The sequence below is a fragment of the Curtobacterium sp. JUb34 genome (assembly GCF_003755065.1).
Taxonomy (GTDB): domain Bacteria; phylum Actinomycetota; class Actinomycetes; order Actinomycetales; family Microbacteriaceae; genus Curtobacterium.
Window position 1 is genome coordinate 115,343 of record NZ_RJVH01000004.1, and the last position, 115,343, is coordinate 230,685.

The 115,343-nt window shown below is 71.1% G+C and carries 103 protein-coding genes, 3 tRNA genes, 1 other RNA gene and 1 pseudogene (2 of these 108 running past the window's edge); 38 read left to right on the forward strand and 70 right to left on the reverse strand.

Annotation, left to right across the window (positions count from 1 at the left end):
- Positions 1 to 56, forward strand: the 3' end of a protein-coding gene (locus EDF63_RS14510) for an acyl-CoA carboxylase subunit beta (RefSeq protein WP_123313744.1). It extends 1,540 nt beyond the left edge of the window; the window shows 56 of its 1,596 coding nt (coding positions 1,541-1,596); the start codon falls outside the window, past its left edge; its stop codon occupies positions 54 to 56.
- On the forward strand, positions 56 to 310 hold the full coding sequence (locus EDF63_RS14515; RefSeq protein WP_123313745.1) for an acyl-CoA carboxylase subunit epsilon: 255 nt from the start codon (positions 56 to 58) through the stop codon (positions 308 to 310). Before EDF63_RS14510 ends, EDF63_RS14515 begins: the two co-directional genes overlap by 1 nt.
- Before the next feature lie 797 nt (positions 311 to 1,107).
- Here the strand turns inward: EDF63_RS14515 and EDF63_RS14520 are convergent.
- The 4 genes from EDF63_RS14520 to EDF63_RS14535 form a co-directional block, all read right to left on the reverse strand.
- A complete protein-coding gene (locus EDF63_RS14520) occupies positions 1,108 to 2,157 on the reverse strand; it encodes a hypothetical protein (RefSeq protein ID WP_123313746.1) in 1,050 nt (349 codons plus the stop codon).
- Positions 2,154 to 3,509 (reverse strand): sensor histidine kinase, encoded by a 1,356-nt coding sequence (locus EDF63_RS14525; protein WP_123313747.1) that lies wholly within the window; start codon positions 3,507 to 3,509, stop codon positions 2,154 to 2,156. Before EDF63_RS14525 ends, EDF63_RS14520 begins: the two co-directional genes overlap by 4 nt.
- Positions 3,510 to 3,514: 5 nt before the next feature.
- Positions 3,515 to 4,231, reverse strand: a complete 717-nt coding sequence (locus tag EDF63_RS14530; RefSeq protein WP_123313748.1) for a response regulator transcription factor — start codon at positions 4,229 to 4,231, stop codon at positions 3,515 to 3,517.
- Positions 4,232 to 4,362: 131 nt separating this feature from the next.
- On the reverse strand, positions 4,363 to 5,622 hold the full coding sequence (locus EDF63_RS14535) for a class I SAM-dependent RNA methyltransferase (protein WP_123313749.1): 1,260 nt from the start codon (positions 5,620 to 5,622) through the stop codon (positions 4,363 to 4,365).
- A 14-nt stretch (positions 5,623 to 5,636) separates the two neighbouring features.
- Here EDF63_RS14535 and EDF63_RS14540 point away from each other — a divergent pair, with 14 nt between their 5' ends.
- Both EDF63_RS14540 and EDF63_RS14545 read left to right on the forward strand, forming a co-directional pair.
- Positions 5,637 to 6,416, forward strand: coding sequence for a nucleoside triphosphate pyrophosphatase (locus EDF63_RS14540; RefSeq protein WP_123313750.1), 780 nt, complete (start codon positions 5,637 to 5,639; stop codon positions 6,414 to 6,416).
- 79 nt (positions 6,417 to 6,495) lie between these two features.
- Positions 6,496 to 8,277: a biotin carboxylase N-terminal domain-containing protein gene (locus tag EDF63_RS14545; RefSeq protein ID WP_123313751.1), complete on the forward strand. Its 1,782-nt coding sequence runs from the start codon at positions 6,496 to 6,498 to the stop codon at positions 8,275 to 8,277.
- 97 nt (positions 8,278 to 8,374) lie between these two features.
- Here the strand turns inward: EDF63_RS14545 and EDF63_RS14550 are convergent, their stop codons facing one another.
- The 13 genes from EDF63_RS14550 to EDF63_RS14610 form a co-directional block, all read right to left on the reverse strand.
- The gene (locus EDF63_RS14550; protein WP_123313752.1) at positions 8,375 to 9,328 is read right to left on the reverse strand and encodes a hypothetical protein; all 954 of its coding nucleotides are present in this window, start codon (positions 9,326 to 9,328) and stop codon (positions 8,375 to 8,377) included.
- Positions 9,329 to 9,500: 172 nt separating this feature from the next.
- Complete coding sequence (locus EDF63_RS14555; RefSeq protein ID WP_123313753.1) at positions 9,501 to 11,165, reverse strand: phospho-sugar mutase; 1,665 nt, start codon at positions 11,163 to 11,165, stop codon at positions 9,501 to 9,503.
- On the reverse strand, positions 11,162 to 12,004 hold the full coding sequence (locus EDF63_RS14560; protein WP_123313754.1) for a purine-nucleoside phosphorylase: 843 nt from the start codon (positions 12,002 to 12,004) through the stop codon (positions 11,162 to 11,164). The genes EDF63_RS14555 and EDF63_RS14560 overlap by 4 nt, the downstream gene beginning before the upstream one ends.
- A 99-nt stretch (positions 12,005 to 12,103) precedes the next feature.
- Positions 12,104 to 12,382 (reverse strand): PTS sugar transporter subunit IIB, encoded by a 279-nt coding sequence (locus EDF63_RS14565; RefSeq protein WP_123292189.1) that lies wholly within the window; start codon positions 12,380 to 12,382, stop codon positions 12,104 to 12,106.
- Positions 12,379 to 12,825: a PTS sugar transporter subunit IIA gene (locus EDF63_RS14570; protein ID WP_123313755.1), complete on the reverse strand. Its 447-nt coding sequence runs from the start codon at positions 12,823 to 12,825 to the stop codon at positions 12,379 to 12,381. Before EDF63_RS14570 ends, EDF63_RS14565 begins: the two co-directional genes overlap by 4 nt.
- Before the next feature lie 3 nt (positions 12,826 to 12,828).
- Positions 12,829 to 13,941, reverse strand: coding sequence for an adenosine deaminase (locus EDF63_RS14575; protein ID WP_123313756.1), 1,113 nt, complete (start codon positions 13,939 to 13,941; stop codon positions 12,829 to 12,831).
- Positions 13,942 to 14,062: 121 nt separating this feature from the next.
- Positions 14,063 to 15,361 (reverse strand): thymidine phosphorylase, encoded by a 1,299-nt coding sequence (locus EDF63_RS14580; protein WP_123313757.1) that lies wholly within the window; start codon positions 15,359 to 15,361, stop codon positions 14,063 to 14,065.
- Positions 15,362 to 15,366: 5 nt separating this feature from the next.
- Positions 15,367 to 15,849 carry a cytidine deaminase gene (locus EDF63_RS14585; RefSeq protein ID WP_123313758.1) on the reverse strand — a complete coding sequence of 161 codons (483 nt, stop codon included), beginning with the start codon at positions 15,847 to 15,849 and terminating at the stop codon, positions 15,367 to 15,369.
- A 19-nt stretch (positions 15,850 to 15,868) separates the two neighbouring features.
- The gene (locus EDF63_RS14590) at positions 15,869 to 17,158 is read right to left on the reverse strand and encodes an ABC transporter permease (protein ID WP_185021444.1); all 1,290 of its coding nucleotides are present in this window, start codon (positions 17,156 to 17,158) and stop codon (positions 15,869 to 15,871) included.
- Positions 17,155 to 18,516 (reverse strand): ABC transporter permease, encoded by a 1,362-nt coding sequence (locus EDF63_RS14595; RefSeq protein ID WP_185021445.1) that lies wholly within the window; start codon positions 18,514 to 18,516, stop codon positions 17,155 to 17,157. Before EDF63_RS14595 ends, EDF63_RS14590 begins: the two co-directional genes overlap by 4 nt.
- Positions 18,517 to 18,571: 55 nt before the next feature.
- Complete coding sequence (locus tag EDF63_RS14600) at positions 18,572 to 20,092, reverse strand: ABC transporter ATP-binding protein (protein ID WP_123313759.1); 1,521 nt, start codon at positions 20,090 to 20,092, stop codon at positions 18,572 to 18,574.
- A 113-nt stretch (positions 20,093 to 20,205) separates the two neighbouring features.
- On the reverse strand, positions 20,206 to 21,270 hold the full coding sequence (locus EDF63_RS14605; RefSeq protein WP_123313760.1) for a BMP family protein: 1,065 nt from the start codon (positions 21,268 to 21,270) through the stop codon (positions 20,206 to 20,208).
- Positions 21,271 to 21,468: 198 nt separating this feature from the next.
- Entirely contained in the window at positions 21,469 to 22,584 is a 1,116-nt protein-coding gene (locus EDF63_RS14610) for a mannose-1-phosphate guanylyltransferase (protein ID WP_123313761.1), read from the reverse strand.
- Between the two features lie 188 nt (positions 22,585 to 22,772).
- On the opposite strand from EDF63_RS14610, the gene EDF63_RS14615 reads away from it, so the two are divergent.
- From EDF63_RS14615 to EDF63_RS14640, 6 genes are all read left to right on the forward strand, one after another.
- Positions 22,773 to 24,008 (forward strand): glycosyltransferase family 1 protein, encoded by a 1,236-nt coding sequence (locus EDF63_RS14615; RefSeq protein WP_260233126.1) that lies wholly within the window; start codon positions 22,773 to 22,775, stop codon positions 24,006 to 24,008.
- A 78-nt stretch (positions 24,009 to 24,086) separates the two neighbouring features.
- Positions 24,087 to 24,536, forward strand: a complete 450-nt coding sequence (gene sdhC / locus EDF63_RS14620; RefSeq protein ID WP_123313763.1) for a succinate dehydrogenase, cytochrome b556 subunit — start codon at positions 24,087 to 24,089, stop codon at positions 24,534 to 24,536.
- Positions 24,537 to 24,547: 11 nt separating this feature from the next.
- Positions 24,548 to 24,994 carry a succinate dehydrogenase, hydrophobic membrane anchor protein gene (sdhD, locus tag EDF63_RS14625; RefSeq protein WP_111086628.1) on the forward strand — a complete coding sequence of 149 codons (447 nt, stop codon included), beginning with the start codon at positions 24,548 to 24,550 and terminating at the stop codon, positions 24,992 to 24,994.
- Positions 24,995 to 25,043: 49 nt separating this feature from the next.
- Positions 25,044 to 26,837 (forward strand): succinate dehydrogenase flavoprotein subunit, encoded by a 1,794-nt coding sequence (gene sdhA / locus EDF63_RS14630; protein WP_111086629.1) that lies wholly within the window; start codon positions 25,044 to 25,046, stop codon positions 26,835 to 26,837.
- Position 26,838: 1 nt separating this feature from the next.
- The gene (locus tag EDF63_RS14635) at positions 26,839 to 27,609 is read left to right on the forward strand and encodes a succinate dehydrogenase iron-sulfur subunit (protein WP_123313764.1); all 771 of its coding nucleotides are present in this window, start codon (positions 26,839 to 26,841) and stop codon (positions 27,607 to 27,609) included.
- 52 nt (positions 27,610 to 27,661) lie between these two features.
- The gene (locus EDF63_RS14640; protein ID WP_111086631.1) at positions 27,662 to 28,306 is read left to right on the forward strand and encodes a TNT domain-containing protein; all 645 of its coding nucleotides are present in this window, start codon (positions 27,662 to 27,664) and stop codon (positions 28,304 to 28,306) included.
- Between the two features lie 70 nt (positions 28,307 to 28,376).
- Here the strand turns inward: EDF63_RS14640 and EDF63_RS14645 are convergent, their stop codons facing one another.
- The 5 genes from EDF63_RS14645 to EDF63_RS14665 form a co-directional block, all read right to left on the reverse strand.
- The gene (locus EDF63_RS14645; protein ID WP_123313765.1) at positions 28,377 to 29,060 is read right to left on the reverse strand and encodes a DUF805 domain-containing protein; all 684 of its coding nucleotides are present in this window, start codon (positions 29,058 to 29,060) and stop codon (positions 28,377 to 28,379) included.
- Positions 29,057 to 29,635, reverse strand: a complete 579-nt coding sequence (locus EDF63_RS14650; RefSeq protein ID WP_123313766.1) for a DUF805 domain-containing protein — start codon at positions 29,633 to 29,635, stop codon at positions 29,057 to 29,059. Before EDF63_RS14650 ends, EDF63_RS14645 begins: the two co-directional genes overlap by 4 nt.
- A 70-nt stretch (positions 29,636 to 29,705) precedes the next feature.
- Entirely contained in the window at positions 29,706 to 30,251 is a 546-nt protein-coding gene (locus EDF63_RS14655; RefSeq protein WP_123313767.1) for a DUF805 domain-containing protein, read from the reverse strand.
- 144 nt (positions 30,252 to 30,395) lie between these two features.
- Positions 30,396 to 31,328 (reverse strand): NADP-dependent oxidoreductase, encoded by a 933-nt coding sequence (locus EDF63_RS14660; protein ID WP_123313768.1) that lies wholly within the window; start codon positions 31,326 to 31,328, stop codon positions 30,396 to 30,398.
- Between the two features lie 73 nt (positions 31,329 to 31,401).
- Positions 31,402 to 32,682: an ice-binding family protein gene (locus tag EDF63_RS14665; RefSeq protein WP_185021446.1), complete on the reverse strand. Its 1,281-nt coding sequence runs from the start codon at positions 32,680 to 32,682 to the stop codon at positions 31,402 to 31,404.
- 232 nt (positions 32,683 to 32,914) lie between these two features.
- Here EDF63_RS14665 and EDF63_RS14670 point away from each other — a divergent pair, with 232 nt between their 5' ends.
- Complete coding sequence (locus tag EDF63_RS14670) at positions 32,915 to 33,826, forward strand: diacylglycerol kinase family protein (RefSeq protein WP_260233127.1); 912 nt, start codon at positions 32,915 to 32,917, stop codon at positions 33,824 to 33,826.
- A gap of 72 nt (positions 33,827 to 33,898) precedes the next feature.
- On the opposite strand, the gene EDF63_RS14675 is transcribed toward EDF63_RS14670, so the two are convergent.
- From EDF63_RS14675 to ptsP, 4 genes are all read right to left on the reverse strand, one after another.
- Positions 33,899 to 35,065: a mannitol-1-phosphate 5-dehydrogenase gene (locus EDF63_RS14675; RefSeq protein ID WP_123313771.1), complete on the reverse strand. Its 1,167-nt coding sequence runs from the start codon at positions 35,063 to 35,065 to the stop codon at positions 33,899 to 33,901.
- Positions 35,062 to 35,499 carry a PTS sugar transporter subunit IIA gene (locus EDF63_RS14680; RefSeq protein WP_123313772.1) on the reverse strand — a complete coding sequence of 146 codons (438 nt, stop codon included), beginning with the start codon at positions 35,497 to 35,499 and terminating at the stop codon, positions 35,062 to 35,064. Before EDF63_RS14680 ends, EDF63_RS14675 begins: the two co-directional genes overlap by 4 nt.
- A gap of 89 nt (positions 35,500 to 35,588) precedes the next feature.
- The gene (locus tag EDF63_RS14685) at positions 35,589 to 37,127 is read right to left on the reverse strand and encodes a PTS mannitol transporter subunit IICB (protein ID WP_123313773.1); all 1,539 of its coding nucleotides are present in this window, start codon (positions 37,125 to 37,127) and stop codon (positions 35,589 to 35,591) included.
- Between the two features lie 68 nt (positions 37,128 to 37,195).
- Complete coding sequence (ptsP, locus tag EDF63_RS14690) at positions 37,196 to 38,851, reverse strand: phosphoenolpyruvate--protein phosphotransferase (RefSeq protein WP_123313774.1); 1,656 nt, start codon at positions 38,849 to 38,851, stop codon at positions 37,196 to 37,198.
- Between the two features lie 252 nt (positions 38,852 to 39,103).
- On the opposite strand from ptsP, the gene EDF63_RS14695 reads away from it, so the two are divergent.
- The 10 genes and pseudogenes from EDF63_RS14695 (at position 39,104) to EDF63_RS14740 (ending at position 48,632) form a co-directional block, all read left to right on the forward strand.
- Positions 39,104 to 39,874, forward strand: coding sequence for a DeoR/GlpR family DNA-binding transcription regulator (locus EDF63_RS14695; protein ID WP_123313775.1), 771 nt, complete (start codon positions 39,104 to 39,106; stop codon positions 39,872 to 39,874).
- Positions 39,875 to 39,943: 69 nt separating this feature from the next.
- A complete protein-coding gene (locus EDF63_RS14700; protein WP_123313776.1) occupies positions 39,944 to 40,216 on the forward strand; it encodes an HPr family phosphocarrier protein in 273 nt (90 codons plus the stop codon).
- A 294-nt stretch (positions 40,217 to 40,510) separates the two neighbouring features.
- Positions 40,511 to 41,353 (forward strand): exodeoxyribonuclease III, encoded by an 843-nt coding sequence (locus tag EDF63_RS14705; protein WP_123313777.1) that lies wholly within the window; start codon positions 40,511 to 40,513, stop codon positions 41,351 to 41,353.
- Between the two features lie 41 nt (positions 41,354 to 41,394).
- The gene (trpS, locus tag EDF63_RS14710) at positions 41,395 to 42,405 is read left to right on the forward strand and encodes a tryptophan--tRNA ligase (RefSeq protein WP_123313778.1); all 1,011 of its coding nucleotides are present in this window, start codon (positions 41,395 to 41,397) and stop codon (positions 42,403 to 42,405) included.
- A 2-nt stretch (positions 42,406 to 42,407) separates the two neighbouring features.
- Positions 42,408 to 42,965, forward strand: coding sequence for a GNAT family N-acetyltransferase (locus tag EDF63_RS14715; protein WP_185021447.1), 558 nt, complete (start codon positions 42,408 to 42,410; stop codon positions 42,963 to 42,965).
- Positions 42,966 to 43,056: 91 nt separating this feature from the next.
- Positions 43,057 to 44,136 (forward strand): bifunctional diaminohydroxyphosphoribosylaminopyrimidine deaminase/5-amino-6-(5-phosphoribosylamino)uracil reductase RibD, encoded by a 1,080-nt coding sequence (ribD, locus tag EDF63_RS14720; protein ID WP_123314072.1) that lies wholly within the window; start codon positions 43,057 to 43,059, stop codon positions 44,134 to 44,136.
- Between the two features lie 29 nt (positions 44,137 to 44,165).
- Positions 44,166 to 44,795: pseudogene (gene ribA, locus EDF63_RS14725) on the forward strand (GTP cyclohydrolase II); the annotation flags it as partial.
- A 221-nt stretch (positions 44,796 to 45,016) separates the two neighbouring features.
- Positions 45,017 to 46,396 (forward strand): MFS transporter, encoded by a 1,380-nt coding sequence (locus EDF63_RS14730; RefSeq protein ID WP_123313781.1) that lies wholly within the window; start codon positions 45,017 to 45,019, stop codon positions 46,394 to 46,396.
- Between the two features lie 159 nt (positions 46,397 to 46,555).
- Complete coding sequence (locus tag EDF63_RS14735) at positions 46,556 to 46,771, forward strand: hypothetical protein (protein ID WP_111084200.1); 216 nt, start codon at positions 46,556 to 46,558, stop codon at positions 46,769 to 46,771.
- Between the two features lie 7 nt (positions 46,772 to 46,778).
- On the forward strand, positions 46,779 to 48,632 hold the full coding sequence (locus EDF63_RS14740) for an ABC transporter ATP-binding protein (protein ID WP_123313782.1): 1,854 nt from the start codon (positions 46,779 to 46,781) through the stop codon (positions 48,630 to 48,632).
- A 19-nt stretch (positions 48,633 to 48,651) separates the two neighbouring features.
- Here the strand turns inward: EDF63_RS14740 and EDF63_RS14745 are convergent, their stop codons facing one another.
- The 4 genes from EDF63_RS14745 to EDF63_RS14760 all read right to left on the reverse strand — a co-directional run bounded on the left by EDF63_RS14745 (position 48,652) and on the right by EDF63_RS14760 (position 53,396).
- Entirely contained in the window at positions 48,652 to 50,121 is a 1,470-nt protein-coding gene (locus tag EDF63_RS14745) for an NAD-dependent succinate-semialdehyde dehydrogenase (RefSeq protein WP_123314073.1), read from the reverse strand.
- 53 nt (positions 50,122 to 50,174) lie between these two features.
- Positions 50,175 to 50,795: an isochorismatase family protein gene (locus EDF63_RS14750; protein ID WP_123313783.1), complete on the reverse strand. Its 621-nt coding sequence runs from the start codon at positions 50,793 to 50,795 to the stop codon at positions 50,175 to 50,177.
- Positions 50,796 to 50,818: 23 nt separating this feature from the next.
- Entirely contained in the window at positions 50,819 to 52,327 is a 1,509-nt protein-coding gene (gene dacB / locus EDF63_RS14755; RefSeq protein ID WP_123313784.1) for a D-alanyl-D-alanine carboxypeptidase/D-alanyl-D-alanine-endopeptidase, read from the reverse strand.
- Between the two features lie 73 nt (positions 52,328 to 52,400).
- Positions 52,401 to 53,396 (reverse strand): Gfo/Idh/MocA family protein, encoded by a 996-nt coding sequence (locus EDF63_RS14760; protein WP_123313785.1) that lies wholly within the window; start codon positions 53,394 to 53,396, stop codon positions 52,401 to 52,403.
- A gap of 129 nt (positions 53,397 to 53,525) precedes the next feature.
- Here EDF63_RS14760 and EDF63_RS14765 point away from each other — a divergent pair, with 129 nt between their 5' ends.
- Positions 53,526 to 55,205, forward strand: a complete 1,680-nt coding sequence (locus EDF63_RS14765; protein WP_123313786.1) for an HAD family acid phosphatase — start codon at positions 53,526 to 53,528, stop codon at positions 55,203 to 55,205.
- A 51-nt stretch (positions 55,206 to 55,256) separates the two neighbouring features.
- On the opposite strand, the gene EDF63_RS14770 is transcribed toward EDF63_RS14765, so the two are convergent.
- From EDF63_RS14770 to EDF63_RS14825, 12 genes are all read right to left on the reverse strand, one after another.
- On the reverse strand, positions 55,257 to 55,697 hold the full coding sequence (locus EDF63_RS14770) for a BLUF domain-containing protein (RefSeq protein WP_123313787.1): 441 nt from the start codon (positions 55,695 to 55,697) through the stop codon (positions 55,257 to 55,259).
- Between the two features lie 91 nt (positions 55,698 to 55,788).
- Entirely contained in the window at positions 55,789 to 56,592 is an 804-nt protein-coding gene (locus EDF63_RS14775) for a glycoside hydrolase family 16 protein (protein WP_123313788.1), read from the reverse strand.
- A 193-nt stretch (positions 56,593 to 56,785) separates the two neighbouring features.
- Positions 56,786 to 56,858: transfer RNA gene (locus tag EDF63_RS14780), tRNA-Thr, on the reverse strand.
- A 46-nt stretch (positions 56,859 to 56,904) separates the two neighbouring features.
- A complete protein-coding gene (locus tag EDF63_RS14785) occupies positions 56,905 to 57,540 on the reverse strand; it encodes a TetR/AcrR family transcriptional regulator (protein WP_123313789.1) in 636 nt (211 codons plus the stop codon).
- 48 nt (positions 57,541 to 57,588) lie between these two features.
- Entirely contained in the window at positions 57,589 to 58,731 is a 1,143-nt protein-coding gene (locus EDF63_RS14790; RefSeq protein WP_123313790.1) for a DNA polymerase III subunit delta', read from the reverse strand.
- 61 nt (positions 58,732 to 58,792) lie between these two features.
- Positions 58,793 to 59,428 (reverse strand): dTMP kinase, encoded by a 636-nt coding sequence (gene tmk / locus EDF63_RS14795; RefSeq protein WP_123313791.1) that lies wholly within the window; start codon positions 59,426 to 59,428, stop codon positions 58,793 to 58,795.
- Complete coding sequence (gene topA, locus EDF63_RS14800) at positions 59,425 to 62,229, reverse strand: type I DNA topoisomerase (protein ID WP_123313792.1); 2,805 nt, start codon at positions 62,227 to 62,229, stop codon at positions 59,425 to 59,427. The genes tmk and topA overlap by 4 nt, the downstream gene beginning before the upstream one ends.
- Positions 62,205 to 62,654, reverse strand: coding sequence for a hypothetical protein (locus EDF63_RS18735; RefSeq protein WP_185021450.1), 450 nt, complete (start codon positions 62,652 to 62,654; stop codon positions 62,205 to 62,207). Before EDF63_RS18735 ends, topA begins: the two co-directional genes overlap by 25 nt.
- A gap of 16 nt (positions 62,655 to 62,670) precedes the next feature.
- Positions 62,671 to 63,021 carry a TadE family type IV pilus minor pilin gene (locus EDF63_RS14810; RefSeq protein ID WP_123313793.1) on the reverse strand — a complete coding sequence of 117 codons (351 nt, stop codon included), beginning with the start codon at positions 63,019 to 63,021 and terminating at the stop codon, positions 62,671 to 62,673.
- Positions 63,005 to 63,217 carry a DUF4244 domain-containing protein gene (locus tag EDF63_RS14815; RefSeq protein WP_123313794.1) on the reverse strand — a complete coding sequence of 71 codons (213 nt, stop codon included), beginning with the start codon at positions 63,215 to 63,217 and terminating at the stop codon, positions 63,005 to 63,007. The genes EDF63_RS14810 and EDF63_RS14815 overlap by 17 nt, the downstream gene beginning before the upstream one ends.
- An 85-nt stretch (positions 63,218 to 63,302) precedes the next feature.
- Positions 63,303 to 64,169, reverse strand: coding sequence for a type II secretion system F family protein (locus EDF63_RS14820; RefSeq protein ID WP_123313795.1), 867 nt, complete (start codon positions 64,167 to 64,169; stop codon positions 63,303 to 63,305).
- Positions 64,166 to 65,182, reverse strand: a complete 1,017-nt coding sequence (locus tag EDF63_RS14825; RefSeq protein ID WP_123313796.1) for a TadA family conjugal transfer-associated ATPase — start codon at positions 65,180 to 65,182, stop codon at positions 64,166 to 64,168. Before EDF63_RS14825 ends, EDF63_RS14820 begins: the two co-directional genes overlap by 4 nt.
- Positions 65,183 to 65,895: 713 nt before the next feature.
- Between EDF63_RS14825 and acs the strand changes: the two genes are divergently transcribed.
- Positions 65,896 to 67,848 carry an acetate--CoA ligase gene (gene acs / locus EDF63_RS14830; RefSeq protein ID WP_123313797.1) on the forward strand — a complete coding sequence of 651 codons (1,953 nt, stop codon included), beginning with the start codon at positions 65,896 to 65,898 and terminating at the stop codon, positions 67,846 to 67,848.
- A 79-nt stretch (positions 67,849 to 67,927) separates the two neighbouring features.
- Here the strand turns inward: acs and EDF63_RS14835 are convergent, their stop codons facing one another.
- Both EDF63_RS14835 and EDF63_RS14840 read right to left on the reverse strand, forming a co-directional pair.
- A complete protein-coding gene (locus EDF63_RS14835) occupies positions 67,928 to 68,389 on the reverse strand; it encodes a RidA family protein (RefSeq protein WP_123313798.1) in 462 nt (153 codons plus the stop codon).
- Positions 68,386 to 68,544: a DUF4177 domain-containing protein gene (locus tag EDF63_RS14840; RefSeq protein WP_017888699.1), complete on the reverse strand. Its 159-nt coding sequence runs from the start codon at positions 68,542 to 68,544 to the stop codon at positions 68,386 to 68,388. Before EDF63_RS14840 ends, EDF63_RS14835 begins: the two co-directional genes overlap by 4 nt.
- A gap of 50 nt (positions 68,545 to 68,594) precedes the next feature.
- Here EDF63_RS14840 and EDF63_RS14845 point away from each other — a divergent pair, with 50 nt between their 5' ends.
- The 6 genes from EDF63_RS14845 to EDF63_RS14870 all read left to right on the forward strand — a co-directional run bounded on the left by EDF63_RS14845 (position 68,595) and on the right by EDF63_RS14870 (position 74,601).
- On the forward strand, positions 68,595 to 71,156 hold the full coding sequence (locus EDF63_RS14845) for a transglycosylase domain-containing protein (protein ID WP_123313799.1): 2,562 nt from the start codon (positions 68,595 to 68,597) through the stop codon (positions 71,154 to 71,156).
- Positions 71,153 to 72,109: a metallophosphoesterase gene (locus EDF63_RS14850; RefSeq protein WP_123313800.1), complete on the forward strand. Its 957-nt coding sequence runs from the start codon at positions 71,153 to 71,155 to the stop codon at positions 72,107 to 72,109. Before EDF63_RS14845 ends, EDF63_RS14850 begins: the two co-directional genes overlap by 4 nt.
- Positions 72,110 to 72,200: 91 nt before the next feature.
- Positions 72,201 to 72,274: transfer RNA gene (locus tag EDF63_RS14855), tRNA-Pro, on the forward strand.
- Between the two features lie 187 nt (positions 72,275 to 72,461).
- Positions 72,462 to 72,860 carry a hypothetical protein gene (locus EDF63_RS14860; RefSeq protein WP_148061795.1) on the forward strand — a complete coding sequence of 133 codons (399 nt, stop codon included), beginning with the start codon at positions 72,462 to 72,464 and terminating at the stop codon, positions 72,858 to 72,860.
- 95 nt (positions 72,861 to 72,955) lie between these two features.
- Entirely contained in the window at positions 72,956 to 73,987 is a 1,032-nt protein-coding gene (locus EDF63_RS14865) for a sensor histidine kinase (RefSeq protein ID WP_123313802.1), read from the forward strand.
- Positions 73,984 to 74,601: a response regulator gene (locus tag EDF63_RS14870; RefSeq protein WP_148061796.1), complete on the forward strand. Its 618-nt coding sequence runs from the start codon at positions 73,984 to 73,986 to the stop codon at positions 74,599 to 74,601. Before EDF63_RS14865 ends, EDF63_RS14870 begins: the two co-directional genes overlap by 4 nt.
- 106 nt (positions 74,602 to 74,707) lie before the next feature.
- On the opposite strand, the gene EDF63_RS14875 is transcribed toward EDF63_RS14870, so the two are convergent.
- The 12 genes from EDF63_RS14875 to ffs all read right to left on the reverse strand — a co-directional run bounded on the left by EDF63_RS14875 (position 74,708) and on the right by ffs (position 88,632).
- The gene (locus tag EDF63_RS14875) at positions 74,708 to 75,757 is read right to left on the reverse strand and encodes an LLM class flavin-dependent oxidoreductase (protein WP_123313804.1); all 1,050 of its coding nucleotides are present in this window, start codon (positions 75,755 to 75,757) and stop codon (positions 74,708 to 74,710) included.
- A 143-nt stretch (positions 75,758 to 75,900) separates the two neighbouring features.
- A complete protein-coding gene (locus EDF63_RS14880; protein ID WP_123313805.1) occupies positions 75,901 to 76,527 on the reverse strand; it encodes a thymidine kinase in 627 nt (208 codons plus the stop codon).
- On the reverse strand, positions 76,527 to 77,228 hold the full coding sequence (locus EDF63_RS14885) for a response regulator transcription factor (protein ID WP_035808846.1): 702 nt from the start codon (positions 77,226 to 77,228) through the stop codon (positions 76,527 to 76,529). Before EDF63_RS14885 ends, EDF63_RS14880 begins: the two co-directional genes overlap by 1 nt.
- Positions 77,215 to 78,405: a hypothetical protein gene (locus EDF63_RS14890; protein ID WP_123313806.1), complete on the reverse strand. Its 1,191-nt coding sequence runs from the start codon at positions 78,403 to 78,405 to the stop codon at positions 77,215 to 77,217. Before EDF63_RS14890 ends, EDF63_RS14885 begins: the two co-directional genes overlap by 14 nt.
- Entirely contained in the window at positions 78,402 to 79,652 is a 1,251-nt protein-coding gene (locus EDF63_RS14895) for a sensor histidine kinase (protein ID WP_123313807.1), read from the reverse strand. The genes EDF63_RS14890 and EDF63_RS14895 overlap by 4 nt, the downstream gene beginning before the upstream one ends.
- Positions 79,653 to 79,805: 153 nt before the next feature.
- Complete coding sequence (locus EDF63_RS14900) at positions 79,806 to 80,912, reverse strand: Rv2578c family radical SAM protein (RefSeq protein ID WP_123313808.1); 1,107 nt, start codon at positions 80,910 to 80,912, stop codon at positions 79,806 to 79,808.
- A 47-nt stretch (positions 80,913 to 80,959) separates the two neighbouring features.
- Positions 80,960 to 82,447, reverse strand: coding sequence for a malate:quinone oxidoreductase (locus EDF63_RS14905; protein WP_123313809.1), 1,488 nt, complete (start codon positions 82,445 to 82,447; stop codon positions 80,960 to 80,962).
- A gap of 59 nt (positions 82,448 to 82,506) precedes the next feature.
- A complete protein-coding gene (locus tag EDF63_RS14910; RefSeq protein WP_123292140.1) occupies positions 82,507 to 83,559 on the reverse strand; it encodes an aspartate-semialdehyde dehydrogenase in 1,053 nt (350 codons plus the stop codon).
- A gap of 34 nt (positions 83,560 to 83,593) precedes the next feature.
- Positions 83,594 to 84,859 carry an aspartate kinase gene (locus EDF63_RS14915; protein ID WP_123313810.1) on the reverse strand — a complete coding sequence of 422 codons (1,266 nt, stop codon included), beginning with the start codon at positions 84,857 to 84,859 and terminating at the stop codon, positions 83,594 to 83,596.
- 116 nt (positions 84,860 to 84,975) lie between these two features.
- Complete coding sequence (recR, locus tag EDF63_RS14920) at positions 84,976 to 85,575, reverse strand: recombination mediator RecR (protein ID WP_111084231.1); 600 nt, start codon at positions 85,573 to 85,575, stop codon at positions 84,976 to 84,978.
- Positions 85,575 to 88,367: a DNA polymerase III subunit gamma and tau gene (locus tag EDF63_RS14925; protein ID WP_123314074.1), complete on the reverse strand. Its 2,793-nt coding sequence runs from the start codon at positions 88,365 to 88,367 to the stop codon at positions 85,575 to 85,577. Before EDF63_RS14925 ends, recR begins: the two co-directional genes overlap by 1 nt.
- 168 nt (positions 88,368 to 88,535) lie before the next feature.
- An RNA gene (gene ffs, locus EDF63_RS14930) (signal recognition particle sRNA small type) lies at positions 88,536 to 88,632 on the reverse strand.
- Positions 88,633 to 88,669: 37 nt separating this feature from the next.
- On the opposite strand from ffs, the gene EDF63_RS14935 reads away from it, so the two are divergent.
- Positions 88,670 to 89,344, forward strand: a complete 675-nt coding sequence (locus tag EDF63_RS14935) for an SDR family oxidoreductase (protein ID WP_123313811.1) — start codon at positions 88,670 to 88,672, stop codon at positions 89,342 to 89,344.
- Between the two features lie 328 nt (positions 89,345 to 89,672).
- On the opposite strand, the gene EDF63_RS14940 is transcribed toward EDF63_RS14935, so the two are convergent.
- Positions 89,673 to 90,869, reverse strand: a complete 1,197-nt coding sequence (locus EDF63_RS14940; RefSeq protein WP_123313812.1) for an acetate/propionate family kinase — start codon at positions 90,867 to 90,869, stop codon at positions 89,673 to 89,675.
- Between the two features lie 52 nt (positions 90,870 to 90,921).
- Positions 90,922 to 93,030, reverse strand: coding sequence for a phosphate acetyltransferase (gene pta / locus EDF63_RS14945; RefSeq protein WP_123313813.1), 2,109 nt, complete (start codon positions 93,028 to 93,030; stop codon positions 90,922 to 90,924).
- Between the two features lie 122 nt (positions 93,031 to 93,152).
- On the opposite strand from pta, the gene EDF63_RS14950 reads away from it, so the two are divergent.
- Both EDF63_RS14950 and EDF63_RS14955 read left to right on the forward strand, forming a co-directional pair.
- A tRNA-Ser gene (locus EDF63_RS14950) sits at positions 93,153 to 93,240 on the forward strand.
- Positions 93,241 to 93,582: 342 nt separating this feature from the next.
- Positions 93,583 to 94,227, forward strand: coding sequence for a hypothetical protein (locus tag EDF63_RS14955; RefSeq protein ID WP_123313814.1), 645 nt, complete (start codon positions 93,583 to 93,585; stop codon positions 94,225 to 94,227).
- 19 nt (positions 94,228 to 94,246) lie between these two features.
- On the opposite strand, the gene EDF63_RS14960 is transcribed toward EDF63_RS14955, so the two are convergent.
- Together EDF63_RS14960 and EDF63_RS14965 are read right to left on the reverse strand one after the other, a co-directional pair.
- A complete protein-coding gene (locus tag EDF63_RS14960; protein ID WP_123313815.1) occupies positions 94,247 to 96,253 on the reverse strand; it encodes a helicase HerA-like domain-containing protein in 2,007 nt (668 codons plus the stop codon).
- Positions 96,254 to 96,372: 119 nt separating this feature from the next.
- Positions 96,373 to 97,629 (reverse strand): multidrug effflux MFS transporter, encoded by a 1,257-nt coding sequence (locus EDF63_RS14965; RefSeq protein WP_123313816.1) that lies wholly within the window; start codon positions 97,627 to 97,629, stop codon positions 96,373 to 96,375.
- A gap of 226 nt (positions 97,630 to 97,855) precedes the next feature.
- Between EDF63_RS14965 and EDF63_RS14970 the strand changes: the two genes are divergently transcribed.
- Positions 97,856 to 98,437, forward strand: a complete 582-nt coding sequence (locus tag EDF63_RS14970) for a TetR/AcrR family transcriptional regulator (RefSeq protein ID WP_185021452.1) — start codon at positions 97,856 to 97,858, stop codon at positions 98,435 to 98,437.
- 61 nt (positions 98,438 to 98,498) lie between these two features.
- Here the strand turns inward: EDF63_RS14970 and EDF63_RS14975 are convergent, their stop codons facing one another.
- From EDF63_RS14975 to EDF63_RS14995, 5 genes are all read right to left on the reverse strand, one after another.
- Entirely contained in the window at positions 98,499 to 99,101 is a 603-nt protein-coding gene (locus tag EDF63_RS14975) for a substrate-binding domain-containing protein (RefSeq protein WP_123313818.1), read from the reverse strand.
- Position 99,102: 1 nt separating this feature from the next.
- Positions 99,103 to 100,503 (reverse strand): MFS transporter, encoded by a 1,401-nt coding sequence (locus EDF63_RS14980; protein ID WP_123313819.1) that lies wholly within the window; start codon positions 100,501 to 100,503, stop codon positions 99,103 to 99,105.
- 72 nt (positions 100,504 to 100,575) lie between these two features.
- A complete protein-coding gene (locus EDF63_RS14985; protein ID WP_123313820.1) occupies positions 100,576 to 101,721 on the reverse strand; it encodes a cystathionine gamma-synthase in 1,146 nt (381 codons plus the stop codon).
- 14 nt (positions 101,722 to 101,735) lie between these two features.
- Positions 101,736 to 103,100, reverse strand: coding sequence for a cystathionine beta-synthase (locus EDF63_RS14990; RefSeq protein WP_123313821.1), 1,365 nt, complete (start codon positions 103,098 to 103,100; stop codon positions 101,736 to 101,738).
- Positions 103,101 to 103,281: 181 nt separating this feature from the next.
- Positions 103,282 to 105,162, reverse strand: a complete 1,881-nt coding sequence (locus tag EDF63_RS14995) for an ABC transporter ATP-binding protein (protein WP_395872260.1) — start codon at positions 105,160 to 105,162, stop codon at positions 103,282 to 103,284.
- Positions 105,163 to 105,309: 147 nt separating this feature from the next.
- On the opposite strand from EDF63_RS14995, the gene EDF63_RS15000 reads away from it, so the two are divergent.
- Positions 105,310 to 106,734, forward strand: coding sequence for an amino acid permease (locus EDF63_RS15000; RefSeq protein WP_123313822.1), 1,425 nt, complete (start codon positions 105,310 to 105,312; stop codon positions 106,732 to 106,734).
- Positions 106,735 to 106,909: 175 nt separating this feature from the next.
- Here EDF63_RS15000 and EDF63_RS15005 read toward each other — a convergent pair whose 3' ends face one another.
- The 5 genes from EDF63_RS15005 to EDF63_RS15025 all read right to left on the reverse strand — a co-directional run bounded on the left by EDF63_RS15005 (position 106,910) and on the right by EDF63_RS15025 (position 111,566).
- Complete coding sequence (locus EDF63_RS15005) at positions 106,910 to 107,827, reverse strand: type IV toxin-antitoxin system AbiEi family antitoxin domain-containing protein (RefSeq protein WP_123313823.1); 918 nt, start codon at positions 107,825 to 107,827, stop codon at positions 106,910 to 106,912.
- A 277-nt stretch (positions 107,828 to 108,104) separates the two neighbouring features.
- Positions 108,105 to 108,485 carry a 50S ribosomal protein L7/L12 gene (gene rplL / locus EDF63_RS15010; RefSeq protein ID WP_017888664.1) on the reverse strand — a complete coding sequence of 127 codons (381 nt, stop codon included), beginning with the start codon at positions 108,483 to 108,485 and terminating at the stop codon, positions 108,105 to 108,107.
- Positions 108,486 to 108,536: 51 nt separating this feature from the next.
- Positions 108,537 to 109,052, reverse strand: coding sequence for a 50S ribosomal protein L10 (gene rplJ, locus EDF63_RS15015; RefSeq protein ID WP_111084245.1), 516 nt, complete (start codon positions 109,050 to 109,052; stop codon positions 108,537 to 108,539).
- Positions 109,053 to 109,335: 283 nt separating this feature from the next.
- Positions 109,336 to 110,829, reverse strand: coding sequence for a cell wall metabolism sensor histidine kinase WalK (locus EDF63_RS15020; protein ID WP_123313824.1), 1,494 nt, complete (start codon positions 110,827 to 110,829; stop codon positions 109,336 to 109,338).
- Positions 110,826 to 111,566, reverse strand: a complete 741-nt coding sequence (locus tag EDF63_RS15025; RefSeq protein ID WP_017888661.1) for a response regulator transcription factor — start codon at positions 111,564 to 111,566, stop codon at positions 110,826 to 110,828. The genes EDF63_RS15020 and EDF63_RS15025 overlap by 4 nt, the downstream gene beginning before the upstream one ends.
- A gap of 104 nt (positions 111,567 to 111,670) precedes the next feature.
- Between EDF63_RS15025 and EDF63_RS15030 the strand changes: the two genes are divergently transcribed.
- The 4 genes from EDF63_RS15030 to EDF63_RS15045 form a co-directional block, all read left to right on the forward strand.
- Positions 111,671 to 112,708 (forward strand): acyl-CoA/acyl-ACP dehydrogenase, encoded by a 1,038-nt coding sequence (locus EDF63_RS15030; RefSeq protein ID WP_123313825.1) that lies wholly within the window; start codon positions 111,671 to 111,673, stop codon positions 112,706 to 112,708.
- Positions 112,702 to 114,060: a bifunctional PIG-L family deacetylase/class I SAM-dependent methyltransferase gene (locus tag EDF63_RS15035; protein WP_123313826.1), complete on the forward strand. Its 1,359-nt coding sequence runs from the start codon at positions 112,702 to 112,704 to the stop codon at positions 114,058 to 114,060. Before EDF63_RS15030 ends, EDF63_RS15035 begins: the two co-directional genes overlap by 7 nt.
- Positions 114,057 to 114,767 carry a glycosyltransferase family 2 protein gene (locus EDF63_RS15040; RefSeq protein WP_185021453.1) on the forward strand — a complete coding sequence of 237 codons (711 nt, stop codon included), beginning with the start codon at positions 114,057 to 114,059 and terminating at the stop codon, positions 114,765 to 114,767. The genes EDF63_RS15035 and EDF63_RS15040 overlap by 4 nt, the downstream gene beginning before the upstream one ends.
- Positions 114,768 to 114,895: 128 nt before the next feature.
- On the forward strand, positions 114,896 to 115,343 hold the beginning of the coding sequence (locus EDF63_RS15045) for an ABC transporter permease (RefSeq protein WP_123313827.1). 1,097 nt of this gene lie beyond the right edge of the window; the window shows 448 of its 1,545 coding nt (coding positions 1-448); the start codon lies at positions 114,896 to 114,898; its stop codon lies off the right edge, out of view.

Here is a 115,343-nt window from a genome sequence, read left to right on the forward strand (position 1 = left end):
TGCGCGGCAAGCGCGCCACGCTGCCGCCCAAGAAGCACGGGAACATCCCCCTCTGATGGGCCGTCACGCAGCTCCGGTCCCCACGGACGAGCCGGCATCGGTGGCCGACGTCCGGGTGGTCTCCGGCGAGCCCACCCCCGAGGAGCTCGCAGCGGTCGTCGCCGTGCTGCAGCGCCAGGCCGACGAGGCCGCAGCGGCCGGCCGGGCCGAGGTCGTCGACGAGCCGCGGACTGGGTGGCAGGCGTCGGCCCACGGTCTGCGTCGTCCGCTCGACCACGGCCCCGGTGCCTGGGGCCGATCGCTCCGCTGACCTTCGCTGACCTCGCTCACCTCGCTGTACCCCTGGTGTCCCCGTGTCGGTTGCCGTTGCAGGCTGCACTTCCCGGTCGGTATCCCCTCGCACGGGGGACACGAATCGCTCAAGTGGACCGGAAATGCCGATTTTGTCCCCCATAATGACGACTGACACGAGGGTTGCGGGTTGGCATAGTTACTGGTGTTCGGTGTCCTTCAACGAAGAACATCGCAGGTCGGTGGCCGACTAGGGTACGACGCCACCGCCCGCTGCGAGGCAGGGCGACATTCGGGTTGTCGCTCAGCCTCGGGTCGTGAACGGGCCGGTCGGATACGACCGGCCCGTTCCCCGTTTCCGGGGGCGTTCGCGTCGGTCTGGTCGTCGGTCGTCGATGCGGAACGACATCCTCGACGTCGTACGACGTCCACAGTGTCGTCCCCCGGCGCCTGCACCAGTTGCACGCGCGCACGAGCGACACCCCCGACGTCGTACGACGTCCGCGTTGTCGCGTCACCCGTCGGCGCCAGCCCGGCGTGCGACGGTGCGGCCGGGAGGCCCGTGACGGCGCCGCCACGGGCCTCCCGGCCGGCACGTGGCCCGTCCACCGCCGCGCGCGTCCCACGGACCCGGAACGACGTCCTCGACGTCGTACGACGTCGAGGACGTCGTTCGCACGCGGACACAACAGTTGCGCGCGCGCACGAGCGACACCCTCGATGTCGTACGACATCGACCTTGTCGCTTCCGTCCCGCCGCGCACGACGCCGCACACGACGCCGCGCACGACGCCGCGTGGGTCGGCGCAACGCGCCTCAGGCGGGCTCGTGCCGCGGGATCTCGAGCCAGAGGGCCACCGAGTCGTCCTCGTCGCCGTCGTCGTCCTCCATGCCGGCTCCGAGGGCGGCGGACTCGCTCGCCGCCGTGTCGAGCTTGAGCCCGACGACGGTCACCGCGGAGTCGGACCCCTCGCTGACGGTCCGGACGATGACGTTGTCGGCCTCGCGGGCCTGCCGGAGCGCCTCGGCGATGCGGGCGTGGATGCGGCGCACATCGTCGACCTCGAGCTCGTCGAGGCCGCCGTCGTCGTGCAGCTGCACCGTCGCACCCCGACGACGCAGGCGCATGACCTCGTCGCGGACGTCCTCGGACAGCAGGGAACGGCCGCGGATCTCGTCACGGATGGCCTGTTCGAGGTGCAGGCACTCGGCCCGGTCGGCGTCGTCCAGGTCGCCGCACGAGTCGATGATCCGCTGCAGCATCGGCAGGGCCATCCGTGTGGTCTGGCTCAGGCGGAACTGCCGCTCGAAGACGTGGGCGTCCTGCGCCGCCTGCCAATCGGCGGTCTCCTGCTCCGCACGGACGAGTTCGCGGGTGTTCCGGATCGCCCGGTTCATCGCCACGGCGAACACCGTGGCGATCGCGACCCAGGCCACGCTGCCGAGCACACCGAGCGCTCCGAGCGCGTCGAGACCGGCCCACGCCACGGTGTACACCGCCAGGAAGAGCACCCCGGCCCACGCGAACGGGCCACGGCCGCGGACGACCAGGACGACCATCAGCGTGCCGACGGCGGCGATCCACCACGTGGCGGTCCCCGGACCATTCGCCAGGTCGACGACCGGGGCCGCGACGAGCGGCGTCACGACCGCGGTGGCGAGCGAGAAGCACGCCGTCCAGACCGGCAGGACCTTGCCGGGCACGAAGAGCGCGGCGCCGGTGGCCGCCGCGTAGAGGACCATGCAGGCGATGACGGGTCCGACGTCGTGCACGCGCTGCAGTGACGCGACGGCGAGGACCAGGTGGTACACGGAGAACAGCGACGCCAGGCCGATTGCGATGCTCGCGGGGAGGGAGACCTTCATGCGGCGGCTCCGGTCGTCGAGGGCGCGGACGGCGTGGGAGGCGACCAGGTCAGCTCGATGCGCGTGCCCTCGCCCGGGGCGGTGTGCACCTCGGCCCGGCCGTCGACGGCCGCGACCCGCTCGATGATCGAACGCCGCACCCCGAGTCGTTCGGACGGGATCGTCGCGACGTCGAACCCGCGGCCGTCGTCACCGACCTCGACGTGCACGCCGTCGTCGTGCTGCTCGACGCGCACCCACCGGGTGACCTCGGGCCCACCGGCGTGCTGGACGCTGTTCACGGCGGCCTGCAGCGCAGCCGAGGCCAGTGCGTCGGCGACCGAGGCCGGCAGCCGGACCGCGCCGGACGGGGCGGGGACGAGCCGGACGGGCGCCGCGAGGGCACCGATCGCCTCGCCGATGCGGTCGCGGAGGTCGGCGAGCGAGACCGGGGTGTCGTCGTCCGGGCCGTCGGCCGCCGCGGCCTCGAGGTGGTCGATGGCGTTCCGCGCCATGCGCGCGGCGAGGGTCTTCGCCTCGAGCGTGTCGGCCCGGGCAGCGGAGAGCAGCGTCGTCAGCACGCTGTCGTGCACGATCGCGTCGACCTGCACGCGCTCGACCTCGACCGCGTGCTCACGGATCGCGAGCGAGTAGCGGCGGACCGCGGTGGACTGCGCCGTGTCGACGGACGAGGCGGCCCGGCGCAGGACCACCGCGATGACGAGCACCGCGCCGCTGAGCAGCGCCGTGTACACGCCGTCGAGCAGTGCGCGGACGAGCCCGGCGTCACCGCCGACCGGGGTGAGCCGGAGGACCACGTAGACCGCCGGCACGAGTGCGGTGTAGATCGTGGCCCGCCACGTGGCGAAGCCCATCGCCGCAGCGGTCGAGCCGACGGTGCAGAACCACCACGGCCACGGCTGCTGCGTGGACGGGATCGACTCCTGCACCGTGAGCGGCCACGTCGTCAGCGCGACCAGGAAGAGGAGCGCGCACAGGATCTGCGCGAGCTGGGCGATCCGCGGCACGAACGCCGACACCCCGACCAGGACGAACGACGCCCCGAGTGCGATCGCGACGAGCGGACCCCAGAACGGGTCGAGGTACGGCAACTGGGCGAGGACCGCCGGGGTGTCGACGACGCCGAGGCCGACCGCGGTCATCGCCAGCAGGATCGCGAAGGCACGCTCCACCGATGCCTGCGTGATCGACGCGCGGACGCTGCGCGACGGGTCGGCGCCGAAGGGCGCTCCGTCACCGAAGCCGACCGGGTCGCCACCGGCCCGGCTCGACGCCGCACCAGCGCCGCCCGACCCGCGGCCGGAGCGCCTGCCGGTCCCCCGGCGCGACGCCGGCTCAGCCGCGCTCACCATCGGGTTCAGCGACCGTCGCCGTCGGGGTCGATGCCCGAGTCGAGCCCGGGGAGGATGCCGTCCTCGACCGCCCGTCGCAGCAGGTCGACCTTCGTCGGGGCCGGGCGACCGACCTCGACGTACTTCACGCGGATGCGGTCGAGGTACTCGCGCGCCGTGGAGTACCCGATGCCGAGCTGCTGCGCCGCCAGCTTGAGCGGCAGGCCCGAGGCGTACAGGTGCAGGATCTCGCGCTCGCGCCGGCCGAGCTGGGCCTTCGCGAAGTCCCGGTCGGCGTCGATCGCGCTCGCCCACTCGAGGTTGTTCAGCACGTCCCCGCGGGCGACGGTGGCGACCGCAGCCATCACCGTCTTCGTGGCGGACGACTTCGGGATGACACCGGCAGCCCCTGCTGCGAGTGCTTCGCGGACGTTGGCGACGCGGTCTGCGATGGAGTGCACGAGCACGGCGGAGCCGGTCCCCTGCACACCCTTGACGTTCTCGGTCACGGTCGAACCGTCACCGAGGGACAGGTCGAGGACGACGACGTCGACCTCACGCCCGTCGAGGTTCTGGACGTACTCGGGCACGCTCGCGGCGGTGAGCACCACCTCGAAGCCCTCGTTCTGGCACGCCGCCTGGATCCCGAGTCGCACGGACTCGTGGTCGTCCACGATCGCGACCCGGACCGGCCTGGTGGCCGCGCCCGTCGTCTCGGCTGCGGTTGTCGTTCCTGCTCCCACTGTGGCCTCTCGTTCCGATGCGCGTCCCCGGCCCCTGAAACCGGTTCGCCATCAGCGCCCAGGATACCCAGGCTGGACTCAGGTCCGGGGAAACGAGGCGCGCCACGCGGACGAAACCGCGTGGATCCCCGTCAGCGCGCGGGCGTCAGGCGCGCCACGGCCTCCAGGTGGTGGGTGTGGGGGAACAGGTCGAACGCCCGCAGCGCCTCGAGCTTGTACCCCAGCTCGGCGAACGTGGCGACGTCGCGGGCGAGCGCGACGGGGTCGCAGGCGACGTACACGACCTGCGACGGCTGCAGGGCCGCGATCTGCTCGACGACCTGCCGACCGGCTCCGGCGCGCGGCGGGTCGAGGACGATCGTGCCGGCGCCGAACCGGTCCTTCTCGGCGCGCGAGGCGTTCGCCACCGTGTTCGCGAGCCAGCGGTCGACCCGCCCGGTCTCGGCACGGGCGCCGAGCCACTCGGCGAGGTTCTCCTGCGCGTGCTCGGTCGCGCGCGCGGCGCTCTCGACGCTCGTGATGCGCGCCTTCGGTCCGACGAGGTCGCCGAGTGCGGCGGCCAGCAGGCCGACACCGCCGTACAGGTCCAGGTGGGTGCCCTCGGGGTCGAGCCGGTCGCGGTCGACCAGGTCCTGCACGGCCTCGGTGAGCACCGACGCCGCGGCACGGTGCACCTGCCAGAAGCCGTTGTCGTCCACCTCGAAGGTGCGCTCCCCCACGACCTCGGTCACCACGGTGGGCTTCTGCTCGTCGATGACGAGCCGGGCGCCCTCGGAGCCGCTCGGCGCGAGCACGTCGATGACCGACGAACCGGGCATCACCCCACGACCGAGCGGTGCGCTCTGCTGCACGGCGTCGTTCGCGAGCGGCAGGCTGGTGACGGGGATGACGGAGTGCGAACGGGCCGCGAACGGACCGGCGGTGCCGTGCTCGTCGACGTGCAGCCGGACCCGGGTGCGCCAACCGAGACCGTTCGCCGCGTCGTCCCCGGGCGCGGCCTCGACGACGACGTCCGAGCCGAGCACCGACGCCAGGTCCGTGTGCGCGAACCGCGAGAACGAGTCGACGAGCACGTCGTGCTTCAGCGTGCGCTGGTGGGCGAGGGCGATGTGGCCGAACTCGGCACCGCCCGGGCGCGTCTCGGGGTCGCGGTCGAGTGCGGCTTCGGCCCAGACGTGGTCGACGCGGTGCTCGCTCGGCGTGACGACGCTGACCGTGTCGGCGCGCCAGAACGACTTCTTCCGGTCCTCGGTCACCCGGGCGACGACGCGCTCCCCGGGGATCGCGTCCGAGACGAAGACCACCCGGCCTTCGTGCCGTGCCACCGAGATGCCGCCGTGGGCGATCCCGGTGACGTCGAGTTCGAGCAGCGTTCCGACGGATTCACCCATGGTGAGATGGTCCCATGCGTCTGTACCTCGCGAGTACATCCCCCGCCCGCCGAGCGCTCCTCGCCCAGTCCGGGATCGAGCCCGTGCTCGTGTCCCCCGGGGTCGACGAGGACGCCGCAGCAGCGGCAGCGGCCGCCGCGCTCGGCCGCGACCTGACCGGTCCGGAACTCGTGTCGCTGCTCGCCGTCGCCAAGGCGTCGGCCGTCGCGGACGCCGACGTCGCCGGCTCGCCGGTCGACGGCTTCGTGTTCGGCGGCGACTCCGCCTTCGAGGTCGACGGGCGCCTGTACGGCAAGCCGCACGACCCGGCCGTGGCCCGGGAGCGCTGGCGGCAGATGCTCGCCGCCGGCGGCGGGACGTTGTGGAGTGGGCACTGCGTCGTCGACCGGCGCCGCGACCTGGACCCGGCAACGGGGCGGACGGGAGGCCCGGATGCGGCCCGCCCCGTGCCTCCCGTCCGCAGCCTGGTGACGTCTCCTGCCGGCGTGCCGGAGCTGGGGGACGTCGCGCCCGGTGGATCGGCCCTGGCCGCCGGCGGGGACCGCGTGGTCGCCGTGGACAGCGCGGTGCTGACGTTCGCCGACGACGTGTCCGCCGACGAGATCGACGCGTACGTGGCGACGGGCGAGCCGCTCGAGGTCGCGGGGGCGTTCACCATCGACGGGCGGGCGGCGGCGTACATCACGCGGATCGACGGGGCGCCGTCCGCGGTGATCGGGATGTCCCTGCCGGTGCTGCGCTCGATGCTGCTCCGGGGCTTCGGGATCGCCTGGCACGACTTCTGGTCACTGTAGACATCCGCACCTCTTCGGGGTGGTTCTTTGTGGGTGCCAGTCAATTCGTCCCCCCGTCGCACGAATACGCTGATGTCTCATGCCCCGTATCAGCAAGGTCCTCATCGCGAACCGCGGCGAGATCGCCGTCCGCATCATCCGCGCGGCCCGCGACGCAGGCAAGGCATCGGTCGCGGTCTACGCCGACCAGGACCGTGACGCCCTCCACGCTCGCCTCGCCGACGAGGCCTACGCGCTGAACGGCACCACGAGCGCCGACACCTACCTCGTCATCGACAAGATCATCTCGGTCGCCCGACGGTCCGGCGCAGACGCCGTGCACCCGGGCTACGGGTTCCTGGCCGAGAACGCCGACTTCGCCCGTGCCGTCATCGACGCCGGACTGACCTGGATCGGCCCGTCGCCCGATTCGATCGAGCGCCTCGGCGACAAGGTCTCCGCGCGCCACGTCGCCGAGAAGGTCGGAGCGCCGCTCGCCCCCGGCACCATCGAGCCCGTCAAGGACGCCTCCGAGGTCATCGCGTTCGCGGACGAGGTCGGCCTGCCGGTCGCCATCAAGGCGGCCTTCGGTGGCGGTGGCCGCGGCCTGAAGGTCGCACGGACGCGCGAGGAGGTCGCCTCGCAGTTCGAGTCGGCGACGCGCGAAGCCATCGCGGCGTTCGGTCGGGGCGAGTGCTTCGTCGAGAAGTACCTCGACAAGCCGCGCCACGTCGAGACCCAGTGCCTCGCCGACGAGCACGGCAACGTCGTCGTCGTCTCCACCCGCGACTGCTCGCTGCAGCGTCGCCACCAGAAGCTCGTCGAGGAAGCACCCGCGCCGTACCTGACCCCCTCGCAGGAAGAACGGCTGTACGAATCGTCGAAGGCGATCCTGCGCGAGGTCGGCTACGTCGGCGCCGGCACCTGCGAGTTCCTCATCGGGGCCGACGGCACCGTGTCGTTCCTCGAGGTCAACACCCGTCTGCAGGTCGAGCACTGCGTCTCCGAAGAGGTCACCGGCATCGACCTCGTGCGTGAGCAGTTCCGCATCGCCGAGGGCGGCGTGCTCGACTACTCCGACCCCGTCGCGCGCGGCCACTCGTTCGAGTTCCGCATCAACGGCGAGGACCCGGGCCGCAACTTCTTCCCCGCGCCCGGCCCCGTGCACGCGTTCAACGCGCCGTCCGGCCCCGGTGTCCGTGTCGATTCCGGCGTCGTGTCCGGCGACGTCGTCTCCGGCTCGTTCGACTCGATGCTCGCGAAGCTCATCGTCACCGGTGCCACCCGTGCCGAGGCGCTCGAGCGTTCCCGGCGAGCACTCGCCGAGTTCGAGGTGACCGGCCTGCCGACCGTGCTCCCCTTCCACCGCGCGGTCGTGTCGGACCCGGCGTTCGCGACCGCCGACGACGAGCCGTTCTCCGTGTACACGCAGTGGATCGAGACCGACTTCGTGAACGAGATCCCGGCGTGGAGCGGCTCTCCCGAAGAGCTCCCGGCACCGGCGTCGCGCGACTCCGTCGTGGTCGAGGTGCAGGGCAAGCGCATCGAGGTCACCATGCCGTCGATCGTCGGCGGTGGCGCCGTCGGTGCTGCCGGTCGTCGTCCCGCCGGTCCCTCCGCTCCCCCGAAGCGCCGCTCGTCGGCGGTCAAGGGCGGCATCGCGAAGTCCGGCGGCTCCGTTGCGTCGCCGATGCAGGCGACCGTCGTGAAGCTCGCGGTCGCCGAGGGTGACACCGTGGTGAAGGGCGACCTGCTCGTCGTGCTCGAGGCCATGAAGATGGAACAGCCCGTGCAGGCCCACAAGGACGGCGTCGTCACGAGCCTGAACGCCCCGGTCGGCCAGACGGTCTCGTCCGGCCACGTGCTGCTCGAGCTGGCGTAGCCCGCGGGCGGTCGGCCAAGTCGGTTGGCGCCCCGCTGTGGCCGGGTTGCGCCCCGCTGTGGTCATCGCGCCCCGACTCTTCGGGGCGCGATGACCGTCAGAGGGCGCGGATCGCAGCATGACGCCAAGCCGTACCCCAGTTCGGACCAAGCGGCACCCCGGCATCGTGCAGGATCCGCGGGAGCTGCCCCGCGGGCATCGCGTCCGACCACATCACCCGTGCGAAGCCGTTGACCTCACGACGGCGGCGCAGACGGTCCTCCCGGCGCTTCTCGTCGACCAGGGCGTCCGCCGCTGTCCGCCCTCGCCGCGGGTCGTCGTACTTCACCCGGCCGTCGAACTCGACGATCACCCCGGCTTCCGCGAACCACAGGTCCACCCGGTCGCGGAGCAGGCCGTCGTGCCGGAACTCCTGCTGCAGGACCGGGTCCGGTGCGCCGAGCACGTGCGCACCCCACCGTGTGATGCTCTCCCCCGGTGACTCGGCGAGGGGATCCGCGTACTCGACCAGTTCCCGCGCGCGTCGATGCCCGCGAGCACGGCGACTCCCGAGCGCTTCGAGGAGCGTCGCCCGCTCGACGCCGCGTCGCAGGACTGCGTCGAGCACGACGATGGCACGCCACGGGTGTTCGCGAAGGGCGACGTCGACCGCGGTCTCGGTCAACGTCGTGACGGGCACGCCGTCGACCTCGACGGAGGACGGTAGCCGGCCGGCGCTGCCGATGCGCTGGATGCTCTGTTTGACCTGGCCCCGATCGCGGGACGGGTCGGTCACCGTGACACGTTCGCCGAACGCTCCGATCCACGGAAGTCCGAGCATGGCGACCGCGGACCGGTGTGACACCACGACGGAGCCCCTCCCGCCGGCGACCACACTCCGCACGAGCGTGCGATGTCGTTCGCGTCCCGTCATGGACGCCCACTCGCCCGACCCGACGTACGTGCCACGGTGCACCCGGACGAGGGTGCCGGCATCCGCCGCGCGACGGATCGCCGACGCACGACCGGGGTCCTGCGCGAGGCCGACGGTCGAGATGAGTTCGTGTTCCACGCTTCGATGATCGCGACGCACGGCCCATCAGGAGCGGGGTCTGCGCGATCTGTGGACAGGCCATGGAGCAGCGCGCCCCGTTGCGGGCATCGCGCCCCGAAGAGTCGGGGCGCGATGCCCGCAACGGGGCGCAGCTCGAACGAGCGGAACCTGGTTCGGGCGGAGCGGGGCCCTACGACACCAGGGGGCGGACCGAGCTCGCCAGGGCGTCGACGAGCCGCTGCGCCTCGGCGGGGGTCTCCGCGACCGTGTCGATGTAGACCTTGACCTTGGGTTCGGTCCCGCTCGGCCGGACGATCACCCGTGCGTCGCCGGTCAGGTCGTAACGCAGGATGTCCGACGGCGGGAAGCCCTCGACCCCGTCGACGTAGTCCGTCACGGTGAGGACCTCCAGCCCGCCGAGCGACGTCGGCGGCGTGGATCGGAGCGACGCCATGATCTCCCCGATGCGCGACAGGTCGTCCACACGGGTCGCGACCTGCCCCGACGCGAACGCCCCGAACTCGGCGGCGAAGGCGTCGAGCTGCCCGGAGATCGACGACCCGGCAGCGGCGAGGTCCGACGCCAACGACAGCAGCGACAGCGCCGCGGAGATGCCGTCCTTGTCGCGCACGACCTCGGGGTCCACCAGGTAACCGAGCGCTTCCTCGTACCCGAAGAGCAGCCCGGGGACCCGCGAGACCCACTTGAAGCCGGTCAGGGTGTCCCGGTACTCCAGGCCGTGGCGGGCGGCGACACGGGCCAGCGCCGGCGACGAGACGATCGACGCAGCGAGTGTGCCGGTCGTCCCCGCCTCGGACGCCCGAGCGGCAGCCCGCCACCCGAGCAACCAGCCGACCTCGTTGCCCGAGAGCCTCCGGAAGGAACCGGACCCGTCCGGGATCGCGAGCGCGAGCCGGTCGGCGTCGGGATCGTTCGCGATGACGAGGTCGGCGCCGACGGCGACACCGCGCGCTGTCGCCAGGTCCATCGCCCCGGGTTCCTCGGGGTTCGGGAACGACACGGTCGGGAACGCCCCGTCCGGCTCGATCTGCTCCGGCACGACGGCCGGCTCCGCGAACCCGGCGGCGGCGAACACCGCACGCGCGGTCTCCCACCCGACACCGTGCATCGCCGTGTAGACGACCTTCGGCTGCGCTTCGGGTCCGAGTGCCGGCGGGGCGACGGTCGCGGCCGTGGCGGCCACGTAGGCGTCGAGCAGCTCGGACGAGGCGACGGTGTAGTCGGTGCCCCGGGGCAGGTCGGTGATCGACCCTGCGGCGACGGCATCGATGGCGTCCGCGATCTCGCCGTCGACGGGCGGCACGATCTGCGACCCGTCGTCGTCCTGCCCGAGGTACACCTTGTAGCCGTTGTCGCGGGGCGGGTTGTGGCTCGCGGTGACCATCACCCCGGCGCCGACGTCGAGGTGCCGGACGGCGAACGCGAGCACCGGTGTGGGGAGGGCACCCGGCAGCAGCGTGACCTCGAGCCCGAGACCGCGCATCACCTTGGCCGAGTCGCGCGCGAAGACGTCGGAGTTCACGCGGCCGTCGTAGCCGATGACGACACTGCGCGACCGGCCGGTGTCGATCAGGAAGCGTGCGAGCCCTGCGGCCGCCTGGGCCACGACGACCCGGTTCATGCGGAGGGGACCGTAGCCGAGCTCGGCGCGGAGTCCGGCGGTGCCGAACTGCAGCCGTCCCCCGAACCGTGCGGCGAGGGCCTGCACGGCCGGACCGGAACCGTCGGCGGCGGCGTCGATCGCGACCGCGAGCTCGTCGCGGGTATCCGGATCGGGGTCCTGCGCGAGCCAGGACCGCGCGGTCCCGAGCACGTGGTCGAGGTCGATCTTCACGAGGCCGGCTGCCCGAGTGCGGTCACCACACGGGCGAGGAGGTCCGCGATCACCGGTTCGGCCTGCTTGCCCGCCTCGAGCACCTCGGTGTGCGACAGCGGCGTCTTCTGGATGCCCGCCGCCAGGTTCGTGATGAGCGAGAACCCGAGGACCTCCATGCCCGCCTGACGGGCGGCGATGGCCTCGAGTGCGGTGGACATCCCGACGATGTGCCCTCCGATGGTCTTCGCCATCTGCACCTCGGCCGGGGTCTCGTAGTGCGGGCCGCGGAACTGCGTGTAGACGCCCTCGTCCAGGGACGGGTCGACCGACCGCGCCACGTCACGCAGACGGGCCGAGTACAGGTCGGTCAGGTCGATGAACGTCGCACCCTCGAGCGGGCTGTCGGCGGTCAGGTTGATGTGGTCGCTGATGAGCACGGGGGTGCCGGGCGTCCAGTGCTCCTTGATGCCACCGGCACCGTTCGTCAGCACCATGATCGAAGCACCCGTCGCCGCAGCGGTGCGGACGCTGTGCACGACCCGACGGACCCCGTGGCCCTCGTAGTAGTGCGTGCGGGCCCCGATGACCAGCGCGTGGCGGCCGTCCGCGAGGCGGATCGACCGGATCGTGCCGGAGTGTCCGGGCACGGCCGAGGCGCTGAAGCCGGGGACCTGGTCCGCCGGGATCTCGGACACGGTCTCACCGATGATGTCGGCGGCCTTGCCCCAGCCCGAGCCGAGGGTCAGGGCGATGTCGTGCCGCTCGATGCCGGACTTCGCGGCGATGACGGCAGCGGCGTCGCGCGCGACCTCGAACGGGTCGGCAGCGGGGTCGTTCAGCGGGTTCTCGGTGCTCATGCCCCAACTCTAAAGGGCCGACGCCCGCCGCAGCGCCCGCCGCCGCGCCGCCGCAGCGGCCGCCGCCGCACCGCCGCAGCGGCCGCCGCCGCACCCGCCTCAGTGCTCGCCGAGCGCCCGGTCCACCGCCGCCGTGATCTCGCCCTGGTCGAAGTGGTTCCGGATGACGATGACCTCGGCGTAGGTGTCACCGATCGCCTCGACGAACTCCTGACTGGTGAGGATCACGTTGGCGTCGTCGGACACGTCCCGCACCGAGGCCACGTCGGCCGCGACGACCGATGCCTGCAGGCCGAGTGCGGACAGCGCCTTCTCGGCGTTCACCTTGAGGATGCCGCTCGACCCGATGCCGGCACCGCAGATGGTCACGATCTTCACGCGTACACCCCCATGATCGTGCGGACCTCGTCCGCCGTCGTCGCGTCGGCGATCCGCCCCGTGACGGTCTCGTCGTTGAACAGGTTCGCGATCTCGCCGATGGACTCGAGGTGCGTCCCCACCCCGGCGACCGCGAGCCCCAGGACCACGCGGACGGGGTCGTTGTGCGGGTGGCCGAACGCCACCGGCCACGCCAGGGTCACGACGGCGAGCCCGTCGCGCAGGACCGCGCCACCCGGCCGGGCGTGGGCGAACGCCAGTCCCGGGGAGATCACGATGTACGGCCCGTGTTCCTCGACCATGCCGACCATGGCGTCGGTGTACTCGTCGGTCGCGGCTCCGGACGCGACGAGCGCGCCACCGGCCAGGCGCATCGCGTCACGCCAGGTGGGCGCGGTGGCCCCGAGGAGCACGGCGGCGTCCGGCAGCGGCGGCAGTCCCATGCGTCAGGCCTCCGAGTACCCGGAGGTGATGGTGGCGATGATCTCCTCGCGGTCCTCGAGCGGCAGGAACGAGCCCAGTGCGGCGTTGATCTGGAACGCTGCCAGGTCGTCGAGGTCGTAGCCGAACGTGCCGGCGAGCAGTGCGAGCTCCTTCGACAGCGACGTCCCGCTCATCAGGCGGTTGTCGGTGTTCACCGTGACCCGGAAGCCGAGCTGGTAGAGCACGTCGAAGGGGTGGTCGGCGAGGTCGTCGCCCCAGGCGGCGATCGCACCGGTCTGCAGGTTGGAGGACGGCGAGACCTCGAGCGGGATCTCGCGGTCGCGGACCCACGAGGCGACCTCGCCGAGGGAGGCCAGCGTCGAGCCGTCACCGGCGTCGGAGAGGGTGACGTCCTCGAAGATCCGGACGCCGTGCCCGAGGCGCAGCGCGCGACCGTCGACGAGCGCGGACCGGATCGAGGCGAGTCCGTCGGCTTCGCCCGCGTGCACGGTGACGGGGAAGAGCTCGGACGCGAGGTGGTCGAACGCGGCGCGGTGGTTCGAGGCGGGGAACCCGGCTTCGGCACCGGCGATGTCGAAGCCGACGACACCGGCGTCGCGGTGCCGCACGGCGAGCTCGGCGATCTCGAGCGAGCGGTCGGCGTGCCGCATCGCGGTGACGAGCTGGCCGACACGGATGCGGCCGCCGGCGGCGTCGACCGCTTCCTCGATGCCGGCCTGCACGGCCTCGACCGTCTCGTCGAGCGTCAGCCCGCCCTGCAGGTGCTGTTCCGGGGCCCACCGGACCTCGCCGTAGACGACGCCGTCGGCGACCAGGTCCTCGACGAACTCACGGGCGATGCGCGTCAGCTGCGGAGCCGTCTGCATGACCGAGGTGGTGACGTCGAACGTCTTCAGGTACTCGACGAGCGAACCCGAGTTCGACTGGTCGGCGAACCACTGCCCGAGCTCGGACGGGTCGGTGGTCGGCAGCGCCACACCCGAAGCACCAGCCAGCTCGACGATCGTCGCGGGGCGCAGACCGCCGTCGAGGTGGTCGTGCAGCGAGACCTTCGGCAGGTCGTTGATGACCGCTCCGGCGTCGGGCAGGCGGTAGGTCGGGGCATCGGCGCTCATGCGACCAGGCTATCGGTGGTCACCGACCGCGCGCAGGCACCTGTGCACAACACACACCGGAACGGACTGGAGGCTCCCCACAGCAGTGCCGGGAGCCTGACGGTTCGTCAGGTGGCCGGGTTCAGGACCCGATGCGCTCCCGCACGATCGGCCCGCGGGCAGCGACGGCAGCGTCGGACGAGCCGATCGACCACGCACCCTCGAGCGACTCGAGCGCCCGCGGGATCCGTGACGCGTCGTCGGTGTGGAGCGTCCAGAGCGGCTGCCCCTCGGTCACCGTGTCACCGGGCTTGACGTGCAGCTCGATGCCCGCACCCGCCTGCACCGGGTCCTGTGCTCGGGCGCGGCCGGCACCGAGGCGCCAGGCCGAGACACCGAACGGCAGGGCGTCCTGCTGCGCGAGCACACCGGACGACGGCGCGGTCACGACGTGCTGCTCCCGGGCGACCGGCAACGCGGCGGAGGGGTCCCCGCCCTGCGCCTGGATCATCCGGCGCCAGGTGTCCATCGCGCGGCCGTCGGCCAGCGCTGCGGCCGGGTCGGCGTCCGGCAGTCCGGCGAGCGTGAGCATCTCGGTCGCGAGCGCGACCGTCAGTTCCACGACGTCGGCCGGACCGCCGCCCGCCAGGACCTCGACCGACTCCCGCACCTCGAGCGCGTTGCCGATGGTCAGTCCGAGTGGGACCTCCATGTCGGTCAGCAGCGCCGAGGTCTTCACCCCGGCGTCGTTGCCGAGGTCCACCATCGTCTGCGCGAGCTCGCGGGATGCCTCGTACGTGGGCATGAACGCCCCGGACCCGAACTTCACGTCGAGCACGAGCGCACCGGTGCCCTCGGCGATCTTCTTCGACATGATGCTCGACGCGATGAGCGGGATGCACTCGACGGTGCCGGTGGTGTCGCGGAGCGCGTAGAGCTTCTTGTCGGCGGGTGCCAGGCCCGAGCCAGCGGCGCAGATGACCGCACCGACGTCGGACAGGATCTCCATCATCCGGTCGTTCGACAGCGCGGCCTGCCACCCGGGGATCGACTCGAGCTTGTCGAGCGTCCCGCCGGTGTGCCCGAGGCCACGACCGGAAAGCTGCGGCACCGCGACGCCGAACGACGCCACCAGCGGCGCGAGCGGCAGCGTGATCTTGTCGCCGACGCCGCCGGTGGAGTGCTTGTCGACGGTCGTCTTGCCGAGCGAGCCGAACGACATCCGCTCCCCCGACGCGATCATCGCGAGCGTGAGGTCCTTGATCTCGCGCCGCTCCATCCCGTTCAGGAAGATGGCCATCGCCATCGCGGCCATCTGCGGGTCCTCGACGTAGCCGCGCGTGTAGGCGTCCACGAGCCAGTCCACCTCGGCGGTGCTCAGGGCGCCACCGGATCGCTTCGTGCGGATGAGGTCGACGGTGTCGAACGGCTCGACGGCCATGTGGATCAGTGCTCCTGCTGGTAGGTGGCGAGGGTGCGCGGCCCGAACGCGTCGGGCAGGACCTCGTCGATGGTGCGGATGCCCGAGACCGTCTCGAGGAGCATGCCCTCGGTCGAGTGCTCGAACAGCAGCTGGCGGCAGCGGCCGCACGGCATCAGGGTGGCGCCGTCGCCGTCGACGCACGTGAAGGCGACGAGCTTGCCGCCGCCGGTCATGTGCAGCTGCGACACGAGCGAGCACTCGGCGCAGAGCGTCACCCCGTACGACGCGTTCTCGATGTTGCAGCCGGAGACGATCCGTCCGTCGTCGGTGAGCGCCGCGGCGCCCACTGGGAACGACGAGTACGGCGCGTAGGCGCGCCGCATCGCGGCGGTCGCTGCCGTCCGCAGGGCGGTCCAGTCCACGTCGTCGACCGGGAGGCCCGTGGCTGCGTCCGCAGGGGCGGTGGCGGTGACCGCCTGGTCACCTGGTTCGTGCGTGTCGGTCATGTGCCGTGCCTCCAGGCCGTCAGCTCTTGATGTAGGGCTTGCCGGACGCGGCGGGGCCGCGTGACTGGCCGACCAGGCCGGCCACGGCGAAGATTGTCACCACGTACGGCAGCATGAGCAGGAACTCGCTCGGCACGGGCGAGTCGATCGCCCCGAGCGTGTTCTGCAGGTTCGACGCGAAGCCGAACAGCAGGGCGGCGAGCGTGGCCTTGATCGGGTCCCAGCGGCCGAAGATGACGGCGGCCAGGGCGATGTAGCCGGCGCCCGCGGTCATGTCCTTCGTGAACGGTCCGACCGCGTCGAGCGTGAAGTACGCGCCACCGAGGCCGGCGATCGCGCCGGCGAGCGACACGTTCCAGAACCGGGTGCTCGTGACGTTGATGCCCACCGTGTCGGCCGCCTGCGGGTGCTCGCCGACCGCGCGGAGGCGCAGGCCCCAGCGGGTCTTGAACAGGCCGAAGGTGACGACCGCGACGGCGACGTAGGCCAGGTAGACGATGACGCTCTGCTCGAAGAACACCGGGCCGATGACCGGGATCTGGTGGAGCAGCGGGATCTCGAACTTCGGGAACCGGATGCCGATGTTCAGCGTGGTCTCGTTCGGCGACAGCACCTGCGAGTACAGGAACCCGGTCAGCCCGGAGATGAGGGCGTTGATGACGACACCGACGATCACCTGGTCGACGAGGTACTTGATGCTGAACGCGGCCAGGATGAACGACACGAGCACACCGGCGACGAGCGCACCGACGAGTCCGACCCACGCGGAGCCGGTGATCGACGCGATGAGCGCCGAGGTGAACGCACCGGCGAGGAACTGGCCCTCGATGGCGATGTTGACCACGCCGACCCGCTCGGAGATGACGCCGCCGAGGGCACCGAACACGAGCGGGACGCTCAGGCCGAGCGCACCGACCAGCAGGCCGGGCAGCGGGATCGTGGCGCCGGCAGCTGCCCACGTCAGGAACCCGATGACGAAGACGATCGCGAAGACCGACGTGACCCAGAGCGGGACCTGCCGGTACGCGCGGACCTCGACCACGGCGTAGACCGTGGCGATCGCCAGGAGCACGACGACCACGTAGCCGGTCGGTGCCGCGGACAGCGGCACGTTCGGCAGGGCGATGAAGTCGCCGGCGTTCGCGAGCCGGAAGGTCGTCGTGCCGGCGCGGCTGAGCAGGACGAAGAACACGACCGCGAGCAGCGTGAACACGCCGTAGCCGATCGGGAGCTTCCAGCTGCGGGTCGTCTCGACCGGACGGTCGGACAGGGGCGACGCGGGCGCCGCGGTGGGGCTGAGGGTGCTCACGCGGCGACCGCCTTCTTGCTGTTCTTGCTCGTCTTCGTGCGCTGGCGGGCTCCCGGCTGCGGGATCCGGAAGATCGCGCGGACGAGCGGCGGCGCCGCGATGAACAGGACGATGAGGGCCTGGATGACGCCGACGATGTCGATCGGGATGCCGTTGGCGGCCTGCATCGCGTAGCCACCGTTCTTCAGCACACCGAACAGGATCGCGGCCCAGAACACGCCCCACGGCTTCGAGCGACCGAGCAGCGCGACGGTGATCGCGTCGAAGCCGATGCCGGCGTCGATGCCCGAGGTGAAGCCCGTCGTGACGGCGCCCTGCACCTGGTAGGCGCCGGCGATGCCGACGAGGGCACCGGAGATGACCATGACCCAGATCGTCAGCGCCGGCACGCTCATGCCGGCGACGCGGGCGGCCCGGGGGTTCTCACCGATGGTGCGGAACCGGAAACCGAGCGAGGACTTGTTGACGAGCCACCAGACCACGACGACCGCGAGGATCGCGACGATGAACCCGGCGTCCACCCCGTACCGCACACCGAAGAGCTGCGGCAGCAGGGCGCTGTCCTTCGTGGCGGGCGAGATCGGGTTGCTGCTGCCCGGGGCCTGCAGCAGGCCCGGAGTGCGGAGCAGGTAGCTGACCAGGTAGAGCGCGACGTAGTTGAGCATGATCGTGACGACCACCTCGTTCGCGCCCGTGCGGGCCTTGAGGACACCGACGATCCCGCCCCAGACCGCACCGCCGACGATGCCGGCGACGATGGTGAGGGGGATGTGGATCGCGGCGGGCATGTCGAACGAGAAGCCGACCCACCCGGCCGCCGCGGCCCCCATCAGGATCTGACCCTGGCCGCCGATGTTGAACAGCCCGGCGCGGAACGACAGCGCGATCCCGAGCCCGGCGACGACGAGCGGCACCGCGTAGTCGATCGAGCGGGTGAGCGGCCCGATCGCCTGCTGGAAGCTGTCGGCGCCGAAGTTGAACACCGACCCCTGGAACAGCGAGGCGTAGGCGCCGCCGACAGCGGTGCCGATGGCCTGGAGCATGTCGGCCGGGCGGGCGAAGAAGTAGCCCGCGGTGGCGCGGACGTTCTCGTCCGTCAGCGCGATGAGGATGCCGCAGGCCACCAGCGCGAGCACGACGGCGAGGACCGTGACGAGCACGGACCCGTTCAGGATGCTCTGCAGGGCGGCGTGCCAGCGGTCGGTGCCGGGGGCGCCGTTGCGGCGTTCGGTGTCGTCGGCCGAGTCCGTCATCAGGTGCGGGGTCTCCGGCGCCTCCTGCAGGCGGTCGTCGGTGAGCGGGGCATCGGCCTCGGTGCCGGGGGTGGGCTGCGTGTTGTCTGGGTACTGCGCGGTCACGCTGCCAGCTCCGTTCCGGTCGTGGATGTGGCTTGGATCTCGCCGGCCGAACCGGTCATGCGGCCAGCTCCGTTCCTTCTGGGATCTCGCCGGCCATCATGAGGCCGAGGACGTCTCGCGGGGTGGTCGCCGGCACGATCCCGACGATGCCGCCGCGGTACATGACGGCGATGCGGTCGGCCAGTGCCACGACCTCGTCGAGCTCGGTGGAGACGACGATGACGGGCACACCGGTGTCGCGGGTGGCGACGATGCGCTTGTGCACGAACTCGATCGACCCGACGTCGATGCCGCGCGTGGGCTGCGCGGCGACGAAGAGCCGGAGCTCGCGGCTGAGCTCGCGGGCGAGGACGATCTTCTGCTGGTTGCCACCGGACAGCCGGCCGGCAGCGGTCGCGCGGCCCGGCGTGCGGATGTCGAACTCGGCGATCTTCTCGTCGGCGAAGGCGTCGCGCTCGGCGGCGCGGATGGTGCCGGCACGGACGAACGCGTCGTGGTCGGACCGGTCGAGCATGAGGTTCTCCGCGATGGTGAACTCGCCGACCAGGCCGTCCTCCTTGCGGTCCTCGGGGACGAAGCCGACGCCGGCGTCGAGCACCTGCTTGACGCTGCGGCCGGTCAGCTCCTTGCCGTCCAGCGTGATGCGGCCGGCGTGGACGGGCTCGAGGCCGAGGATCGCCTCGGTGAGCTCGGTCTGGCCGTTGCCCTGCACCCCGGCGATCGCCAGGACCTCGCCGCGACGGACCGAGAACGACACGTCGTCGACGAGCACGATGCCCGACGGGTCGGTGACGGTGAGGCCCTCGACGACGAGGGCGTCCTCGCCACCGGTCGACGGCGTCTTGTCGACGACGAGCGAGACGGCGCGGCCGACCATCAGGGCGGCGAGCTCGTTGTTCGTCGCGGTGGGCGATGCCTCACCGACGACCTTGCCGAGCCGGATCACCGTGATGCGGTCGGCGACCTCGCGGACCTCGCGGAGCTTGTGGGTGATGAAGACGATCGCGGTGCCGGCCTCGCGGAGCTGGCGCATGATGCCCATCAGCTCGTCGGTCTCCTGCGGGGTGAGCACGGCCGTCGGCTCGTCGAACACCAGCACGGAGGCGTCGCGGGACAGTGCCTTGATGATCTCGACGCGCTGCTGCACGCCGACGGGCAGGTCCTCGATCTTGGCGTCGGGGTCGACGTCGAACCCGAACCGGTCCGAGATCTCCTTGACCCGCTTGCGGGCACCGGCCAGGTCGAGCCGGCCGCCGAAGGTGGTCTGCTCCTGCCCGAGCATGACGTTCTCGGCGACGGTGAACACGGGCACGAGCATGAAGTGCTGGTGCACCATGCCGATGCCGGCGCGCATGGCGTCGCCCGGGCCGTCGAAGTCCTGGACCACGTCGTCGAGCAGGATCTCGCCCTCGTCGGCGTCGTACAGGCCGTAGAGCACGTTCATCAGGGTGGACTTGCCGGCGCCGTTCTCACCCAGGAGGCAGTGGACCTCACCCGGCTCGACGGTGAGCGAGATGTGGTCGTTGGCGACCAGGGCGCCGAACCGCTTGGTGATGCCGCGGAGTTCGAGCTTCATGTTCGGGAGTCTATTTCTGTCTCGAGTGCGCCACGCGGGCGCACGGTCTCGCGTGCACCACTCGGGCGCACGAGAACGCGGGCGAGGGAAGCCCCTCGCCCGCGTCCGTCGGGTCAGGACTGGGTCTTGACCTTGATCGAGCCGTCGATGATGCCGGCCTTCACGTCGTCGAGTTCGCCCTGCAGGCTCTTGTCGACCTTCGACTCGAAGTCGTGGAACGGCGCGATGCCGACGCCCTCGTTCTTCAGCGTCCCCACGTACGGGGTCTTCGAGAACTTGTCGTCCGCCGCCTGCTCGACGACGTCCTTCACGGCCGGGCGCATGCCCTTCTCGACCGAGGTGAAGGCGATGTCCTTGTAGCGCGGGTCGGCCTCGTAGAGGTCGCTGTCCGCACCGATCAGGACGGAGCCGTTGTCGGCGTCCTTGATGGCCTCGGCAGCCGACTGGTAGATCGGGCCACCGACGGGCAGGATCACGTCGGCGTCCTGGTCGAGGAGCGTCTGCGCGACCGACTTGGCCTGCGTGCCGGCCTCGAAGCCACCGGTGAAGGAGCCCTTGCCGGAGTCGACGTTCCAGCCGACGACCTTGACGTCCTTGTCCTTCTGCTCGTTGTAGTACTTCACGCCGTCCGCGAAGCCGTCCATGAAGATGGTGACGGTCGGGATCTGCATGCCACCGAAGGTGCCGACGACGCCGGTCTTCGAGTACGACGCCGCTGCGTAGCCGGCGAGGAACGCGGCCTGCGAGGTGTCGAACGTGATCGGCTTGACGTTCTCCGCGTCGATCGAGCTGTCGTCGATGATGGCGAAGTCGGTGTCGGGGTTCGCGGCGGCCTGCTTCTTCGTGGCGTCGGCGAGGTTGAAGCCGACGGTCACGACGAGGTTGCAGTTCTGGCCGATGAGCTGCTCGATGTTCGAGTCGTAGACGGTGGCGTCCTTCGACTCGGCCTCCTTGTAGGTGGCACCGAGTTCCTTGGCGGCGTCCTTCATGCCCTCGTAGCCGAGCTGGTTGAACGACTTGTCGTCGAAGCCACCGGCGTCGGAGACCATGCAGGGGCGGAAGTCGGTCTTCTTGGCGGTCGTCGTGTCGGACGGCGCCGAGGCACAACCGGCGAGGACGGCGGCGGTGCCGAGGAGCGCGAAGCCGCTGAGGACGACGCGTCGGGTACGAGATGTCACGGGTGGGTTCCTCCGGGGAGCGTGCCCGGACCACGTGCGTTCCGGGCGATCGTGGCGACAGTACACGACCGCCCGGCCGGTACAGGACCCGTTGCCCCGGTCCGGTGGATCGGTTACGGGATCGCGACCGCGCCGAAACGCGCCCGTAACGCGGGGTCACCCGCAGACCCCCATTTCGAGGGGTTTGTCGGTGGAGCGCTACAGGACGTCGCCTCGGCCGCTGATCTTCAGAGCATCCACGACACCCTTGACCCGCTGCGCGTTCGCGCTGGTGGTCACGAGGAGCGCGTCGGGGGTGTCCACGACGACGATGTCCTCGACCCCGATGAGCGAGATGAGCCGCTGGCTGTGCGAGATCACGATGCCGCTCGACGAGTCGGCCAGGATGCGCGCACCGTCGCCGAGGACGGCGAGGTTGTTCGGTCGACCACCGGACTGCAGCTTGGCGAGCGAGGCGAAGTCGCCGACGTCGTCCCAGTCGAAGTCGCCGGGGACGACGGCCATGCGTCCGGCAGCGGCAGCGGGCTCGGCGACGGTGTAGTCGATCGCGATCTTCTCGAGCGTGGGCCACACCGCGTCGACGACCGCGCCGCGGGCCGAGGTGTCCCAGGCGTCCGCGAGTTCGTTGATGCCGGCGAGCAGCGTCGGGTTGTTCCGGCCGATCTCCTCGAGCAGCACGTCGGCGCGGGCGATGAACATGCCCGCGTTCCACAGGTACGTGCCCTGTTCGACGTAGGAGCGTGCGGTGTCCAGGTCGGGCTTCTCGACGAACGACCGGACGGCGTGCGCGGTCGGTGCGCCGTCGATGTCCAGGGTGTCGCCGTGCGCGTGGATGTAGCCGAAGCCGATGGCGGGCTCGGTCGGCGTGATGCCGATGGTCGTGATGTAGCCGGCGCGGGCGACGGCGACGGCCTCGCGCACGGAACGGCGGAAGCCGCGGGCGTCACCGATCACGTGGTCGGCGGCGAAGGACCCGATGACGACGTCGGGTTCGCGGCGGACGAGGATCGCCGCGGCGAGGCCGATGGCCGCCGTGGAGTCCTTCGGCTCGCTCTCGAGTACCACGTTGTGGTCCTCGACCCCCGGCAGTTGCGACTCGACGGCGACGCGGTGCGCCCGTCCGGTCACGACCATGATCCGCTGCTCGCCCGCCAGCGGGGCGAGCCGGTCCCAGGTCTGCCGGAGCAGCGAGGCACCGGAGCCCGTCAGGTCGTGCAGGAACTTGGGTGCGTCCGCGCGCGACAGCGGCCACAGGCGCGATCCGATGCCCCCTGCGGGGATGATCGCGTAGAAGTCTTCGAGAGCGTCAGCCACGCGCTCACCGTACCGGTCCCACGGTGCGGATCCTGGGTGGTCTCCGCACGATTCCCGCATGCGGGCTCCCGCAGGGCAGCGTCGAGCGTGCGCGCGGCGACGGCGTCGCGTTGTTCACCCGTCGCCTCCGCCCCGTTCACGTCGTCGGCCCCGCGGGGTCACGTGGCGCCCGGAGCATGGGCAGCACCATGAGCGCACGCAGCGTGGAGCGCGGCACGTCCCCCCGGACCGTCGCCGTCGTGACCGAGAGCTTCCTGCCCACCCTCAACGGCGTGACCACCAGCGTCCTCGCGGTCCTCGACCACCTGGAGCGCCGTGGCCACCGCGCGGTCGTGATCGCACCGGACACCCCGGGACTCGCACAGTTCCGTTCGCGCACCAGCGTCGAGCGCTACCGCTCCTTCGACGTCCACCGGGTCCCCGCCGTCGCGTACCGGCAGTTCCCGGTCGCACTCCCCCACCCGGTGCTCGACACGATCCTCGCCGCCTCCGGCGCCGACGTGCTCCACGCCGCCAGTCCGTTCCTGCTGGGCGGGCGCGCGATCACGGCGGCCGGGAGGCTCGGCATCCCCTCCGTCGCCGTCTTCCAGACCGACGTGGCCGGGTTCGCCCGCCGCAACGGCTTGACCGCGACCGTCCCGTTGGTGCGGAGGATCCTCGGACGCATCCACGCCGGTGCCTCGCTGACGCTCGCGCCGTCGAGCGCGACCGCCGCGATGCTCGCCGAGGACGGCGTGCCCCGCGTCGCCCGCTGGGGTCGCGGCGTCGACACCGAGCTCTTCCACCCGGCCCGGCGGGAGTCCGCCCACGTGCGAGCGCTCCGACGCCGGATCGCGCCGGACGGCGAGACGATCGTCGGCTACGTCGGGCGGCTGGCCCCGGAGAAGGAGGTCGAACGGCTCGCGGAGCTCGGCGGGATCCCCGGCATCCGCGTCGTCGTGGCCGGCGGTGGGCCGTCCCGGGCGCTGCTCGAGCGACGACTGCGGCACCTCGACGTCACCTTCACCGGACCGTTGCGCGGCGACGCCCTCGCCGACGCGTACGCCTCGCTCGACCTCTTCGTGCACACGGGTCCGGCCGAGACCTTCGGGCAGACCCTCCAGGAAGCGCACGCCTCAGGGCTGCCCGTGATCGCGCCGGCGTCGGGTGGTCCGCTCGACCTCGTCGCCCCCGGACTCGACGGCGAGCTCTACGATCCCGACGCACCGCAGGCCCTGCGGCAGGCGGTCCTGCGGCTGCACCACGACCGCGCACTCGCGGATCGGATGGGTTCCGCGGGCCGTCTCCGGGTCGAGGGCACCACGTGGGAGGCCGTCGGCGACCAGCTCCTCGGGCACCACGACACGGCTCGCACCATCGGCGCGCCGCCCGTCGGTCGGGGCCTGCGGGCCGGTCGGGACGAGAAGGTCAGCGCCCGAGCATAGGATGGGTCGTGTTCCACACGAACGCGAACGGCAAGGGCTCGCCGATCGGGCGAGCCCGTCCTACGGAAGGACGAGCTCATGGCTGAGCCCACCGGCGGCGGTACGGCGACCGCCGTCCCCGACGTCACGATCGAGGCGCCTCGCGCCTCTCGGAAGCTCGAGGGCACGCTGTACCGCGGATCGACCGGCATGTGGTCGTGGGTCCTGCACCGGATCACCGGTGTCGCGATCTACTTCTTCCTGCTCGTGCACATCCTCGACACGGCGCTGGTGCGGCTCTCCCCCGAGGCGTACAACGCGGTCATCGGCACGTACAAGACGCCGATCATGAACCTCGGCGAGATCGCCCTGGTGATGGCCATCGTGTTCCACGCGTTCAACGGGCTCCGGATCATCCTCGTCGACTTCTGGTCCAAGGGGCCGAAGTACCAGCGGGCCATGTTCTGGGTCGTCATCGTCCTGTGGGCGATCGCGATCGCGGGCTTCCTGCCCCGCCAGCTCATGAACCTCTTCGCGGACTTCAACTAGAGGGGCACCTGATGACCACGCAGATCGTCGAACCTCCCCGTTCCGCCTCGGCCGCCCGCCGCTCCACCAACTGGGAGAAGTGGGGCTGGATCTACATGCGCGGCTCGGGCGTCCTGCTCGTCGTGCTGATCTTCGGCCACCTCTTCGTCAACATGGTGGCGGGCGAGGGCGTCAAGCAGATCGACTTCGCCTTCGTCGCCGGCAAGTGGGCCAACCCGTTCTGGCAGGTGTGGGACTCCCTCATGCTCGTCCTGGCGCTCATCCACGGCTCGAACGGCATGCGCACGATCGTCAACGACTACGTGTCGAAGCCGGGCATCCGCAAGACGCTCCTCGCCGCGATCCTCATCGCGTGCGTGGTGCTGATCGTCCTCGGCCTGCTCGTCTGCTGGACGTTCGACCCGTGCCCCGCCGGCGCCGCCGCCGCGGACCTGCCCTCCTTCTGCCCGGCGCAGTAGCACCATCCCCGCTGCCGACCGCCTTCCCACCGTCTACGGAAAGACCCCTGTGACCGAGACCACCGTGCACCACCACCAGTTCGACATCGTCATCATCGGCGCAGGAGGCGCGGGCATGCGTGCCGCGATCGAGGCCGGCCCGAAGGCGAAGACGGCCGTCATCTCGAAGCTCTACCCGACCCGCTCGCACACCGGTGCGGCGCAGGGCGGGATGGCCGCGGCCCTCGCGAACGTCGAAGAGGACTCGTGGGAGTGGCACACCTTCGACACGATCAAGGGCGGTGACTACCTGGTCGACCAGGACGCCGCCGAGATCCTCGCGAAGGAGGCGATCGACGCAGTCATCGACCTCGAGAACATGGGCCTGCCCTTCAACCGCACACCCGAGGGCAAGATCGACCAGCGTCGCTTCGGCGGTCACACCCGCGACCACGGCAAGTCGCCCGTCCGCCGGGCCTGCTACGCGGCCGACCGCACGGGCCACATGATCCTGCAGACGCTGTTCCAGAACTGCGTCAAGCTCGGCGTCGAGTTCTACAACGAGTTCTACGCGCTCGACCTCATCATGGTCGACGTCGTGGGCGAGGACGGCGTCACGCGCAAGCAGCCGGCCGGCGTCGTCGCGTTCGAACTCGCCACGGGTGAGCTGCACGTCTTCCACGCCAAGGCGATGATCTTCGCCACCGGCGGCTTCGGCAAGATGTACAAGACGACCTCGAACGCACACACCCTGACCGGCGACGGCGTCGGCATCGTGTGGCGCACGGGTCTGCCGCTCGAGGACATGGAGTTCTTCCAGTTCCACCCGACCGGGCTCGCGGGCCTCGGCATCCTGTTGACCGAGGGCGCTCGTGGTGAGGGCGCGATCCTCCGCAACGCCTCGGGTGAACGCTTCATGGAGCGCTACGCCCCCACCATCAAGGACCTCGCGCCCCGCGACATCGTCGCCCGGTGCATGGTGCAGGAGGTCGCCGAGGGCCGGGGTGCCGGTCCGAACAAGGACTACGTCCTGCTCGACTGCACGCACCTCGGTGCCGAGGTGCTCGAGACCAAGCTCCCGGACATCACGGAGTTCGCCCGCACCTACCTCGGCGTCGACCCCGTCGTCGAGCCGGTGCCGGTGATGCCGACCGCGCACTACGCGATGGGCGGCATCCCGACGAACACCGACGCGCAGGTGCTCTACGACAACACCACCGTCGTCCCCGGGCTCTACGCCGCCGGCGAGTGCGCCTGCGTGTCCGTGCACGGCTCGAACCGCCTCGGCACGAACTCGCTCCTCGACATCAACGTCTTCGGCAAGCGCTCGGGCAACAACGCCGCCGAGTGGGTCAAGACCGCCGAGTTCCTCCCGCTCCCGGAGGACCCCGCCGCCGGCGTCCGCGCCATGCTCGACCAGCTGCGCGCGTCGACCGGCACCGAGCGCATCGCCGTCCTGCGCAAGGAACTGCAGGACGAGATGGACAAGAACGCCCAGGTGTTCCGGACCGACGAGTCCCTCGCCCGGGTCACCGAGACGATCCACACGCTCCGGAACCGCTTCATGCAGGTCTCCGTGCAGGACAAGGGCAAGCGGTTCAACACCGACCTGCTCGAAGCCGTCGAACTCGGCTTCCTGCTGGACCTCGCCGAGGTGGTCGTCTACTCCGCCCGCAACCGCAAGGAGAGCCGCGGCGGCCACATGCGCGACGACTACCCGAAGCGCGACGACGAGAACTACATGCAGCACACGATGGCGTACCTGACGGGCGACCCGCACTCGTCACTCGCCGACGACCACATCACGCTGGACTGGAAGCCGGTCGTCGTGACGCGGTACCAGCCGATGGAGAGGAAGTACTGAGATGACCGACACCCTGGTCTCCGACGCACCCCGGACCGACACCACCGAGGCGCCTCCCGGGTCCTTCTCCGTCACGCTCATCATCCGGCGCTTCGACCCGGACGTCGACGACGAGCCGCGTTGGCAGGACTTCGACGTCATGATGCTGCCGACCGACCGCATCCTCGACGCCCTGCACAAGATCAAGTGGGACCAGGACGGCTCCCTGACGTTCCGTCGGTCCTGCGCACACGGCGTCTGCGGCTCGGACGCGATGCGCATCAACGGCCGGAACCGTCTGGCGTGCAAGACCCTGATCAAGGACCTCGACGTCTCGAAGCCGATCTACGTCGAGGCGATCAAGGGCCTGCCGCTCGAGAAGGACCTCGTCGTCGACATGGAGCCCTTCTTCAAGTCCTTCCGCGAGGTCCAGCCGTTCCTGCAGCCCGCGACCGCCCCCACCCCGGGCAAGGAGCGCATCCAGTCGGTGGCCGACCGTGCCCGGTTCGACGACACCACGAAGTGCATCCTGTGCGCCGCGTGCACCTCGTCCTGCCCGGTGTTCTGGACCGACGGGCAGTACTTCGGGCCGGCCGCGATCGTGAACGCGCACCGGTTCATCTTCGACTCCCGTGACGACGCCGCGAACGTCCGCCTCGACATCCTCAACGACAAGGAAGGCGTCTGGCGCTGCCGCACGACCTTCAACTGCACCGACGCGTGCCCCCGTGGCATCCAGGTGACGAAGGCGATCTCCGAGGTCAAGCAGGCCGTCATGCGGGGCCGCGCCTGACACTCGGGGTCGTCCAAGACTCGACATCGACTCCACCGATAGGCTCCGCTCCATGACGTTCGCGGCCACCCGCCCCATCCTCGACCAGCTCGGCTACACGATCCGGTACGTGCAGCTCCCCGGAGAGACCCTGCACGAGCCGCCGGTCGAGGGTGCGCTCCGCGTGGTCCCGGCCGAGGCGTCCGACGAGTTCGCGCTCGAGGTCGTCGACTACGGCACGGCCCGTCGCCTCGCCACCGCGCGCGGTGAGGAGGACGCGGTCGAGATGCTCCGTCGGTTCCTGAACCGACCGTTCCCGGCGCCGCGCGACATCGCCCGGCACGAGCTCGACGGACTCCGCGACCGTGCGGCGTCGACGTACCCGCAGCTCGCGCAGCAGGTATCGCAGGCCGGCGAGCAGGGTCTGACCATCCAGATCCCCGCGGGCGTCCCCGTCGACCGCATCGGTGGTCCGGACGGCTACCTGCTGCACCCCCTCGACACCCCGCTGCCGAGCCGGTCGCTCCCGCCGCACGTGGCCGGGGTGCCGGAGACTCACCGCTACCTCGTCGAGCGCCCATTCATGGTGAACGTCCGCTTCGTGCAGCCGTGGTTCGAGCAGCCGGGTGGCGCACTCCGCTTCCAGATCGCCGACCCCACGGTCACCGTGCGCGACCTCGTCGTCGACGGTGCACTGGCCCGACTCCGCGTCGTCTGACACCTCGCACGACACAATTCGGCCCGCACCGCGCATTCGCGCAGTGCGGGCCGATTGCCGTTGAGCGGCGTTACGCCTGGTCGGGACGGTCGTACTGCGCGCCGGCCGGGCTCGGCGGCAGGCAGCCGAAGACGATCCCGGCGACGCCGACGAACATCGCGATGAGCCAGAACGGCCCCGCGAGGTTCGCGTCGTGCACGCGGCGCCATCCCAGTGCGATGTTCGGGACGAGGGTCGCCAGGGTCCAGAGGCCGAACAGCACGAGCAGGATGAAGATCCACGCCGGGGGTGCGCCCTCGGTCTGGGTGTAGCCGTACTCGTCGGTGGTCGAGGCCGAGACGCTCCAGGCGATCAGACCGGCGATGAAACCGCCGTAGAGGACGATCGTGACGATCGCGTTCGCCAGGATCCAGTACCAGAACTCGCTGCGGCTGGCACGGCCGTCGAACCGGGCGTACTTCTTGAAGAACCGGGTGAAGGCGTCGAGGAACCCGGCCCCGTAGAAGGGCGCCCACAGCGGCGGAGCGCCGTCCGGTCCAACCGGGATCGGCGGTCCGTACTGCGGGTACGGGTCGGCGTACTGCTGGCCGTACCCGGGCTGCTGGCCGTACGGACCGGGCTGCTGGCCGTAGCCGGGCTGCTGACCGTACGGCCCAGGCTGCTGCCCGTACCCTGGCTGCTGCTGTCCGTGGTCAGGCTGCCCCGACGGCTGGTCGCCGCCGGGCTGGCCCCACTGCGGTGTGTCGTTGCTCATCGAGCGCCAGTGGGTCGGTCGTAGCGCTCGCCCTGCGGGTTCGAGGGCAGCAGGCCGAAGACGATGCCGACGATGCCGACGAAGATCGCGATGATCCACAGGGCACCGGGCAGGTTCGCGTCGTGCAGGCGGCGCCAACCGAGGGCGAGCGTCGGGATGATGATCGCGAGACCCCAGAGCAGCGCGAGGATCCCAGCGATCACGAAGAGCGCCGACGGGCTGGTGATGGTCGACTGCACGCTCGCCGAGGTCGCCGTCGAGGTGGAAACCGTCGAACGCTCGGACGTGGCGAAACCGATGCCGTACAGGATGCTGAGGACGATCCCGACGATCACGTTCGCCAGGTACCACCACCAGAACTCACTGCGGCTCGCGCGGCCGCTGAACGTCGCGTACTTCTTGAAGAACCGTCCGACGGCCTTGCCGAAGGAGATCCCGTACCAGGGGGCCCAGATCGGCGGTTCGCCGTTCGGGCCGGTCGCCGGCTGCTGGCCGTACTGCGGCGTTCCGTTGTACGGGTTCGGCTGACCGCCCGGCTGTTGGCCGGACGGGTTCTGCGGGTACTGGTCACTCACGGTGTCCCCCTCGATCGTTGGCTGATACTCGGGTCCGAGTCAACCAGAAGCGTCGCGGGGCCGTCGCTCGCTACCCGCGGTGGGGCTCGTCGTACCGCTGGCCTTGCGGGTTCGACCCCATCAGGCCGACGATCAGCGAGAACAGGACGCCGAGCGGCGGGATGAGGAAGAAGAAGGCGAAGTACCCGCTCAGGTTCACGTCGTGCAGTCGGCGCACCGTCAGGGCGATGAAGCCGAGCGCGCAGGCGAGGGCCCACAGGCCGCTCAGCCCGTTCGACGCGTCGTCGACGAACGGCAGCACGTTGAAGAACCCCCCGACGAGGCCGGTGGCCGCCGAGCCGATGACGTACCAGAGGGCCCAGAACCAGAACTCCGACTGGCTGGCACGGCCGTCGAACCGGACGTACTTCTTCCAGAACCGCGGGAAGGCCTGCACGAACGGGATCCCGTACCAGGGAGCCCACAGCGGCGGTTGGCGCGGACCGGTCGGCTGCTGGCCGTACGGTCCGGGCTGCTGGCCGTACGGTCCGGGCTGCTGCCCGTACGGTCCGGGCTGCTGGCCGTACGGTCCGGGCTGCTGGCCGTACGGGTTCTGCGGCGGGTACGGGTCACTCACTGGTTAGTTCCTTCCGGTGGCCGGACATCGACCACGACCGAGTCTGGCAGCGGCGGCGACCCGACACGTCCCCCCAGCGGAGGACAGCGAAGCGACAGCGAAGCGACAGCGCACCGAGAGCGCACCGACAGCGCACCGAGCGGCTCAGGGCAGCAGGGCCAGCTTGCCCCCGGGGTGGCCGGACTCCAGCAGCTCCGCGGCCGCCTTCGCATCGGCGAGCGGGAACGTGCGCGCCACCGGGACCTCGAGCTCGCCGGCCGCAGCCAGGTCGATCAGCCGCTGGCGCACCGAGTCACGGAACGCCTTGCTCTCGGGCTGGGCTCCGCCGACCGCCGCGAACCCCGCCTCGGCGGCGCGCGCCGGCGCGGCGATCGTGACGATGCGGTCGCGGTCGGCGACCACCGAGAGCGAGACGTCGACGGCCTCGTCGGTCCCGACGCAGTCCAGTGCCACGTCGATGCCGGAGGGCGCGATCGACCGGACCCGCGCCTCCAGGCCGTCACCGTACGCGACCCACTCGCCGCCGAAGCGTCCGACGACGTCCGCACCACGCTCGGAGGTCGTGCCGATCACCCGCGCGCCGAGCAGGCGGAGCTGCTGCAGCAGGCTCACGCCCACCGCCCCCGACGCGCCGTGCACGAGCACGGTGTCGCGCCCGGCGGCGCGGGTGACGCGCAGCATGTCGGCGGCGGTCGTGCCCGCGAGGAGCAGGTTCGCCGCCTCGGGGAACCCGAGCGCTGCAGGCTTGGCGAACACGTCGGCCGCTGGGACGGTCAGCTCCGACGCCCACCCACCGGCGACCCGGAACGCCAGGACCTCGTCGCCGACCGCTCCCCCACCCGACGCGATGGTCGTGTCGGGTCCGACAGCGGTGAGCACCCCGGCGACCTCGTAGCCGACGGGGATCGGCAGGTCGGCCGGGTCGCCCTGCCGCGTGTGCTTCGTGTCGGCGGGGTTCATGCCGGCGGCTCGGACCGCGATGGTGACCTCGCCGGGCCCGGGTGCGGCGACCTCGGTGTCCACGAACTCGAGGACCTCGCTGCCGCCGAACCGCGGTGCCACCCAGTGCTTCGTCATGCGGCCGACGCTACGCCGGGGCCGCCGGCACCGTCAGTGCCGGGACGGCCGACGGCGCCGGCTCGGTCACCCGTCAGTGGTCCTCGGACAGGATCCGGCGTCGTGCACGGAGCGTCCGTCCACGGAGCACCGTCACGGCGATGCCGGCGAGCAGCATCGCGCCCGCCGCGGTGAGCGGGATCGTCGGGTCGCTCCCCGTGAAGGCGAGCTCGGTGGTGCCGCCACCACCACTGCCGTTCCCACCCACGACCGGCACGGCGGGAGCCGTCGAGGCGGGTGCGGTGGGCACGGGGGCCGAGGCGGTCGGCGTCGGTGTGGGTGTCGCGGTGGGCGCGGGCCCGCGGACGGTCACGACGTAGGTCTCGGTGTCCGGCGGTGCGGTTCCGTTGTCGACCGTGATCGTCACCGTGGTGGTGCCGGGCGTGGTCGGCGTGCCGGAGATGACGCCCGTGTCCGGGTTGATCGTGAGGCCCGGGGGCAGGGTCCCGCCGTCGGAGTAGGTGGGCGCCGGGTTGCCCGTCGCGGTGACGGGGAAGGAGTACGGCGTGCCAGCGGTGGCGTCGGTCGGCGTGCCCGAGGTGATCGTCGGAGCAACGCTCTCGGACGGTGTGCCGGCAGCCGGGCAGTTCGTCGGCCGGGTGATGGTGTTGTTGTCGAGCGTCACCGATGCGTTCCGGGCGAGCAGTCGGCCCACGACGGTCGCACCCGTCGTGGCGGTCACGGACTGGTCGGCGAGGACCGTGCCCTGGAACTGGGCGGCGGTGCCGATGGTCGCGGAACTGCCGACCTGCCAGAACACGTTGCACGAGCTCGCGCCGCCGGTGATGACGATCCTCGTGCCGGACCCGATGGTCAGGGTCGATGCGGCCTGGAACACCCAGACGGAGTCCGCGCTGCCGGCGAGCGTCAGTTGGCCGTTGTTCGCCAGCTGCAACGTGCTGCCGTTGTAGACGCCCGGGGTCAGGCTCAGCCCGTTGAGTTCCTCGAGTCCGCCGCGCGTGGGGGTCAACGACGCCGCGACGCCGTACGCGGTCGTGGTGTCGGCCTGCGCCTGGGCCGCGGCGGCGTCGGTCTGGTGGACGGTGCCGTTCACGATCCCGTTGCCAGGACCGCCGAAGCCGGTGATCGACGTGCCCGGCGAGACGCCGAGGTCGCCGTTGACCACGCTCGGCCCGGTGTTGGTGACGCTCTGGGCGCCGAGGACGCCGTAGCTCGCCGCTGTCCCGAGGCCCACGGGGCCGTCGATGATGGTGGCGGCGGACGCGGCTGAGGAGGCGCCGAGGGCGAGCGCTGCGGCCAACCCGATCCCGGTGCTGACGACGATGAGCGGACGGAGGATGGGCGTTCTGGCCACGGAGGCCCCTGCCTGAGATGGCGAAGAGCCGATCGGGCATCGGAGACACCCGGCGTTCACCGTGTCCCGAGTGTGTCCGGATCGCATGTGTTCCGAGGTCCTGACTCCCAGGTTCGCCCGGATCAGCCGATACCGGACAGGACCCGTCCGTTCCGGCCGACGACGGCTGTTCGGTATCGTCCTCACATGCCGCGCCGCGATCGTCGTCAACCCGTCCAAGGTCGACCTGCGGGTGCTCCGCAACACCGTCGCGGCTGAGGAGGACCGGAGCGGCTGGGCTCCCACGACCTGGTTCGAGACCGCGGCGTCCGACGACGGCCGCGCCGCCGCGACCGACGCACTCGCCAGCGCGCCGGACGTCGTCCTGGTCGTCGGCGGCGACGGCACGCTGCGCGTCGCAGCCGAGGTGCTGCAGGGTTCCGGCGTGCCCCTTGCTGTGCTCCCCGTCGGCACCGGGAACCTGTACGCCCGGAACCTGCGCATCCCGCTGAACGACGTCGCCGGGTCGGTCCGAGCCGCCTTCAGTGGGACCGATCGGCCGGTCGACCTCGCGTTCGCCGAGCTCACCGACCCGCAGGGCACGACGACACGCCACGCGTTCCTGGTGATGGCCGGCATCGGACTCGACGCGAACATGGCGGCCAACACCAACGCACGCCTGAAGAAACGGTTCGGGTGGCTCGCCTACTCCGACCCGATCATGCGGTCCGTCATCGGCAACCGGCAGATCGACCTGCGGTACGCACTCGACGACGGCGACACCCGGACGATGCGGGCACACACGGTCATCGTCGGCAACTGCGGCACGCTGACCGCCGGCGTGCTCCTCCTGCCCGAGGCGGAACCGGACGACGGGGTCCTCGACGCGGTCGCGTTCCGACCGGGTCGGACGGTCGGGTGGGCCGGGGTCGGCTACGGGCTGTCCCTGAACCGGTTCTTCCACCGGACCGGGTTCGGACGCTTCCTGTCGTGGCTCATCCCGGCCACCCGGACGCTGCGGTACACGAGCGCGCGGGTCCTCGACCTCGCGCTCGACCACCCCGAGCAGATCCAGCTCGACGGTGACCCGTTCGGCACCGTGGTCGCGGTGCGGCTCACGATGGACCACGGCGGGCTCACGATCCGGGTGGGGCCGACGCGGTGACCACGTGAAGACGGGAGGCCCGGTGCCAGCTGGCACCGGGCCTCCCGTCGTCATCGGGCCACGTCGAGAGCGTCAGCCGCGCGCGACACGCACCCGGTCCGCGAACGCCGCGTGCAGCGGGTGCTCCGCGGCCAGGCCGGTGATCTGCGTCACCACGTCGGCATCGGACGCGTCCGATGCCAGGAGCGCCTGCAGCTCGACGCTCTGCTCGTCGTCCGCGACGTCGAAGCGGAGCGCCGCGCCCATCGCGTCGAGCAGCGCCGTCGGCTCGGTGCCGTCCTCGGCCAGCGACGCGGCCGGCGAGACGAACCGCTCGTCGCGTGACAGCTTGCGGAGCGGCTGACGGCCGACGCGCGTCACCGTGTCGGGCAGGTGCGGGTTCTCGAACCGCGCGATGATCGCCTGGACGTAGGCGCGGTGCACCTCGGGGTCGAGTTCGTGACGACGCACGAGCAGGTCGCTCGTCTCGGCGAGCACGGACTCGAGCTCGGCACGCACGGCCGGGATCGCGACGGCGTCGGAGATCTTGTCCGCACCGGCGACGAAGCCGTGGTACGCAACGGTGGCGTGCCCGGTGTTGACCGTGAAGAGCTTGCGCTCGATCGAGGCGGCGAGGCCGTCGACGTAGTGCGCACCGGGGATCTCCGGCTCGTTCCCGCCGAACGGCGTGCGGTCGATGGCCCACTCGAAGTAGGTCTCGACGGTGACGTCCAGGCCGGCGCCCTCGGGCTGGGCCGGCACGATGCGGTCGACGGCGGTGTTCGCGAAGACGGCCTTCGCCAGCGCCGCGTCGCGGCCCTCGGCCGGGAGCGCGTCGACGATGAACTCGCGCAGGCGGTCCGTGGCGTTCAGCGCGTTCTCGCACGCCATCACGGCGATCGGAGCGGCCGAGGCGTCGCGGGCGACGAGCGCACGCGCGATGACCGGCGCGATGAACTTCAGGACGTTCGGGCCCACGGCGCAGGTGACGACGGCGGCGGCGGCGATCTCGGCGACGACACCGTCCTCGTCCTGCGCGCTGTTCAGCGCACGGAAGTTCGTGACCTCGTGATCCTGCGCGCCGGCGCCGACCTCGTGGACGGTGTACGAGTCGGCGGCGGCCAGCGCGTCGATCAGCGGCGCGGCGACGTCGGCGAAGACGACCTCGTAGCCCGCTTCGTGCAGGAGCAGCCCGACGAAGCCACGGCCGATGTTGCCGGCACCGAAGTGGACGGCGGTGCCCCGGTCGGTGGTGCTCACTCGTTGACCTCGCCGAGGATCGACAGGATCGCGCTGGTGTCGGCCGCGTCGGTGAGCTTCTGGACCTCGTCCTCGTCGGAGAACACGATCGCGATCTTGGACAGGATGTCGAGGTGCTCGTTGTTCACGCCGGCGATGCCGACGACGAAGCGCACCGGGTTGCCGTCCCAGTCGATCGGGCTGGCGTAGCGGATGAACGACAGGGCGGACGACTTGATGGCGTCCTTCGCGTCGTTGGTGCCGTGCGGGATCGCGAGGAAGTTGCCCATGTAGGTGGACACGCTCTTCTCGCGCTCGAGCATCGCCGGGTAGTAGTCCGAGGTGACCGCGCCCGCAGCCTCGAGGATCTCGGCCGCCTCCTTCATCGCCTCCGACTTGGTCGGCGCGGTGTCCTCGGTGTGGATCCGGATCTGGCTCTCCTGCAGGACGGGCATCGTGGTTCTCCTTGGTGATCGAGGGCGTGTCGGAGGGGACGGGTCATCCCCGTCCCCTCCGATACTGCACTTCGTTACTGGTTGTGGCGTTACTGGTTCTTGAGCTGCTCGACGACCTGGTCGTACTGCGGCGCGTTCATGAAGTTGCCGACCGACACGTGCTGCGCGTTCGGGTTCTTCTGCTTGGCGCGGTCCGTCAGTTCTTCCTGCGTGATGATCAGGTCCTCGTCACCGGACAGGTTCGCGATCGCCTTGTTGGAGACCGTGACCCCTTCGATGCCCGCCTTCTTGATCTTGTTGCGCAGGACGCTGGCGCCCATCGCACTCGAGCCCATGCCCGCGTCGCAGGCGAAGACCAGGTTCTGGACCTTCGTCGCGGTGGCGGTGGTGCCCGACGCGGCGGCCTCTTCGGTGTTCGCCGGGGCGTTGTTGCCGAGCAGACCCGCCGTCGCCGAGTTGACGTCGCGGCCCTTGTTCGCCTGGAGCTTCGCCATCGCGGCACTCATGTCGCCGCCGCCGTTGGCCAGGTCGCGCTTGCGGCTGGCGAGCAGGAAGAACGACGAGACCGCGAAGGACACCGCGGCGGACAGGACGACCGACAGGATGACGCCGAGGAAGCTGTTGCGCTCCGTGGCACCGAGCACGGCGAAGATCGACCCGGGCGACGCCGGAGCGACGAGGCCGGACTGGAACGCGACGTTCGTCGCGACGCCCGTGGCACCACCGAGGATGACGGCGATGAACAGGACCGGCTTCTGCAGCACGTACGGGAAGTAGATCTCGTGGATGCCACCGAAGAACTGGATGATGATCGCGCCGGGAGCGGTCGAGCGGGCGATGCCGACACCGAAGAAGGTGAAGGCGAGGAGCAGACCGAGGCCGGGGCCGGGGTTCGCCTCGAGCAGGAACAGGATCGACTTGCCCGACTCCTGGACCTGCTGCGCGCCGAGCTGGTCGAGCACACCGTGGTTGATCGCGTTGTTGAGGAAGAACACCTTGGCCGGCTCGATGATGACGCTGGCGAGCGGCAGCAGCGAGTGCTGGACGAGGAAGTTCACCGCGTCGCCGAGGCCCTCGGCGATGAGCTTGAACAGCGGGGCGAGCCAGAAGAACCCGGCCATCGCCAGACCGAAGCCGAGGATGCCGGCCGCGTAGTTGTTGACGAGCATCTCGAAGCCCGGCTTGATCTTGCCGTCCCAGATCTTGTCGATCTGCTTGATGAGGTACGCACCGAGCGGTCCGCAGATCATCGCGCCGAGGATCATCGTCGTGCCGTTCGCACCGATGATGACGCCCATGGTCATGATCGAACCGACGACCGCGCCGCGGGTCTCGTAGACCATCCGGCCGCCCTGGATCGCGATCGCGAGCGGGATGAGGTAGGTCAGGATCGGCCCGACCAGGCCGACGTTGGCGACGCCGCCCGTCTCACCGAAGCCACCGAGGATGCCCACGGGCGTCCAGCCGGTCTCGATGAAGAAGGCGGTGATGATGCCCCACGCGATGAAGATCGCGATGTTGGGCATGACCATGCCGGAGAGGAACGTGCCGAACTTCTGAACGGCGACGCGTGCGCCGCCCCGCGACTTCGCGGGTGCGTCGGGCGCTGCAACGGACGACGTTGTCATGTGCGGTGACTTTCTGTGTGGTGGAGCTGCTGCGTGGTGCGGGGAGGGGTGGTGCCGGTGGTGCGTGCTCAGGCGGCGTGCGCTGCGGCCGCGGCGGACTTCGCGGCCGCCGCCGTGCTCGCGGCGAGTGCCGCCTGGGCCATCTCACGGGCCTGCTCGAGCGTGTGCTGACCGAGTTCGGCGCGCACGTCGGCCAGGGCCGCGGGAGTCATGGAGAGGGTGGTGGCGCCGAGTCCGACGAGCACCACGGCGAGCAGCGGGTCGGCCGCGGCCTCACCGCAGATGCCGACGGCCTTGCCCGCGTCGGCACCGGCCGCACCGAGCTGCGCGACGAGGCGCAGGACGGCGGGGTGCCACGGGTCCTGGTACGACGCGACGGTGCCGAGCATGCGGTCGGCGGCCATCGTGTACTGGGTCAGGTCGTTCGTGCCGATCGACACGAAGTCCGCGTTCTGGAAGACCTGTTCGGCCATGAGCGCGAGCGACGGCACCTCGGCCATCACGCCGGCGGTGCGGATGCCGAGCTCGCGGGCCAGGGTGACGAAGTACTCGGTCTCCTCGGCGTCGGCGACCATCGGAGCCATCACCCAGAGGTCGGCCTCGGTCGCGGCGTCCGCCTGGGCCAGCGCGACGAGCTGGTCGCGCAGGACCTCGGGGTGGTTCCGCAGCGCACGGAGACCACGGCGACCGAGCGCGGGGTTCTCCTCGTCCTTGTCGGTGAGGAACGGCAGCGGCTTGTCGGCGCCGGCGTCGAGCGCACGGACGACGACCTTCTTGCCCGGGAACGCGGCGAGGAGCTGGCGGTACGACTCGGTCTGCTCGTCGACGGTCGGCGCCTTCGGCGAGTCGAGGAAGAGGAACTCGGTGCGGAAGAGCCCCACGCCCTCCGCACCGAGAGCAACGGCACCCGCGGCGTCGGCGGGGCTGCCGAGGTTCGCGAGCAGGGGCACGACGTGACCGTCGGCGAGGGCACCGGCGGTGAGCGGTGCGGCGGCTGCGGCGAGCCGGTCGGCGATGCGCTGCTCGACCTCGGACACGAGGGACTCGGACGGCTCGGTGACGACCGTGCCGGCGACGGCGTCGACCACGATCGCCTGACCGTCGACCAGGTCGTCGGCGCCGGTGACGCCGACGATCGCGGTGATGCCCTTGGCGCGGGCGAGGATCGCGGTGTGCGAGGTCGGGCCGCCGTCTCGGGTGACCAGCGCGAGGACCTTGTCGAGGTCCAGCAGCGCGGTGTCGGCCGGGGCGAGGTCACGGGCGACGAGGACGAAGGGGGTGTCCGATTCGGGGACACCGGGGGCGTGCACGCCGCGGAGCTTCGCGATGATGCGCTGGGCGACGTCGTCGAGGTCGGCTGCGCGCTCCCCCATGTAGCCGCCCATGCCGACGAGCAGGTCGCGGAACTGGGCAAACGCCTCGTACACGGCGCGCTCGGCGTTGGTGCCGCCGTCGATGCGCGTGTGCACGTCGTCGAGGAGCGTCGGGTCCTGCGCCATGAGCGCCTGCGCCTCGAGCACGGCCTGGGCGTCGCCGCCGGCGAGCTGTCCGCGCTTGTTGAGGTCCTCGGCCACGGCGGCCAGTGCGTCGTGCACGGCCTGCTTCGCGTCGTCCGCCGAACCGGTCAGGGCGTCCTTCGACGGTTCGCCGAGCGGGTCCGCCATGCGGAGCACGGGGCCGTGGGCGACGCCACGGCCGACGCCGGTGCCGAGCAGTTCGGACATTCGAGACTCCTTCATCTCACACGCGCTTGCGGTGGGGTGTTCGTTCGGTGCGCGCACGGCTGAGACGGGACCTCGCCGGTGCGGCTGAGCAGCACACTACCCCGATCCGCGTTGACAAACAAACACATCCGGGGATAAAAATGCAGAAACAGATGCCCGTTTGCGTCTGGCGGCCAGCCACTCCGGTTCGGTTCCGTCAGGTTCGTGCCCGGACATGTCCGTTCCGTTCCGACCAGGAGACGACGAGGTCCGATGTACGCACCAGAACGCCACCAGCGCATCGTCGAGCAGGCGCGCACGCAGGGGCGGGTCGACGTCAAGGACCTCGCCGAACTGCTCGAGGTCACGCCGGAGACCATCCGTCGCGACCTGACGAGCCTCGAACGCCGCGGGCTGGTCCGACGTGCCCACGGCGGCGCGATCCCCGTCGAGCGCATCACGATCCACCCCGGCGTCGGCGACCGCGGCGGCATCAACCAGGCCGAGAAGATGGTCATCGCCGAGGCCGCGCTCGAGGAGCTGCCGGAGAACGGCTCGGTCATGATCGACGCCGGCACGTCCACCATCTGCCTCGCCGAGATGCTGCCGACCGACCGCGGACTCACCGTCGTCACGCACTCGCTCCCCGTGGCGATGGCCGTCGCGAACCGTCCTGGCATCGACCTCCACCTGCTCGGCGGCAACATCCGCAGCGACTCCCTGGCCGGCGTCGGCACGTGGACGCACCAGCTCATCGGCATGGTCAGCGTCGACGTCGCCTTCGTGAGCATCAACGGCATCACCCCGGAGCGCGGCCTGACGACCCACAACATGGCCGAGGCGGCGGTGAAGTCGGCGATGATCAAGTCCGCCCGACGGAGCATCCTGCTCGCCGACCACACCAAGTTCGGTCGCGAGGAGTTCGGCCGCGTCGCACCCCTCGCCGCCATCGACACGATCATCACCGACCCCGCCGTCAACCTCGACCTGGTCCGCGAGGTCGAGGCCGCCGGCACCGAGGTGTTCTGGCCCGGTCGACCCTGACCGCTCGCCCGACCCGCCCATCCGGCGCTCGCTAGCATGAGCGCACCACCCATCGACAGGAGTACATCGATGTCCGAAGCCACCCGCACCGTGACCGTCGCCAGCGCGTCCGGACTGCACGCGCGCCCCGCGTCCCTCTTCGTCCAGACCGTGACGGCCTCCGGCCACCAGGTCACGATCGCCAAGGGCGACAAGTCCGGCAACGCCGGCAGCATCCTCGCCCTGCTCGGCCTGGGCATCGAGAACGGCGACGAGGTCGCCCTCACCGTGACCGGCGACGACGCCGAGACGACCGCCGACAACCTGGTCGAGTTCCTGCAGACGGACCACGACGCGGCCTGATCGCGCGGTTCGACGGACGGGAGGCACGGTGCCGGCTGGCACCGTGCCTCCCGTCCGTCGTCCGGCCGCCCCGCCGTCCGCAGCCCGCCCGCCCGCCGCCCCGCTCCCGGCTCGCAGCCCCGCTCCCGGGGTTCCGAAATCTCGGAACCTCGGTGCCCCTCCTGGCGATCTGTGGAACCTCGGCGACGCGCACGCGGCGAGTCGTGGAACCTCGGCGACGCGCATACGGCGAGTCGCGGGACCTCGAACCGGTGCGGCCCAGGGCTGTCGGCACCCGCCGATAAGGTGGTCTGCATGACACGCCTGCGCCTCGCATCCGTCAACGTGAACGGCGTCCGCGCCGCCTTCCGCAAGGGCATGGGCGACTGGCTCGCCACCCGCGACGTCGACGTGCTGGCCCTGCAAGAGGTCCGTGCCTCGAGCGAGGACCTCGAAGGTCTGCTCGGCGACGGGTGGGACATCGTGCACGACCCGGCCACCGCGAAGGGCCGGGCGGGGGTCGCGATCGCCTCGCGGCACTCCGCGCACATCCACCGCGTCGCGCTCGGACCCGACGAGTTCGACTCCGCCGGCCGGTGGCTCGAGGCCGACTACGAGATCGGCGGCACCACGGTCACGGTCGTGTCCACCTACGTCCACTCGGGCGAGGTCGACACCCCCAAGCAGGACGAGAAGTGGAAGTTCCTCGACGCCATGACCGAGCGGCTGCCCGCACTCCGCGCGCACAACCCGCTCGCCGTCGTCGTCGGTGACCTGAACGTCGGGCACGACCAGCGCGACATCAAGAACTGGAAGGGCAACGTCAAGCGTGCGGGCTTCCTGCCGCGCGAGCGTGCCTACTTCTCGCGCTTCTTCGGCGCCGACGGCGAACCGGTCGAGGGCGCGGACGGCTCGACGGGGCCCGGCCTCGGTTGGGTGGACGTCGGGCGCGCGCAGGCCGGCGACGTCGAGGGGCCCTACACGTGGTGGTCCTGGCGCGGACAGGCGTTCGACAACGACACCGGCTGGCGCATCGACTACCAGATGGCCACGCCCGACCTCGCGGCGAAGGTGACGGGGTACACGGTCGACCGGGCTGCGGCGTACGACCAGCGATGGTCCGACCACGCCCCCGTCGTCGTCGACTACGAACTCTGACCCCTCTGCTTGCGCTCCACCTGACCCACAGGAACACCACCATGACCAAGACCCGCATCTTCTCGGGCATCCAGCCGTCCGCCGGCTCGCTGCACCTCGGCAACTACGTCGGGGCGCTCATGCAGTGGCGCGACCTGCAGGACGACTTCGACGCCATCTACTGCGTCGTCGACATGCACGCGATCACCTCGCCGCAGGACCCGGCAGAGCTCCGCGCGAGCACCCGGGCGACGGCAGCGCAGTACATCGCGTCGGGCATCGACCCGACGAAGTCGACGCTGTTCGTGCAGTCCCACGTGCCCGCCCACGCCGAGCTCGCCTGGGTGCTCAACACCCTCACCGGGTTCGGTGAGGCGAGCCGCATGACCCAGTTCAAGGACAAGTCCGCGCGGCAGGGTTCCGAGGCGGCCTCGGTCGGGCTCTTCACGTACCCGGTCCTGATGGCGGCCGACATCCTGCTGTACGACACCAAGGTCGTGCCGGTCGGCGACGACCAGCGCCAGCACGTCGAGTTGACCCGCGACCTGGCCGGGCGCTTCAACTCGCGGTTCGGCGACACGTTCGTCGTGCCCGAGGCCCGGATCGGCACCGAGACGGCGCGCATCTACGACCTGCAGGACCCGACGAGCAAGATGAGCAAGTCGGCGGCGTCCGACAGCGGCCTGATCCGTCTGCTCGACGACCCGAAGCGCACCGCGAAGAAGATCAAGTCGGCCGTCACCGACGACGAGCGCGAGATCCGCTCCGACCGCCAGGCAAAGCCGGGCGTGACGAACCTGCTCGCGATCCTGTCGGCGTTCAGCCGGACCCCCGTCGCCGAGCTCGAGGCCTCGTTCGCGGGCAAGGGCTACGGGGACCTCAAGGGTGCGGTGGCCGAGGCCGTCGTCGCCGAGCTCGAACCGGTGCGCGCCCGCACGCTCGAGCTGCTCGACGACCCGGCCGAGCTCGACCGTCTGCTGGCCGTCGGCGCGGACCGTGCCGAGTCCATCGCGCAGGAGACCCTGGCGCGCGTGTACGACCGGATCGGGTTCGTCCCGCGCTCGCGCGGCTGACCGTGCTGCCGGTCACGCTGGAATCCGCCCGGGTCCGACTCGACGTCCCGACCCGGGCGGACACCGCGGCCATCACCGATGCCTGCCAGGACCCGGACATCGTCCGCTGGACGACGATCCCGACGCCGTACCGCGAGCAGGACGCACGGACGTTCGTCGACGCCCTCGTCGGTCCGGGGTGGGCATCGGACCGTGAGTACACCTGGGCGATCCGTCGCCGCGGATCGACCTGGCTCGAGGGGATCATCGGCTACCGCACGGCGGGCCGTGACCTCGGCTTCTGGCTGGCGCCCTCGGCCCGCGGTGCCGGCTTGATGCACGACGCGGTCGAGCTCGTCGTGGAGTGGGCGTTCGCCGACGGGGCCCCGGACGTCTACTGGGAGTGCTACGAGGGCAACACGGCGTCGGCCGCGGTCGCCCGGAGCGCCGGGTTCTCGTTCACCGGAACCGGGCCCGCACGGATCCCCGGACGCGACGGTGGACCGACGACCGCCTGGACCGCGGTGCGTCGTGCCGACGGTGCGCCCGCGTCCGAACTCGCGTGGCCCGACGCTCCGTGACGCTCCGTTCCTCGTGGTGACGCGTCACCGACCCTCCCGCCGGTAGGCTCGATCCGTGAGCGACACGGCACGACCCACCGAGGTCCGGGCGATGCGCCGCGGACTCGAGCTCGCGGCCCTGGGCCCCGTCGTGGGCGACCACGCACGGGTCGGCGCGGTGATCCTCTCCCCCGACGGCGACGTCCTCGCCGAGGGATGGCACAAGGGTGCCGGCACCCCGCACGCCGAGGTCGACGCGATGGCGAAGGTCGACCCGGCACAGCTGCGCGGCGCCACGGCCGTCGTCACCCTCGAACCCTGCAACCACACCGGACGGACCGGCCCCTGCGCGGTCGCCCTGATCGAGGCCGGGGTCGCCCGCGTCGTGTACGCGATCGACGACCCGGGCGCGGACGTGCACGGTGGCGCCGACCGGCTCCGGGCCGCCGGGGTCGACGTCGTGTCCGGCGTGCTCGCGGACGAGGCCGAGGCGTTCCTCGAACGGTGGCTCCTGTCGGTCCGCCTCGGACGTCCCTGGGTCACCGTGAAGTGGGCGTCGAGCCTGGACGGCCGCGCCGCCGCTGCCGACGGCACGAGCAAGTGGATCACCGGCGCCGCCGCCCGGCAGCACGTCCACGAGCAGCGTGCCGCGCACGACGCGATCCTCGTCGGCACCGGCACCGTGCTGGCGGACGACCCGAGCCTCACCGCTCGGGGCGACGCCGGCGAACTGCTCGCCGACCAGCCGCTCGCGGTCGTGCTCGGCGACCGCGCCGTGCCCGACGACGCCGCGGTCCGACGACACCCGCGCGGGCTCGTGACCCTGCCGGGGCACGACCTCGCGGCCTCGCTCGCCGCCCTGCGCGGGCACGGCGTGCACTCGGTGTTCGTCGAGGGCGGCCCCACCGTCGCGTCCGCACTCATCGCCGCCGGACTCGTCGACGAGTACCTCGTGTACGTCGCCCCCGTCCTGCTCGGCGGACCCCGGGTCGCCCTCGACGACCTCGGAGTGGGAAGCATGTCCGAGCGTCGGCGGTTGGACGTACTATCGACCACCAGCCTCGGCCCCGATCTGCTCGTCCGAGCCCGACCGCAGCGCACCGACACGACGCAGCCGCAGACACAGCAGCAGCACGACGCAGCACCCGGGTTCGGAGACGACGGGCCCACGAACGACCGGAGTACCCCATGACCGACGCGCTGACCTCCTCCACCCCGGGCAGCCCCGTCCAGTTCGAGGTGTCGACGAACGTCCCGACAACCCACGGCACGTTCCAGATGCGCGCCTACCGCGACCTCGTCACCGGTGCGGAGCACGTCGCGATCATCGGTGCGCTGCCCGACGGGTCCGCACCGTCGGACGGCGCCCTGGTCCGTGTGCACTCCGAGTGCCTGACCGGCGAAGCGTTCGGGTCGTTGAAGTGCGAGTGCGGACCCCAGCTCGACGCCGCGCTCGACACCATCGCCGCCGAGGGCGGGGTGGTGGTCTACCTGCGCGGGCAGGAAGGGCGCGGCATCGGGCTCATCAACAAGCTCAAGGCCTACCGCCTGCAAGAAGACGGCCTCGACACACTCGACGCCAACCTGGCACTCGGGCTGCCGGCCGACTCACGCGCGTACGGCGGGGCCGCGGGCATCCTCGCCGACCTCGGCATCACCCGGGTGCGGCTGCTGTCGAACAACCCGGAGAAGCGCCGCCAGCTCGAGGAGCACGGCATCACCGTCGACTCCCTGGTGCCGCTCGTCGTCGGCGTCTCGGTTCAGAACGCCGGGTACCTCGACACCAAGCGCGACCGGATGGGCCACCAGCTGCCCGAGCACCTCGAAGCGGGGGCCGGCGCGGGCGCCTGAGCGCGCGCAGGCGGCGGACGCTGCGGCCAGCTGACTCTGGGCTGATTCGCAGGCAGACGACATCTGTCGTATGATCGGGCTTCCGTCACAAGCGGTCCCCCACCAACCGAACGCACCCGATCGGTGCCCGCGCCACCCCGCGCGAACCGATCGGTGTCCGCCGCTTCGGGTATCCGTGCTCCCTGCCAGGAGCGCGCACCACGGAAGACCACACGACACCCATGACCGCCGCACCGGCACCAGCAACCCCGACCTCAGCTCCGGCACCAGCAGGCAACCCGCGCTCGCGCGTCGTCATCGCCAGCCTCGTCGGCACCTCGATCGAGTTCTACGACTTCTACGTCTACGCGACGGCGGCGGTCCTCGTCTTCCCGACGCTGTTCTTCCCGAACGAGGACCCCACGGCATCGCAGCTGTCGTCGTTCGTGACGTTCGCCCTCGCCTTCTTCGCGCGGCCGATCGGGTCGATCATCTTCGGGCACTTCGGTGACCGGGTCGGCCGCAAGACCACCCTCGTGGCCTCGCTCCTCGTCATGGGCACCGCGACGTTCCTGATCGGGTGCCTGCCGACGTTCAGCAGCATCGGCGTCTGGGCTCCGGTCCTGCTCGCCGTGATGCGCTTCGCCCAGGGTGTCGGCCTGGGTGGGGAGTGGTCCGGCGCGGCCCTGCTCGCGACCGAGAACGCCCCGAAGGGCAAGCGCGGCGTCTTCGGTTCGATGCCGCAGCTCGGCGCGCCGATCGGCTTCCTGCTCGCGAACGGCCTGTTCATCGCGATCAACGCCGCGATGCCCGCCGGTGCCGACGGCACGCCGAACGCCGACTTCCAGGCGTGGGGCTGGCGCATCCCGTTCCTGCTCTCGGCGGTGCTCGTCATCGTCGGGCTCTACGTGCGCTTCAAGCTCGTCGAGTCGCCGGTGTTCCGCGGCGTCCAGGAGTCCGGCACGGTCGCGAAGATCCCGCTGGGCCGGGTGTTCCGCACCTCGTGGAAGGCGCTCATCGTCGGCACGCTCGGCATGGTCGCGACCTACGTCCTCTTCTACTTCATGACGACGTTCACGCTGTCCTACGGCACCACCGGTGCCGAGGCCGGCCCGCTCGTGCCGAAGGTCGGCCTCGGCTACAGCCGTGGCGAGTTCCTGACGCTGCTCATGATCGGCGTCGTCTTCTTCGGCATCTTCACCCCGATCGCCGGCATGCTGGCCGACCGGTTCGGTCGCCGGAAGACCCTCATCCCGACCACGATCGGCATCGCGCTGTTCGGTCTGACGTTCCAGTTCTGGTTCGCGGCGTCGCAGGGTCCGATCACGGTCGTGACGTTCCTGATCGTCGGGCTGTCCCTGATGGGCCTGACCTTCGGGCCGATGGGCGCGCTCCTGCCGGAGCTGTTCCCGACGAACGTCCGGTACACCGGCTCGGCGATCGCGTACAACGTCGCGTCGATCCTCGGCGCCTCGCTCGCCCCGACCATCGCCCTGGCGCTCTGGCGGCCCGACGGCAACATCTTCCTGGTCGGGCTGTACCTGACGATCGCCGCCGTCGTGACGCTCGTCGCGCTGCTCTTCGTCCGTGAGACGAAGAGCAAGGAGTTCGCCGACGCCTGAGACGTCACCACTGACCAACGGGAGGCCCGGTGCCAGCTGGCACCGGGCCTCCCGTCCGTCGTGTGCGCGCCCCGACTGCCCGGCGCACGATGCCGACGCACCAGCCTGTCCGTCAACTCAGGTTGACAGATGTCGGTGCGTCAATGTAGGTTGACGCCCATGGACCGACCGACCATCACGAGCCTCGCGGCCGGCGCCTCCGGGGACGACCCGTTCTCCGCCCTCGCCAGCGTGCGCGAGCTCCGCCGTGAACTCGACCGGACCGAGGAACTCGCTGCCCGTGCTGCCCGCAACGCCGGGGCGTCGTGGCAGGAGATCGCGACCCTGCTCGGTGTCAGCCGACAGGCAGTGCACAAGAAGTACGGCAGAAACTAGGAACACGATGAGCCTCCCCTTCGCGCGCCCCAAGAAGACCGACGGCCCCCGCGCCACCTTCGGCCGCCTGTTGTCCTACCTGTTCGAGAACAAGCCGGCGATGGTCGTCATCATCGTCCTCAGCATCCTCGGCGCCGGGGCGTCCCTCGCGCAGCCGTTGCTCGTCAACCAGGTCGTCACGGCGGTGCAGCAGGGCAACACGCTCAGCACGCTCGTGTGGCTGCTCGTCGGCCTCGTCCTGGTCGCCGGCATCCTGAACGGTGTGCAGCACTTCCTGCTCCAGCGTGCGGGTGAGGGCGTCGTGCTCTCCACGCGCCGCAAGCTCATCGCGCGCATCCTCAACCTGCCGATCTCGGAGTTCGACACCCGTCGCACCGGCGACCTGGTGTCCCGCGTCGGCAGCGACACCACGCTCCTGCGCGCCGTCCTGACCCAGGGCCTGATCGAGTCGATCGGCGGCGCCCTCACCTTCATCGGCGCGATCATCGCGATGGCGATCATCGACCCGCTGCTCCTCGTGATCGTGGTCGTCATCGTCCTGGTCGCGATCGTCGTCGTCGGCGGGCTGAGCCGTCGCATCCGGGTCGCGTCGAAGCGGGCGCAGGAGAAGGTCGGTGACCTGACCGCGGCCGTCGAGCGCGGCATCGGCGCCGTCCGCACCATCCGCGCCGCGGGCGCGACCGAGCGCGAGGTGCACGAGGTCGACGGACACGCGACCGAGGCCTACCAGCGCGGCCTCGACATCGCGAAGATGTCCGCGTTCGTCGTGCCGGTCGCGAGCATCGTCATGCAGGTGGCGTTCATCGCCGTGCTCGGCGTCGGCGGCGCGCAGGTCGCTGCGGGCACCATCACCATCGCCACGCTCATCACGTTCATCCTGCTGCTCTTCATGATGATCATGCCGCTCGGTCAGGCGATGGGCGCCGCGGTCGCCGTCGCCCAGGCGCTCGGCGCGCTCGGCCGCATCGAGGAGATCCTGCACCTGCCGACCGAGGCGCAGGACGACGCGGCCGCGCGCCCCGCCGCCGCGGTCGCGTCCGACGACGCCATCACGTTCGAGCACGTCACCTTCCGCTACGCCGCCGCGGCAGATGCGTCCGGAGCAGACGGCGCGGTCGCGTCCGACCCCGCGGACCGTCCAGGAGGCCCGGATCGCCTCGCCGACGAACGTCCGGCCGACGACGTGGTGCTCCACGACGTGTCGTTCCGCGTTCCCCGCGGCTCGCGTGTGGCACTCGTGGGTCCGTCGGGTGCCGGCAAGTCGACGACCCTGGCCCTGATCGAGCGGTTCTACGACCCCACCGAGGGCGTCATCCGGCTCGGTGGCATCGACGTCCGGGGCATGGACCGCCAGGAGCTCCGTGCCCAGATCGGCTACGTCGAGCAGGACGCTCCGGTGCTCGCCGGCACCATCCGCGCCAACCTGCTGCTCGGGTCGCCCGGCGCCACCGAGGACGACTGCGTCCGGGTGCTCGAGGCGGTCAACCTCGGCGAGGTGCTGCACCGCGATCCGCGCGGGCTGGACGCGCAGGTCGGCGAGGACGGGGTGATGCTCTCCGGCGGAGAACGGCAGCGCCTCGCGATCGCCCGCGCGCTGCTCGCCGCTCCCCCGATCCTGCTGCTCGACGAGTCGACGTCGTCGCTCGACGGCGTGAACGAGCAGAAGATGCGTCTGGCGATCGACGCCGTCGCCGAGGACCGCACCCTGCTCGTCATCGCGCACCGGCTGTCCACCGTCGTGGACTCCGACGTCATCGTCGTGCTCGAGCACGGCCGGGTCGTCGGTGCCGGCACGCACTCCGAGCTCGTCGAGTCGACGCCGCTCTACCGCGACCTGGCGAAGCACCAGCTGCTGGTCTGAGACCCGCCGCCGGGCTCGTTCAGGCGGCGAACGGGTCCGGGGTGAGCACGTACACGGTCTCGAGGTACTCCTCGATGCCCTCGTGCGAGCCCTCTCGGCCGAGGCCGGACGACTTCACCCCGCCGAAGGGGAACGCCGCGTTCGACACCACGCCCGTGTTCAGCCCGAGCATCCCGGTCTCCAGGCGCTCGGCGAGCCGCTGCCCACGGGGGAAGTCCGTCGTGAAGGCGTAGGCGATGAGCCCGAACTCGGTGTCGTTGGCGAGCCGGATGCCCTCGTCCTCGGTCGCGAAGCGGGTGATCGACACGACCGGTCCGAAGATCTCGGTCGTCAGGATCTCCGACCCCGGCTGCACCTCGTCGAGCACGGTCGGCGCGAAGTAGGTGCCGGGCCGCTCGACGCGGTGTCCACCGGTGACGAGCCGGGCGCCGCGGGCGACGGCGTCGTCGACGAGTCCGGCGGCCTTGTCGACCGCGCGGTCGTCGATGAGCGGACCCATCGTCGTACCGTCCTCGGTGCCACGGCCGATGCGGAGCGCGTCGACCTTCGCGGTGAGTGCGGCGACGAACGCGTCGGCGATGCCCTCCTGCACGAAGAACCGGTTCGCGGCGGTGCAGGCTTCGCCGACGTTCCGGAACTTCGCGAGCATCGCGGCGTCCACCGCGGCGTCGAGGTCGGCGTCGTCGAAGACCAACAGGGGCGCGTTGCCGCCGAGCTCCATGCTCGTCTTCAGCACGTTGTCCGCCGCCTGCTTGAGGAGCGCGGACCCCACCGGCGTCGACCCGGTGAACGTGAGCTTGCGGAGTCGGCGGTCCGCGATGATCGGCTCGGACAGCCCCTTGGCGTCGAGGGACGGCACCACGTTGAGGACGCCGTCCGGCAGCCCGGCACGGCGGAACAGCTCGACCAGGAACAGCGTGGTCAGGGGTGTGAGCTCGGCGGGCTTCACGACGACCGTGCAGCCGGCCGCCAGCGCGGGACCGATCTTCCGGGTGGCCATCGCGAGCGGGAAGTTCCACGGGGTGATCGCGTACACCGGGCCGACCGGACGCTTCAGCACGATGGCACGTCCGGTGCCCTCGGGGTTCGTGCGGTAGTCGCCGCCGATGCGGACGGCCTCTTCCGAGAACCAGCGGAGGAACTCGCCGCCGTAGACGACCTCGCCGCGGGCTTCGGCCAGGGGCTTGCCCATCTCGAGCGTCATCAGGGCGGCCAGGTCGTCCTCGTGCGCGCGGACCAGGTCGAACGCGCGGCGCAGCAGGTCGGAGCGCTGCCTCGGTGCGGTGGCGGCCCACTCTTGCTGCGCGGCGACCGCGGCGTCGAGTGCGGCGATGCCGTCCTCGGGGGTGGCGTCGGCGACCTCGGCCAGGACGTCGCCGGTCGAGGGGTCGCGGACGGCGAACGTGGCGCCGCTCGTCGACGACCGCCACACCCCGCCGATGAACAGGCCGGTCGGGACGCCCCGCACGGTGACGTGGTCGTCGCCCACGGTCGTGACGAGGTCGCCGGTCGTGGTGTCGGTGTCGGTGCTCGTGGTGTCGGTCACAGCTGTGCTCCTCCGGGGTTCGCGAGCCCCTCGTCCATGTCGCTGCGGTCGACGTGTCCGCCGGCCGCTCGGATCTCGTCGAGCGCGCGGTCGCTGCGCTCGGGGTCGACGCCGGCCACCAGGTCCTCGTAGACGGCGACGTCGATGCCGGCGGCACGCGCGTCGAGGGCCGAGGCCCGGACGCAGTGGTCGGTGGCGATGCCGACGATGTCGACGGAGTGCACCCGGTGGTCCGTCAGGATCTCCGGCAACGGCACGCCGTCTTCGGTCCTCGCCTGGAACGCCGAGTAGTCCGGCGTGCCCTGGCCCTTGAAGACGTCGAGGTCGATCGGATCGGTGTCGAGCTCCGGGTGGTACTCGGCGCCCGGCGTGCCGGCGACGCAGTGCACGGGCCACGTGTCGACGAAGTCGGGGCCCTCCGGTCCGGCGAAGTGTCCGCCGTTGTCGTCGTCGCCGTGGTGCCAGTCGCGGGAGCCCACGATCAGGTCGTACTCCTCGGCGTGCCGGCCGAGGAACGCGCTGATCCGTTCGGCGAGGGCCGCACCGCCGGCCACCCCGAGCGCACCGCCCTCGGTGAAGTCGTTCTGGACGTCGACGATGAGGAGTGCCCGTGCCATGGGCCCATCCAACACCCGGTGACTCAGGAGTCGGTGAGCTTGCTCCCGCAGGAGTACGTCGCCGCGGTCACCGCGTCGAGCGCCGGCAGCGCGGCCGCTCGCGACGACCCGATGGCGTAGAACGCGAAGGTCAGGCGGGATCCGTCCGCGGCGTCGATGTACCCGCCGAGTGTGTTCGCGCTGTCGATCCACCCGGTCTTCGCGTGCACCTTGCCGCGCGCGACGGCGTTCGCGCCGGTGAAGCGGCTGGCGAGGGTGCCGGACTGGCCCGACACGGGCAGGGCGTTCGCCAGGGTCCCGAGCCCCTTCGCACCCGCGGCGACCTGCACCATGAGGTGGGCGACGAAGTTCGGCGACACCGCGTTCGCAGCGCTCTCGCCCGACCCGTCCTTGATGACGATCCCGGCCGGGTCGACGCCGTAGGAGCCGAGCGCCGACTGGTACACCGAGGTGAGCGACGCCGCCGAGCCGTTCGAGCCGGACTCCTTCGACGACACCCGGGCGAGCATCTCGGCGAGGGTGTTGTCCGAGTTCGGGATCATCTGCCCGACGAGCGTCGACACCGGCTGCGACGACACCGTCGCGATGGTGTCCGTGCTGGTCGTGGCACGCTTGACGATCTGTGCGTTCGCGGCGCCCGCCACCCCGGCGTTCGCCAGTGCCGTCCGGAACGCCGCGCCGGCCCGACCGACCGGGTCCTCGGACCGGGGCGAGGTCGCCGCGGCCGGGTTCGCCCGGTCACCGTCGACCATCAACGCGGTGACCTTCGGCTGGTACCCGATGGTGCGCTCGGACACCGGCCACGTGGGGTCCCACGCGTCGGCGTCGCTCCAGTACGTGTCGTCGGTCACGATCGTGCTGACGGCGGCGTCGCCGACCTTCGCCTTCACCTGCTGGGCGAGCTGCGCGAGCGTCGGGGCGCCCGGGTAGACCGTGCCGTTGCCCGCCGACAGGGTCGCGTCGCCGTGTCCGACCAGTGCGATGGTCCCGCCGGACTCCTGCGTGACCGTGGTCGGGATGCGGTGGTCGCCCCCGAGCACCGCGAGTGCCGTCGCCGTCGTCAGGGTCTTCATGACGCTGCCGGTCTGGGCTGCCGTGTCCCCGTTCTTCGAGAACAGGACCTCGCCCGTCTTCGCGTCCATGACGTAGCCCTCGAACGCGCCGAGACCGCTCGCCGACGCCGCGCCCGCGATCGAGCAGGTGCGCAGCGCGGACGGGCCGGCCGGGTCCTTCGGCACCGCGCGGGCGTCCGGGGTCGGTGTCGGCGTGCTCGTCGGTCGCTTCGTCGCGGCGGTCGAGCGACTCGGCGTCGACGTCGCGCTCGAGGTCGTCGGCGGTGCGGCGGACGTGCGGGTGTCCGGTGTCATCGCCGCGGCGACCGCGACGGCCCCGCCCGAACCGACCACGAGCAGGGCGGCGAGCCCACCGGCGATCCAGGGCACCGGACGTCGCACGGCGGAGGCGCGCGCTGCTGCGACGGCGGCGCGGAGACGCTCCGGTACGGAAGGCGGGGTGGGCTGCTGCTCGGACATCGCGACCGATCCTACGGAACTGCGGCAGGAGCCTCCAGGCCGGATCGTCGCCGTGTGGACGACGCGACCCGGATCAGGGTGCTGTGGGGTCGTCGTCCGCGGAGTAGCGCACGCCGACCTGTCGGCGGGCCTCGTCCATGACGGCCATGATCGCGACCGACTGCTCGGCGTCCATCGGACCGCCTTCGTGCACACCCGACCTGATCATCGCCTCGAACGCACGGGCCTCGTGCCCGTAGCCGGCGAGTTCCTCGCGTGCGTCGAACTCCTCGACCACGACACCGTCGCGGTCCCGGATCCGCCACGTCGTCGGGGTGTACCAGGTCGAGTCGAGGTCGATGCGCCCCGATTCGCCGATGACCGACGCGGTGTTCGGACTGCGCAGGTCCATCCCGAAGTGGATCATCGACTGCGCCCCGCCGTCGTGCGTGAGGACGACGCCCATCTGCGTGTCGACGCCCTGCTCGCTCAGTGTGCCGGCCGCGACGAGCGAGGTGGGCACCCCCAGCACGTCGACGGCGAAGGACACCGGGTACACGCCCAGGTCCAGCAGGGCCCCACCCCCGAGGGCGGGGTCGCGCAGCCGGTGCGACGGATCGGTGGGCAGGGCCTGGTGGTGCGTCGCCTCGACGAGCACCGGCCGTCCGATGCGCCCCTCGGCCAGGACCTCGCGGATCATCGCCATCTGCGGCAGGAAGCGGGTCCACATCGCCTCGGTCACCGCGACGCCGGCTCGACGGGCAGCGTCGACCACCGTGCGTGCCTCGGCCGCGGTCATCGTGAAGGCCTTCTCGACGAGGACGTGCTTGCCGGCGCGGATCGCGAGCAGGGCGTCCTCGGCGTGCCGGACGTGCGGGGTCGCGACGTACACGGCGTCGACTGCGTCGTCGGCGACGAGGTCGTCGTAGGAGCCGTGCGCCCGTGGGATGCCGAACTCCGCCGCGAACGACTCCGCGCCCTCGCGGGTGCGGCTGCCGACCGCCGTGAACTCGATGCCCGCGGCGACGCAGTCACCCACGAAGGACCGGGCGATGCCGCCCGTGCCGATGACTCCCCAGCGAACCGTCATGCGGCCATGTCTACCAGGACTGGCCGCAGCACTTTGGTATGGACTCCACGGGTGATTGCCAGCTAACGTGCTGCGAGATCCCCCATCCGGGGGTCACTCCTCCCCGAGTCGAAGGTGTGCAGGTCCTCCATGCGCCGTTCCGTCCTCACCGTCGTCGCCACCAGCGCGGCGATCGTCCTCACGTCCACCCTGGTCGGCGGCCCGGCCAGCGCACACGGGTGGGGAGGACCAGGACACGGACCGGGGCACTCGCCAGGGCACTCCGCCGACGCCGGCCTGACGCCGCGGACACACTTCACGATGGCCGCCGACGGCACGTCCGGTGCGACGCAGGGCGGCGAGGGCATCCCGAACATCGACTCCGTCAAGAAGACCATCGCCACGTACTACGGCGACCCCGGCACGGGCCTGGCGAACCGGACCGACTCCCCCTACATCCGCGAGATGCGGTCCATCGTCGCCCGCCAGGGAGCGTCGCTGCAGCGCATCCACGACCGGGCCGTCCGGCACGGCGAGAAGCCCGCGATCGTCCTCGACGCCGACGACACCACCCTGTGGACGTACGACATGGAGGTCGCGGACATGCACTTCGTCTTCGACCCCGCACTGCAGGACGAATGGGTGCAGGACGAACGCTTCGCCGCCACCCCGTCCATGGTCGGTTTCGTCAACCGCGCCGCCGCGATGGGCTTCACCGTGTTCGGGCTGACCGGCCGGAACGACGACCAGAAGACCGCGACCGTGCAGAACCTGTCGAAGGTCGGGTACACGGCCTTCGCCGAGGACCGCTTCTTCACGAAGTGGACCGGCACGGGTGCCTCGCAGCAGCCGTCGTACATCACCTGCGCCACGGCGAAGTGCACCACCGTCGAGTACAAGGCCCTCACCCGCAAGCACATCGAGCAGGACCTCGGCTACGACATCACGCTGAACATCGGCGACCAGTGGAGCGACCTGCAGGGCGGGTACGCCGACCGGTCCCTCAAGCTGCCGAACCCCACCTACTTCCTGCCCTCGGCCGACCTGCCCGGCGTCTCCGAACCCCGGCTTTCCCCACGGACGCAGTTCACGATGGCGGCCGACGGCTCCTCCGGCGCGACGCAGTCCGGCGAGGGCATCCCGAACATCGACTCCGTCAAGAAGACCATCGCCACGTACTACGGCGACCCCGGCACCGGACTCGCGAACCGCACCGACTCCCCGTACATCCGCGAGATGCGGTCCATCGTGCAGCGACAGGCCCCCGTCGTCGCCGCCCAGTGCGCCGTCGGTCGGAAGCTGCACCGCAACCCCGCGATCGTGCTCGACGCCGACGACACCACCCTGTGGACCTACGACATGGAGGTCGCGGACATGCACTTCGTCTTCGACCCCGCGCTGCAGGACGAATGGGTGCAGGACGAACGGTTCCCGGCGACCCCGTCGATGACCTCGCTCGTGTCGATCGCCCAGCGTTCCGGCTGCACGATCATCGGGCTGACCGGCCGGAACGCCGATCAGGAGACCGCCACCATCGACAACCTGCAGCGGGTCGGGTACCCGCAGTTCTCGGCCACGAAGCGCGGGACCGAGACCTACTACACGAAGTGGACCGGGGTCGGGGCGTCGCAGCAGCCGTCGTACATCACCTGCGCCACGGCGAAGTGCACCACCGTCGAGTACAAGTCGCAGACCCGGGCGCACATCGAGTCACGAGCGGGTGGCCGGTACGACGTGGTCGCGAACTTCGGTGACCAGTACAGCGACCTGCTCGGGGGCTCGGCGGACCGCAGCGTCAAGCTGCCGAACCCGACGTACTACCTGCCCTGAGCCGGCCGCGTCGGCGCGGTCGCGTCGGCGCGGTCGCGTCGGCGCGTGCGCTCAGCGTCGGTGCTTGCCGAGTGCAGCGTCGGGGGTGGCCATCGGGTGCGTGCGGAACCAGCGCAGCAGCGCTCGCGCCTTGCTGGTGTCCGCGCTCCGGTCACCGTCGGTCAGGAACGTGTCGAAGCCGTCGGGGAGCGCGGCCTCGTGCCCGCGGTCGAACGCCATCGTCCACTCCCCGAACCGCGGGGTGTGGATCCGCTCCTCGACGAGCAGCCCGACGTCGGTGTGCCGGGGGTCCTCGATGATGCGCTGGTACGTCTCGAGGACGGCGGCCTCCGGGCCCTCGAGCAGCTGCATGAACCGACCGTCCTTGTACACGAGGAGGCCGGACAGGCCGGATGCGGCGTTCCGTGCTCTGGCGTGTTCGAGCAGCGCATCGAGGCGATCCTGGTCGAACGGTTCGTCGGCGGCGCTCATGTAGACGAGTGACAGGAGCATGACGACCTTTCGAACGGAGAACGCGGCTTCGGTTCGATCGTCGCGCACGGCGGCGCTTCCGCGCAGCCCCAGAACGGGGAGCGCGTCGGCGTCACTGCGCGTCGTACGTGCGGACCCAGTCGATCTGCAGGTGGCCGGCCTTGCCCCAGTTGCCGACCTGCACCATGTAGCGGTGCGGGGTCGTCGGGACGTTCCGCGCGACCGTGAAGACGAGCTTGCCGTCGAGGTAGTAGTGGATCGCCCGCCCGGGGATCCACTCCGTCGTGTAGGTGTGCCAGTCGCGCCAGGACACCCGGGTGTTGTAGTTGTCCGAGGCCTTCTCGAGCCCGGGCAGCATCGAGTGGTGGAACACCCGCGGCGAACCGTCGAAGTTCCCCTCTGGGTAGTTCAGTTCCCCGTCCGCCCAGTCGTTCGACGTCGGCCAGAGCATGATCGCGGCACCGTTCTTGTCGCCGCCCGTCGCCCGGGCACGGATGCTGAACGACCCGCCGACGTGGGACCAGGCGTCCTCCGGGGTGCCGAAGGTGCCGGCTGAGCCGTGCTCGCCGTCGAGGGCGATGTCCATGTACCCGTCGTGCGCGCTGACCATCTTGCTCGAGTAGTACTTGCCGCCGGTGCCGTCCGGGTAGGGCTGCCACGACTGCGCGTACGTCGCCGCGAAGGGACCGTCCGCCGCTGCCGGGGTGTCGAAGTCCACCGAGAAGGTCGGTGTGCGCCCGATGGTCGGGTCGGTCGCGGCGGTGGTCGGTTGCGGGGTCGCGCTCGCGCTGCTGGTCGATCCCCCGGCCGCGGTCGCCGAGGACGTCGCCCGCGACTCCGGCACGGCGGCGGCGGTGATGGCCAACGCGGCAGCCGCAGCAGCCACCAGGACGACGGTCGTCGCGCGCTTGAACACGGTGCCTCCGTCGGTCGGCCGCCGAGGGGTGCGGGGCGGTGCGGGTGGTGGTCGCGGGGATCCCTGCAACGCCGAAAGGCTATCCCGCGCCGTACCCCGCTGTCTGGTCCGGAGCCAAGGGGTGCGGTTTCCCGCAGACGCAGAAATCCCCGGTCAGGACCTGATGCAGATCCGTGACCGGGGACGTGTTCCGAGCCGCCTGTCGGAATCGAACCGACGACCTATTCATTACGAGTGAATCGCTCTACCGACTGAGCTAAGGCGGCGCGCTCGCTCCGATTCCGGAGCGGCACGAGCAATGACTATACAGGTTCAGACGAGTGAACGCGAAACGAGCACGCCGAGCTCGGCGAAGGACCGGCGGAGCTCGTCGACCAGGTGCGAACCGCCCTCGGACCCGGACCACTCCCACCACGCGTGCCGCAGTGCACCGAGGGCGACGATCGACGCCAGGCGCGCCCGCCGACGGAGCGCATCGGAGTCTGCGGCGAGCTCGGGGTCATCGCGTTCGAGCCGCCGGGTGACCGCGGCCTGGATCTCGGCCTGGAACTCCTTCATCGACTCCATGCGACGACTGAAGAGCTCGGGGTTCGCTCGGAGCACCTGCTGTCGCTCCTCGATCAGTCCACGCTCCTCGATGAGCTCCTGCGTCGAGTGGACGAGCAGCGCGCCGAGGTCCGACAGCAGGTCGCCCCCGGGCCCGCCGTCGACGAACTCCTGCAGCGCGGCGTCGTCGGGCAGTTCCGGGTCGTCCCCGAGGATCGCCTGTTCCTTGCTCGGGAAGTAGTTGAAGAACGTGCGGGGTGAGACGTCGGCCCGACGCGAGATCTCGTCCACGGTGACCGCGCCGAGGCCGTCCTCGATCGCGATGCGGAGCGCGGCGGCCTGGATGGCGCGGCGGGTGGCGCGGCGTTTCCGTTCGCGCAGGCCGGGTTCAGCGTCGGGCATGCCGTGATTGTCCCACGCCCCGATCGGCGCGGGGAGCGTCGGCGGCGGTCAGTGCCGGACGCGGGCGATCGTGACGAGCAGCGCCTCGAGCGCGAGCAACGCCGCCACGTTCGCGGCGATCCGCTGCCGGGCGAGGGCGATCGCGTCGAGCACCTCGAGCGCCGCGGCCGGCGTGACCGACTGCAGGGCGTGGTCGAGGTGGTCGCGCATCGCCAGGTTGACCGGCTCGGCCGGCGCACCGAGACCGAGCAGGAGCAGGTCGCGGTAGAGCGAGGACACGTCGACCAGGATGCGGTCGAGGCCGTCGCGCAGGCTACGGGTCGCGCGGCGCTTCTGGTCCTCTTCCAGCAGGCGGAGCTGCGAGCGGAGGGCTGGCGGGATCGTGCCGCCGGGCTCGATGCCGAGCGACCGCAGCGCCGCGTCGCGTTCCTCGGAGTCGCGCTGCTGCGTGATGGCCTTGGCGTCCTCGTCCGCGACGGCGAGCAGGTCGGCGGCGGCCATCACCGCGTCGCCGACGCTCCGGACGCCGAGCACGGTCGTCAGGGTGCGGCGACGGCGGTCGCGGGCGTCCTCGCTCGTCGCCAGACGCTGCGCCATCCCGATGTGGCTCTGCGCCTGCCGTGCAGCGTCCATCGCGAGGTCGCGGTCGATGCCGGTGCGCGCGACGAGCAGGTCGGCGACGGACTCGATGCCGGGGACCCGGAGTCGCACGGAGCGTACGCGCGACCGGATCGTGGGCAGCAGGTCCGCTTCACTCGGGGCGCAGAGGATCCACACCGTGCGCTCCGGTGGTTCCTCGAGCGCCTTGAGCAGCAGGTTCGAGGTGCGTTCCGTCATGCGGTCGGCGTCCTCGATGATCACGATGCGGTACCGCCCGACCGACGGCGAGTAGTACGACGACGTGACGAGCTGCCGGATCTCGTCGATGGTGATGATCACGCGTTGCGTCGTGAGCACCGACACGTCTGGGTGCGTCTTGGCGGTGATCTGCTGCAGGGTGTGGTCGTCGTCGGGACCGTTGCCCACGAGGGCCGCCGCGAACGCCGTCGCCACGTTCGACCGGCCGGATCCGGGAGGGCCCGTGATCAGCCACGAGTGCGTCATGCCGCCGGTGCCGTCGGTCGACTCCGCGGCGTTCCGGAGGGAGGCGACTGCCTCTTCCTGCCCGGTCAGGCCGTCCCACACGCTCACGGGACCATCCTGTCAGCGACCACCGTCAGGCGGCCGACCATCGTCGTCCGGGTGGCCACGGTCATGCCGGGTCGATCGCGACGAGCGGGGCGACCGCGGCGCGGATGGCGCGCTGGACGTCCTCGGTGGAGCCGCCGGCGTCGACCACCAGGAACCGGTCGGGCTCGGCCGCCGCCATGTCGAGGAACGCCTGCCGTACCGACTCGTGGAACGCCTCGGCCTCGGACTCCAGGCGGTCGAACGTGTCCCCGCGGGCCGCGGTGACCCGCGCGCGGCCGACCGTCACGTCGAGGTCGAGCAGGATCGTCAGGTCCGGCACCAGGCCGTCCGCCGCCCACGCCGACACCGAGCGGATGTGCTCGGCGCCCAGACCGCGCGCGACCCCCTGGTAGGCGACCGACGAGTCGATGTACCGGTCCTGCAGAACGACCTCGTCGCGGGCGATCGCCGGACGGACGACCGTCTCGACGTGGTGGGCGCGGTCCGCCGCGTACAACAGCGCCTCGGCTCGGGGCGACACGTGCCCGCGCTCGTGCAGGACGATCTCGCGGATCCGCAGGCCCAGCTCGGTGCCACCGGGCTCGCGGGTCCGCAGGACGGTGCGGCCGTGCTCGACGAGCCACGCCGAGAGCAGCTCGGCCTGGGTCGTCTTGCCCGCGCCGTCGCCGCCCTCGAGCGTGATGAACCGTCCGGTCACTTCTTCTTGGCCGGCGCCCGTCGGGCCGGCGTCTTCTTCTTGACCGGGCCCTTCGCGCGCTTGTCCGCGATGAGCTGGACGGCACGGGCGTGATCGACGGCCTCGACGTCCTCGCCCTTCGGGATCGTCGCGTTCGTCTCACCGTCGGTGACGTAGGGGCCGAAGCGGCCGTCCTTCATCTTGATCGGCTTGCCGGACACGGGGTCTGCCTCGAACTCCTTCAGCGCGGAGCTCGCGGCACGGTTGCCGCCGTACTTCGGCTGCGAGAAGATCTCGAGCGCACCGGCCAGGTCGATGTCGAAGATCGCGTCCTCGCCGGGCAGGGTCCGGGTGTCCGTCCCCTTCTTCAGGTACGGGCCGTAGCGACCGTTCTGCGCGGTGATGTCGTTGCCGGTCTCCGGGTCCTGGCCGACGACGCGGGGCAGGTCGAGGAGCTTCAGCGCGGTCTCGAGGTCGACGGTCGCCGGGTCCATCGACTTGAACAGCGAGGCCGTCCGTTCCTTGGGCGCCGCGGCCTTCTTCGTCGTCTTCTTCGCCGGGGCCTTCTTCGCCGGTGCCTTCTTGCCGGTCGTGGTCTCGGCGGGGGCCTCGGCCGCTGCGGGCTCGGGCACAGCCGCGGCCTCGACGACCTCACCGGTCTTCGGGTCGACGGTGGGCTCGGGCTCCGGGGTGCGCTCCGTGACGTAGGGACCGAAGCGGCCGTCCTTCGCCAGGACCTCCTTGCCCGTGTCCGGGTTGATGCCCACGACGCGGTCGCCGATGACGGGGGCGTCGACGAGTTCCTTCGCCTTCTCGACGGTCAGCTCGTCGGGGGCCAGGTCCTCGGGGACGTTGACGCGACGCGGCTTCTCCGGGTCGTCGCTCGGCACCTCGATGTAGGGGCCGTACCGACCGATCCGCAGGGTGAGGCCCGGTGCGAGCTCGACCGAGTTGATCTCACGCGCGTCGATCTCACCGAGGTTGTCGATGACGGTCCGCAGGCCGCGCTGGTCGTCGTCGCCCCCACCGAAGTAGAAGCCCTTGAGCCAGTCGACCCGGTCGGCGTCGCCGCGGGCGATCCGGTCGAGGTCCTCTTCCATCTCGGCGGTGAAGTCGTACTCGACCAGTTCGCCGAAGTACTCCTCCAGCAGCCGGACCACGCTGAACGCGATCCAGTTCGGCACGAGCTGGGTGCCGCGCAGCGACACGTAGCCGCGGTCGATGATCGTCGGGCTGATCGTCGGGTACGTCGACGGACGCCCGATCCCCAGCTCTTCCAGCGTCTTGATGAGGCTGGCCTCGGTGAAGCGCGGCGGCGGCGTGGTGTCGTGGCCCTTCGCCAGCACGTCGTGCACCTCGAGGTGCTCGCCCTGCTTGACGTCGGGCAGGGCGACGTCCTGCCCGGCACGCTCGCTCGACTCGTGACGGTCCTCGTCGCGGCCCTCTTCGTAGGCGCTGAGGAAGCCGCGGAACGTGATGACGGTGCCGGACGCGGTGAACTCGGCGTCGGTGCCGTTCGCGGTCGACGTGATGCCCTCGACGGACTCGGTCGACGCGATGCCGAGCACGATCGACGCGGTCGAACCCTTGGCGTCCGCCATCTGGGACGCGATGGTGCGCTTCCAGATGAGGTCGTAGAGCCGCCACTCGACGCCGGTCAGCGTGCCCTGGAGCTCCTGCGGGGTGCGGAAGGAGTCACCCGACGGACGGATCGCCTCGTGCGCCTCCTGCGCGTTCTTGCTCTTGCTCGCGTACAGCCGGGGCTTGTCCGGCACGGTCGCGGCGCCGTAGAGGTCGGCCGCCTGCTTGCGTGCGGCGTCGATCGCCTGCTTCGAGAGCGAGACGGAGTCGGTACGGATGTAGGTGATGTAGCCGTTCTCGTACAGGGTCTGGGCTGCACGCGCCGTCTGCCGCGGCGACAGCCGCAGCTTGCGCGCTGCCTCCTGCTGCAGGGTCGACGTGGTGAACGGTGCCGCCGGACGGCGGGTGTACGGCTTCGAGTCGACGCTGCGGACGGTGGCGTCCCCGGCGCGCTCGAGCACGGTGGTCAGCGAGGCGGCTGCGGCCTCGTCGAGGCGCACGACGTCGCCGCTGAGCGCACCGCGGTCGTCGAAGTCGCGGCCCGAGGCGACGCGGGTGCCCTGGATCCGGGCGAGTCGCGCGGAGAAGGAGGACTCCCCCGTCTTCTCGAAGCGCGCGGAGAGGTCCCAGTAGTTCGCGGAGACGAAGGCGAGGCGCTCGCGCTCACGGTCGACCACGAGCCGGGTCGCGGCGGACTGCACACGACCGGCGGAGAGGCCGGGAGCGACCTTGCGCCACAGGACCGGCGAGACCTCGTACCCGTAGAGACGGTCGAGGATGCGGCGGGTCTCCTGCGCGTCGACGAGAGCGGTGTCGAGCTCACGGGTGGCCTCCTGCGCCCGCTGGATCGCCTCCTTCGTGATCTCGTGGAAGACCATCCGCTTGACGGGGACCTTCGGCTTGAGGACCTGGAGCAGGTGCCAGGCGATCGCTTCACCTTCGCGGTCTTCATCTGTTGCGAGGTAGAGCTCGTCGGCGTCCTTGAGCGCACGCTTGAGCTCGGCGACCGTCTTCTTCTTGGCGTCGGACACGACGTAGTACGGCTCGAAGCCGTTGTCGACGTCCACCGAGAACTTGCCGAGGGAGCCCTTCTTGAGCTCGGCCGGCAGGTTCTTCGGCTCGACGAGGTCGCGGATGTGTCCGACCGAGGCCTGGACTTCGTATCCGTCACCGAGGTATTGCGCGATCGTCTTCGCCTTCGCAGGGCTCTCGACGATCACGAGCTTCTTCGTGCCTGGCACGTGTCTCCTTGATCCGTGGTGCTGGTCGGCCCTGGACACGAACGTGTCCGGGTCGCCCGGGACATCGGTGACCGGTGGCCGACAGGCACACCATACACACAGTGCTCGGGCTGGCAGTCCGCCGGACCGGCGACCGCGGATGCGCCGACGGCGAACGGTCCGGAGCCGACGACCACGCGCACCCGGGCCGTCGTGGCGGCGAGGTCGCAGCTCGCGAGCGCCGAGCCGTTCGCCCGCGCGACCCGCTCGGCGACGTCGCACGGCTGTCCGGTGAGGAGCCCGATCGACGTCGCGGCGGCCGAGGTCGCGGCGGCGTCGGCGGCGTCCCCGGCCCGGACCGCCTGCGTGCGGTGTCCGGCCGCGGCGAGCGCCGCCGACCCGACGAGCACCCCGATGCCCAGGACCGCGGCGACGAGCACGGTCACCGATCCGCGCTCGGGGTCAGCGTCCTCGTGCCGCAGCACAGGCCGTCGCCCGGAGCGGCAGCACTGCGAACGGACCGGTGCCGCCGCGCGTGGCGTCGACGCACACCAGGTCGGCCGTGCGCCGGACGGTGACGGAGGATCCCGGCGCGATCCGCTCGGCGGCGGCGAGTCCGACGGCGTCGTCCCCGCGTCCGACACCCCGCGCAGCCACCGCCGCGGCCGACTGCAGGCGTCCCTGTCCGTCGACGACGAGGACGGCCGCGACGAGCAGCGTGAGGACGAGTGCGACGACGGGCAGCACGACCGCGAACTCGACCGTGACGGAGCCCCGGTCACCGGATCCAGCGTGGTCACAGCGCGAGGGCACCGCGGACGAGCTCGGTGAGGATGGTCTGGACCTCGCCCGAGCGCATGACGGCGACGAGCACGCCGGCGAACGCCACGGCGGCGAGGATGACGACCGCGTACTCGGCGGTCGCGGACCCCTGGTCGTCCTGGACGGCGGCGTGGAGCCGGTCGACGACGCGGTGGGTGCGACGGATGCGGTTCGGTGTGGTGCTCATGGGTTTCGTCCCTTCTGTTGCGTGGTTCCCAGCGTGGCGCGCGGTCACCGCCCGGTCGGGACCGCGATCGGCATCTGTGGAGAGGTCACCGCGCACCGACGACGGTGGAGGAGAGGACGCCGACCACGACGGGCATCACCCCGACGAGCACGAACGCGGGCAGGACGCAGGTGCCGAGCGGCAGCACCAGTCGGACCGCCAGGCGCTCGGCCGCTGCGAGTCCGGCGGCAGCGGCGTCGTCACGGACGTCCTCCGCGGCACGACGCAGCAGTCCCGCGGCGGGGACGCCCGCGCGCTGGGCCAGGTCGAGCACCTCGCGCAGGCGGACCGCGTCTGCGGCCGGAGGGACGTTCCCGCCGGTGGCACGACGGACCGCTTCTCCGGCCACGATCCACGAACCGCCACCGGACACGGCGACCGCCCAGGCGTCGAGGACGACCCCGGGGACGCGCCCGTCCGGCGTCGCCGACCGGACGAGCCGCGCGGTCCACGCCCGCCCGAGCAGCACGAGCAGCGCCGCGACCGCCGAGCACCCCCAGCCGAGCGGCGATCCGGTGAGGACCTGCACGGCTCCGGATCCCCACGAAGCTCCGAGCCCGAGCCCGAAGAGCGGCAGTGCCAGGACCACGCGGGCGCTGGTGCGCGGGCCGGCGAGGGCGACCCGGATCGCCCGGTCCGATGCCGCCGATCGACGGAGCGCGCCGGCGAGGGCGCCGAGCGTCTCCGCGACGGGGGCGCCGGTCCGTTCCGCGACCCGGAGGACGACGGCGATGTCCGCGCAGGCCGGGGCGTTCCCGGCCGGGAGCCTGCCGACGAGCTCCCAGGCCCGTGCCGGAGGGACCCCGGCCGCGATGAGTGTCGCCACCCGGTCCAGGGTGCCGGCCACGCGCGCCGGGTCAAACGGCGCCGGACGCCGATCGCGGCGCCCCCGGCGGAGCGGCCACCTGCTCACGGTGCGCCGTCCACCGGGCGGACCCCGAGCCTCCCGTCCGACCCGACGTGGAACGCGCCGACCGCGGCGAGCCGTCGTCCGCCTGCCCGGCGCTCGACGTGGAGCACCAGGTCGAACGCACTGACCGCCTGTCGGGCCAGCGCCTCGACCCCGAGCCCGGCGAGGGCACCGAGCGCCTCGAGCCGAGCGGCGACGTCCGCGACACCGTTCGCGTGCACGGTGCCGGCACCGCCGTCGTGGCCGGTGTTCAGCGCGGACATGAGCTCGCGGACCTCGGCGCCCCGGCACTCCCCCACGACGATCCGGTCGGGTCGCATCCGCAGCGCCTCGCGCACGAGGCGGTCCAGGCCGAGCGCTCCGACGCCCTCGGCGTTCGCCTGTCGCGCCTCGAGCGCGACCACGTGCGGGTGGGCGATGCGCAGCTCGGCGACGTCCTCGACCGTGACGATCCGCTCGTCGGCCGGGACGGCGCCGAGCAGCGCGGCGAGCAGGGTGGTCTTGCCGCTGCCGGTCGCACCGGTGACCAGGACGTTGCGGCGCGCGGCGACGGCATCCTCGACGATGGACCGTGGCACTTGCTCGAAGGTGCCGGCGCGTTCGAGCGCGGCGAGGGTCGGGCGCTCGGGGTGCGGGAGTCGGATCGAGACCGCGGTGCCGCCGACCGAGACCGGGGCGAGTACGACGTGCACACGAATGCCGTCGCCGTGCCGGACGTCAGCGCACGGCGTGGTCTCGTCGACGTGGCGTCCGCCGAGCGCCACCAGGCGCGTGGCGAGTTCGCGGGTGCGCGACTCGGTCAGGCGCGGCGCGGCGGCTTCGAGTCCGCCGCCACGGTCGGTCCAGGTGCCGACACCGCCGACGACCAGGACGTCGGTGACCCCGGCATCGGAGACGAGTCCGGCGAGTTCCTCGAACTCGACGACACCGTGCGTTCGGCGTCGAAGGACGGTGGCGGTCCCGGGAAGCAGAGGCCCGGCCCCGGGCAGGAAGGGCGCGGCGCGGTGACGGTGCATGACGCCAGAGCGTACGAGGCGAGCCGCTTTCGGCATCCGGTGCCACAAGCAGCCTGTGGAGCGGTAGGGACGCGAGCGAGCAACGGACCGGTTTGTCCCCCGAAACAGAAAGTCGTACCCCACTCCACGGTGCGGCGGTCGGCGTGCCTCACCACGGCTGATCGCGACAGGACCCCGGACGCAGGGCTGCCGAACGGGAGTAGCAATTGCTACGACGGAGCTGCGCGCTCCATGCGTGAGCATGTACCGGTCTGTCCACTCGACCGGCATGCCTGCGCGGATCGCCGCCGATCGCCGGCGGCCGACGAGCGTCGATCGCTCGAGTCGGACTCCGGGCAAAAGAAGAGGCGGCACCGGTTGGGGGGAACTGGTGCCGCCTGGACATCGAAGGATTGGGGGGAATCCGATTCGATGCCGCCGGAAACGAGTCCAGCAGGAACTACTGTACCCCACGATCCGCCCCTCGGGGCAACCCCCGACACGACCGCCGGGCGTGCCGCCGCGACCAGGACACACCCGGACCCGCCGTCGCCGCCCCACGCCCCCGCACCCGGACCCGCCGTCGCCGCCCCACACCCCCACACCCGGACCCGCCGTCGCCGCCCCGCGCCCCCGCACCCGAGCCGCCGCTCGTCACGGAACCGCGCAGCGCACGGGCCGAGGGGTAGTCTCCGTGGCGCACCCTGAGGACGCAACGACGCGAAAGGACATCGATGTCCACTCCGACCCAGACCGACCACCGCGAGGACGACGGCGCCACCTTCCCGCCGACACCCGAGTTCGTCGCTGACGCCGTCGCGCACGAGGACCTGCACGAGTCCGCCGCCGCCGACCGCGAGGCCTTCTGGGCCGAGCAGTCCCGCAGCCTGCTCGACTGGCGCACCCCGTTCACGCAGACCCTCGACTGGTCCGGCGCCCCGTTCGCGAAGTGGTTCGCCGACGGCACGCTCAACGTGGCCGAGAACTGCCTCGACCGGCACGTCCGCGCGGGCAACGGGGACCGGGTGGCGATCCACTTCGAGGGCGCACCCGGCGACACCCGCCGGATCACCTACGCCGAACTGACCGCCGACGTGCAGCGCGCCGCGAACATGCTCACCGACCTCGGCGTCGGGCAGGGCGACCGCGTCGTCGTCTACCTGCCGCTCATCCCCGAGGCCGTCGTGACGATGCTCGCCGTCGCCCGCATCGGCGCCGTGCACTCGGTCGTCTTCGGCGGGTTCAGCGCGGAGAGCCTCCGCGCCCGCATCGAGGACGCCGGCGCGAAGCTCGTCGTCACGGCGGACGGCGGCTGGCGCCGTGGCGCGGTGTCAGCCCTCAAGCCCGCGGTCGACGAGGCGCTCGAGGGCGAGGGCACCGACAGCGTCGAGCACGTCCTGGTCGTCAAGCGCGGCGGCAACGAGATCGCCTGGAACGACCGCGACCTGTGGTGGCACGACGAGGTCGCGAAGGCCGCCCCGGAGCACACGCCCGAGGCCTTCCCCGCCGAGACCCCGCTCTTCATCCTGTACACCTCGGGCACGACCGGGAAGCCGAAGGGCATCGTGCACACCTCCGGCGGGTACCTGACCCAGGCCGCGTACACGCACAAGAACGTGTTCGACATGCACCCCGACAGGGACGTCTACTGGTGCACCGCCGACATCGGCTGGATCACCGGGCACTCGTACGTCGTCTACGGCCCCCTGGCGAACGGTGTGACACAGGTGCTCTACGAGGGGACGCCCGACGAGCCGAAGCCCGGCCGCTGGTGGGACCTCGTCGACTCCTACGGCGTCACCGTCCTGTACACCGCGCCGACCGCCGTGCGTGCGGCGATGAAGGCCGGCCGCGAGATCCCCGAGGCGCGCAGCCTCGAGACCCTCCGTCTGCTCGGCAGCGTCGGCGAACCCATCAACCCCGAGGCGTGGAACTGGTACCGCCAGGTCATCGGCCACGACCGAACGCCGATCGTCGACACGTGGTGGCAGACCGAGACCGGCGCGATCATGATCTCCGCCCTGCCCGGCGTCACGAAGCTCAAGCCCGGCGCAGCGCAGACGCCGCTGCCCGGCATCGTCGCGGAGATCGTCGACGACGACGGCAACCGTGCCGACCCCGGCGAGAGCGGCTACCTCACCATCACCGAGCCGTGGCCGTCGATGGCGCGCGGCATCTGGGGCGACCCGGACCGCTTCGTCGAGACGTACTGGTCGCGGTTCCCCGGGCGGTACTTCGCCGGCGACGGCGCACGGCTCGACGGTCAGGGCGACATCTGGATCCAGGGCCGCGTCGACGACGTCATGAACGTCTCCGGGCACCGCCTGTCGACGGCCGAGATCGAGTCCGCCCTGGTCGGGCACGAGGGCGTCGCCGAGGCGGCCGTCGTCGGAGCCGCCGACGAGACCACCGGACAGGCAGTCGTCGCGTACGTCATCCTGACGGCGGAGGCAGCGGCGGACGTCGACCGCGAATCCGCATCGACCGAACTCCGCAACTGGGTGGGCAAGCGCATCGGTGCGATCGCGAAGCCCCGCCAGGTGGTCATCGTCCCCGAACTGCCCAAGACGCGCTCCGGCAAGATCATGCGGCGCCTGCTGCGCGACGCGGCCGAGGGCCGCCGCATCGGCGATACGACGACGCTGGCCGACCCGACGATCATGGCGACCATCGCGGAACTCATGTAGTCCCGGAAACGAAAGGCAGGGCCTCCAGTCAGATCCGGACTGGAGGCCCTGCTCACGTTCGTTCCGTCGGTCGCCGCCGTCAGGCGGACAGTTCCACCACCAGCTCGACCTCGACAGGAGCGTCCAGCGGGAGGACCGCGACGCCCACCGCGCTGCGCGCGTGGACGCCTGCGTCACCGAAGACCTCGCCGACCAGGGTGGAGGCGCCGTTCGCGACCCCGGGCTGACCCGTGAAGGACGGCTCCGACGCGACGAACACGGTGACCTTGACGACCCGGGCGACGCGGTCGAGCGAGCCGGCGACCGACTCGACGGCGGCCAGGGCGTTGAGCGCGGCCACGCGTGCCTGCGCGGTGGCGGTCTCGGCGTCGACGGACGCCCCGACCTTGCCGGTGACGGGGAGTGCGCCGTCGACGAACGGCAGCTGGCCGGCCGTGTAGACGTACTGGCCGGTGACGACCGCGGGGACGTAGGCGGCGACGGGTGCGGCGACCGGCGGGAGCGTCAGCCCCAGCTCGGCGAGGCGGTCCGCGACGCTCATGCGTCGGCCTTCGGGCGCTTGAGGTACGCGACGAGCCCACCCTCGGGGCCGGTGACGATCTGGACCAGCTCCCAGCCCTCGTCCCCGTAGTTGTTGAGGATGGCGGTGGTGTTGTGGATCATCAGGGGCGTGGTGAAGTACTCCCAGCGAGTCATGCGGTTCCTTGCCAGCCTTTCAGTCGTGGGTGTCGTTTAGGCTGCATCCTATGTCTGCCCAGAAGACGTCTGCCTCGCGGACCAAGCCCGTCTCAGCAGTCGGCGCCTTCATCGGATTCGTCGGGTTCAGTGCCCTCGCCGGCCTGCTCGTCACGATCGGGGTCACCCCGGCCATCGCGGTCGCCGGTGTCACGACGACGTCGACGATCGGTGTGTTTGAGTCGCTGCCGGAGTACATCGAGATCGGTGACCTGCCGCAGCGCAACGAGCTGTACGCGTACTCGGGTGGCAAGTCGGTGCACTTCGCGACGCTGTACGACCAGAACCGGCAGGAACTGAAGTACGACCAGATCAGCGACCAGCTGAAGAACGCCGCCATCGACGGCGAGGACAAGCGCTTCTACAGTCACGGCGGCGTCGACATGACCTCGCTCATCCGTGCCGGCGTGGGCAGCATCGCTGGCGGGCTCGGCGACTCGGGCGGTGGGTCGACGTTGACCATGCAGCTCGTCCGCAACATCAAGATGAACGAGGCCCTGAACCTGCCGACCAAGAAGGAGCAGGAGAAGGCCTACAACGAGGCCGTCGAGCAGACCATCCCCCGCAAGCTCGAGGAGATGAAGCTCGCGATCGGGCTGGCGAAGAAGTACTCCAAGAAGGAGATCCTCACCGCCTACCTGAACATCGCCTACTTCGGCGACCAGACCTACGGCGTGCAGGCCGCGGCGCAGCACTACTACAACAAGAGCGCGACGAAGCTGACGCCAGCCGAGGCCGCGTCGCTGATGGCCATCGTGCAGTACCCCGAGGCACGCAACCTGTCGACCCCGAAGAAGTACGACGCCAACGTCGCCCGGCGCAACGTCATCCTGCGCTCGATGTACGACCAGAAGAACCTGACCGAAGCCGAGTACCGCACCGCTCGCCTGTCGAAGCCGGCGGACTACGTGCACCTGACGCAGCCCTCGCAGGGCTGCCGGGCATCGGTCGGCGACGGCTCGCAGTTCTTCTGCGACTACGCCAAGAAGGTCGTGCTCGAGATGTCGCAGCTCGGCTCGTCGCAGAAGGCGCGCGACACCGCGTGGCGGAACGGCGGCTACAAGATCCAGACGACGCTGAACATCGACCTCAACGCCGAGCAGAAGCAGCTCCTCAACACGTACGACAACAAGGCCGAGACGAGCCTGGCCCTGGGTGCGACGCTCAACTCGATCGAGGCCGGTTCCGGCCGCATCATCACCATGGCGCAGAACAAGGACTTCGACGAGTCCCTGAAGTCGGCACCGACCTCGACCTCGTTGAACTACAGCGTCGACTACAAGTACGGCAACTCCGGCGGGTTCCAGACCGGCTCGACGTACAAGCTCTTCACGCTGCTCGACTGGATCAAGACCGGCCACGGGCTCAACGAGACCGTCAGTGGTGCTGAACGTGTGGTCACGCCGTGGACCATCTGCGGTCAGACCGACTACACGAAGTTCGACGTCTCGAACGACGCTCCGGGCGAGGGCGGGAACTGGAGCGTGCTCGGGGCCACCGCTGGGTCGATCAACGGCGCGTTCGCGTCGATGGCCCAGAAGCTCGACCTCTGCGACATCCGGGACATCGCCCAGTCGCTCGGCGTGCACCGCGCTGACGGTGGCGAGCTGCAGTACCAGAACCCGTCGGCCATCCTCGGCACCAACGAGATCGCGCCGATGACGATGGCCGCGGCCTACGCCGCCGTCGCCAACAACGGCATCTACTGCAAGCCGATCGCCATCGACCAGATCACCTCGCCGTCCGGCAAGCAGCTCGGCGGCCAGACGAAGGACTGCCAGCAGGCTGTCGACCCCGCCTTCGCACAGGCAGCGATCTACGCCATGAAGGGCACGATCACCAGTGGTACCGCGCGCGGTGCTCAGACGCCGGACGGCACCCAGATGTTCGCCAAGACGGGCACGACCGACGAGGCTGACCAGATCTGGCTCGTGGGCGCGAGCTCACGCGTCGCCACCGCCTACTGGCAGGGCAACACCGACGGCAAGAAGAACAACCTCCGGCACTACAGCAACGGGGTCAACGGCACGTACGCCGGATCCCGTGCCGACGTCTGGCGTCAAGCGATGACCGCGGTCAACGCCACCTACCCCGCCGGTGCCTTCACGGACCCCCAGCCGACGGCGATCCGTGGCAACGCCAAGGCGCTGCCGAACCTGCAGGGGAAGACCGCTGACGAAGCCCGCGCAGCGATCTCCGGCGCCGGCTTCAACTACGTCGACGGTGGCGCCCGCCCCGGCACCGGCAACCCCGGTTCGGTGTCGTCGACCTCGCCGTCCGCCGGTGCACTCCTGTCCTCCGGCTCGAGCGTGACGGTCTACACCTCGGACGGGTCGCAGGCCAACGTGCCCGAGATCGGCGGGGACTCGCTCGGTGATGCCCGCTCGGCACTGAACGACGCCGGCTTCGGCAACGTCAGCGTGTCGGACGACTTCGCGAAGGGCGGCGGCAACAAGACCTGCAAGGTCGCGGCCGTCGACCCGGCGATCAGTTCGGCAGCGGACAAGAACGCCGGTGTGACGATCCAGCTCTACGGCGACAAGAACGGCAAGGCGCCCAAGGACTGCAAGTGACCCGCGGTCGCGCCGCGCTCGGGGTCCTCGCAGCCGGCGCGGCCGTCGGGGCCGCCTCGTTCGCCTGGGGTTCCCTGGTCGAGCGTCGACGCTTCGGCATCCGGTGGGAGACCGTCCCGGTCCTCCCTCCGGGGTCCCGTGACGTCACCGTCCTGCACCTGTCCGACATCCACATGGCTCCGTGGCAGGCCGACAAGCAGCAGTGGCTGCGCGACCTGTCCCTGGTCGAGCCGGACTTCATCGTCAACACCGGCGACAACCTCGGGCACCCCACGGCGAACGCCGCCGTGGAGTACGCACTGGAGCCGTTCCGGGGTGTTCCCGGCGTGTTCGCGTACGGGTCGAACGACTTTTTCGGACCGTCGCCGCGCAACCCGCTGAAGTACTTCTCCGGCCCGAGCCGCATGCACAGCGAGGCGAAGCCCGTCGAGCTCGACATCGACCGGCAGACGGCGTTCTTCGAGTCCCTCGGGTGGCTCGACCTGAACGACCACGCACACGCCATCGAGCTCCGCGGCTCACGGTTCGAGCTGTTCGGCACCTCGGACGCGCACCGCGACTGGGACCGGCTCGACCTGCTCCCCACGAACGTCGACGAGATGCGCGGCGAGGTCCCCTGGTCCGAGGACGAGGACGGCCCCGCCCCCGTCGCCATCGGAGTGACGCACGCGCCCTACCGCCGCGTGCTCGATGCCTTCGTCACCCAGGGAGCCGACGTCATCTTCGCCGGGCACACCCACGGCGGTCAGGTGCAGGTGCCCGGAGTCGGTGCGCTCGTCACGAACAGCGACCTCCCCCGCCGGTACGTCAGCGGACTGCACAAGTGGGAGCACCGGAACCACTGGTCGTGGCTCGAGGTCTCGGCCGGTCTCGGCACCTCGATCTACGCCCCGGTGCGGTTCGCCTGCCGCCCCGAAGCGGTCGTCGTGACGCTCACCGCCCGCACCGCCTGACGACGCGCCCGGGAGTTCGCCGGATGGTCGTGAGCACCCCCGATCATCGGATAGTATTGTCGGGTTGCTCCGGTACGGAGTGATCACACCGCGGGGTGTGGCGCAGCTTGGTAGCGCGCCTCGTTCGGGACGAGGAGGTCGCAGGTTCAAATCCTGTCACCCCGACACTGTGTTGAGACAGTACGAAGAAGGCCCTGGTTCTCCGGAACCGGGGCCTTCTGCTTTTCGACGGATAGCCTCGACGACGATGGAACACTCGAGGTCCCGGCGCCCAGCAGCCATCGGTGCGATCGCTGTCGCGACCATGCTGATCGCCACCGCGTGCAGCAGTACGGCCGAAATCACGCCCGTGATGGACGACTCCGTCCGCTCGGTGCGCGATCGTCTCGAGACCGTGGCTCGCACGAGCCGGAGCGCAGCGGACCTCGAACGCCGGATCCTCGACGGGGAGAGCTACACGCTGCTCCTGCTCGACGCGACGCCGCAGGAGATCCGGACGACGAAGCCGTTCCCGTCGACCGTGATCACCGCCGTTCGACGTGACGGCGAGCGCGTCGACGTCGAGATGTACACGACCGGGCAGGGCTCGTCCGGCGCCGGCTGGTTCGGCGACGAGTCCGTGAACGCAGTCGGGTGCGCCCGCCTGACAGCCCGACCTGGTCGCAACGCCACCGCGACGGGCGTGCAGTGCGGCGACACCGTACGAGCAGTGTTCGTGGATCCCTGGGTCGAGGTCCGACTCCGGCCCTGATCGGGGCAGGCGTCGTGTCCTGATGTGTCCAGTGACCCATCGTGCGGCGTGCGGCGCCATCGCGCTGCGACACGGGCGATACGCTCGCGACCGTCATGGACATCCCCAATCGACTCGCCGCCGTCTTCGCACAGATCGCCGCACAGTTCCCCGAGCTCGCCGACGACCCGGTCCTGACTCAGAACCTCGTCGACAACGTGACGTCGATGATCGCCGAGGCACACGCGCGCTACGCCGCCGGCGCCGCGGGCAGCGTCGTGAGCAACACCTACCTCGATCCGGAGCACCTGGCCACCGGCTCCCTGCACGCCGAGCACGCGCAGCACCCTGCCGGCGCGATGCTCGCGGCGGAGATGCTCTTCGACGCCTACCTGCCGCTCTTCGTGGACGAGGTCGGCGCGGAGTCCACCGCCGACGTCCTGCGTGCCACGAGGGCCCTGCACGCGGGCATCTGGAGCCGGTTCCCCGCCGGGGCCGTCGCCTACACCGAGGCGCTGCGCCAACGCGTCACGACGGCGCACCTGGACTCCCGCACGCAGATCGCGCGAGACCTGCACGACCGCGTGGCGCACGGCATCCTCGCAGGGCTCCAGCGGCTCGACCTGGTGCTGCTGACCGATCCCCCGTCCGCTGAGCGGGCGGCGCAGCTCGACGACGCCGCACGATTGCTGCGCGGAGCACTCGGCGACGTGCAGGACCTGGCGGTCAGCCTGCACGCCCGCGTCGGTGATGCACTGCTCGACGATGCGCTCGCCCGGCACGCCAGGGACCTCTTCCCCGACGACGACCGCTTGTCGTTCCGTGCCACGGGCACGCCCGAGCAGCTGCCGAACTGGCAGGCCGAGGAAGCACTGACGATCCTGCTCGAAGCGCTCACGAACCGGCGGAAGCACGCTCCGGACTCCACCGCCGAGGTGCACTTCGCGTGGACGCCGGCCGCCCTCGTCGTGACGGTCGCCGACGACGGTCCGGGCTTCGACCCCGATGCCGACGCCGACGGACGCCTCGGCCAGCAGACGATGCGCGAGCGGGCCGCGGTCATCGGCGCGCGACTCGACGTCGAGAGCAGCCCGAGCACCGCCAGCGGCACCACCGTGCGCCTGACGATCCCGCGGGGCACGCTGTGACCGTCACACACGTCGCCATCGTCGACGACCACCAGCTGTTCCGCGAAGGACTGGCCACGATCCTCGCCGCCGTCCCCACGATCCGTGTGGTCGCACACGCCGAGCGTCCGTCCGACGTGCTCGACTCCCCCGAGGCGGCCGCCATCGACGTCCTGCTCCTCGACGTCGAGCTCGACGGTCCGCCGGCGCGCACCACGATCGCCACGGTCCGCCGCACCCGTCCGGACATCCGCGTGGTGGTGCTCACGATGCACCGAGACGCCGTCCTGCGTCGGACCCTGCTCGACGCCGGCGCGGTCGACTTCGTGACGAAGGACACCCCGAGCCGCGAACTCGTCGACCGCATCGCCCGCGCCGCGCACGCCGATGCCGCACCGGTGACGTTCCCGGTGGACCTGGTCACCGAGGCTCGCGCCGGGTCACCGCTCAGCGACCGCGAACTCGAGGTCCTGCGGCTCCTCGCGGCCGCGCGCACCAACGCCGAGATCGCGGCGGACCTGCAGCTCGCGATCGGCACGGTCAAGCGGCACGTCTACAACGTGTTCCGGAAGCTCGACGTCGGTTCGCGCGTCGGCGCCGTGGCTGCGGCGACGCGCCTCGGCCTGCTCAGCTGAGGTGCCGCCCCACCTGGTGAGCAGAAATGGTCGGGTGCCCGAGGGCGACCCGACCATTTCTGCTCACCAAGCGAACGAACGAACGAAGCGAACGAACGAGAACGAACTAGACCGACGCGGCCGCCGCCGCACCCGCGGGCACGAGCCGCCCCGCGGCGTGCAGCCCCGCCACGACGTCGAGCGCCTGGTGCCGGTACCGCGCCTGCGCAGCACCCGGAGCGACGATCACGCCGTTCGCCCCGGTGGACGCCACGAGCGCGTTGATCTTGTCCGCCACCTGGTCGGCGGTGCCGTACGCCTGGCGCTCGGTGCGGGCGGCGATGAACCGACGCTCGAGGTCGGTGAACTCGTACGCACGGGCCTCGTCCATCGAGACCGGCTCGGGCTTCGCCCCCTGCCGCATCCGGATGAACGAGATCATCCCGGGAGCGCTCTGCTCGTCGACGACTACCGGGTCCTCGTCGGTGACGACCTGCACGCCGATGAGGGCGTTCGGCGTCTGGCGGAACCGCGAGGGCCGGAACGAGTCCCGGTACAGGGCGAGCGCCGCCTCGGTGTTGTCCGACGCGAAGTGGTGGGCAAAGGCGAACGAGACGCCGAGCGCCCCGGCGACCTGCGCGCTGTACCCCGAGGACCCGAGCAGCCAGAACTCCGGCACGTCGCCGTACCCGGGGACCGCACGGATGCGGGACAGCGGGTTCGACTCGTCCATGCCGGTGAAGAACCCGATCAGGTCGGCGAGGCGGTCCGGGAAGTCGTCGACGTCGAGCCGGTCGGTACGGCGCAGCGCCATCGCGGTCGCCCCGTCGGTGCCCGGCGCACGGCCGAGCCCGAGGTCGACGCGGTCGCCGTACAGCGCACGGAGCGTGCCGAACTGCTCGGCGATCACGAGTGGCGCGTGGTTCGGCAGCATGACGCCGCCGGACCCGATGCGGATGGACGAGGTGGCCGCGCCGACGGCGCTGAGCAGGACCGCCGGGGCCGACGAGGTGATGCCGGGCATGCCGTGGTGCTCGGCGACCCAGAACCGCTCGTAGCCGAGCTTCTCGGCGTGGACCGCCATGTCGATCGAGCCCTGCAGGGCCTCGGTGTTCGACTGGCCGTACTCGCGCGTCGCCAGGTCCAGGACGGACAGGTGCAGGGTGTCGTCGCTCATGTGGTTGCCAACGCGCGCCGCGTCGCACGCATTCCGCGTGCCCTGGACGCATCCGACGGACGGACGGGAGGCCCGTGGCGGCGCCGCCCCGCGCCTCCCGGCCGTCCTCCGGTCACCTGCAGGACGCGACCCGGCAGGACGTGTCAGGCGCCGTCGAGCCGGCCGCCGGACTCCGTCAGGTAGCAGTTGGCGCAGAGCGACTCGTACGCGACGTCGACGCCGTCGATGGCCACCTGCGAGCCGTCGAACACGAACCGGCCGTCGACGGTGCGGGCGTTGAAGACGGCCTTGCGACCGCAGCGGCAGATCGTCTTGAGCTCTTCGAGCGAGTGCGCGACCTCGAGCAGGCGCGCACTGCCGGGGAACGCCTCGGTGCGGAAGTCGGTGCGGATGCCGTACGTGATCACCGGGATCTCGTCGAGGACCGCGATGCGCAGCAGGTCGTCGACCTGCTGCGGGGTGAGGAACTGTGCCTCGTCGACCAGGACGCAGCTGACCGCGCGGACCATGCCGTCGAGGCGGGCCGACTCGGGGTCGACCGCACCGGCGGCGGCGACCGCGGACCGGACGTCGGCGTCGGGTGCGAAGACCAGGTCGACGGTCCGGGTCACGCCGAGGCGGGACACGATCTCACGGTCGCCCTTGGTGTCCACCGCGGGCTTGGCGAGCAGGACCCGGTGCCCGCGCTCCTCGTAGTTGTAGGCAGCCTGCAGGAGCCCCGTGCTCTTGCCGCTGTTCATCGCGCCGTAGCGGAAGTAGAGCTTCGCCACTACGCGAGGAACCCGTCCTCGGCCGCCCGCCGGATCAGGTCGGACTTCTTCGAAGCGGGACGGCCGACCTTGCTGTACTTCTCGCGCACCCGGCGCAGGTAGGTCTTCGCCGTCTCGTACTGCACGTTCATCTGCGCGGCGACCTCGTTGGTCGAGTAGCCGGACACGTACAACCGCAACGCCTCTTCCTCGCCCGCACTGAGCTTCGGACGCTGGTGCGCGGCCGCCCCGGTGGGCAGCGGACGCCATTCGCGTGGCTGGGGTGTCTCCCGTGCGACGCCCATGATCTCGCGGGCGACGTCCATGACCTCGCGCATCGGCAGGGACTTCGACAGGAACGCCGCGGCACCTGCTGCCAGGGCACGGTCGCGGGACTCGCGGCTGTCGACGCTGGAGAGCACGATGACCTTCGCGCCGGCGGCACGGCAGGTGCGGACACGGGCCTCGATCGACACGGGTTCCTTGAGCTGGAAGTCGAGGAACACCAGGTCGGTCGGGAAGCTGTCGCTGTGGACCATCTCGAGCCAGGTGTGCGCGGTCAGGGCCAGGTCGAAGTCGAACGCGTTCACCGCGATCCAGCTCGACAGGCTGTCCAGCAGCACCTCGTGGTCGTCGAGGATGGCCAACCGCACACGTCGTGCCCCCGGGTTCGGGAGGGACGGGGACCCCTCCGAGAGCCTGTTCGGGTCAGTGCTGGTCATAGGAGAACCTTAGTGCGAGGGCGGACGGACGAACCGCGACGTCGAGGTCGGGGAACGTCACTCGGAGGACGGCGAAGTAGGGGTCGAAGGTGCGGTGGATCCCGATGTCGGAGTCGGCCACGGCGAGGTCGAGTTCGAGCAGCACGCGGGCGGCTCCGGTGCGGGCGTGATCGGCGCGGGTGGCCACGTCGTCCTGCTCGTCCGCGCGCCGGATCGTCGCCCGGAACCCGGCGGGGTCGACGGTCGACGCACGGAACGCCGCCCGCAGGAACGTCCGCACCACGGAGCGCTGGTCGGCGTCGAGCACGGCGGCGAGTCCGTCCGGGTCGTCGACCGCCGGAGCGTCCCCACCCTCGATCCGCACGGCCTGCTCGAACCACGTGCGATCCGCATCGGCGACCATCGCCCGGCGGATGCCATCGGCGATCAGTCGGGCCCGTGCGCGGTCGGCGTCGGTGATGACCTCGCGCGTGCGGAGCTCGGCGAAGAACGGCGCGACGTCGCGGGCCAGGATCGTCGACCGGTCCTGCTGCACGCTCGCTGCGATGCCGTCCCGCTCCGCACGCTCGACGGAGTAGGAACCGGCCCGGATCTGCACCCGCTCGGCCAGGCCGGCGAACGTCCACGCGAACACCGCCGACGCCGCCGTCAGCACCAGGGTCGGTGCCGCCGCCAGGAAGGCCGCGACGGCGACGGGGATCTCGTGGGGGAACGTCGCTGCGCCCACGCCCCAGGTCACGGCGTTCACCACGGCGAGCAGGGCTCCGCCGATGGTCAGGTCCGTCCACGGCCGGTAGGGCGCGACCATCACGATTCCGGTCGCCGTGATGAGCGACATGAAGTCGTTCAGGGCACTGCGGTCGGGGCCCCACTGCGCGGCGACGCTCGTGACCGACGCCAGGCCGAGCAGCCCGACGTGTGCGACGAACGCCCACCGCGGGAACGGTGCGCGGAACGGACTCGAGGCGGTGAACACGACCGCTGCCGACGCCGCGACCAGGATGACGGTGAGCGCGCTGAGGGTGGGGCTGCCCACGACGTCGCGGTCGAACACGGACACCAGGAGCGCCCAGACGATGCTGAAGGCACCGAGGCCGATCGCGAGCGGACGTGATCCCATCGCACCGAGCGGGTCGTACTGCTGCGCGGTCCGGCGGGCTCCGGTCGTGGCGCTCACCGGTCGGCCCCCCGCCCGCCGATCTCACCGGGGACCACGGCGTCGACGTGGCCGGGGGCGACGGTGTCGACCGTGTCGGTGACCGGCCCGAACGGCACCGTCATCATCACGCTCGTGCCCGAGCCGGGCGACGACCAGATCTGCACGTCCCCGCCCACCCGGGCGATGCGGTCGCGCACGGAGCCGCGCAGCCCCATGCGGTCGGCGCCCGTGGTGTCCTCGTCGAAGCCGCGACCGTCGTCGACCACCATCACGGTGCACGACGTCCCGTCGTCGAAGACGCTGACCTCGGCCGCGTCGGTGCCGGCGTGCTTGCGGACGTTGGCCAGGCACTGCCCCACGGCACGGACGAGCGCGGTGACCGCACGCTGGTCGAGCCGGTCGAGGGCGGCCGGATCGCCGGACACCGTCACGTCGAGACCGGCCGCGCGGTGCTCGTCGACCATCACGGCGAACGCGTCGACCGCGGCGCCGGGCCGTTGCCGTGCGGCCGGTGCGAGCCAGCCCTTGCCGGTCAGGACGGCGACGTCGGCCTCGACGGTCCGGGCCAGGTGGGGGTCCATCGGACCGTCGGGTGCCAGGGCGATCGCGTTGAGGTGGTTCAGGACGGTGTCGTGCAGGATCGCAGCCGCCTCGGCCTCGACGCCGGCACGGTACGCGGAGACGTGCTCCTCGCGCGCCGACCGCAGCAGCTCCGGCTGCACCCGCTCGGAGCGACCCGTGCTGCGGCTCGTGAACAGGACCAGCACGACCACGAAGCCGAGCGTCACCCAGGCGAGCACGAGCGGACGCGGTGGGCTGTCGGCCTGGACGATCGCGATCCACGTCGCGACCCGACCGGTCAGGAACCCGAGGAAGGACCACAGCACGACGCGGCTCGGCACCGCGCCGGCGCCACCGACCAGGATGAGCGGGATGACCGCCAGCGACAGCAGGTACGAGGTGACCCAGCCCAACGGCACCTGCTGCTGCACGACGGTCGCGAACCACCAGGCGCAGACGCCGCCGACCACCAGGAACGCGACCGCGGAGCGCCAGGTGCCGAACTGCACGTGCACACCGATCATGCCGAGCATCGGGACGAGTGCCAGGACCGCGCCGATCACCTGGACGTCGGGCTCGGACAGCCGGTACAGCAGCAACGCGATCGCAGCCGCCACCAGCGATCCGATCGCACCGGCGTGGAACGCCCGCACCGTCGACCACGCGTTCACTCGCGGTGCGAGGTGCGTAGGGATGCCGAGCACGAGGTGGGTCCTTCCGGGTGGCGGGATAGCCGCCCACGATCCAACACCGCGGCGCTGACCGTGTACCCCGAAACCTGGGCAGTTCGGCGACCCGCTCGATGATACCGGCCCCCGCCGAGTACCACTGTCCCCCGAACGCGGAGCGCCTGGTGCTCAGAACAACGTCTGCGTCGCCACCGGTCGGAGCAGTCGTCGGTCGAACCCCGGATCCGCGCGCTTGAGCGGCGACGTCGTGGGGATCGACTGCTCCTGCGGCACCGTCGAGGGATCCGAGAAGCCCATCGACCCCGTCGCCGGGTCCACCCGCCCGAGGCCGACGCCGTGCGCCGCCAGGATCGGCCGGATGCGCTCCGACAGCCAGCGGCGGTAGTCCTTCGGCGCGTAGGTGTTGTCGAGGTACATCGCCCGGTAGCGCGCGACCAGGTCGGGCCGTTCCCGTCCGAGCCACTCGAACCACCACGGCTTCACGCCCGGCCGCAGGTGCAGCGCGGAGTACATGACGCTCGTGGCCCCGGCAGCCGCAGCCCGACCGACGGCGTCGTCGAGCTGCGCACGGGTGTCGGTGATGTACGGCAGCACGGGCATGAGGAACACCGCACAGTCGAGGCCCGCGTCACGGATCGCCCGGACGGTGGCGAGCCGCGCCGCCGTCGTGGGCGTACCGGGCTCCACCGACTGCTGCAGGTCGTCGTCGTACACGGCGATCGACATCGCCAGGTCGACCGGCACCACCTTGGCGGCCTCGGCCAGGAGCGGCAGGTCGCGCCGGAGCAGTGTGCCCTTCGTCAGGATGCTGAAGGGCGTCCGGCTGTCCGCCAGCGCCTGGATCACCCCGGGCATCAGGCGGTAGCGGCCCTCGGCTCGCTGGTACGGGTCGGTGTTCGTGCCGAGCGCGATCGGGTGCCGGTCCCACGTCGGCTTGCCGAGCTCACGCCGCAGGACGTCGGCGACGTTCGTCTTCACGACGATCTGCTGGTCGAAGTCGGCTCCGCCGTCGAACTCGAGGTAGGTGTGCGTCGGCCGCGCGAAGCAGTACACGCACGCGTGGCTGCACCCGCGGTACGGGTTGATGGTCCAGCCGTAGGTGCCGGAGCCGTCGGCGCTCGGCACGCGGTTCAACGCGCTCTTCGCCAGGACCTCGTGGAACGTGACGCCCGCGAACTCCGGCGTGGTCACACTCCGGACGAAGCCGCTGTTCGACTCCATGCCCGGCAGCGCATCGCTCTGCTCGGCATCGATCGCCTGTCCACTCCACCGCATGCCGCCATTCGAACACATGTTCGAACGCGTTGCAAGCGGCGTGGCGGTCAGTGGTGCAGGCCGAGCACCTTCGCCGTGCGCTCGAGGGTGGCGTCGGCCAGGGCGGCGTCGTCGCCGAGGTCCTGCCCGTAGGTCGGGACCATCTCGTGGACCGCGTCCTGCCAGCCGTCCCAGCGCTCCGGGAAGCAGGTGCGGAGCAGGCCGAGCATGATCGGCACCGCGGTCGACGCGCCCGGCGAGGCGCCGAGGAGCCCGGCGATCGAACCGTCGGCAGCGGTGATGACCTCGGTGCCGAACTGCAGCACCCCGCCCTTGTCCTTGTCCGGCTTGATGACCTGCACCCGCTGGCCGGCGATGATCTTGTGCCAGTTCTCGGGCTCGGCGTTCGGCATGAAGTCGCGCAGGGCGTCGAACTTGGTCTGCTTCGAGGCGAGCAGCTGGCCGATCAGGTAGCGCACCAGGTCGAAGTTCGAGAACGCGACGCTCAGCATCGGGCGCAGGTTGTGCGGCCGGATCGACTTGAAGAGGTCGAGCAGCGATCCCTGCTTCAGGAACTTCGGGCTGAACCCGGCGTACGGGCCGAACATGAGCGATGCGCTGCCGTCGACGATGCGGGTGTCCAGGTGCGGCACCGACATCGGCGGCGCTCCGACGCTCGCCTTGCCGTAGACCTTGGCCGCGTGCTTCTGCACGACCTCGGGGTCGTCGGTGCGCAGGAACTCACCGGAGACCGGGAAGCCGCCGTAGCCGCGGATCTCCGGGATGCCCGACTTCTGCAGCAGCTGCAGGGCCCCACCACCGGCACCGACGAAGACGAACTTCGCGGCGATCTTCTGGGTCGACCGACCGACCTCGTTCAGGACGTCGAGCGCCCAGCCGTCGAAGTCCTTGCCCCGCGTGATGTTCTTGACCTGGTGGTTCGGTTCGAACTCGAGCCCGTCGAGCTCGAGCTGGTCGAACAGCTGCCGGGTGAGCGATCCGAAGTCGACGTCGGAGCCGGCCGCCGAGTAGGTCGCCGCGATCGGCTGGTCCTTCTTGCGGCCTGGGATGAGTGCCGGCGCCCACTTGCGGATCTGCGCGGGGTCGTCGGAGAACTCGATCCCGGCGAACAGCGGGTGCCCCTGCATCGCCTCGTACCGCTTGCGCATGTACTCGACGTTGTCGGCGCCCCACACGAACGAGATGTGCGGGGTCGGGTTGATGAAGCTGGACGGATCGGGCAGCGTGCCGGTCTCGACCAGGTGCGACCAGAACTGCCGCGAGACCTGGAACTGCTCGTTGACCGTGACGGCCTTCGCGATGTCGACGCGACCATCGGCGAGCTCGGGCGTGTAGTTCAGCTCGCAGAGCGCGGAGTGCCCGGTGCCGGCGTTGTTCCACGGGTTCGAGGACTCCTGCGCGACGGTGCCGAGGCGCTCGTACACGCGGATCTTCCACGACGGCTCGAGCCGGTGGATGATGGCGCCGAGGGTGGCGCTCATGATGCCTCCCCCGACGAGGACGACATCGATCGGATCCACCTGCTTCACTGCCACCCGTCGATCCTACCGGCGTCCGCCGACAGGCCGGTCAGCCGCGCACGGCGACCGTTCGGCTACGCGGCGACGGTGCGGCGCGCGACGATCGCCTCGGCGATCTGCACGGCGTTCAGCGCGGCACCCTTGCGCAGGTTGTCGTTGCTGACGAACAGCGCGAGCCCACGGCCCTCGGGCGCGGACTGGTCGGCACGGATCCGACCGACGAACGCGGGGTCCTGGCCGGCGGCCTGCAGCGGCGTCGGCACGTCGGAGAGCTCGACGCCGGGTGCGCTCGACAGGATCTCGGTCGCACGCTCGGGCGACAGCGGACGCTCGAACTCGGCGTGCACCGAGATGGAGTGACCGGTGAACACCGGCACCCGCACACAGGTACCGGCGACGAGCAGGTCGGGCAGCTCGAGGATCTTGCGGCTCTCGTTGCGGAGCTTCTTCTCCTCGTCGGTCTCGCCGAGGCCGTCCTCGACGATGCTGCCGGCGAGCGGCACGACGTCGAAGGCGATCGGGCGGACGTACTTGACCGGCTCGGGGAACGTCACGGCGGAACCGTCGTGGGTGAGCGCGGCGGTGTCCTGTTCGAGGGCGGCACGCGCCTGACCGAGCAGCTCCTCGACGCCGGCGAGCCCGGAGCCGGAGACGGCCTGGTAGGTCGTGGCGACCAGGCGGCGGAGCCCGGCCTCGGTGTCCAGCACCTTGAGCACCGGCATGATCGCCATGGTGGTGCAGTTCGGGTTCGCGATGATGCCCTTCGGGGCCTGGTCGATCGCGTGCGGGTTGACCTCGCTCACGACGAGCGGGACCTCGGGGTCCATCCGCCAGGCGCTCGAGTTGTCGACGACGAGTGCCCCGGCGGCGGCGAACTTCGGCGCGAGGGCCCGCGAGGCCGTGGCTCCGGCGGAGAACAGGGCGATGTCGATGCCCGACGGGTCGGCCAGCTCGGAGTCCTCGACCACGATCTGCTCGCCACGGAACGGCAGCGTCGTGCCGGCGGACCGGGCGCTCGCGAAGAACCGGACCTGGTCGGCCGGGAACGCGCGCTCCTCGAGCAGACGACGCATCACGGCGCCGACCTGTCCGGTGGCGCCGACGACGGCGACGGTGAGGGTGCTCATGCGGTGCTCCTGGTGTTCAGCGGGTCAGCGTGGTTCAGCGGCCGGTGCCGGCGTAGACGACGGCTTCGGCGTCGGCGTCGAGGTCGAACGCGCTGTGCACGACCCGCATCGCCTCGTTGAGGGTGTCGGCGCGGGTGACGACCGAGATGCGGATCTCCGAGGTGGAGATCATCTCGATGTTGATCGACGCGTCGTGCAGCGCGCGGAAGAGCTTCGCCGAGACGCCGGCGTTGGTGCGCATGCCGGCACCGACCAGGGCGAGCTTGCCGATCTGGTCGTCGTACTGGATGCTCTCGTAGCCGATGTCGGACTTCGCGACCTCGAGCGCCGTCAGCACCGTCTGGCCCTGGTCCTTCGGCAGCGTGAACGAGATGTCCGTCCGCCCCGTCGACGCGGCCGACACGTTCTGGACGATCATGTCGATGTTCGCTCCGGCGCGCGCGACGTTGGTGAAGATCTCGGCGGCCTTGCCCGGCTGGTCCGGGACGCCCACGACGGTGATCTTCCCCTCGGAGAGGTCTCCGGCGATCCCGGTGATGATCGGTTCTTCCACGGTTTCCCCCTCGGCAGGGTTGTAGACGATGGTGCCCTCGTTGTTGTTGAACGAGGACCGGACGTGCAGGGTGACGCCGTGCCGGCGGGCGTACTCGACGGCACGGATGTACAGGACCTTGGCGCCGGACGCGGCGAGCTCGAGCATCTCCTCGCTGGTGATGCGGTCGACCTTGCGCGCCTTCGGGACGACACGGGGGTCGGCGGTGAAGATGCCGTCGACGTCGGTGTAGATCTCGCAGACGTCGGCGTCGAGGGCGGCGGCGAGGGCGACTGCGGTCGTGTCCGAACCGCCGCGGCCGAGCGTCGTGATCTCACCGGTCGTGCGGTTGAAGCCCTGGAACCCCGCCACGATGGCGACGTGACCGGAGTCGAGCGCTTCGCGGACCCGCTTCGGGGTGACGTCGACGATGCGCGCCTTGCCGTGCTGGGCGTCGGTGAGCATGCCCGCCTGGCTGCCGGTGTACGACGAGGCTTCGACGCCGAGGCTCTTGATCGCCATCGCGAGCAGCGCCATCGAGATGCGCTCCCCCGCGGTGAGGAGCATGTCGAGCTCACGGCCGGCCGGGATCGGGGTGACCGAGTGCGCCAGGTCGACGAGTTCGTCGGTGGTGTCGCCCATGGCCGAGACCGCCACGACGACGTCGTTGCCGGCCTTCTTCGTCTCGACGATCCGCTTCGCCACGCGCTTGATGCTCTCGGCGTCCGCGACGGAGGATCCACCGAACTTCTGCACGATCAAGGCCACTGGCTGGTACTCCCGGAGACGGCGACACCGCGAGGTCACGCGGTCTCACAATGGTAGTCGGTGTTTCGAGGATGTTGCGTGCGGGCCGCCCCACACGCAACGATCCTGCGTGGGCCTCAGCCGCCGACGACGCGACGGCCCTCGAACGCACGACCGAGTGTGACCTCGTCGGCGTACTCGAGGTCGCCGCCGACCGGCAGGCCCGAGGCCAGCCGGGTCGTCCGGATGCCCATCGGGACGAGCAGCCGGCTCAGGTAGGTCGCCGTCGCCTCGCCCTCGAGGTTGGGGTCGGTCGCGATGATGACCTCTTCCACCGTGCCGTCGGCCAGACGGGTCATGAGCTGCTGGATCCGCAGGTCGTCCGGACCGATGCCGTCGATCGGGCTGATCGCGCCGCCGAGCACGTGGTACAGCCCGCGGAACTCACGGGTGCGCTCGATCGCCGCGACGTCCTTGGCCTCTTCCACCACGCAGATCGTGGCCGGCGACCGTCGCGGGTCGCGGCAGATGCTGCACTGGACGTTCTCGGTGACGTTGCCGCAGATCTCGCAGAAGCGCACGCGCTCCTTGACGTCCGCCAGCAACTCGGACAGCCGCGACGGGTCGAACGACTCGGTCTGCAGGATGTGGAAGGCGATGCGCTGCGCCGACTTCGGGCCGATGCCCGGCAGGCGACCGAACTCGTCGATGAGGTCCTGGACGATCCCGTCGTACATCAGGCACCGTCCTGGTGGAGCGCGGTCTCCTCGATGAACTGGGCGTTGAGGATCTCACGCACGACGGCCTCGCCGTAGCGGCCGGCCACCGGCGCGCGGCGTGCCGGCGGCGCGGTGCGCGCTGCTGCCTGCTGCGGTGCAGCGGGCTGTGCTGCTGCCTGCTGGCGCGGGGCGGTCGGTGCCTGCGCGGGGGCCGCGGCCGATCGGCCGTGGCCGGGGTCCGGGAACGGCGCGCCGTCGTCGTACGGTTCGTCGTCCAGCGGGTAGTCGTCGACCGGGACGGCGGGACCGCCCGGCGCGACGGGTCCTCCGGGAGGCGCGGCGACCGTCGTCGACGCCGCCTGCGGTCCCCCGTCGCTCGGCTGCACCCCGTGCGGCGTGGTGGCACGGGCGGGTTGCGCGGGTGCTCCGGAACCGGACTGCTGCGGGTCGACGGACTCGGCCGGGGCGACGGGCGCAGCGGCCGGCGCGGTGCCGAACGGGGCGGCCCAGCCGGGTTCGACGGACTCGGGCACGGCGTCGGCGGTCGGGTCGCTGGCGGGGATCGTCGCGACCGCCCAGTCGGTCACGGGAGCACCGGACGGTTCCGGCGCTGCCGGCTGCGCGCGTGCGGGTTCCTGAGCGGGAGCCCGTGTCTGCTCGGCAGCGGGTGCCTGTGTGGGAGCGGGAGCCGGGGCTGGTGCCTGCGCCGGACGGGGCTCCGTCTCGGTGGCGGCGGGAACGGACTCCGGCGCCGATGCCGCGGCTTCGGGTGCCGCCGTCGTGGCGGGCGCTGCGGAGGCGGCGGCCCCGGCAGGGGCGACCGGAGCGGCCCCGGTGGGTGCAGCAGCCTCGGATGCAGGGGCCGACGTCGGAGCGGCCGCGGCGGACTGCGGTGCCGACGACGGCTGCGGCTGCGATGCGGGCTGGTTCGCGGACGCCGGACGGCCGGCGGGGGCGGACGGCTGCTGCGTGGGAGCCGGCGGACGCTGCTGGCCGGGCCCCCCGGGACCACGGGCGACGAACTTCACGCGGAGCCCGATGACGTCCATGATCGCGGCGCGGAGCAGCTCGCTCACACTCGCCGAGGGGTCGGACATCTCCTTGAACGAGGCGACGTCCTGCTGGCTCGGGAAGGTCAGCGTCAGCACGTCGTCGCGCAGCGCGGTCACCTGCGCGGTGACGACGACCGACCAGGCCGACCGCTTGGCGTGCTGCACGTGCTCGACGATCTGGGGCCAGGCGTCGCGCATCTGCTGGAAGCCCACGGCGCCGACCGTCCGGACCGCCGGCTCGTCGCCGATCGTCGTGCCCTGACCCGTCGAGGAAGCACTGACGGGTTCCGTGGTCGAAACCGCCGGAGCAGCGGGCTCGGGTGCGCTCGGGACGGCCGCGGCCCACGACGCTGCTGCGTCACGTGCAGCGCTGCCGGCGTCGGACTGCGCTGCCGGAGCCGGGCTCGACGACGCTGCGGCGGGGGCCTGCTGCGCGGCCGGAGCCTGCTGCGCCGCCGGGGCCTGCTGTGCGGCGGGCTCCTGACGACGCGGTGCTGCGGCCTGCGACGCGGCAGGTGCGGGCGCCGTGGCGGTCGTGGTGGGCTGACTCGGTGCCACGGACGCGCCGGCCGATGCCTGGTGTCCCCCGGCGTCCCCGACACCGACGCGACGCTCGAGCCGCTCCACCCGAGCCAGGGCACCGCGCTGGGTGTCGTCCGCTTCGGGCACGAGCATGCGCGCCGTCATGAGTTCGAGGTGCAGCCGGGGCGAGGTCGCTCCGGTCATGTCGGTCAGCGCCTTGTTCGCGATGTCCGCGCCGCGGGACAGCCCGGTGGCACCGAAGACCCCGGCCTGCCGCGTCATCGTGTCGAGCTCGTCCGGCGAGACACCGCGCAGGACCGCGGCGGCGCTCTCGTTCGTCGCCGCGACGACGATCAGGTCGCGCAGCCGCTCGAGCAGGTCCTCGACGAACCGACGCGGGTCCTGACCGGTCTGCACGACACGGTCGATCGCGGCGAAGGCGGATGCCGGATCGGCCACCGCGAGGGCGTCGACGACGTCGTCGAGCAGCGCAGCGTCGGTGTACCCGAGCAGGGCGACCGCACGCTCGTAGGCGATCGCGCCGTCCTCGCTGCCCGCGATGAGCTGGTCGAGCAGGGACAGGGTGTCGCGGACGGAGCCGCCGCCGGCGCGCACGACCAGGGGCAGGACGCCGGGTGCGACCGTCACCGATTCCTGCGTGCAGAGCTGCTCGATGTACTCGAGCATGACCGCGGGCGGCACGAGCCGGAACGGGTAGTGGTGGGTGCGCGACCGGATGGTGCCGATGACCTTCTCCGGCTCGGTCGTCGCGAAGATGAACTTGACGTGCTCCGGGGGCTCCTCGACCAGCTTCAGCAGCGCGTTGAACCCCTGCGGGGTGACCATGTGCGCTTCGTCGAGGATGAAGATCTTGTAGCGGTCGCGCGCGGGGGCGAACACGGCGCGGTCACGGAGGTCACGCGCGTCGTCGACGCCGTTGTGGCTGGCGGCGTCGATCTCGATGACGTCGAGCGAACCGCTGCCGTCACGTGCGAGCTCGACACAGCTCGGGCAGACGCCGCACGGGGTGTCGGTCGGTCCCTCGGCGCAGTTGAGGCACCGCGCGAGGATGCGGGCCGAGGTCGTCTTGCCGCAACCACGCGGGCCACTGAACAGGTAGGCGTGGTTGACGCGGTTGGTTCGGAGCGCCGTGCGGAGCGGGTCGGTGACCTGCGACTGCCCGATCAGCTCGGCGAAGTTCTCGGGCCGGTAACGGCGATACAGGGCGGTGACCACGCGACCAGGGTAGCCGGGACGACCGACACCCGCGTGCCCGTCCACAGGTGCACTGGCACTGGACCGGACCACCCGCGCAGGGCGGGCCGAGCGTCCGGACCGCACCGCGCCTCCCGGTCGACACGAGGTCGCGGATTTCCCTGCGGAGACGGATTTCCCTGCGGAGACAGAAAAGACTCCTCACGCACCCGCCAGAGCCCGGCTACCCTTGCTGCGTTTCCGCCCTGGGGGAGTTCACCTGGATGGCGTCACGTGAGGAGCCGCCGACAACTCTACCGGATGCGACCGGGCAGGATTGACACATGAAGATCGCCATCGCCGGAGGACACGGCCAGATCGCACTGCTCCTCGCCCGCCAGATCACCGACGCCGGACACGACGCCGTCGCGATCGTCCGCAACCCCGCGCACGTCGCCGACGTGGAGCAGCAGGGTGCCACGGCGATCGTCGCGGACCTCGAACAGCTCGGTGACGACGACCTGGCGCTGCGCCTCCGCGGCGTCGACGCCGTGGTGTTCGCCGCGGGTGCCGGCCCGAACAGCGGTGCGGAGCGCAAGCTCACCGTCGACCGGGACGGCGCGATCCTGCTCGCCGACGCCGCGGAGCGCGCGGGCATCGACCGGTACGTGATGGTGTCGGCGATGGCCGCGGACACCTACGACCCGGAGGCCGCTGTGGTCCCCGCGAAGGACGACGCCGCCGTGTTCCAGGTCTACCTCCGCGCGAAGGCCGAGGCCGACGCCAACCTGCGCGCCCGACGACTGCGGTGGACGATCGTGCGTCCGGGCGCCCTGCTCGACACCCCGCCGCAGGGCACGGTCGACGTCGGGCGCACGGTGCCGCGCGGCTCGATCCCTCGGGCCGACGTCGCCACGGTGGTGCTGCACGCGCTGCTCGACGACGCGGCAGTCGGGGTCCAGTTCGAGGTCACGAGCGGCAACACGCCGATCCCCGCTGCCCTCGACGCCCTGTCCTGACGCGCGCCCGTCCGCACCGTGCGGGCCTCCACACCCCGTGCGAGCTTGCACTCTCGGTGCCGCGCGGCAAGCGCGCACCCAGCCGCCAACACCGCACCAGCCCACGCAGGCCGCACCGTGCGGTGACCCCGACCGGCTGCCGGACGGGAGGCACACCGCCAGCCCGCACCGTGCCTCCCGTCCGCACCGTGCGCACCTCGTCACCCCGTGCGAGCTTGCACACTCCGTGCCGCGCCACAAGCGCACACCCAGCCGCCAACACCGCACCAGCCCACGCAGGCCGCACCGTGCGGGCACAGCGCGCAGCGCAGCACGCCGCGCCCGCCCGTCAGAGCGCGACCGCAGCCGACTGCCGGGCGATCTCCAGTTCCTCGTTCGTCGGGATCACGAGCACTGCGACACGTGACGTGTCCGTCGAGATGACCCGCGCCTCCCGGGACCCCAGCTCGTTGCGGTCCGCGTCGATCTCGATGCCGAGGTGCTCGAGCCCGGCGAGCACGCGCCGGCGCAGCAGCGCGTTGTTCTCGCCGACGCCCGCGGTGAACACGACCGCGTCGAGCCCGCCGAGCTGCGCCGTGTAGGCGCCCACGTAGCGGCGGATGCGGTGCCGGTACACGGCGAGCGCCGCCTCGGCCACCTCGTCGCCGTTCAGGGCGGCGTCCTGGACGTCGCGCATGTCGCCGTTGCCGGTCAGGCCGAGCAACCCGGACTGCTTGTTGAGCATGGTGTCGAGCTCGTCGAAGGACAGCCCGGCCTCGCGGTGCAGGTGCAGCAGCACGGCGGGGTCGAGGTCGCCGGAGCGCGTGCCCATGACGAGGCCCTCGAGCGGCGTGAGCCCCATCGACGTCTCGATCGACTTCCCGCCGTCGATCGCCGCGGCCGACGCGCCGTTGCCCAGGTGCAGCACGATGGTCTTCAGCTCGGACAGCGGGCGGTCGAGGAAGACCGCGGCCTGCTCGGAGACGTACTTGTGGCTCGTGCCGTGCATGCCGTAGCGGCGGATGGCGTACTTCGCTGCCAGGTCGGCCGGGATCGCGTAGGTGTACGCGTGCGGCGGCATCGTCTGGTGGAAGGCGGTGTCGAACACGGCGACGTGGGGCACGTCGGAGAAGACCTGCTTCGCGGCCCGGATCCCCTCGAGGTTCGCCGGGTTGTGCAGCGGCGCGAGGCTGTTCAGTGCCTCGATCTGCCGTTCGACGTCGTCGGTGACCACGGTCGCGCGGTCGAAGGTGGTGCCGCCGTGCACGACCCGGTGCCCGACGACGGCCGGCGGGTGTTCGTCGAACGAGGGGCCGACCTTGGCGAACGCGTCGATCATCGCCTGGAACCCGGCGGCGTGGTCGGGCACGGAGGCGGCGTCGTTCGACGACGACTCCCCCGTCAGCGCGTTGGTGTGCTTCCACGCGCCGGCCGACTCGCCGATGCGCTCGACGAGGCCGGAGGCGAGCGTGCGCTCCCCCTCGAGTTCGATGAGCTGGTACTTGAACGAACTCGATCCGGAGTTCACGACGAGGGCTGCGGTCACGGGATGGGTCACTTTCTCTGTCGGACGGGAGGCACGGCGCGGGTCGCGCAGGTCAGGCCGCGTCGGACGCGGTGCCGGCCTGGATCGCGGTGATCGCGACGGTGTTCACGATGTCGCTGACGAGGGCGCCGCGCGAGAGGTCGTTGATCGGCTTGCGCAGCCCTTGCAGGACCGGCCCGATCGCGACCGCGCCGGCGGAGCGCTGCACGGCCTTGTAGGTGTTGTTGCCGGTGTTCAGGTCCGGGAAGATGAAGACGGTCGCCTTGCCGGCCACCGGGGAGTCCGGCATCTTCGTGCTCGCGACCGTCGGGTCCGCTGCGGCGTCGTACTGGATCGGGCCCTCGACGAGCAGGTCCGGCCGGCGTTCACGGACGAAGGCGGTCCCGGCGCGGACCTTGTCGACGTCGGCCCCGGAGCCGCTGTCGCCGGTCGAGTAGCTGAGCATCGCGACGCGGGGGTCGATGCCGAACTGGGTCGCGGTCTCGGCGGACGAGATCGCGATGTCCGCGAGCTGCTCGCTCGTCGGGTCCGGGATCACCGCGCAGTCGCCGTAGACCAGGACACGGTCGGCGAGCGCCATCAGGAAGACGCTCGACACGATCGAGGTGTCCGGACGGGTCTTGATGATCTCGAACGACGGCCGGATGGTGTGCGCCGTCGTGTGCTTCGCGCCGGAGACCATGCCGTCCGCGAGACCGAGCTGGACCATCATCGTGCCGAAGTACGAGACGTCGGTCACGGTGTCGCGCGCCAGTTCGATCGACATGCCCTTGTGCGCCCGGAGACGGGTGTACTCCTCGGCGAAGCGTTCACGCAGCTCGGGGTCGAACGGCGACACGAGCTGCGCGGCCTCGAGGTCGAGCCCGAGCTCGGTCGCGCGGGTGCGGATCGCGGCGGGGTCGCCGAGGATGGTCAGCTCGCAGACCTGCCGGGCGAGCAGCGTCGAGGCCGCGCGGAGGATGCGGTCGTCCTCGCCCTCGGGGAGCACGATGCGCTTGCCGTAGCCGCGCGCCCGGTCGAGCAGGCCGTGCTCGAACATGAGCGGCGTGACGACGCCGGACGGCGTGAGCTGCAGACGGTCGCGCAGGGACTCGGCGTCGACGTGCTGCTCGAACAGGGCGAGTGCGAGGTCGGCCTTGCGCGGCGAGTCCGCTGCCAGGCGCCCGCGGGTCTGGGTGATGCGGAGCGCGGTGTCGTAGGTGCCGAGGTCGTTCTGGGCGATCGGCAGTGAGCTCGACAGCCCCTCGAGCAGCCGGGAGATCTGCGGAGCGGTCTCGAACCCGCCGTTGAGGATGACGCCGGCCAGGCTCGGGAACGTGTCCGACTGGTTCGCCAGCAGGGTCGCGATGAGCACGTCGCTGCGGTCGCCCGGGACCACGACGATGCCGCCCTCGATCAGGCGGGGCAGGACGTTCTCCATGCTCATCCCGGCGACGACGGTGCCGAGCGCCTCACGGTCGAGCAGGGCGTCGTCGCCGCGCACCAGGGTCGCGTCGGTCGCCTGCAGCAGCGCGCGGACGGTCGGGGCGACGAGGACGCGGTCCTCGGGGATCGCCCACACCGGCACGTCCGGGTGGTCGTCGTGCACGGCCCGCTCGACGCTCGCCACGATCGCGGCGAGGGCGTCCGGGTCGGCGCGGTTCACGACGACGCCGAACAGCTGCGCGTGCGCGGCCCGCAGTTCGCTCGTCGTGACGTCCGCGACCTGCGCCATCCCCTCGGGCGTGCGGGCGCCACGCTCGGCGGCGTCGCGACCACCGAGCACGAGCAGCACCGGCGCGCCGAGGTTCGCGGCCACCTTCGCGTTGAAGGAGAGCTCGGTGGGGCTGCCGACGTCGGTGTAGTCGGACCCGAGCACGACGACGGCGTCGCACTGCCGCTCCACCTGGGCGAAGCGGTTCACGATCGTGCCGAGGGCAGCATCGGGATCGGCGTGGACGTCGTCGTAGGTGACCCCGACGGCGTCGTCGTACGAGATGCCGACCGCGGTGTGCTGCAGCAACAGCTCGAGCACGTAGTCGGGCTCGGCGACCGAGCGGGCGACGGGGCGGAACACGCCGACGCGGCCGACGGAGCGCGCGAGGGTCTCGAGGACACCGAGGGCGACGGTGCTCTTGCCCGTGTGCCCTTCTGCTGACGTGATGTAGATGCGGGTCGACACGCGCCCCAGGGTAGTCGTCGGACATGTCACGACAACTGGGAGCACCGGGCGTCGACGACACACGGTCGTGAGCACCCTCGGGAACCTGTACCATTAGGTGTCGCCGTCGAGAGACAGCGCAAGGAGAATTCGCCTAGTGGCCTATGGCGCACGCTTGGAAAGCGTGTTGGGTGCAAGCCCTCGGGGGTTCGAATCCCCCATTCTCCGCCAGCAGCAGTTGGGTGCGCGCGCAGCACCCAACTGCGGGGTTCGAATCCCCCATTCTCCGCCAGCAAGGCCCCGCACTCCGGTGCGGGGCCTTCTTCGTTCGCGGCGTGCATCGTCGCTGGTCCCCCGCGCGGCGGACCCAGCTGTCCCCTGTTCGCCAAGGACTGGCCGTCAAACGCCGATACGGGGTGGAACGGGCTGTCCCCGGTCCCCGTCGGTCGCTTATGCTTGCGGGAGCGGACGGCTCCGGGACGAGCCGACCGCGGTGCATCGAGCGGCAGGGGCGTCGCTCGCAGGGCGGCCGATTCGGCGTGCCCGTGAGGCCCGAGGGTTCAGGAGACGCGCATGGGGGACATGACGGTGCCAGCGACGCCACACCTGCGCGCCAGCGTGTACGACGTCGTCCTCCGTCCCCGCCGGTCCCTGGTCCGCTCGACCGCGCTGAGCATCGTGTTCTCGGCAGTGCCGCTCGCCGTCGCCCTGGTCTGGGTGTCGTTCCCGTTCCGGACGTGGGCGATGGTCGCGACCGTGGTCGTGGCGCTCGCGGTCCTCGTCGGCATCGTGTTCGTCCGACTGAGCACCGCGTACATCGGCATCGACCCCGACGGTCTGACGATCCGGGGCGTGGTCACCGCGCACCGTCGGATCCCCCGCGACCGCGTGCACAGTCTGGTGCTCGCCACCACCTTCGGAAGCTCGGTCGACCGCACCATGCGCGAGCTCGTGGCCTTCGACGCGACGGGCGCGCACCTGTTCCGCATCCGCGCCGACGTGTGGGGCGACGACGGGCTCGCGCAGGTCGTCGACGCCCTGGGCGTCCAGCTGACGGAAGAGGCGCGTCCGGTCTCGGCCCGGGTCTTCGCGAAGCGCTACCCGTCGAGCCGCGCCTGGTACGAACAGCGGCCGGCCTACCTGCTCGTCGGCGGCGTGGCGGCACTCGTCGTCGTGGGTCTGCTCGTCGTCGAGTTCACGGGTCTGCTCGGTCGCTGACGCGCAGAGCCGCTGGACGTCACCGACGTCGGCGCAGCGTCGAGAAGATCCCGTGCACGACCTCCTTCGCGATCGTGCCTCCGAGTCCTGACCCGAGCAGGTCCGACAGCGGGTCGTCCGCCTTCCGCGAGGCAGTCGTCCGTGTGCTCCGTCCCGACCGACCCGAACTCCGCGACGCCGCAGCCCGCTCGGCCTTCTCGAACTCGCGCTGTGTCCGCTCGTACTCCTTCTGCGCCGCTGCCCGCTCGCGTTCCGCCTGCTTGGCCTGCGCCGCGGCTTCCCGGGCCGCGGCCGCAGCAGCCCGCGCAGATTCCTCCTCGGCCTCGGCCGCTGCGAGGGCCGCGTCCTTCTGCGCGTCGACCGCCGCAGCCTCGGCAGCAGCTGCCTCCATGCGGCGCGCCAGCATCTCGTGCGCCGAGTCCGGGTCGACCCGGGTGCCGTACGTCGCGAGCAACGGCGATGCCTGCACCCGCGACTGCATCTCGGCTGCGGGCATCGGGTCCATCGAGCCCTGCGGCGCGCGCAACCGGGTCCACGCGACCGGCGTCGGCGCCCCCTTCTCGTTCATGACGGTGACGATCGCCTCGCCGGTCGCCAGCGAGGTCAGCACCTCGCCCAGGTCGTAGTCGCTCGACGGGTAGGTCGACACCGTCGCCCGGAGCGCCTTCGCATCGTCGGGGGTGTGCGCCCGCAGCTGGTGCTGGATGCGCGAACCGAGCTGCGCCAGCACGTCGTTCGGCACGTCCTTCGGGGTCTGGGTCACGAAGAAGATCCCGATGCCCTTCGACCGGATCAGCCGCACGGTCCGCACGATCTGGTCCGTGAAGTCCTTCGACGCCCCGCTGAACAGCAGGTGCGCCTCGTCGAAGAAGAACACGAGCTTCGGCTTGTCCTGGTCGCCGACCTCCGGCAGTTCGTTGAACAGGTCGGCGAGCAGCCACATCAGGAACGTCGAGAAGACCTCGGGCTGGTCCTGTACGCCAGGGACCTCGAGCAGGCTCACGATCCCCCGCCCGTCCGCCGCCGTGCGCAGGAACACCTGCGTGTCGATCTCGGGCTCGCCGAAGAACTGGTCGGCACCCTTGTCGGCGAACGTGATGAGCTCACGCAGGATCACCCCGGCGGTCTGCTTCGACAGACCACCGAGCTCGGCGAGTTCGCCTTTGCCCTCGTCGCCCACCAGGAACGTCAGCACGCTCCGCAGGTCGGCCAGGTCGACGAGCGGCAACCCGGCCTGCACGGCGTAGTGGAAGACGAGCCCGAGCGAGGACTCCTGGGTGTCGTTCAGTCCGAGCACCTTCGACAGCAGCAAGGGCCCGAAGCCGGACACGGTCGCACGGATCGGCACACCGGTACCCTGCCCGCCGAGCGAGAAGAGCTCCGCCTGGCTCGCGACGCCCTGCCACTGCTGGCCGATGCCCTCGGTGCGCGCGAGCAGCTTCTCGTTCCCCTGCCCGGCCACCGCGAGGCCGGACAGGTCGCCCTTGATGTCGGCCGCGAACACCGGCACGCCGTTCGCCGCGATCTGCTCGGCCAGGACCTGCAGCGTGCGGGTCTTGCCGGTGCCGGTCGCGCCGGCGACCAGCCCGTGCCGGTTCAGCATGCCGAGCGGGATGCGGACCTGGACATCCGGCTGCGCCTCGCCGTTCACCAGGGCGCCGAGTTCGAGCGCCGGCCCCTCGACGGTGTAGCCGGTGCGGATCGCGGCGACGGCGTCCGGTCCCAGCGGGCCCGCACCGCCGCTGCCGGGAGGCACGGTGACGGCAGCCGTGGCGGGCTCTGGATACGACGGGACGGCGGAGGCGGGCTCCGCGTCGGGGGCGAGCCGGGCCTCCTGTCCGGATGGTGCCGGGGACCCGGCGGCCGCCGGTTCGGCCTCCGGCGTGAGTGCCGGTGCTCGTGCCGCGAGCGCGGCCGCGAGCTCCTCGGCCCGCTGCACGGCTTCGTCGGCCAGCCGACGTGCCTCGTCCGCTGCCCGTTTGGCGGCCTCGGCCGCTGCCCGTGCCTGCTCCACCGCGTCACTCATGGGCACAGCCTATGGACGCGCGGGGGCCGCTGTCCGGCCGGTCCCGCAAGCTCGATGCCGAACGACGAGACCGTTGTCGCACGACGTCGATGTCGTCGTTCCGAGTCGCGCGCGAACCGTCAGTGCGTGAGCTCGGGCACCGTCCGGGGCCGCACCACGAACCACAGGATCAGGATGGCCATCACCGAGGTCGAAGCCATCACCATCGCCATCGGGGTCGCGGTCGTGATGCCGAGCCAGCCCACGATCGGCGAGATCAGGCCGGCGACGCCGAAGTTCAGGGCGCCGAGCAGCGACGCTGCCGTGCCGGCCTCCTTGCCGTGGGCGGCGAGCCCGATGACCTGGACCAGCGGGAACGAGAACCCGCAGGCCGCGATGAAGAACCACAGGGGCACGAGCACGCCCACGAGGCCCGCGCCGACCTGGTCGAGCACGATGATCGCGATCGACGCCAGGAACAGGGTCGCCGTCGAGCACGCCAGGATCCACTGCGGACCGACGCGCTGCGCCAACCGCGCGGAGATCTGCACACCGAGCACGACGCCCACCGAGTTCACGGCGAAGAGCAGGCCGTACTGCTGGGCGTCGAGCCCGTAGACACCCTGGAACAGGAACGGCGACGAGCTGAGGTACGAGAACAGCCCGCTGAACACCATCGCCCCGATGAGCGCGACGCCGACGAAGATCCGGTCGGAGAACAGCGCCTTGTACCGCTGGCCGATCGTGGAGTGCCCGGCTTCGCGGCGACGGGCCGGGGGCAGGGTCTCGACGATGAGCAGGATCGACGCGATCACCACGGCCAGGCCGTAGCAGGCGAGGAACACGAAGATGCCGCGCCAGCTGGTGAACTGGAGCATCTGCGAGCCGATGAGCGGTGCGAGGATCGGCGCCAGCCCGTTCACCATCGCCAGTCGGGACAGCATCCGGACCAGCGGCTTGCCGCCGAACAGGTCGCGGACGGTGGCCATCGCGACGACACCACCGGCCGCCGCGCCCATGCCCTGCAGCACGCGGAACACCGCGAGGAGCTCGATGTCGGGCGCGGTCGCCGCACCGATCGACGCGGCGATGTGCACGGTCGTCGCGATGATGAGCGGCAGTCGGCGCCCGACCTTGTCGCTCCACGGACCGACTAGCAGCTGCCCGAACGCGAACCCGAGCGTCGTCGCCGTGAGCGTGAGCTGCACGGCGCCGTCGGTGACGCCGAACTGCTCCTTGATGGCCGGGAACGCCGGCAGGTACAGGTCGATCGTGAACGGCCCGAGCGCTGTCAGGGCGCCCAGGACGAAGACGTAGACGAGTCGCTGCCCGCGGGAGAGCGAGTCTCCGGGGTGCAGGACGACCCGGAGCGAACCGGTGGTGGCGGGCGCGGTCACGAGCAGGAGTCCTTCGGCGGTGAGGGGTGAGGAGGTGATCGCGGCGTCGATCGAATCGATTCGTCCGCGGAACCATCCTACGGGCCGAACGAATGCTCCCGACGCGCTCGGCACGGAATTGCCCGCGTGTTGCCGTCCCTCGTCCGCGTACCGATCCCGCGCCATGCGGTACCGTCGGACTGCTCGGGGGCCTCCGGGTGAACCGGATCAGAAGGGGGTGGGCGTCATGGTGGATGCCCGGATCCTGCACACGACCGCCGCCCTGCGCGAAGCGATCCTGCGGCTGGCGGCGGACCGCCCCGTCTCCGAGATCACCGTCGCCGACGTCACCCGTGCCGCCGGCATCAACCGCGCGACGTTCTACTCGCACGCGGTCTCCCCAGGATCGCTGCTCGCGGACGTGCTGACGCCGGAACTCGACCGCATCCGTCAGGACGACGCCGACGACCGCCGGGCAGCCGCAGCGCGCGGTGCCGACGCGGCCGAACTCGCCGCCATCACGCGCCGGGGCATCAACGCGGTCGTCGAGCACGTGACCACGCACCGCGACATCTACGCCAAGGCGCTGCCGGACCCGAACGACGCGTCACTGCACCGGCTGCTCGTCGGCCACTTCACCGAGTCGAGTGCCCTGCACATCCGCGAGCTCGACGCGGAACGCCGGCCGGAACTGCTCGACGACGTGGCCGCCGGGTACGTCGCGCAGGGCTTCGTCGGCGCGATCGAGGCCTGGCTCGCCGGGCCCCGACGTTCGAGGAAGGCGCTGGTCGAGACGATCACGTTGTCGTTCCCGGCGTGGTGGAGCTGAACTGAGCCCTCTGGTGGCACGTCGCTGACCGGCATGGTGTCGCCGCGCTGAGCGGCTCCGGTCATTCGGCGTCGGTCGTGTCGCCGTCGCTCGGCTCGGTCTCCGGTTTCTCGCCGCGCTGCAACGACCGCACCACCTCGACGGCGGTGGCCGACAGGTCCGCGTCGTCGGCACCTGCTGGCACCCGGTAGTCGGCGGACACGCCGTCGCCCCCCGTGCCGCTCGCCGGCAGCGGGTCGCCGAGCGACACCACCACGACGCCGGCGTCGTGCGCCGTCTGGATCACCCCGGTCAGCGCCGACGGCCGAGCCGCGTGCACGAGCAGTGCCTTGGCACCCTTGCGGACGAGCTGGGCGACCGCGGCCCGCTGGGACGCCGCCGCACCCGACGCGGGTGCGACACGGACGTCGGGACGGAAGCCGGCGTCGGACAGGCCGGTGCGCAGGTCTTCGCCCAGGGCAGTGTCGTCGTGGACCAGTACGACGCCGATCACGGCCTGCTTGTCGAACCCGCCGTCGGAGCTCGTGAGGTCCGTGCTCTGCACCGGCGTGGGCGCAGCGGAGGTCGTGCCCTGGCAGCCGGCCAGCGCGAGGGCGGCCGTCAGGACGACGGCTGCAGCGACGATGCGCACCACGGGGGTCTCCTCTTCGGTCCGGTCTGCCACGCTACCCGGCTGCGCGGTCCGCCGACGCCGACGACACCGGCGCGGGGACGGGTCCGAGCCGCCGGACCGCGGCGACCGCCAGAGCGGCGAAGCAGATCATCGCCGCGAAGACGAGTGGGAACGACACCGTGCCGTCGGCGCCGCCGGTCGCGGTGAAGAGCAGTCCGGTGACCGCCAGGCCGATGACGCTGCCCGCGGCGTCGGCGATGGTGAGCGCCGAGCTCGCGAACCCGTCGTCGCCCTCGCCCGAGAACCGCAGGGTGAGCATCGACGTGCGCGGGTAGATGGCGCCCATGCCCGCGCCGCCCACGAACCACCCGGCGACGAGCACCCACCACGACAGGTCGAGCGTCGCCACCGCGAGCGCTGCCAGCAGGCTCACGAGAACCAGCGCGAGTCCGACGCCGAATGTCCGGCGTGCGGTCAGTCGCTGCTCCCCCAGCCGGCCGTGCACCCAGCTCGAGGCCGCCCAGCTCAGCGCCGCGACCGTCAGCGCGAGCCCCGCGGCCGATGCGGACAGGCCGTGCTGCGCCTGCAGCAGGAACGGCACGTACGCCTCGCTGCCGAAGAACGACGCCGCCACGAGCCCGCGCAGCAGTACCACCGAGGGCAGCCCGGCGGCGGCGCGGAAGGTGCCCGCCGGCAGCAGCGGCCGCAGGGCGAACCACGTGCCGACCAGGCCGACCAGGACCGCGGCCCCCATCCCCCACGGGGTCAGGTCCGGCGCCACGTTGAGCAGCAGGATCGACACGGCCGCGGCGACCGACCACCCGATCCGCACCCGCTGCCACGGCGGTCGCAGCTCGACCGCCGGTGCCTGCAGCCGTCCGAGTGTCGGCACGAGCACGGTGAACGCGCCGACGGCGATCACGAGCGCCCCCGCGAAGACCCAGTGCCAGTTCCACGTGTCGGTGACGATGCCGGCGATCGCCGGGCCGATGAGCGCCGGCACCACCCAGGCGGCGGCGAACCCGGCGAACACCGGTCCGTGCAGTTCGGCGGGGAAGATCCGGGCGACGAGCACGTAGAGCACGACGTCGATCGCGCCGGCGCCGAAGCCCTCGACCAGGCGCCCGACGAGGAAGACCTCCATCGTCGGCGCGAGCATGACCACGGCGGTCCCCACGGCGAAGAGCAGGGCGGAGACCCAGGCGACGACCCGACCGCCGGCCCGGTCGGTCCAGTTGCCGGCGAGCACCATGCCGGGCACCCCGGCGGCGAGCGGCGCGGCGAATGCCAGGGCGTAGAGCGCCTCGCCGTCCAGGTCGCGACTGATCACCGGCATGATCGTCGTCATCGCGAGGTTCTGGAACGCCGCGACGCCCACGATCGCGACCATCCCGATCGTCGCGAGGGCGTAGCGCCCGCTCAGCAGGCCCGTCCTCGTCGCCGTGGTGCTCACCCGCTCATCGTAGGGGCGGGCGGCGACACCGCGGGCCGGCGGGGAGCGCGCCGCGGGTCCGCGGGGAGCGCGTCAGCGCGCGAGCGCCTGCTGCAGGTCCGCGACCAGGTCGCCGGCGTCCTCGATGCCGACGGACAACCGCACCACGTTCTCCGGCACCGCGAGCTCCGTGCCCTTCACCGAGGCGTGCGTCATCTCGCTCGGGTACCCGATGAGCGACTCCACACCCCCGAGGGACTCGGCCAGTGCGAACAGCTCCGTGGACTCCGCGAAGCGCCGGGCCGCGTCCGGTCCGCCGGACAGGGCGACGGAGAGCATCCCGCCGAACCCACGCATCTGGCGAGCGGCGACGTCGTGCCCCGGGTGGTCGGTGAGTCCCGGGTAGTAGACACGCTCGACGCCCGGCGCGGCGACGAGTGCCTCGGCGACGGCCTGCGCGTTCGCGGAGTGCCGCTCCATCCGGACCGCGAGGGTCTTGATGCCGCGCGTGGTCAGGAAGGCGTCGAACGGCGACGAGATCGCACCGGCGCCGAACTGCAGGAACTGCACCTTCGCCGCGAGCTCCTGGTCGGCGAGCACCACGGCGCCGCCGACGACGTCGGAGTGGCCGCCCAGGTACTTCGTCGTCGAGTACACGACGACGTCCGCGCCGAGCGACAGCGGCTGCTGCAGGTACGGCGAGGCGAAGGTGTTGTCCACGACGACGAGCGCACCCGCCTCGTGCCCGAGGGTGGCGAGTCCGGCGATGTCGGCGATCTTCATGAGCGGGTTGGTCGGCGTCTCGACCCAGAGCACCGTCTCCTCCGGCGCACCCTGCAGCGCGGCACGGACCTGGTCGAGGTCGCTCATGTCGACGACGACGAGCTCGACGCCCCACGGCACGTGCAGCCGGCTGACCAGGCGGTGGGTCCCGCCGTAGACGTCGTTCCCCATCACCACGCGGGCGCCGGGGCGGAGTGCGGCCCGGAGCAGGGCGTCCTCGGCGGCGAGGCCGGAGGCGAACGAGTACGCGGCCACGCCCCCGTCGAGGTCGGCGAGCAGCGTCTGCAGGGAGTCCCGCGTCGGGTTGCCGGCGCGGGAGTACTCGTAGCCGTTCCGCATGCCGCCGATGCCGTCCTGCACGTAGGTGGACGTCAGGTGGATCGGCGGGATGACCGCGCCGGTGGGGCCGTCGGGCTCCTGGCCGGCGTGGATGGCGCGGGTGCTGAACTCGGTCATGCTGGCTGCGTTCCTTACTCGGAGAGGTAGGTCAGGAGGTCGTGGCGGGTCAGGACCGTGACCGGCTTGCCGTCCTCGACGACGAGCAGGGCGTCCACCGTCTCGAGGGCCCGGCGCGCGGCGGACACGGACTCGCCCACGCCGATCAGCGGGAGCGGCTCGCCCACGAAGCCGGTCAGGGCGTCCGCCATCTTCGCGGCGCCGGTGAAGACCTGTTCGAGCAGGTCCTTCTCGGCGACGGCCCCGATGACCTCGCCGATGACGACCGGCGGCTCCGCGCTGAGCACGGGCATCTGGGACACCCCGTACTTGGTCATGATGTCGACGACGTCGCGCACGGTGTCCGCCGGGTGCGCGTGCACCAGGTCGGGCAGGCGGCCGTCCTTGCCGGCGATGAGCGAGCCGACGGTCCGCGCCTCGTCGGTCTCGGCGAAGCCGTACGAGCGCATCCACCGGTCGTTGAAGATCTTGCCGAGGTAGCCGCGGCCACCGTCGGGCAGCAGCACCACGACGACGTCGTCCTCGGTCAGGTCACGGGCGGCCCGCAACGCCGCGACGACCGCCATGCCGCTGGACCCGCCCACGAGCAGGCCCTCTTCCCGGGCCAGGCGTCGGGTCATCGCGAACGAGTCGGCGTCCGACACCGCGATGATCTCGTCCGGCACCTCGGGGTCGTACGCGGTCGGCCAGAAGTCCTCGCCGACGCCCTCGACCAGGTACGGACGGCCGGTGCCACCGGAGTAGACCGAGCCCTCGGGGTCGGCCCCGACGATGCGGACACGGCCGTCGGACGCCTCCTTCAGGAAGCGCCCGGTCCCCGAGATCGTGCCACCCGTCCCGACGCCCGCGACGAAGTGGGTGATCTGCTGCTCGGTGTCGCGCCAGATCTCCGGACCGGTGGTCTCGTAGTGGCTGCGGGGCCCGTTCGGGTTCGCGTACTGGTTCGGCTTGTAGGCGCCCGGGATCTCGCGGACGAGCCGGTCGGACACCGAGTAGTACGACTCCGGGTGCTCCGGCGGAACCGCCGTCGGCGTGACGACGATCTCGGCGCCGTACGCCGTCAGGACGTTGCGCTTGTCCTCGCCGACCTTGTCCGGCAGCACGAACACGCACCGGTAGCCGCGCTGCTGGGCGACGAGCGCCAGTCCGACCCCGGTGTTGCCCGAGGTGGGTTCGACGATCGTGCCGCCGGGTCGCAGATCGCCGGAGGCCTCGGCCGCGTCGATGATCCGCGTCGCGATGCGGTCCTTCGACGATCCGCCGGGGTTCAGGTACTCGACCTTCACCAGGACGGTCGCGCGCACCCCCTCGGTGACGCGGTTGAGCTTGACGAGCGGGGTGTCGCCGACGAGGTCGACCACGGAGTTCGCGTAACGCACGGGGCCGAGTCTAGGACGCGGACACCGCGTTCTGCTGGGTCGTGACGCGCGCCTCGCCCTGGTCGTGCGCCGCACCGGACGGGAGGCCCGTGGCGGGGCCGCCAGGGGCCTCCCGTCCGGTCTGGTGGTGCGTGTCCGATCGGCGCACCCGCCTGTGCGTCGGTGGCCGTGATCGGTGGGGTCAGCGACCGACGGCGTCGGCCGGCGTGTTCTGCTGCCGGTGCAGGAGCGCGTAGGTGCCGTCGAGCGCGAGGAGTTCGTCGTGCGTGCCCTGCTCGACGATCCGACCGTGGTCGAGCACGAAGATGACGTCGGCGTCGCGGATCGTCGACAGTCGGTGCGCGATCGAGATCGTGGTGCGCCCGGCAGCAGCGGTGTCGAGTGCGGTCTGCACGACCCGTTCCGAGATCGAGTCCAGCGCGCTCGTGGCCTCGTCGAGCACCAGCACCGGCGGGTCCTTGAGGAGCACCCGGGCGATGGCGATCCGCTGCTTCTCACCGCCGGACAGGCGGTACCCGCGCTCCCCCACGACGGTGTCGTACCCGTCCGGGAACGAGGCGATGGTGTCGTGGATGTTCGCCGCCCGTGCCGCCCGTTCGACCTCGTCGTCGGTGGCGTCCGGTTTGGCGTACCGCAGGTTGTCGCCGATCGTCGCGTGGAACAGGTACGTCTCCTGGCTGACGATCCCCACGTGGCGCATGAGGTCCTCGTGCACGAGGTCGCGGACGTCCTGCCCGGCGAACCGCACGGAGCCCTCGGTCGCCTCGTACAACCGCGGCACCAGGTACGACACGGTGGTCTTGCCCGCCCCCGACGGACCGACGAAGGCGGCGAACTGGCCGGGCCGGAGCGCGAACGAGACCCCGCGGAGCGTCGGCTTGTCGGGCTCGCCGTCCGGGTACGTGAACGTCACGTCGTCGAAGGCGACGTGACCGACCATGGTGTCGTCGACGGGCTTCGCCGTGGGCGAGTCCGTGATCGCGGGCTGCAGGTCGAAGTACTCGAAGATGCGGGCGAACAGCGCTCCGGAGGTCTGCAGGTCGAGCACCACGCGGAGCAGTCCGACCGTCGGGAACAGCAGGCGCGACTGCACCGTCGTGAACGCGACGATGGTGCCGGCGGTGATCGGGACGTCGCCGATGATCAGCCACGCGGCGACGAGGTAGATGATCGCGGGGATGATCGACAGGAAGATCTGCACGATCGCGAAGAACCACTGTCCGGACATCTGCTGGCGGACCTGCAGCTGGATCTGGTTGCGGTTCTCGTCGCCGTAGCGGCGGGTCTCACTGCGCTGCTGGTTGAAGCTCTTGGCCAGCAGGATGCCGGAGACGCTCAGCGCCTCTTGCGTGATCGCCGTCATGTCGGACAGCGACTCCTGCGTCTGCCCGGCGATGCGGGCACGGACCTGACCCACCCGACGCTGCGCGATGACCAGGAGCGGCAGCAGCACGACCGCGACCAGGGTCATCTGCCAGCTCAGCAGCAGCATCGCGACGATGGCGGCGATGACCGTGACGGTGTTGCCGAGCACCGACGAGATCGTGTTGTTCAGGACGCTCGCGACGCCGCCGACGTCGTTCTGCAGGCGGGACTGGATCACGCCGGTCTTGGTGCGGGTGAAGAACGCGAGCTCCATCCGCTGCAGGTGCCCGAACAGGCGCATCCGCATGGCGCCCATCACCTTGTTGCCGACCGTCGCCGTCAGGTAGGTCTGCCAGACGCCCACCCCGGCGCTCGCGATCCAGAGGAGCACCATCGCCGACACGAGCTCGACCAGCACCGGGACGTCGGGGCTGCCGGACGGCGGGAAGAGGCCCCGGTCGAACGCCTGCTGCGTCAACAGCGGCGGGATCACCGAGATGGCGGCGCCGATCAGCACGAGGACGACCGTCAGGATGATGGCCCTGCGGTGCGGGACGAACAGCCCCGCGATCCGTTTCACCAGGTGCGGGATCTTCGGCGCCTCGGCGTTGGCGGCCTTCTGCGCGCGGAAGTCACCGCTCGAGATCCGGCCACCGCCGCGCGGTCCACCACCACCCCCGCGCATCCCGCCGCCCATGCTCATGGAGCAACCGTATCCCCGCGGTCGGACATCGGCGCACGCTCGTCGGCCACCGTTCCGCCGTGCGGTCCGGCGGGTGTATTTGACCCCGTTCAGGGGGCGTGCGAGCATGTGCCGTCCCCGCCCCCGCACCACCGAGGTCCCATGACGTCCGCGCCGTCCCGTCCCACGTCCCTCCGCCAGCAGCTCGCCCGCCGCAAGCCGATCGAGCAGCTGCAGTCCGAGGCGGCTGTCGGTGTGAACGGTGAACCGCTCCGCCGGTCCCTCGGCGTCTGGCACCTGACGATGATCAGCGTCGGCGCCACCCTCGGCACCGGCATCCTGGTCGTGCTCGGCACGGCCGTGCCGCTCGCGGGGCCGGCCGTGTGGATCTCCTTCGTGGTCGCCGGGATCGCGGCCCTGCTCTCGGCGCTGTCCTACGCCGAGATGGCCGGAGCCGTCCCGACCTCGGGGTCGAGCTACTCGTACACCTACGCCACCATGGGCGAGGGCATCGCATGGGTGTGCGGGTGGTGCCTCGTCCTCGAGTACGCCGTCTCGGTGGCCGCGGTCGCGGTCGGCGCGAGCGAGTACGTGGACGAGACCCTGCGCGTGTTCGGGCTGCACCTGCCGACGGCACTGTCCGCGCCCCCGGGGGACGGCGGCGTCGTGAACCTGCCGGCGGCCGTCCTGGTCCTGCTCGCCACCGTGGTCCTGATCCCCGGAGCCCGCGAGAGCGCCTGGGTGAACACCGTCATGGTCGTCGTGAAGATCGCACTGCTCGTGTTCTTCATGGTCGTCGCCTTCACGGCCTTCCAGGCGCAGAACTTCGAACCGCTCGCACCGATGGGTGCCGCCGGGGTCACCGCCGCGGCCTCCCGGCTCTTCTTCTCGTACATCGGCTTCGACGCCGCGTCCACCGCAGGCGAGGAGGCGAAGAACCCCCGCCGCGACCTCCCCCGGGCGATCATCGGTTCGATCGCGCTCATCACGGCGCTGTACATCCTCGTCGCCATCGCCGCGATCGGTGCCCGTTCGTGGACGGACTTCTCGTCGTCCGAGGCCTCGCTCGTCCGCATCGTGGTCGACGTCACGGGCCAGCCCCTCGTCGCGCTGGTCTTCTCGATCGGTGCGGTCGTCGCGATCGCGAGCGTCGTGCTGACCGTGCTCTACGGTCAGACCCGGATCCTGCTCACCATGGCACGCGACGGCCTCGTCCCGAAGGTCTTCGGTCGGGTCTCGCGCCGCACCGGCACCCCGATCGCGAACACGCTGATCATCGGCATCGCGGTGACGATCGTCGCCGCCCTCGTGCCGCTGGGCGAGCTCGCCGACGCGACGAGCATCGGCACCCTGGTGGCGTTCGCGCTCGTCAACGTGTCGGTCATCGTGCTCCGCCGCTCGCAGCCCGACCTCGAGCGCTCGTACCGCGTCCCGCTGTTCCCCGTCGTGCCGGTCCTCGGTGCTCTCAGCTGCGTGCTCCTCGCGGTGTTCCTCGGCGCCACGACGTGGATCGCGTTCGGCATCTGGATGGTCGTCGGCGCCGTGCTCTACCTGGCCTACGGCCGCCGCCACAGCACCCTGCGCTGACCCGCCGCCCGCCCCGCCCCGCCCGGAGACTCGGCCGACCCCGCCGTACCCCCGGGCCACATCCGCCAAAGCGACAAGGTTCCGCCAACTGTTTGCTGACATCTGTCGCTTTGACGGAAGGCTCGGCCTGGCTCCGGCAAGAAGTGTCGCGCTGGCAGCACGGATGGTCCCACCATCAGCGGCACGGCACGCCGTACTGTCGGAACAGCGACCGAAGTCGTTCCGGTGCCACGAGGTGTTCCCAGTAGACGCGGACGAAGCCGTTCACCTCTGATCGACCCCGGACGCGGTCCTCACGCTGCTTCTCGGCCCACACAGCCTCGGCGCCGGTCCTCCCTCCCAGCATCCCGGGGTCCTCGTACTTCTGTCGACCGTCGAACTCCACGACGATTCCCTGGCGTGGGAGCCAGAAGTCGACACGGTCGACACGGCCGTCCGGTGCGCGGAACTCGTGCTGCGGTTCCCAGTCCGGACAGTGCAGCTCGGCGGCGCGGGCCGCCAGGAACGACTCCCCGACCGACTCGTGGCGCTCGTCGCAGATCATCAGGGCCTGCTCGAGTCGTGCCGATCCCCACGGACCAGCGGCGGCACACAGACGCTGGAGTTCCCCGCGGTCGACACCGCTCCGCAACGCGTGATCGAGCCCGACGACCGCATCGGCGAGGGTGCCACGCCGGGCGTTCTCCACGGTGGTCTGGGCCAGAGCGGTGAACGGGGCACCGTGGAACAGCTTCCCCGATGGCTCGGGCGCACCGGCGTGGACGGTCAGTCCCACACGGTGCCGATCGTGCGCGATCCCGGCGTCCACGGCGTGGACACGCTCGGGCCACGGATCGAGTCGTGGCACACCGAACACCGCGGCGGCCGAGTCGAGCGCGAAGACCGTGCCGGACCGGAGCAACGGGATGACGGCCCGCATCCGGACGAGGTGTCGACCGCGGCCGTCCAGTCCCTCCCACGGCGCACGTTCGACGTAGACGCCGTGCCGGACGCGCACGAGCTCATCGGTCCGCTGCCGTCGCTGGAGATGGCGCGCGCCAGCCCGGTCGAGGTCGTTCGTGCGGAAGATCTCGATCGCGTTGGCAGGGTGCATGACAGCACACTGTCGCTCGAAACGACCGGTCTCAGGGTCCGGAGCCGATCTGTGGACAACCGCCGCGCCTCCCGGGCGTCAACAGTGGACTGCCAAAGCGACAGATCTCAGCAATGAGCGACTGAATGTGTTGCCATCGCGACAGAATCCCGCGAACAGTTGGCGGCACTCTGTCGCTTTGGCGGAAGCGCCTCCCGGGCCCCGCACACACGCACCCGCGCACGACGAAGGCCGCCACCCCGAGGGGCAGCGGCCTTCGTGAACCGAACGGTCGAGACTACGCGAGCTCGATCGTGGCGCCAGCGGCCTCGAGGGTCGCCTTCGCCTTGTCGGCGGTCTCCTTGTTCGCACCCTCGAGGATCTTGGCGTCGGCGGTCTCGACGAGCGCCTTGGCCTCACCGAGGCCGAGCGACGTCAGGCCACGGACCTCCTTGATGACCTGGATCTTCTTGTCACCAGCGGACTTGAGGATGACGTCGAACTCGGTCTTCTCCTCAGCGGCCTCGGCCGGGGCAGCGGCGGCCGGAGCGGCAGCAGCGGCCGGGGCAGCAGCGGTGACCTCGAAGACCTCTTCGAACTTCTTCACGAAGTCCGAGAGCTCGATGAGCGTGAGCTCCTTGAAGGCCTCGATGAGCTCGTCCTGCGAAAGCTTCGCCATGATTTTCTCCTACTACTAGCTAATACGTGTGGTTGTGGAACGCGAGCCTGATCAGGCCGCGGACTCCTGCTTCTCGCGAAGGGCGTCCACGGTGCGGACGGCCTGCGAGAGCGGGGCCTGGAACAGGTACGCAGCACCGAACAGCGAGGCCTTGAAGGCGCCGGCGAGCTTGCCGAGCAGAACTTCACGGGACTCGAGGTCGGCGAGCTTGTCCACCTCGGTCGCGGAGAGCGGGTTACCGTCGAAGTAACCACCCTTCACCACGAGCTCGGGGTTCGCCTTGGCGAATGCACGCAGCGACTTCGCGACGGCGACGGTGTCACCGTGGACGAAGGCGAGAGCGGACGGACCGGCGAGTTCCTCGTCGAACGAGGAGATGCCGGCGTTGTTCGCCGCGATCTTGGTCAGCGTGTTCTTCACCACGGCGTACGTGGCGTGCTCACGGATCGAGTTGCGGAGCTCCTTGAGCTGCGCGACCGTGAGACCGCGGTACTCGGTGAGCAGAACGGCGTTCGAGCTACGGAAGGACTCCGTGAGCTCGGCGACCGCAGCTTCCTTGTTCGCCATGGTTCTCCTTGGGGTTTCTTGCCGGCTAGCCCCAGGTCTCCACACATGAAAAAAGCTCCGGCGCAGAGGCTCGGAGCTGCTCTCACCTGACGGTGGGAGTGGTTCGGAACACCTGCGCGGGATGCCTCACGAGTGAGGACCTTCGGTCATGATGTTCACAAACACTTTGCGAGCAGCACGACATCCGGCGGTCTTTGGCTTCGAGAACAGTACCAGATGCGGTGGACGAGACCAAACGGCGGTCTGGAGGCGCGGTGCGGGCCCGCACCGCGCCTCCCGGTCGTCAGTGGGTCGCGTCCACCGCAGCGGGCGTCCCCGACCAGTCAGCAGACACGTCCGACGCGGACGCAGCCGCCGCGGCGGCTGCGGGATCCATCGGCAGGTGGACCGTGAACACCGTGTCACCGGGCACGCTCGCCACCTCGACGCTGCCGCCGTGCGCCTGCACGACCGCGTCCACGATCGCGAGCCCGAGCCCCGTCGACCCCACGGTGCGCGACCGGGAGCTGTCGGCTCGGGCGAACCGCTCGAACAGCTTCGGCAGGAACTCCGGGTCGATGCCCTGGCCGGTGTCGCGGACGGTCAGGTCCACGCCGCCGTCGGCCGGCGCGATCCCCACGGTGATGCGGGTCCCCTCGGGGGTGTGCGTCCGGGCGTTCGTGACGAGGTTCACGATGACCTGGTGCAGGCGCGCGGCGTCTCCGAGGACCACCACGGGCGATGACGGCACGTCGATCTCGATGACGTGGTCCGGCGAGGCGGCGTGCGCGTCGTTGACGGCGTCGAGCACGAGCCCGGTCAGGTCGACCTCGGCGAACTGGATCTCGCGCCCCTCGTCGAGGCGGGCGAGGAGCAGCAGGTCCTCGACCATGGACGTCATCCGGATGGACTCGGACTCGATGCGGCTCATCGCGTAGACGACGTCCTTCGGCAGGTCGCCGCCCATCCGCCGGGTGAGTTCGGCGTACCCACGCACCGAGGCGAGCGGGGTGCGGAGCTCGTGCGAGGCGTCCGCGACGAACTGCCGGACCTTCTGTTCGGACCGTTCCCGCGCCTGCATGGCGCCTGCGATGTGCCCGAGCATCCGGTTGAAGGCGCTGCCGACCCGGCCCACCTCGGTGCGGGGGTCGGTGTCGGGAACGCGGACGCCGTCGAGGGCGTCGCTGCGGTCGAGCGGCATGCGCGCGACGGTGGAGGCGGTCTCGGCGACGCGCTCGAGGGGCCGGAGCGACTGCCGGACCACGAACGCGGCGACGACCGAACCGGCGACCAGTGCGGCTGCCAGGACGGAGAGGACCCCGGCGAACAGCTTCCAGACGCTGTCGTACACGGGTGCCATCGGGAGCCCCACGACCAGGACGGCCGGGCCGACGTTGACGGCGGCCAGACGGTAGCGTCCGACGTCCGAGCCGAGGTCGATCGTCTCCGGGTCGGCGTCCACGCGGACGGACCCCAGTGCCTCGGCGCTGGCCTGCGGGATCCCGCTCGGGCGGCCGTAGTCGTCGAGCACGTTCGCGATGACGACCTGCCCGTCGACGAAGTACGCCGTCAGGGTGCCGGCGGCCTGCCCGGACGGCCGGGACAGGTCGATGCTCGGCTGCCCCGACTGGTTCTGCTGCAGGTACCGCTGTGCCCGGTGGGTGGCGCTCGTGATCTGCTTGTCGATCGCGCTGGTCTGGATCGAGAAGAGCGCGATGAGGCTCGCCCCGCCGATCACCGCGCTGACGGCGACGACGAGGGCGACGATGCTCAGGACGAGCCGGCGCCGCAGGGTCACGAGGTCGGCTTGATGACGTACCCGACGCCGCGCACCGTGTGGATCATCGGGGTCTCGCCGGCGTCGATCTTCTTGCGCAGGTAGGAGATGTAGATCTCGACGACCGACGACTTGCCGCCGAAGTCGTACGACCACACGCGGTCCAGGATCTGCGCCTTCGAGAGCACGCGTCGGGGGTTGCGCATCAGGAATCGGAGGAGCTCGAACTCGGTGGCGGTCAGCTCGATCGGCCGGCCGGCACGGTGCACCTCGTACGACTCCTCGTCGAGCACCAGGTCGCCGACGACGATGCGGGAGTCGCCCGCCTCGGAGATCGAGATCTGCGAGCGGCGGATGAGGCCACGCAGCCGTGCGACGACCTCCTCGAGGGAGAACGGCTTCGTGACGTAGTCGTCGCCGCCGGCCGTCAGCCCGGTCACGCGGTCCTCGACGGAGTCCTTCGCGGTGAGGAACAGCACCGGGGTGTCGTCGTTGTTCTGCCGCAGTCGGCTGAGCACCTGCAGACCGTCGAGGTCCGGCATCATGACGTCGAGGACCATCGCGTCGGGCTTGAACTCCCGCGCGGTCGTCAGGGCGTCCTGCCCGCCGTTCGCGCTCTTGACGTCCCAGCCCTCGTAGCGGAGCGCCATGGACAACAGGTCGGTCAGGCTGGCTTCGTCGTCGACGACCAGGATGCGCAACGGGGTTCCGTCGGCACGCGTGAGGCGCGGGGCTGCTGCAGGCTGGGAGATGGTCACGTCTTCGAGTATCGAGGAATTCCTATGAGTGGTCTGTGGGCCGCCCCTCCGCGCTCTGTGGATCGCTCCGAGAGCACTCGGCCGTTCCTTCGTAGGTTGGAGGGATGCTGCGATCCTCCGCTTGGCCACCGTCCGCCAGGCACGTCGACACAACGGGGATCGAGGAGACGGCCGGGAGGCCCGACTCGAGCCCGGCAGATCGTCTGACCGTCGCCCGTGCGCTCGCGTCCACCACCCCGCTGCTGTCCGCAGGGACCGCCGGCGGGTTCCTCGCCACGCTCGCCGCCGTCGCCGCGGGCGACGTCGCGACCGCCCGCACCGTCGAACCGCACCTCGACGCGCTCGGCATCCTCGACCAGGCCGGGACGCCCGCCCCAGCCGGTTCGACCTGGGGCGTCTTCGCCGCCGAGGGCCCCGGCCTCCGCCTCGACGCCACGGTGCAGGACGACGGGACGGCGCTCCTGACCGGCACGAAGCCGTGGTGCTCCCTCGCCTCGACGCTGTCGCACGCCCTGGTCACCGCACATGCCGGGGACGACCGCGTCCTCGTCGCCGTCGACCTGCGGCAGGACGGCGTCACGGCACACGACGAGGCCTGGGTGGCCCGGGGCATGCCCGACGTACCGAGCGGCCCGGTCGACTTCGACGGCGTCACGGCACAGCTCGTCGGCGCACCCGGCTGGTACCTGCGACGACCCGGTTTCGCGTGGGGCGGCATCGGCGTCGCGGCGTGCTGGTGGGGCGGAGCGGTCGGACTCGGACGGGTCCTGCGCTCGCTGGCCGCAGCCCACCCGGAGTCCGAGCTGCTGCAGGCCGCCCTCGGCGCAACGGTGATCGACCTCGCCGACGCCGAGGACGCCCTCGCCGACGCCGCGGCCCGGATCGACCGGTCCGACGACCCCGACGCTCCGGACGTCGACTGGCCACTGCTCGCCCAGACGGTGCGCTCCCGGGTCCGTCGGACGGTGGACTCCGTGCGCGAGCGGGTCGTCGCCACCGTCGGCCCGGCGCCCCTGACCTCGGACCCCGCCGTCGCGGCACGCGTCGCCGACCTCGAGCTCTACGTGCTGCAGGACCACGGCGCGCGGGACCTCGCCCGGATCGGCCGGATCGTCACGGAACGCGGCGGTGTCGCATGGTGACCTTCGACCACCGCGAGCCGGGGACCGCACCCGCGGCGTGGACCACGTTCCTCGACGCGGTGCCGACCACACCGGTGGACCTGGACGGCATCCGCTCGGTGGTCGTCCTCGCGCCGCACCCCGACGACGAGACACTGGGTGCCGGTGGCCTGATCGCGCGCGCTTCGGACGCCGGGGTCCCCACCCACGTCCTGCTCCTCACCCGCGGCGAGCGCTCCCACCCGGACTCCCCCACCACGACCGCGCCGGAACTCGCAGGCGTCCGAGACGCGGAGTTCACCCGTGCCCTGGCCACGCTGCACGCCGGCGCGACGTCGTCGTCGGTCGGCATCCCCGACGGCGGCACCCGCGAACACCGGGACGAGGTCGTCGACGCACTGCAGCGAGCGCTCGACGACGCGGAGCGACCGACGCTCGTCGTGGCGCCGTGGCGGGGTGACGGCCACCGCGACCACCGGATCACGGGCGAGGTCGCCGAGGAGGTCACCGCCGGAGCGGCCGGGGTGTCGCTGCTGACCTACCCGATCTGGGCATGGCACTGGGACGACCCGTCCGCATCCGCACAGCCGTGGGCCCGCGCCCGGGTCCTGCGGCTCCCCGACGCCGCGCGGGCACGGAAGCGCGCCGCCCTCGACGCCTACGCCTCGCAGATCCGCCCGCTGTCCCCGGCCGCCGGGGACGAGGCGATCGTCGACGACCGGCACGCCGCGCACCACCTGCGGTCCACCGAGTGGTTCTTCGAGCCCGAGCCGACGGCGTCCCGCTCGCGGGAGTCCTTCGACGCGCACTACGAGCGGAAACCCGAGGGGTGGGACTTCGAGGGCTCCTGGTACGAACGCCGCAAGCGAGCGGTGACGCTCGCCGCGCTCCCCCGCGAACGGTACCGATCGGCGCTCGAGCTCGGGTGCGCCACCGGCGTCCTGACCGCCGCGCTCGCCGAACGCGCCGACGCCGTCCTCGGCACCGACATCTCGGCCGCGCCGCTGGCACAGGCCGCGGTCCGTGCGCCGGGCGCCCGGTTCGTGCAGGCCTCGTTGCCCGCCGAGTGGCCGTCGGGCCGGTGGGACCTCGTGGTGATGTCCGAGGTGGGCTACTACCTGTCCCCCGCCGACCTCGACGAGACCATCGACCAGGTGCTGGCGTCGCTCGACGACGACGGCGTGCTGGTCGCCTGCCACTGGCGGCACCCCGACGACGAGGCGGTGTCGAGCGGTGACACGGTGGACGCCCGACTCGCGGAACGGTGGCCACGGCCGGCCCTCGTCCGCCACGTCGAACCGGACTTCGTGCTGAGCGTGCTGCCCGGCCCCGGCGTCGTGTCGGTCGCACGGGCCGAGGGGCTCGTCCGGTGACCGTGCCCTCTGGAGCCACGCGCATCGACGTCGTCCTGCCCGCACACGACGAGGAGGACCGGATCGCCGCCTGCCTCGACGCCCTGCTCGCCGCCCGCGCCCGGCTCGCCGAGGCACACCCCGCGGTCGAAGTCTCGGTGACCGTCGTGCTCGACGGCTGCACCGACAACACGGCCACGGTCGCGGAGCGCTTCCCCGTCGACGCCGTCGCGACCGCGCACGTCGGGGTCGGGCGGGCACGCACGATCGGTGCCACGCACGCGCTCCACCGGTACCCCGGCGACCCGGCGGAGCGCTGGCTCGCCCACACCGACGCGGACTCGCGAGTGCCGGAGGGGTGGCTCGTCCAGCAGGCCGAGGCCCTCCGGTCCGGGGCACACGTGCTCGTCGGCGCCGTCGTCCCCGACCCGGACGACCTGGACCCCGTCGTGCTCGCCCGGTGGACGCAGGCGCACCCGCCCGGCGCGGCGCTCGGGCACGTGCACGGCGCGAACCTCGGCGTGCTGGCGGCCGCGTACCTGGCGCTCGGCGGGTTCGACCCCGTCCCCGAGCACGAGGACGTCCGACTCGTCGAGCGGGCGCACGCGATGGGGTTCCGCGTGGACGCGACGGTCGAGCTCCCGGTGGTGACGAGCGGGCGGTTCGCGGGTCGGACCCCGGGCGGATACGCGGAGCACCTGCGCCAGGCGTACGGCGACGCGAGCTGAGGCTCCTTAGACGGCTCACAGGCTGCCGATGGGGCGGCCACTGACCGGCTGCCTACGTTCTCCTCCGTCGGCCCCGCCGTGCGCACTGCGCGGCCGGTGACCCCAGCCGGCCACCACCGAGGAGAACCATGTTCCTGACGTACCTCAGGCGCGAGCTCACGAACCGCAAGAAGCAGACCGTCATCATCGCGATCGGCATGGCGTTGGCCATCGCCCTCGTGGTCATCGTGTCCTCGATCGCCGGCGGCGTGAAGGCGGCCCAGTCCAGCGTCCTGCAGTCCGTGTACGGCGTCGGCACCGACATCACCGTCACGAAGACGACGACCCCGAGCGCGTCGGGTTCCGGTCGGCCGAGCTTCGACTTCGGCAGCCAGAGCGGTGACGACAGCGACAGCAGCGGTTCGACCGACCTGTCGCAGTCGCGGCTCGCCGTCGCTCGCGGCACGAGCACGCTCAGCGCCGCCAACCTCACGACCGTGACGGGCACCGACGGCGTCAAGGCCGCGACCGGTGTCCTGACCCTCGAGAACAGCACGTTCTCCGGTCAGGTCCAGCAGTCCACCGACGGCAGCAGCA

Coding starts and splice junctions, on each gene's coding strand:
- EDF63_RS14515 (WP_123313745.1), top strand. CDS start 56: ATGGGCCGTCACGCAGCTCCGGTCCCCACGGACGAGCCGGCATCGGTG.
- EDF63_RS14520 (WP_123313746.1), bottom strand. CDS start 2,157: ATGAAGGTCTCCCTCCCCGCGAGCATCGCAATCGGCCTGGCGTCGCTG.
- EDF63_RS14525 (WP_123313747.1), bottom strand. CDS start 3,509: ATGGTGAGCGCGGCTGAGCCGGCGTCGCGCCGGGGGACCGGCAGGCGC.
- EDF63_RS14535 (WP_123313749.1), bottom strand. CDS start 5,622: ATGGGTGAATCCGTCGGAACGCTGCTCGAACTCGACGTCACCGGGATC.
- EDF63_RS14540 (WP_123313750.1), top strand. CDS start 5,637: ATGCGTCTGTACCTCGCGAGTACATCCCCCGCCCGCCGAGCGCTCCTC.
- EDF63_RS14545 (WP_123313751.1), top strand. CDS start 6,496: ATGCCCCGTATCAGCAAGGTCCTCATCGCGAACCGCGGCGAGATCGCC.
- EDF63_RS14560 (WP_123313754.1), bottom strand. CDS start 12,004: ATGAGCACCGAGAACCCGCTGAACGACCCCGCTGCCGACCCGTTCGAG.
- EDF63_RS14570 (WP_123313755.1), bottom strand. CDS start 12,825: ATGGGACTGCCGCCGCTGCCGGACGCCGCCGTGCTCCTCGGGGCCACC.
- EDF63_RS14575 (WP_123313756.1), bottom strand. CDS start 13,941: ATGAGCGCCGATGCCCCGACCTACCGCCTGCCCGACGCCGGAGCGGTC.
- EDF63_RS14580 (WP_123313757.1), bottom strand. CDS start 15,361: ATGGCCGTCGAGCCGTTCGACACCGTCGACCTCATCCGCACGAAGCGA.
- EDF63_RS14585 (WP_123313758.1), bottom strand. CDS start 15,849: ATGACCGACACGCACGAACCAGGTGACCAGGCGGTCACCGCCACCGCC.
- EDF63_RS14600 (WP_123313759.1), bottom strand. CDS start 20,092: ATGAAGCTCGAACTCCGCGGCATCACCAAGCGGTTCGGCGCCCTGGTC.
- EDF63_RS14615 (WP_260233126.1), top strand. CDS start 22,773: ATGAGCGCACGCAGCGTGGAGCGCGGCACGTCCCCCCGGACCGTCGCC.
- sdhC (WP_123313763.1), top strand. CDS start 24,087: ATGGCTGAGCCCACCGGCGGCGGTACGGCGACCGCCGTCCCCGACGTC.
- sdhD (WP_111086628.1), top strand. CDS start 24,548: ATGACCACGCAGATCGTCGAACCTCCCCGTTCCGCCTCGGCCGCCCGC.
- EDF63_RS14635 (WP_123313764.1), top strand. CDS start 26,839: ATGACCGACACCCTGGTCTCCGACGCACCCCGGACCGACACCACCGAG.
- EDF63_RS14640 (WP_111086631.1), top strand. CDS start 27,662: ATGACGTTCGCGGCCACCCGCCCCATCCTCGACCAGCTCGGCTACACG.
- EDF63_RS14645 (WP_123313765.1), bottom strand. CDS start 29,060: ATGAGCAACGACACACCGCAGTGGGGCCAGCCCGGCGGCGACCAGCCG.
- EDF63_RS14660 (WP_123313768.1), bottom strand. CDS start 31,328: ATGACGAAGCACTGGGTGGCACCGCGGTTCGGCGGCAGCGAGGTCCTC.
- EDF63_RS14680 (WP_123313772.1), bottom strand. CDS start 35,499: ATGCCCGTCCTGCAGGAGAGCCAGATCCGGATCCACACCGAGGACACC.
- EDF63_RS14685 (WP_123313773.1), bottom strand. CDS start 37,127: ATGACAACGTCGTCCGTTGCAGCGCCCGACGCACCCGCGAAGTCGCGG.
- ptsP (WP_123313774.1), bottom strand. CDS start 38,851: ATGTCCGAACTGCTCGGCACCGGCGTCGGCCGTGGCGTCGCCCACGGC.
- EDF63_RS14695 (WP_123313775.1), top strand. CDS start 39,104: ATGTACGCACCAGAACGCCACCAGCGCATCGTCGAGCAGGCGCGCACG.
- EDF63_RS14700 (WP_123313776.1), top strand. CDS start 39,944: ATGTCCGAAGCCACCCGCACCGTGACCGTCGCCAGCGCGTCCGGACTG.
- EDF63_RS14705 (WP_123313777.1), top strand. CDS start 40,511: ATGACACGCCTGCGCCTCGCATCCGTCAACGTGAACGGCGTCCGCGCC.
- trpS (WP_123313778.1), top strand. CDS start 41,395: ATGACCAAGACCCGCATCTTCTCGGGCATCCAGCCGTCCGCCGGCTCG.
- ribD (WP_123314072.1), top strand. CDS start 43,057: ATGCGCCGCGGACTCGAGCTCGCGGCCCTGGGCCCCGTCGTGGGCGAC.
- EDF63_RS14730 (WP_123313781.1), top strand. CDS start 45,017: ATGACCGCCGCACCGGCACCAGCAACCCCGACCTCAGCTCCGGCACCA.
- EDF63_RS14735 (WP_111084200.1), top strand. CDS start 46,556: ATGGACCGACCGACCATCACGAGCCTCGCGGCCGGCGCCTCCGGGGAC.
- EDF63_RS14740 (WP_123313782.1), top strand. CDS start 46,779: ATGAGCCTCCCCTTCGCGCGCCCCAAGAAGACCGACGGCCCCCGCGCC.
- EDF63_RS14750 (WP_123313783.1), bottom strand. CDS start 50,795: ATGGCACGGGCACTCCTCATCGTCGACGTCCAGAACGACTTCACCGAG.
- dacB (WP_123313784.1), bottom strand. CDS start 52,327: ATGTCCGAGCAGCAGCCCACCCCGCCTTCCGTACCGGAGCGTCTCCGC.
- EDF63_RS14760 (WP_123313785.1), bottom strand. CDS start 53,396: ATGACGGTTCGCTGGGGAGTCATCGGCACGGGCGGCATCGCCCGGTCC.
- EDF63_RS14765 (WP_123313786.1), top strand. CDS start 53,526: ATGCGCCGTTCCGTCCTCACCGTCGTCGCCACCAGCGCGGCGATCGTC.
- EDF63_RS14770 (WP_123313787.1), bottom strand. CDS start 55,697: ATGCTCCTGTCACTCGTCTACATGAGCGCCGCCGACGAACCGTTCGAC.
- EDF63_RS14785 (WP_123313789.1), bottom strand. CDS start 57,540: ATGCCCGACGCTGAACCCGGCCTGCGCGAACGGAAACGCCGCGCCACC.
- EDF63_RS14815 (WP_123313794.1), bottom strand. CDS start 63,217: ATGAGCACCACACCGAACCGCATCCGTCGCACCCACCGCGTCGTCGAC.
- EDF63_RS14825 (WP_123313796.1), bottom strand. CDS start 65,182: ATGCACCGTCACCGCGCCGCGCCCTTCCTGCCCGGGGCCGGGCCTCTG.
- acs (WP_123313797.1), top strand. CDS start 65,896: ATGTCCACTCCGACCCAGACCGACCACCGCGAGGACGACGGCGCCACC.
- EDF63_RS14835 (WP_123313798.1), bottom strand. CDS start 68,389: ATGAGCGTCGCGGACCGCCTCGCCGAGCTGGGGCTGACGCTCCCGCCG.
- EDF63_RS14840 (WP_017888699.1), bottom strand. CDS start 68,544: ATGACTCGCTGGGAGTACTTCACCACGCCCCTGATGATCCACAACACC.
- EDF63_RS14845 (WP_123313799.1), top strand. CDS start 68,595: ATGTCTGCCCAGAAGACGTCTGCCTCGCGGACCAAGCCCGTCTCAGCA.
- EDF63_RS14860 (WP_148061795.1), top strand. CDS start 72,462: ATGGACGACTCCGTCCGCTCGGTGCGCGATCGTCTCGAGACCGTGGCT.
- EDF63_RS14865 (WP_123313802.1), top strand. CDS start 72,956: ATGGACATCCCCAATCGACTCGCCGCCGTCTTCGCACAGATCGCCGCA.
- EDF63_RS14875 (WP_123313804.1), bottom strand. CDS start 75,757: ATGAGCGACGACACCCTGCACCTGTCCGTCCTGGACCTGGCGACGCGC.
- EDF63_RS14885 (WP_035808846.1), bottom strand. CDS start 77,228: ATGACCAGCACTGACCCGAACAGGCTCTCGGAGGGGTCCCCGTCCCTC.
- EDF63_RS14900 (WP_123313808.1), bottom strand. CDS start 80,912: ATGCGGTGGAGTGGACAGGCGATCGATGCCGAGCAGAGCGATGCGCTG.
- EDF63_RS14910 (WP_123292140.1), bottom strand. CDS start 83,559: ATGAGCACCCTCACCGTCGCCGTCGTCGGCGCCACCGGACAGGTCGGC.
- recR (WP_111084231.1), bottom strand. CDS start 85,575: ATGTACGACGGGATCGTCCAGGACCTCATCGACGAGTTCGGTCGCCTG.
- EDF63_RS14935 (WP_123313811.1), top strand. CDS start 88,670: ATGAAGATCGCCATCGCCGGAGGACACGGCCAGATCGCACTGCTCCTC.
- EDF63_RS14955 (WP_123313814.1), top strand. CDS start 93,583: ATGGGGGACATGACGGTGCCAGCGACGCCACACCTGCGCGCCAGCGTG.
- EDF63_RS14960 (WP_123313815.1), bottom strand. CDS start 96,253: ATGAGTGACGCGGTGGAGCAGGCACGGGCAGCGGCCGAGGCCGCCAAA.
- EDF63_RS14970 (WP_185021452.1), top strand. CDS start 97,856: ATGGTGGATGCCCGGATCCTGCACACGACCGCCGCCCTGCGCGAAGCG.
- EDF63_RS14985 (WP_123313820.1), bottom strand. CDS start 101,721: ATGACCGAGTTCAGCACCCGCGCCATCCACGCCGGCCAGGAGCCCGAC.
- EDF63_RS14995 (WP_395872260.1), bottom strand. CDS start 105,162: ATGGGCGGCGGGATGCGCGGGGGTGGTGGTGGACCGCGCGGCGGTGGC.
- EDF63_RS15000 (WP_123313822.1), top strand. CDS start 105,310: ATGACGTCCGCGCCGTCCCGTCCCACGTCCCTCCGCCAGCAGCTCGCC.
- EDF63_RS15005 (WP_123313823.1), bottom strand. CDS start 107,827: ATGCACCCTGCCAACGCGATCGAGATCTTCCGCACGAACGACCTCGAC.
- rplL (WP_017888664.1), bottom strand. CDS start 108,485: ATGGCGAAGCTTTCGCAGGACGAGCTCATCGAGGCCTTCAAGGAGCTC.
- rplJ (WP_111084245.1), bottom strand. CDS start 109,052: ATGGCGAACAAGGAAGCTGCGGTCGCCGAGCTCACGGAGTCCTTCCGT.
- EDF63_RS15030 (WP_123313825.1), top strand. CDS start 111,671: ATGCTGCGATCCTCCGCTTGGCCACCGTCCGCCAGGCACGTCGACACA.
- EDF63_RS15035 (WP_123313826.1), top strand. CDS start 112,702: ATGGTGACCTTCGACCACCGCGAGCCGGGGACCGCACCCGCGGCGTGG.